This is a genomic window from Alteraurantiacibacter lauratis, assembly GCF_037154155.1.
Classification (GTDB): domain Bacteria; phylum Pseudomonadota; class Alphaproteobacteria; order Sphingomonadales; family Sphingomonadaceae; genus Alteraurantiacibacter; species Alteraurantiacibacter lauratis.
The window spans coordinates 1-114,599 of the sequence record NZ_JBANRN010000001.1 but is presented as its reverse complement, the minus strand read 5'-3'; the positions used below and the strand labels follow the sequence as shown (position 1 = coordinate 114,599).

Genomic DNA, 114,599 nt, shown 5'->3' with positions numbered 1-114,599 from the left:
GCCCAGCACCGGACCAAACGCAAAACCCAGGCTGAAGGCCGCGCCGAAATAGCCCATCGTCTTGGCACGCTTTTCGGGCGCAGAGACATCCGCGATGAACCCGGTGCACACCCCCAGCGTGCCAGAGAAAAAGCCGCTCACCACGCGGATCAGCACCGCGCTCCACAGTCCCGGCGCATGGGCAAAGGCGAAATAGGTGAGGCCCGCCGCCAGCGTCGTCACCACCAGCACCCGCCGACGGCCCCATATGTCGGACTGGCGGCCCCAGAATATCTCGCCAAACACATTGCCAAAGGAATAGGCGGCGAACAACAGCCCCACTTCGTGCGGGGCCGCGCCGAACACCTGCCCGTAAAACGGCAAGAGCGGCAGGATCAGGCTGAAACCTGCAATGTTGATGAACACCGCCACCAGCAGCGGCGGCAGCGGCGATGCCTTGTGCCTATCCACGGTAGCGCGGTTCCGGCAGGCCCTGCACGCCCAGCCCGTCAATCACATAGCACCAGCCGTCGCCCTCGGCAGGATCGCGCCCCAGGAAGGAGGGATCGATGCTGGGCACGAACAATCGGTCGAGATCGGGGCCGAAAAACATGCAGCTGGCCGGCAGGCGCGTGGGCATGTCGATCACGCGCTTCACTTCGCCTGCGGGAGACAGGCACAGCACCACCCCGCCCTCGCAAATCGCCACCCAGATGTCGCCATTCGCATCCACTGTGGCCCCATCCGGAATGGGGCCATAGGGCGTGGTGTCGAAGAAAAGGCGCCGGTTTGACGCCGCGCCGCTCGCCAGATCGTAGTCATAGGCATAGATCGCCTGCGCCATGCTGTCGGCGTGATAGAGCGTGCAATTGTCCGGCGACCAGCAAGGACCGTTGCCCAGCGTCAGCCCGCTGTCCAGCTGGCGGATGTTCCCCTGATCAAGCGCGAACAGGCCGCCCACCGGTTCTGCCGCCTTGCGGTGGCTGGTGCCGAACAGGAAGCGCCCTGCGCGGTCCACCTTGCCATCGGCCAGCTGAATCGCCGGATTGGCAGGCGCCATCAAGGCTAGCGGGGACACCTCGCCGGTATCGAAATCGAGCGTGTGGATACCGTCCACCAGCGCCACGATCGCCCCGCCGCTCTCGCGCAAGGCCATCGATCCGATCATTGCGGGCACGGCCCATTCGGCTTGCGCGCCGCTGGCCGGTTGCCAGCGCAGCACCTTCTGTTCCAAAATGTCGATGTAATAGAGCGCCTGCTCCGCCACATCCCACACCGGGCCTTCGCCCACCGAACAGCGTGGCAAATCCAGTCGGCTGATCCGCATGGCCTCTCCCCTCCCACGCGCAATCATAACGATCGTTAGGGTTGGCGCAAGATGGCGATCAATAAAGCCCGATCAGCTTTGCCCCGGCAATCAGCAGCACCAGTGCCAGCAGCTTCAGGATCAGCTTGATATTGACCTTGAGCCCTATGCTCGTGCCGATTATCCCGCCGATCAGCGCGGCCCCGGCATAAAGCGGCAATTGCGGCGGCAGCGCGTCCAGCGTGGCGATCTGCCCGCCCAGGCCGGCGAGCGAATTGGCCAGCACGAACACGGCGGCAATGCCCGATGCCTGCCGCGTGGGCGCCCAGGCCATGAACAGCAGCAGCGGGGATAAGAAGATACCTCCACCCGTACCGGTCAGCCCTGCCAGCAGGCCGATAAACGCACCCATCGGCAGCGCGAACAGCAGCGGCGGATCGCTTGCCTCCCGCTCCACCTTCAACTCGCGCGGCCACAAGAGCCGCGCGGCGGAAAGCCACAGCACGCCGCCCACCAGCGGGCGGTAAATCTCGCTCGGCAAATGGATCGTGCCGCCCAACCACGCCATGGGAATGGCGGTAACAAGGAACGGCCATAGCGCACGCCAGCGGAACAGCCCGGCTTTCAGGAAGCGGAACGAGGCGAGCGAGGCGACAATGATGTTGAGCACCAGAGCGGTGGGCCGCATCACCGCCGCCTCGATCCCGAACAGCGCCATCAACGCGATATAGGCTGACGCTCCCGCATGGCCGACCGAGGAATAGAGAACAGCCGCCAGCGCGATGCACAGCGCCAGCAGCAGATCCACGCTCTCGATCAACGCGCCTGCTCCTGCGCCGGATCAGCGCAACGCCTTCAGGCGACCGCCCCGTGGCAATGCTTGTATTTGCTGCCCGACCCGCAGGGGCACGGCGCGTTGCGGTTGACGTTCATGTGCCTGTAGGGATCGACCGTGCCCGCCATCGCGCCGGCAGGCACCTGCGCCATTACCGGCCCGCCCAACGCGCCGAACAGCGCCGGCTGTTTCTCCGAACCGTCGCCATCATTCGAATCGTCATCCCCCGTCAGCGGGTCGATATGGCCGGTCATGAATTGCGGCAGCTTGGGCAAAACCGGCATGGGCGGCGGTTCGGCGATGCGGAACTCGCTGGTCATCAGCACCTTGGTCACGCTTTCGCGGATCGAATCGAGCATCATCTCGAACAGGCCGAACGCTTCCTGCTTGTATTCGTTGAGCGGCTGTTTCTGCGCATAGGAACGCAGGAACACGACCTGCCGCAGCGCATCGAGCGTGGCCAGATGCTCTTTCCAGTGGTGGTCCAGCTGCTGCAGAAGCACGCTCTTTTCCACGCGCTTCCAGATCGCCGGGTCGATATTGGCGGTGGTCGCCTCCATCTTCTGCGCGGCCAGTTCCTGTATGCGCTCCTCGATCATATCGGGTTCGACCGCGTCTTCCTGCAACCAGTCGTCAATCGGCGGCTGCAGTCCGGTGATTTCCGCCAGCTTGGCCTTCAGCCCTTCAATATCCCATTGTTCGGGATAGGAACCGGGCGGGCAGCTGGCCGCCACGATGGCGTTGATGGCATCGGTGCGCATCGACACCACCACATCGTCCACCGTCTCGGCATCCATAATTTCGGCGCGCTGTTCGTAGATCACCTTGCGCTGGTCGTTCATCACATCGTCGAATTGGACGACCTGTTTGCGCATTTCGTAATTGCGCGCCTCGACCTTCTTCTGCGCGGTCTCGATGGCCTTCGAAAGCCATTTGGAACCGATCGCCTCGCCATCCTCCAGATTGGAATTCATCATCTTGGCGAACAGCGTGTCGGGGCCAAAGATGCGGAGCAGATCGTCTTCAAGGCACAGATAGAAGCGCGACAGGCCAGGGTCCCCCTGACGGCCGGAACGGCCACGCAACTGGTTGTCGATGCGGCGGCTTTCGTGCCGTTCGGTGCCCAGCACGAACAGCCCTCCGGCTTCGATCACGCGCGCCTTCTCCTCGGCCACTTCGGCCTTGATCCTCTCGATCGCGGCATCGCGCTCCGGCCCGTCGGGCAGGTCGCGCAATTCTTCCTCGATGCGGAATTCGACATTGCCGCCCAGCTGGATGTCGGTGCCGCGCCCGGCCATATTGGTGGCGATGGTCACCGCGCCGATGCGCCCGGCCTGCGCCACGATATAGGCTTCCTGTTCGTGCATACGCGCGTTCAGGACGGCGTGTTTGACGCCTTCCTTCTTGAGGTATTCGCTGAGCAATTCGGACTTTTCGATCGAGACGGTGCCCACCAGCACCGGCTGGCCGATCTGGTTCTTCTCCTTGATCGCCTTGGCAATCGCCTGGAACTTGTCGGTGGTGTTCTTGTAGAACTCGTCCTGCTCGTCCACGCGGGCGACGGGTTTGTTCGTGGGGATTTCCACCACGTTGAGCTTGTAGATGTCCCAGAACTCTGCCGCTTCGGTGGCGGCGGTGCCGGTCATGCCCGCAAGCTTGGGATACATGCGGAAATAGTTCTGAAAGGTGATGGATGCCAGCGTCTGGTTTTCAGGCTGGATCGGCACGCCTTCCTTGGCTTCCACCGCCTGGTGCAGGCCGTTCGACCAGCGGCGTCCGTCCATCATGCGGCCGGTAAACTCGTCGATGATGATGACCTTGTCATCCTTGACGATGTAATCGGTATCGCGCTTGAACATGATGACCGCGCGCATCGCCTGGTCGAGATGGTGCACGACCAGCGTGTTTTCCACGTCATACAGGTTGTCCGATGCCAGCAGCCCGGCGGCCAGAAGGCGGCGTTCGACTTCCTCCACGCCTTCTTCGGTCAGCTGGACATTGCGCGCCTTTTCGTCCTTTTCGTAATACTGTTCCTCCAGCCCTTTCACCACCGCGTCGATAGCCACATACAGGTCGCTTTTATCCTCGGTGGGGCCGGAAATGATCAGCGGCGTGCGCGCCTCGTCGATCAGGATCGAATCGACCTCGTCGACGATGGCAAAGTTGAAGGGGCGCTGCACCATCTGGGCGCGATCCTGCTTCATGTTGTCGCGCAGGTAATCAAATCCCAGCTCGTTATTGGTGGCATAGGTGATGTCGGCGGCATAGGCGGCGCGCCGCTCGTGTTCGGGCATATTGGGCACGATCACGCCCACGGTGAGGCCCAGCCAGCGGTGCAGCTGGCCCATCCATTCCGCGTCGCGCCGAGCAAGGTAATCATTCACCGTCACCACATGCACGCCCTTGCCCTCAATCGCGTTGAGGTAGGTCGCCAGCGTCGCCACCAGCGTCTTGCCCTCGCCGGTCTTCATTTCGGCAATTTCGCCGCGATGGAGCACGATGCCGCCCACCATCTGCGTGTCGAAATGCCGCATCCCCAGCACGCGGCGCGACGCCTCGCGCACGGTGGCAAAGGCTTCGGGCAGCAGATCGTCGAGCGTCTTGCCCTCAGACAGCTTCAGGCGGAACTTGGCGGTCTGCGCCTTCAATTCATCGTCGGAAAAATCGGCGAGCTGCGGTTCCAGCGCATTGATGCGCGCCACGATCTTGTCGAGCGACTTCACATAACGGTCATTGGCCGAGCCAAAGAAGGATTTGGCGAGTTTCTGCCACATGGGGGCGGTCCTGTTCTGTATAGGGGTTGCGGCCAGCCATGGGCGGCGGCCACGCAATTTTCAGCGAGTTGGGAAAGACTTGCGGGCGCTATTCGTGCGCGCGGTCGGCCTTCAGCACCACGGCGGGCGCGTACTGGAACGCCGGGCCTTGCGCGGCGCGTTCCGCCAGCGGAGCGGCCAAGCGCTGCCGCGCGGCCTTTTCTGCCAGGAAGGCGACTTCGGCCTGCGCCGGGGTGGCGGCGGCATCCTGCGCCACGGCCACGGCCTGCACACCCGCATTGAGCGCTTGAGCCGGCGCGACCGCAGTGGTCAGCCCGGTCAAAACGGCCAGCAGGGTGAGCAATTGGCGAAGCATCTTGACCTTCAGATAGCGATCTATTCGGCGCTGTCTACTTGGCGCGTGTTACTTTGTGCTGAATGATCGGTGCCGGATCAATGATTGTCTGGCGTGCGGCGAAGGCTTATGCGCGCGTGCTATGGACCTTGAACGCTCGCCCCTCGCTTTGCCCTTTCCCGAAATGCCCGCGATTGCCGGGGTCACGCTGCGCGTGGCGCGGGCGCGCTACAAGAACTGGGACCGGGCCGATCTCACCTATGTGGAACTGGCCCCCGGCACCGTTGCGGCGGGCGTGTTCACGAAGAATGTGTGCTGTTCGACCGAGGTGGAGCTGGGCCGGCAAAGCGCCGCGCAGGGCAGCGGCCGTGCACTGGTGGTCAATGCGGGCAATTCCAACGCCTTCACCGGCTATCGCGGGCGCGAGGCGGTGGAACAGATCATGGACCAGGTGGCCGCGCATCTGGGCTGCGCAAGGCACGAGGTGTTCGTTTCCTCCACCGGGGTCATCGGCGTTCCGCTGCCCAAGGACAAGGCGCGTGAAGGCGTGGCCGCCGCACTCACCGCCCCGCCCTGTTCGTGGGAGGACGCCGCGCTGGCCATCGCCACCACCGATACCTTTGCCAAGGGCGTGACCGTATCCGCCATGCTGGGCGATACGCGGGTCACGCTGAACGGCATCATCAAGGGCAGCGGCATGATCGCGCCCGATATGGCGACCATGCTCGGCTATATCTTCACCGATGCCGCCGTTGCGCCTGATTTCCTGCAAGCCTGCCTGTCGGGCGCGAACCAGCGCACATTCAGCTGCATCACGGTGGACAGCGACACATCCACCAGTGACACGGTGCTGGCCTTTGCCACGGGCAAGGCGGGCAATCCGGTGATTTCCAGTTTCGAGGATCCGGGCGCGGATGCCTTCATGGCGGCGATGGAGGATATGTGCCGCCAACTTGCCCATCTGGTGGTGCGTGACGGCGAAGGCGCGCAGAAGTTCATCGCAATCAATGTTACCGGCGCGGTGAGTGACGAGAGCGCGCGGATCATCGGCCTTGCCATCGCCAATTCCCCGCTCGTCAAAACCGCAATTGCGGGGGGCGATGCCAATTGGGGCCGCGTGGTGATGGCCGTGGGCAAGGCGGGGCAGCCGGCGGACCGGGATAGGCTTTCCATCGCCTTTGGCGGCGTGTGGGCCGCGCGCGACGGCCTTCCGCTGGCCGATTACGACGAAACTCCGGTGGCCGCGCATCTGGCAGGGCGCGAAATCGACATCACCGTCGATCTGGGCCTTGGCATGGGTCGCGCGACCGTGTGGACCTGTGACCTGACGCATGGCTACATCGCCATCAACGCGGATTACCGGTCTTGAGTGTGCTCGACCGCGAGATGCTGGCCCTGATGCGCGGCGTGGCGGAAAAGGCCATCCTGCCGCGCTACCGCAACCTTGCAAACGGAGAGGTGGAGGACAAGGGCGGAGATGACCCGGTTACCGTGGCCGACCGCGAATCCGAAGCCATGCTGGCGGAAGGGTTGGCGCGGCTCGATCCCTCGCTCGCTATTGTGGGTGAAGAGGCCGCCCATGCCGATGCGAGCGTGCTGGCGCGGCTGTCGGGCGATTGCTGGATTATCGATCCGCTCGACGGCACGCGCAATTTCGCCACGGGCAAGCCGCCGTTCGGCATACTGATCGCGCGTGCGGAGGGCGGTTTGGCGCAATCGGGATGGATTTACGATTGCCTGTCGCAGCGGTTCTGCGCCGCGCATCGCGGCAACGGTGCGTTTGTGGACGGGCAGCGCGTGACTGCGCGCCAGACCGGCGAAGCGCAGCCGGTTGCCGCCATATCGCTGCTGTTCATGGACATGGGCAAGCGTGAGGCCGTCATGCAGCATATCGCCCCGCATTACCGGCTGGTCGATGTGCCCTATTGCGCGGCCGAGCAATATCCGCGCCTTGCCCTGGGCGAAAACGACGTCTCGCTGTTCGAACGCACGCTGGCCTGGGATCACGCGGCCGGCGTCTTGTGGCTGAACGAGGCGGGCGGCAAGGCGGCCCGTCCCGACGGATCCCCTTACCGCGTGGATGGCGACAGCCACGGCGGCCTGATCGGCGCCGCCAGCCCTCAACTGTGGGAAGGCATGGCGGCGCGAATGGCGCAGGTTTAGAGGACGCTCTCGATCCAGCCCTTGAGCTGGCTCTTGGGAGCGGCGCCCAGCTTGTGCGCGACCGGCTGTCCGTTCTTGAACAGCACCAGCAACGGGATCGACTGCACGCCAATCTGCCCCGGAATCTCGGTGTTTTCCATGATATCCATCTTGGCGATAGTCACCTTGCCGGCCAGTTCATCGCTGATTTCCTCCAACGCAGGGGCGATCATCTTGCACGGGCCGCACCAATCCGCCCAGAAATCGACCAGCACCGGCGTGCTGGAATTGAGCACATCGGCCTGAAAACTGGCATCGGTAACGGTCTTGGTGGCCATGGGGCAAACTCCTTGAATCGGGTGTTGGCACCTATCTAGGCACAGCGCGGCCAAGGGCAATATGGCGCAGCCAAAGGTTTATTGCGGTACGCCCAAGGCGGGTTTGTGCGCGCTCAGCAGTTCTGCGGGAATTTCAATCAATTGCGGCGTCTGGGTGTAAATTACGGCCGCTTCCACCTGCCGGCCCGGAAAGATCACGTCGAGCGCGGCGGCATAGGCGGCCATTTGCTTCACCGTTGCGACTGGCACTTGATCGAGGTGGGCAGGCGGGCGACGCGCGGTCTTGAAATCGGCCACCAGCACGCGGGTTTCGGTCACCAGCAACCGGTCGGCCGTGCCCGCGATCACCTGCCCATCCACCGTGGCGGCCAGCGGCACTTCGGCCAAGGCAGATGGTCCGAACAGCTCCGCCCAATCGGGATGCGCGATCACGGCGATCGATCGGGCAAGCATATCGGCGCGCTCACTCTCGGACAGATCGCCCGCCAGCCGCTGCAACCAGGCCGCGCCCAGCCGCTCTCGATCAGCGGGAGCGATGTCGGGCAAGCGTTCGATCAGCTTGTGCATCAGCACGCCGCGCCGCGCCGCCTGCGCCGCAACATCGGGCGGCAGCGGCGGATCGGCGCCCTGTTCCTCCCCCGCGGCCGACGGTGCCAAAGGGCGTGGCGGGCGCGGTTCGGGGCCAACCGGAGTAACCGCCCAGACCGGCAGTTCCATCCGTGCTCCTTGGTCGTCCTGTGGCACTTTCAGCACCGGTTCGGGAAGCGATCCCCAATCCTGCCGCCCGCCCCAGATGGGATCGTGTTCGGGCATTTCGGGAAACAGCGGGGCAAGGCGCGCATACCAGCTATCGGGCCTCGGCTCCTTCTCCCGCTTGCCCAGCGCACCGCCGATGAACAAAGCCTCCTCTGCCCTGGTCATCGCGACGTAGAGCAGGCGCCAGTGCTCGGCCAGACTCTCGGCCTGCGCCCGTGCATCGGCCTCCACAATTGCAGGGATTTTCATGTCCTTGCTCAAGGGAGGGAGCGGCATCGCCACTTTCCCTAGGACGGCATCGCCGGGCAATTCGCTGGCGCTGACGGCAGGCTTGTGCGGATCGCCCGTGGCATCGGCCAGAATCACAATGGGCGCCTGCAGCCCCTTCGACCCGTGCACCGTCATCACCCGCACCTGCTGCGCGCTGGCCCCCTCGCCCGATTCGCGCTTGAGCTCGCCTGCGCCCGCATCGAACCAGTGGATGAAGCCTTGCAGGCTGGGCACATGCGCGGCAGCAAAGGCGTGCGCGGCATTGAGCAGTTCGTCGATCGGGTCGTTCGCATCGCGCCCCAGCCGCGCGGCCAGCTTGGCGCGCGCACGCCACGGGCCGATCAGCATCCAATGGAGCAGCGCCTGCGGGGGTTCGAAATCGGCCCGCGCCAGCAGCGCCAGCAGCATATCAACTGCTTCGCGCACACGCGGCGCGCGGTTCGCCTGCAAATGCTCCCAGAGGCTGATCTTGTCCCGATAGCCATGGGCCAGCAATTCCTCCTGGCTCCATCCGAAAATGGGGGAGACGAGCAGCGCGGCAAGGCTGAGATCATCGCCTGGCTGCGCGGCAAAGCGCAAGGCCGCCATCAGATCCTTCACCGCCAGCGGCGCGCCCAGCCGCAGCCGGTCCACCCCCGCAACCGGCACGCCGGCCGCATGCAGGCGCGCCACGATGAGGCCCGCCAGTTCGCGCCTTTTGCGCACCAGCACCATCACATCGCCCGGCCCGGCATTGCGCGCACCGCCCTTCACCAGCGGAAAGCCGTAATCCATCCATTCCCTGATCTGCGCAGCGATCTTGCCCGCCATCCGCCGTTCGGGAGCGGACAGCCAGGGATCGGCGTCGGCGCCCTCCTCGCCTTCGTCTCCTTCTTCGTCCCTGTCGGTGGCGCGCACGGGTTGCCAGAGGCGAACGAGCCCCGGACGTGCGGCATCGCCCACATGCGGTTCGTATGCGTCGGTCAGTCCCAGCGCACCCGGCCCGATCGCTTCCACCGCCCGGTCCACGAAATCGAGCACATCCTGCGCAGTGCGGTAGGATCGGCCAAGCGGCAATTCGACCAGTTCGCGCGCGGGGATATTGGCGCGCATCTGCGCCACATTCTGCGTCCGCTGCGCCAATTGCTGGCGATACCGGTCGCGCGCGGCGGCGAAGTTTTCCGGGCTGGTGCCCTGAAAGCCGAAGATCGCCTGCTTGTAATCGCCCACCACGAACAGCGTGCGCAGCTTGTCGTCGCGCTGCCCCAGGCCGGCAAAGAAGTCGCCCGTCAGCGCATCGATGATCGACCATTGCGCTTCGTTGGTGTCCTGCGCCTCGTCGATCAGGATATGATCGAAACGCCGGTCGAGCTTGTAGCGGATCCAATCGCCCACGCCGGCTTGGCCCAGCAGCGCCGCGGCGGAACGGATCAGGTCATCGAAATCGAGCAGACCTTCGCGGCGCTTTGCCTCCTCCCACGCCAGCGCATAGCGCCGCCCGATATCGAGCGCGGGCGCCAACAGATCGGCAAGGTCGAACAGGCATTTGCGCTGAAGCAACGCGTTTATTCCGGCCAGCAGGTCATCGCCCACTGCTCCAATGCCGGAATCGAATTTGGCGATATTCTTGGCGTATTTGAGCTGACCTTCGGCGTTGAACAACCTGTCGCGCAGATCGGCCAAGCAATCCAGGCGTCCCGCCTCATCAAGGCCGAACCAGCGGCTGATCGCGTCCACATATGGCTGCGCGGTGGTGGCGCCCCACGCGTGATAGGCGTCGGCTATCTGACGCAGCGCTGCGCAATCGAACTGCCCATCGCTGCACCATTGGGCCAGCATTTCGCGTGTTTCATCCTCCGCCAGCCCCAGCCGTGCATTCACCAGCGGGCGCATCGGCGGCTGGAACGCGCCGGGGCCGTGCCATGCGGCAGAGGCGGCGGCGCATTGGGTCAGCCATTTGCGCGTTTCATCCGGCCCCAACCGTTCCGACAGCATTTCCAGTGCGGCAATCGCCTCGCCCTCATGCTCATCCTGCCAATCGGCCACCAGCTGCGACAGCACCTGTTGCGCCAGCAGATCGCGGTCGCGGTCCTCCATCGGCCGCGCGCCCGGCTCAAGCCCGGCTTCGGAGGGAAATGCGGAAAGCAGCCATTGCGAAAAGGCATGGATCGTATCGATACGCAAGCCGCCGCCAGGACAATCGAGCACGCTGGCAAACAGCGTGCGCGCACGCGACAAGGTGTCCTGATCGTTATCGGCGCCGATCTTCAGCAATTCGCCCGCCAGTTCCGCGTCATTCATCCGCACCCAGCGCGCCAGCACCTCGTTCACGCGCGTCGCCATTTCGGCAGCGCCAGCCTTGGTAAAGGTCAGGCACAGGATATTTTCAGGGCGCACATCGGGCCGCAAAAGCAGTCGCAGGACGCGCGCGGACAGCACCTGCGTCTTGCCCGTTCCGGCAGAGGCGGACAGCCACACGCTGTCCTGCGGATCCACCGCGTCGCGCTGATTATCCTGCAGCGGGAACAGCCTGCCGCTCATCCCTCGTCCTCCTCGCGGCCCATCCATTCTTCCAGACGCATCAGATGGTCGTAGGAATTGTAGACCTTGGCATCGGGGTTGAGGCGCGCGGTGAAGCCCTCATCGCCCAGAATCCACCGGTCGATCGCGTCATCCAGAAAGGCGCGGGCCTTGGGAAGGAATTCTTCGGGCAGCAGTCCGGTTCTCGCAGCGCCAACCTTCAACGGCACTTCCACATAGCCAAAACCCGTCGGGCTGTTCTTGTGTTTGCCCAGCGACCAGTATTCGAATGCCGCCGGGCGCCCAGTCGCGCGGGGCCACGCGCCGCGCTCCGCCATCAGGGCCAACGTGCCCAATTGCATGGCAAAGCCTGCCGCAACCTGCGCCTTCTTGGGCGGGCCACCGGTCTTGTAATCGACAATCGCGAGCGTCCCATCGGCCAGCCGGTCGATCCGGTCGGCCTTGCCAGTAATGGTAACGCCGCGCCAGTCTATCTGGCCCTTTTTCTCCCACACGACCGGGATGCGGTCGGGATCGGACTCCACCGTCAGCTTGACCCATTCGAGCGCTTTGAGAAGGCGCGGCTTCCACAGTGCCCGCATCAGCGGGTGGGCGCGCATTTCCTCCAAATGCATTTCGGCCAATCCGGCCAGATCGGCTGTGCCCCCGCTTTCGTGCCAATCCTCCAGAATTGCGTGCGCCAGCGTGCCCTGCCAGGCGGGCGTGGGTGCGGCGTCGAGCAATTCAAGTTCGGACAGACCCAGCACCTTCTGGGCATAGAACTGATACGGATCGCTGCGCAGCCGGTCGAGCGTGGTGACGCTGAATTCACCTCTCTGCCGCTGCTGCGCCGTGGGGCGCGGTGAAGGGCGCGGATGCGGCGGCACGCGCGGGGCACTGTCCAGCGCGCGAGCCAGCCGGATCGCGGGCGCGGCCGCAATATCGGTCGGCAGATTGTCTCCCAAAAGCGCGCAAACGCGCAGCCAGAAACGCGAGGCGATCACCGGCCCACCCGCATCGCGCCGCGCCCGGCTCAGCACCACATGCGGCGCCCCCAACGCGCCCGCCAGATCATGCGCGGCCAAACCGATGCGGAAGTCTGCGCCCGGCACGCCCAGCGCACGCAGGATCGCGGGGGCAAGCAGCGGATCATTGCCCGGCGGCTGTGGCCACACCCCTTCGTTCAGCCCGGCGCAGATCACCAGGTCGGCGCGCGTCATCCGGCTTTCAAGCAGCCCGTAAATGGCCACGCGCGGATGCCCGCCATAGGGTGGGCGCACCGCTTCACGCTCCATCGCATCGCGCAGCACCTTGCCTATCTGGTCCGCCGCCACCTGCGTTCCCGCTTCGCCTGCGTGCAGGCGCAGGTTTTCGAACAGTCGCGCAAGCGCGCGGCCATCCTCGCGCGACCACAAATCCTCGCCGCACAGCGCCTCGCCCGCCTTCTGCAAAGCGGCGAGTTGGTCGGCCAGCAGCACGCTTGCCGACGGATCACACAGCGGCGCAAGGATCGCTTCCACCTCGCCCCACCACTCGTGCAGGCCAGCCTCGTCCGCGATGGCGCGCAAGGGGCCAAGGCCGGGTGACGGGCGCGGGCCGCGCAGGCGCCGTTCCATCCGGCGCACCGCCTTCAGCCATGCTTCGCGCGCATCCCCGCGCCGCACGAGCGGATGGCCGAGCAGCGCGAGCAGCGGCACGGGGGCGGCATTTTCCGCCATTACCTCGGCGAGCAGCAGGATCACGCGCCCCGCCGCGGTCTGCGGCAACGGGCGGCCCGCACTGTCATCCGCCTCGATATGCCAGCGCCGCAAATGCTGCACCACGCGCGCGGCCAGGCCGCGATCAGGAGTAACCAGCGCCACGCGTTTTTCCGGTTCCTCCAGCGCCTCGCGCACCAGCAGGGCAATGGCCTGCGCTTCCTCCTCAGGATGTGCGCTTTCCATTAACCGCACACCGGCAAGGCGACGCTTTTCGGCAGGCAGATCCGCCCAGGCGCGGCTGGCCTGCGGAGGCAGGAACAGGCTGGAAATCGCGTGGCTGCGTTCGGGCGGCCCTTTGCCCAGCCCCGCGCGGTGCCATGGCTGCACCTCGGCGCGGGCAATGCCCATACGGCCCAGCAGCAGCTTGAGGTGGTATTGTGGATGGGTGAGAGCATCACCCTTGCCAAACGGCCCCTCCTCGCCTTCCGATGCACCGGCGCTGCCCAGCTCGTCCCACGCAGAATCGGGCATCGACAAATCGAGATCGGGCAGAATCACCGCCCCGCCCGGCAGGTCTGCCACCGCGCGCAGCAGGCGGGCGAGTGCGGGCGCGGCGCTGGTTACGCCAGCTGCTACAATTGGGGTTGCGGGGGGATTGGCGCGCAGCCGTCGCGCGGTTTGCGAAAACAGCAGGTTGCGCCGTGTCGCGGCGTCCACCTGCCCGCTCGCGTCCAGATGCTCCCGCCAGCGGTGCTGCACGCGCAGGAAGATGCGCAGGCTGGCCAGCCAGTGCTGCGCCAGATCTTCCGCCAAACCCAGCGTGGCGGGGTCCAGCAGACATTCGGGCGCGACTTCCTCCACCAGCAGCCGGTCCATCGTCTGCCCCAGTTGGTAGGCAAGCCGCAGCAGTGCCGCATCTGCCGGAGCATCTGCGCCCAGTTCCTCGCGCAGGAAGCGGGCCAGCATCAGCCAGCGCGCGGTGGGATCGGCAGCGGGCGGCACATCCAGCGCGGCGCCCAGATTGTCGATCAGCGGGCCAAGGGCTTCATCCAGATCAAGATCACCCACAACCGCCATGCGCGGCATCAGCAGGCCATGCTGCCCCTGAGCGCCAAAATGGCGAATGAAGGCTTCCTCGATGGTTCGGCGGGCGCGGGTGCTGGGCAGGAGCAGCGTCAGCCGTGCAAGGCCGAAGCCCGGCTCGGAATAGCGCGGCACCAGCCCCGCCACCAGCGCATCGGCAAAGCCGCGATGTGCGGCGATCGAATAGATGCGGGGCGCCTTGCGTTCCATCAGCGCCTAGCAATTGTCCGCCAGCGCCAGTTCGGTGGGCCGGATGGCGGCAGGCGTGCCGACTTCGAACCAGCGCCCGGTAAAGGCAAGGCCATACAGCCGCCCTTCCGCCATAGCACGGTCCCACAGCACATTGGTGGAAAACGGCCCCTGCGGTGCATCGCGAAGCAAGCGTTTGGAGACGAGCTGGATGCCGGTGAAGATATAGGGCGCGATCTTGCCCGATCTGCGGCGCGTCAGCCTGCCATAGGGATCCATGTGGAAATCGCCCTTGCCCACGAAGTTGCTGGCCCGCTTGTGCGCCACCAACAGCAGCAGCGCATCCATCCTCTCCGCGTCCCACCGCTCGGACAGATCCTGAAAGGCGTTTTTCGGCCCGTCGAGCCACAGATTGTCACTGTTGAGGCAGAAGAAAGGATCGGGCAGCAGGTGTTGCGCCTTGACCATGCCGCCGCCGGTTTCGAGCAGGCGCTCCCGCTCGTCCGAAATCGCAATGGCGGGCTTCTTGCGCTCGGCCAGATGCCCTTCGAGCACATCGGCAAAGTAATGCACATTCACCACCGCGCGGGCCACTCCGGCCTCGGCCAGCTTGTCAAGCGCGTGATCGATCAGGGGCTTTCCCGCCACCCGCACCATCGGCTTGGGCTGGCTGGCGGTGAGCGGGCGCATCCGCTTGCCAAGGCCCGCCGCCATCACCATCGCGGTGTCGGATGCGAGCCGGATCATTGCGTCAGGTCGCCGCGCCGCGCGCGCCATTCGGCAGGCACATTGGCATCGAACCACCGCGCCACGGGGCCAAGTGCAGGATGTGCCAGATCGCGCTCCATCGCCTCCCACACGCGCGGGATCAGCGAAAGGTAGCGCGGCTTGCTGTCACGCCGCCACAACCGCGTGAAAATGCCCACGATCTTGGCGTTGCGCTGCGCCCCCAGCACCGCGTAATCGGCCAAGAAGTCTTCCCCCGCATCGGCATGGGCGAGGTAGTAATCCAGCATCGCCTGTTCCAGTTCGGGTGATACGTCGCGGCGCGCATCCTGCAACAGCGAGACCAGATCATAGGCGGGATGCCCCACCAGCGCGTCCTGGAAATCGATGATGCCCTGCGCGCCATCAGGCATCAACATAATGTTTTCCGCATGGTAGTCGCGCAGCACGCACACGCCCGGATATTGGCGCGACATCACCGGGCGAAGCACCTCGCTCCACGCCGCAAGGAATCCCTCTTCGTCCACGTCAAGACCTGCAGCAGGGCAGAACCACTGGAAGAACAGCGCCACCTCGCGCAGATAGGTCGGCTCGTCATAGGGCGCAAACGGGCCGGGCGGGCAGCGGCGCAGCGCCAGCAGCGCATCGATCGCGGCGCGGTATGTTGCCTCTTCCGCCTCTGGATTCAATTCCAGCCAATCGCGCATCCGGTCGTGGCCGAAATCCTCGATCAGCACGAGGCCGCGGTCCAGGTCAGTCGCCAAAATCGCGGGGGCGCGCATACCCTGCTCCAGCAGCCAGTTGCCGACATGGAGGAACGGGCCGGGATCTTCGTGCGGCGGCGGCGCGTGCATCAGCATGGCGGTGGGGCGGCCCGCGCGGCGAATACGGAAATAGCGGCGGAAACTGGCATCGCCGGGCAAAGGCTCCGCGACAGCCCCGCCCCAGCCGGCGTTTGCAAGGAAGGAATCGATGCCGTCGGGCAATTGCGCGCTCATGGCATCCGCCCTAGCCAATCCGCCCCGCCTTCGACAATCGCCCACCGCCCTTCGCCGTGGATTTCCAGTGTGATCGACAGGCAACCCGCCTCCTGCGCAAAGCCTCCGGCACGGTCGGGCCATTCAGCCAGCAGCGCGGCACCTTCGCGGTAATCGTCCAGTCCCAGTTCTGCGGCCTCTGCCGGGTCATCCAGCCGGTAGAAATCGGCATGGATCACCGGCAAGCGCATGGCGGGTGCATCATAAACCTCGATAATCGTGAAGGTAGGCGACGGCACATCACCTGCGTGCCCCAGCGCGGCGAGGATCGCGCGCGACAAAGTGGTCTTGCCCGCGCCCAGCCCGCCACTGAGCGCCACCACATCACCCGCACGCAGGCGTGCCGCAATCCTCGCGCCAAAGGCCTGCATGGCCACAAGATCGGGCAAATGTTCGATCACGGCAGGCTGATGGTCACGGTGGTGCCCGCGCCCCTCTCGCTCTGAATATCCAGCCTCCCACCATGCGCCTCGATAAGCTGGCGCGAAAGCGGCAGGCCCAGCCCGCGCTTTTCCTTCCCGCTGCCATCGCGCGCCAGCCCGTAACCTTCCAGCGCGCGCGCCAGTTCGCCGGGGCGCATGCCGGGGCCGTTATCCGAGATGACCACACGCACGCCATTCTTGCGCCGCGCCAGCATCACCAGAATGCGACCCGATTTCTCAGGCACGGCGGCAATTGCATTGTCGAGGATATTGCCGATCGCGCGCCCCAGCTGACGCCGATCCGCCTGTATCTTGCCTGCACCCTTGTCTCCGCGCAGGTCGAGCGCGATGTCGCGCGCCTCGATCGCGTCTTCGCGTTCGCGCACAATGCCGGTGACAAAGGCAAGCACGTCCACCTCCTCCATCGCCATGGGAAGGAGGCCGGCCTCGCTTTGCGTCAGGTCAAGCACGCTTTCGATCTGCGATGTAAGCCGTTCAACCGAGGCAAGAATTGCAGCGACATAATCCTGCGCCTGCGGGGTCAATTCGCCCGCCACGCCCGATTGCAGCAATTCGGCAAACCCGCCGATGGAGGTGAGAGGTGTGCGGAATTCGTAGCTCATATTTGCCAGGAATCGCGTTTTGACCGCGTCGGCTTCTTCCAGCGCGGCGTTGCGTTCACGCAGCGCCGCCTCGGCCTTGGTCGAATCGGTCACATCCAGCACGGTAAGCAGGCCGTTGCCATCGGGAAGCGGGACCCCGGCAAATTCCAGCGTGCGCCCATCCGACAGCAGCACACGCCCGCCGCGCTGCTTGCGATCGAGCGTGGCCGCGCGGACCACCTCGCCAATCGCCGCGCGCTGGCCCGGACGCGCGAGCACCTGCATGATGCGGTCGAGCAGCGTGTCGATATGCGGGTGGCTGTCCATGAATTCCGCCTCGATCCCCCATATCTCTGGGAAGCGGCGGTTCCAGAGCTGGATGCGGCCATCGGGCGCAAACACGGCCAGCGATTCGAACAGGCTGTCGAACGTCGCCGTGCGGGTGCGCAGCAACGTGTCGCGGGTGGCGGACAGCGCCAGTTGTTCCGACCTGTCCTCTGCCACCAGAACCAGCCCGCCATCGGGCATGGGCTGCGCCACGATGCGCAGATGGGTGTTGTCCGACAGCGTCCATGCCTGTTCGCTGGGCGCATCGGCGCGGAACCAGCTGGCGAGTTCGCGCCGAAAGGCCGGAAAATCGCGCATTTCGGGCAGCCGCGCCTTATCCCGCGCCATGTCCAGAAAGCGATCGAAATCGGGCGGATCGATCTGCACCGATACCGGCAAAGCGAAAATGCGCATGAAGGGCTGGTTGATGAAGGTCAGCCGCCTGTCGGCATCGAACTGCGCGACACCCACCGAAAGCTGATCGAGCATCGAGCGCTGCGCCTCGCGGAAGGCGCGGAAAGCGCGGGCCTGCTCCTCCATCTCCTCGATGTCGATGGCATAGCCGGCCACACCTTCGTCGCCCAATGGCAGGTCGGACACGCGCAATGCACGCCGCTGGTTGCCGATGGTGGCCTGCACGATCCGTTCGACGGGCAGGTTGCGGTCGCGCGACTGGCGGGCGATCTGTGCGGCGGAGAGGCCATCCAGAGGCTCGATCAGTTCGATCTGCTGCTCCACCACGCTTTGCGCGCTGTCCGCCTCCACCGCCTTGACATAGGCGCTGTTGACCAGCCGCAGCGTCATGTCGGGCCCGCGAAACCACATCGGCATGGGCGCCGCTTCGATCAGGCCCACCAGAGCGGCAAAATCGTTGCGTGCACGCGCCGCCTCGGCCCGCAACCGAGCCAGTTCGCCCTGGCTTTCGGAAAAGTCGAACCACCACAGCAGCGCGGTGCCGGGCGCGGCCACGGCAGGATCGGCCTGCTGCCCACGGATCGCCAGGCTCTTGGTCGAACCTTGCGGGGTGAGGACAAGCTGAAACGGCGTCGCGGTTTTTTGCGTGCGGCGCACCGCTTCGCGCAAATCCGCCAGATCGAGGGGGGAAAGGCCGAAATCCTCTCCGCCCAGTTCGGACAGGAAACCCGGCATTTTCGCCATGCCCAGCCATGCCGCCAGCCGGTCCGGCCCTTCCAGCCGCCCGTCGCCGCGGACGAGCAAGGGGATCGCCGGGCAATCGTCGATCATCCGCGACAGCCGCCGTGCGGTGACGCGCGCGGCGCGCGCCGCGCGCGCCCGCTTTTGCGCGGCGACCACCACCCACACCGCGCCAAAGGTCCAGCCTGCCAGAAGCAGGCCGAGCAGCGCCATTGCAGAGGGGCTCAATTCCATGCTCTCACAGCTATGAGGCCCGCGCCGGGGATGCAACAGGGGCGCGCAAAAGGAAGCGGGCGTTCCCCCGCAAATCGGGGAAACGCCCGCAATATCGCGTCAATTGCAATCAGTAACGGTAATGATCGGGCTTGAACGGGCCGGACAGCGGCACACCGATATAATCGGCCTGCTTCTTGGTCAGCTTGGTCAATTGCACACCCAGCTTTGGCAGATGCAGCGCAGCCACCTTCTCGTCGAGGTGCTTTGGCAGGATATGCACTTCCTTGGAATAATCATGCCCACGCTGCCACAGTTCAATCTGTGCCAGCACCTGGTTGGTGAAGGAACAGCTCATCACGAAGCTGGGATGGCCGGTGGCGCAGCCCAGGTTCACCAGCCGGCCCTTCGCGAGAATGATAATGCTCTTGCCATCGGGGAAGGTGACGAGGTCTGTGCCCGGCTTGATTTCCTTCCAGGTGTAGTTCGCCAGCGCCGAAATCTGGATTTCGCTGTCAAAGTGGCCGATATTGCACACGATGCTCATCGGCTTCATCGCCATCATATGCTCGGCGGTGATCACATCCTCGTTGCCGGTGGCGGTCACGAAGATGTCGCAGCGCTTCACCGCTTCTTCCATGGTGACGACTTCATAACCTTCCATCGCGGCCTGAAGAGCGCAGATCGGGTCGATTTCGGTCACCATCACACGCGCGCCGCCCTGGCGCAGCGAATCGGCGCTGCCCTTGCCGACATCGCCAAAGCCGGCCACGCAGGCGACCTTGCCCGCCAGCATCACGTCGGTCGCACGGCGGATGGCGTCCACCAGCGATTCCTTGCAGCCATAGAGGTTGTCGAATTTCGACTTGGTGACGCTGTCGTTCACATTGATCGCGGGGAAAGGCAGCTTGCCGTTCTTGGCGATCTGGTAGAGGCGATGCACGCCGGTGGTGGTTTCTTCGGACACGCCGCGAATGTTCTTCACGGTCTTGGTCAGATAGCCGGGCTTCTTCGCCAGAAATTCCTTCAGCGCACGGACGAATTCGATTTCCTCGGCATTGCTCGGCTCGAACAGGTCCTCGCCCGCTTCGACCCGCGCACCCCAAAGGGCGAACATGGTGGCATCGCCGCCGTCGTCGAGGATCATGTTGCAGGTATCCTCCTCGCCCCAGTCGAAGATGCGGCCGACATAGTCCCAGTATTCGGCAAGGCTTTCGCCCTTGACCGCGAAGACGGGAATGCCGCGCGCGGCAATGGCGGCGGCGGCGTGATCCTGGGTCGAGAAGATGTTGCAGGTGGCCCAGCGCACATCGGCGCCCAGTTCCACCAGCGTTTCGATCAGAACCGCGGTCTGGATTGTCATGTGCAGCGAGCCGGTGATGCGCGCGCCGCGCAGCGGCTTGGCCGCGCCGAATTCCTCGCGCAGGGCCATCAGGCCGGGCATTTCGGTTTCGGCGATGTTGATCTCGTCCCGGCCGAATTCGGCAAGCGAGATGTCCTTGATGATGTAATCGGGCTGAGCAGCCAGAGTTGCCACGCGCACTTCTCCTGTCATGTGGGGGTGAAGCGTCGCCGGGGCTCCATGCAACGCGCTATTGGCACATGCACATAGAGCGCGCGCGCGTCCGCGACAAGCCCGCCATCCGCCTTGCACAAAGCCGCGCAAGCCTTATCTCTGCCGTGGACAGGGCCAAGGAAGGATACCTCACATGACGATTGCAAAAGGCGACAAGCTTCCCGACGTGACACTGGTGAAAGTCACCGAAGGCGGGCCGGAAAAGGTCAGCAGCGCCGAATATTTCGCGGGCAAGAAAGTGGCGCTGTTCGCGGTGCCGGGTGCCTTCACCCCCACCTGCTCGGCCAAGCACCTGCCCGGCTATGTCGAAAAGGCGGCTGAACTGAAGGCCAAGGGCGTGGACGAGATCGCCTGCACGGCGGTGAACGATGCCTTCGTGCTGGGCGCGTGGAACAAGGCCGGCGGATCGGATGACATCACCATGCTGGCCGATGGCAATGGCGAATTCGCAGCCGCGCTGGGCCTTGATGCCGATTTTTCGGGCTTTGGCATGGGCAAGCGTTCGCAGCGCTACTCGCTGATCGTGAATGACGGCGTGGTGGAAGAAGTGAACGTCGAAGGCCCCGGCGAATTCAAGGTATCCAGCGCCGAACATATGCTGGGGCAGCTGTAAGGCAGCCACCTTACGCAAACACAAAAAGGGCGGCCCCAGTGCCGCCCTTTTTCGATGGCTCTGTGCCTATTGTGCGGCGGGCATGGTTCCGGGCCGGATGTAGGGAACCATGTGCTGCACATAATCCGCCTTGCCCAGGGGCAAGCCCGTCATGCGCAGGATGCAATAAGCGGCCATCAGATGAAAATAGAACTGCGGTAACGCCCAGTCCCGCACATATTGTTCTACCGTCAGGTCGAACACGATGCCCATGGGCAAAGCGTGCTCAAGGGGGGATTGCGGATCGGTTTCGGCCGGCAAAGTCGCCCCGGCCTGTTCAACCAGTTCGATCGTCTGGGTCAGGCGCAGCCGGGTATCGGCGAACGTGCCCGGATTCTCCCCGGCCTCGCGCCCTTCGGCCAATAATTCATCAACCAGTGGCGGAAACGGCGCACGGGCCAGCCGGTGGATACCTTCCAGTGCCTGAACGCAGGTAAACCGCACCTGCGTTGCCAGCGGGAACATATCGGGCGCCAGGCGCGCTGCCATCAGGCGATCCGCGTCTTCTGGCTTCATTCGCTGCTGCGCCTTGTCCAGCCACCCCGCCATCGCAATCAGCATGTCGCCATAGGTGGGCACCAGCGTGTTCTGCGGGGTCATGCGCCCCACTCGACATTCACGCCCAGCGAATCGATATTGGGCACGAAATTGGGATGCGCGCGGCGGATCGGGTCGGCGTCCAGAATGGTCGATTCGCCCTCGATGCTCGCGGCCACCATCAGCAGGGCAATCGCCACGCGGATGATATAGGGGCTGGTCACTGTCGCCGGCACCAGCCGGTCACCGCCAAAGGTAATCAGGCGGTGCGGATCGCATAGCAACGTGTGCGCACCGAACAGGCTGAGTTCGGTATGCCAGGTGAGGCCGCCTTCATAGACCTTGTTCCAGAACATGGTCTGCCCCTTGGCCTTCACGCCCAGCGCAATGAAGATCGGCAGAAGGTCGGCGGGGATATAGGGCCAGGGCGCGGCTTCCACCTTTGTGATCAGGTGGCTCGTGAAATTGGCTTGCACAACCAGCTGTTCGGGCGCTTGCAGGCGCGACCAACCATCCTTGTGCTCCACCTCGGCCCCGAATTTTTCAAAAGTCCGGTCGATCAGCATGAAGTTTTCCGGCTGCGAATTGCGCACCGAAATATCGCCGCCCGTTACCGCCGCCAGCGCAAGGAAAGTCGCGACCTCGTGGAAATCCTCCACGAAGGTGTAATCCGCGCCGTGCAGCTCCACCCCGCCTTCGACCGAGACCATGCTGGTCCCCTTGCCCTTGATCCGCGCGCCCATCGCTTCGAGGAAGGCGCACATTTCCTGCACATGCGGCTCGCAGGCGGCGTTGACGATCTGACTGGTGCCGTTGGCGGTCAGCGCGCTGATGATGAAGTTTTCGGTGGTGGTGACGCTGGCATATTCCAGCCACATCCGCGTCCCCTCGCCCCGATCCTTCTTGCGAAAAACGATGTTCTTGCCTTCGTTCGAAACTTCCGCGCCGAACGCCTTGAACACGGCCACATGCGGATCGATCTCGCGCGCGCCCAGCGTGCAGCCCTTCACCTCGTTTTCAAGCCGGGCTTCGCCCAGACGGGCCAGCAGGCCGGGGATCATCATTATGCTCGCGCGCATGGCCTGCGGCAGGGTCGCGCGCGCGCCGGGCGAGATCGTGCTGTGGTCGATCTCCAGCACCTTGGCCGCCTTGTCCCAATGCACCGTACTGCCCAGTTCGCGGAAGAAATCGTGGATTCGCGTGACATCGGTGATTTCGGGCACGTTGCGCAAGGTGATAGGCGCATCGGTCAAAAGCGTCGCGCACAGCACGGGCAGCACCGCATTCTTGTTGGCCGAAGGATCAATTCGCCCACGCAGAGGCCGTCCCCCGCGCACATACAAAGCCGTCATGTCGTCTCTTTCAAACCCCGATAAACCCGTCTGTGCAGGTCAGTACCCCATCAGTTTCAGCACTTCGCCCCGGCTCTTGTCGTCGCGGCGGAACAGGCCCATCACGCGGCTGGTCACCATGTTGACGCCCGGCGTGCGCACGCCGCGCGCAGTCATGCAGGCATGGCTCGCCTCGATCACCACCGCCACGCCGCGCGGTTCGAGGTGATTCCAGATACATTCCGCCACTTCCGCGGTCAGCCGTTCCTGAATCTGCAACCGGCGGGCATAGCCGTGCAGCACGCGCGCCAGCTTGGAAATGCCCACCACGCGGTTGGTGGGCAGATAGGCAATCGCCGCCTTGCCGATGATCGGGGCCATATGATGTTCGCAGTGGCTCTGAAACGGAATGTCCTTGAGCACCACGATCTCGTCATATCCGCCCACTTCCTCGAACACGCGGGAAAGGTGCACGGCCGGATCCTCGCCATAGCCCTGGCAATATTCGCGCCACGCCCGCGCAACGCGCGCCGGCGTATCCAGCAGACCTTCGCGCGTTGGGTCATCGCCCGACCAGCGGATCAACGTGCGGATCGCGTCCTGCACATCATCGGGCACGATCAGCTTGCCGCGCTCGTCAAATTCCTCGTGATCGTGATCATGCCCGCAACCCATAGTCACTTATCCCGTCGTAGTTTGGCCGCCCGCCTGCGGGCCAGCCTGTTTCTGGCTCTCGCCAATAGGCTGCCCGGACGCAAAAGGCCACGCCTGCCTGATGATAAAGCGAACATCTCCTCCGGTGTTTCGGGATCGAGTATCTGGTTTGCGGCCAGCGCCTCCTCCACCTCGTTGTTGGCGGGGGGATGAAAGGGCCGCAGCCGGCACCCCTCCTCCCCGCCCAGAAGCGCGATCATCGCCGCCATTGACCCTGCCTTCTCCTCCAGCGCGGCCACCTCGTCAGGCGACAGACCGCAATGCTCGCCCAGCAGCGACAGGCGCAGATCGCGGATGGCAGGCGCGGCATGCCCGTTGCCGGGACGGCGCGCATCGATGAACACATCGCATTCGCTGTCCAGCCCCATCGAACGGTTGTTGAAATTGGCAGATCCGACGCGCAGCACTTCGTCATCCACGATCATCACCTTGGCATGGACATAGATCGGCGTGCCATTCGAATATGGCGCGTAGATGTGGAAGCGATCATTGCCGTCCAGTTCACGGATCGCCTCGATCAGCGTGGTGCGCGCAGTGTCCATTGCCAGACATTCCAGCCAGCCATCGGCGTTTGCCGGATGAACAATGATGACTTCCGGAGGATCGGGTTCGGCCAGCCGCTTGGCCAGCGCCTCGCATATGGCGCGGCTGGCGAAATACTGGTTTTCTGCGTAGATGAAGCGGCGAGCGCCAGCGATCTGGCGACGGAATAGCTCCTCCACCTCGGTGAGGGCGGACAGCCCACCATGTTCGGCGCGGCTGCGGGCAATGCCGATTTCCACATCCTCGAAATGCGGCGTCACCCCGTCTGGCCAGCATGATTCGCCTTCCGGCGTGCAACGAGGCAGGGGTTTGCCCCCGGCGTGTTCCCAGCGCGCATGACCCAGATCGGCGAGCGCCACTGCCACATCGCCTTCCATCATCAGGGCTGCATCGTGCCATGGGCCATAGGGCTTGCCACCCGGAGCGGTGCGACGCGGATCTTCGGCGCGGTGTTCGCGCGTGTCCCAGCGACCCTGCGTCATGTCGATCCCGCCGCACACCGCCAGCGTCTCGTCCATCACCACGATCTTCTGGTGGTGGCTGCACCCCACGGGATGCGCGGTATCGAACTTGAAATCGATGCGGCGGTGCGGTGCCCAGCGCGCCAGATCGAGCAGCATCGAGCCACGCGTCAGGAATTGCAGCGCGCCGATGCTCCATTTCAGAATACGGATTTCAAGGCGCGGATTGTGCCGCGCCAGCCAGACGACGAAACTGCCGAGGCGGCGGGGATATTGCGCGCGCAGCCCCTTGTGCCACCAGCGCCGCCCCTGGGCGAGGTGGATCCTTGTATCGAAATCCCACCCTATCATCAGAATGCGCTGGCGCGCCTTCAACATCGCCTGTTGCATGGTGGCGAAATATTCCTCGCCATCGATCAGCAGGCGTGCGCGCCGCGCGCGGGCATAACGCCACACGCCCGGTTCGGCTGAGAGAGAATCGCTGTCCTGAGCCACGGCGCCCCCGCTGCGGCAGCTTACTGCTTGGCGTCTTCCTTCTTTTCCGGCGTGACGGACGCATCGGCCTTTTCCGCGCGCTTGCGACGGTCAAATACCGCGCGAATATGCTGTTCGTCCTCGGCTGTCAGGTGCTTGGCAAAGTCGGGGAAGTGCTCTTCCTCCTCTTCTTCGATATGATGCAGGTAATCGTGGCGCAGCTGGCGGAACTTGGTCAGCCACGCGCCCGTCGCCATGCTGGTCGCCGCCAGATCGTTGAGCATTTCTTCAATCTCGTGATGCTCGGCCACCGAATGGCGCGTCTCGTCCGTAGTCGCGGGCTTGCGCATCATGGTGGAATAGAGCGCCTGCTCCTCGGCCGCGGCATGCGCCTTCAGCTCGATGGTAAGCTGTTCAAAGAGATCGCGCCGCTCGTCGCTCTCGCCATGCGTATGTTCCAGCCGCTGGAACAGCGCGCGGTGTTTGTCATGATCTTCCTTGAGGCGGGCAAAAATGTCGGTCTTGCTCATTGGGGGAGGACTCCTTGGCTTTGGCCGATCAACCAACCGGGCACACAAGAGTTCCCAAGGCCTCAGGAACACAAAACCCGCCCCTTGCAGGGACGGGTGTTGTGTTGGCGCGCCCGAAAGGATTCGAACCTCTGACCCCCAGATTCGTAGTCTGGTGCTCTATCCAGCTGAGCTACGGGCGCGCATTGGAGGGCGCCACATAGGGGGGCTTTTCCAGCTTGGCAAGCCTATTGACCAGCGATGGCATCAAGAATTTTCAGCCGTGAAAGCAGATCGCGGTCCATTGGCGCCAAGGGGAGGCCTGCGGCCTCGTCCAGCGTGAACCAGCCCCACTGCTGCCCGTCCAGCCCGGTGATGTCCCCGCCCCATTCGCGGCAGGTGTAAAGAAGCAATACAACCCCCGCATACCCGCTCTCGTGGCTTGCCTCATCCGCCAGAAACAAGGGGGACAGCTTCGTGGTTTCAATCCGGATACCAAGTTCCTCCGCGATCTCCCGAACTAGCGCAAATCGCGGATTTTCCGCAGATTCCAACTTGCCGCCGGGAAACTCCCAAAGGCCTGCATGATGTTTGTGAGGAAGACGCTGCTGCAACAACACACGAGCTCTGGCATCGCGCAATGCCAGCGCAACTACCGGTATCCATGTCGGAAAATCTTCCAACCCGAAGTCTCCTGTCAACTATTCGTTAGGGATTGGATGCGAGAATCCGGCCTATCAGATCGTATCGAAAGCTCGACCCCATGTTTGGAAGTGTCAACATCATGCTGCGCGACGAACAGGGCGCCACCGCAATCGAATACGGCCTGATCGCGGGATTGATCGTGATTGCCATGGTTGGAGGCCTTCGGCTTTTTGCCGGTGAAGCCGACTCGATGTTCAACAGGATCGAGACTGCAGTCGAAAATGCAAGCTAAGGTTTAGGACTTTTTCAACTTCTTGACTTTAGACCAGAACACATCCGGACGGGGAACTGATCGGATCGGGTACCGAAGACTACGAAAACCAGGAGACTGACATGACCTTCTTCAAGAACATGCTGCGCGACGAAGCCGGCGCCACCGCCATCGAATATGGCCTGATTGCTGCCCTGATCGCCGTTGCCGCGATCGCGGCCCTGAACAGCCTGGGCGGCAACCTGAACAACACCTTCAACTCCGTTTCGGACGAACTCGAAGAAGCCAACGCGTAATCGGGTTTCGCTTCTAGAGACAAGGAAAGGGGCGGAGGGGAAACCTGCCGCCCCTTATCATTTGGCGTGCCGCCGGCCGTTTCGATCAGTTGGCGCGCACCACAATCTTGTATTGCTGGCCAGGCACCACCTGCGCATTGGCGGACAGACCATTGAGCACGCGGAAACGCGCTTCCTGCGCATCGGTATAGGCCATGCGCCGTGCCAGCGTCTGCACCGTATCGGTGCGTGATGCCGTCACCACATCGATCGCGCGCGGCACGACCTGCGCCGCCTCTGCCGCGGTAATGCGGCGCATGGAATTATACATGGCGTTAAAAACGCCCGCCTGCCCCGCCGGGGTGATTGCCGCAAAGTGAAACGCCTGCCGATTGCCGAAATCATAGGCGAAAACGGTGACATCCACCTGTTGCTGCCCGTTATTGACGCGCGCACCACCGAACATGGCGGGAATGCCGTTCACCGTGGCACGCTGGATGCTGTCGGGCGCAAGCTGCTGCTGTTCGCCGCCCAAAGCGCGGAAGGCCGCGCGGACATAGGTTTCGAGATTCCCGTCAAACGCGGCCGTTGTCAGCTGCGCACGGCCCGCATCGCCATTGATCGACACGGCGCGCGTGCCGTTGACCATATAGAAGCCCTGCGGTGCGCTAAAGCGCAAGCGCAATTCGGGATGGATGAAATCATTCCCTTCAATGACGCCCTGCGCGGGATCGTCGCCATACATCAGGCCATCGACGCGGCGCAGGAAGGTCTCGCGATTGGTCACGCCTGTGCCATTGCCCGCCTGCGCCAGCGCGTTCTGAACCCGGCTGGCGGGATCGGGGTGAGTGGAGGCCCAGGCGGGAATAGTCGCATCGCCGCGCCCCTGTAATTGCGAGTCGAGCGAATTCTGGGCCGCGAGGCTCTGCAGCAGGCTGGCCATGGCCCGTGGATCGTAACCGGCGCGGCTCAGATACTGCACGCCCAGATTGTCGGCCTCGATTTCCTGCGCGCGCGAATAGGACAGGGTCAGCAATTGCGAGCCTTGCAGCGCCGCCTGCGAAATCTGCTGGCCCAGCGGGTTGTTGCCGCCCAGCAGCACGCTGGACAGGATGGCAACGCCAAGCCCGCCCAATTGGTTGCGCTGTGCCGCAGCCTGTCGGCGGGCCGAATGCCGTGCAGCAACGTGGCCCACTTCATGTCCCAGCACGGCAGCCAGTTCGGCCTCGTTATTCATCAGGCCCACAAGCTGGCGCGTGACATAGACATAGCCGCCGGGCACCGCGAAGGCGTTGTTCACCGAGGAATTGAGCAGCGTCACCTGAAACGCGCTCGGTGTGGTGGCGAGGCCCGATTGCACCGCAATGCCCTGCCCCACACCGCGCACATAATCAGCATAGGGGCCGGTCATTTCGCCGCCGAACTCGGCCACGAATTGCGGGTGATACTGCGCCCCCAATTGCGCCTCGGACGGGGTGATGGGCGATCCGGGCGCGACATTGGCGCCGGGAACCGTGGCGCAAGCGCCAAGGGCAAGCGAGGCCGCGCCGCACAGGGCAAGGCGGGCAAAGGAGGCGGTGCGCGAAAAAGCAGTCATGGCATGTTCCCCATTCGGCCAGGAATCCGGCGACGAAATTGCCAGATCAGCCGCCTAACGCAACTGCCTGCCGGCGGATTGGTTCCTTTGCCAACAGGCCCTTAGCGCGCCAGCCCCTCGCCAATTGCCAGGAACCGTTCCTCGCGCGCACGGCGCAAGGATGCGGCATCGCGGCGCGCCAGCGCGTCAAGTTCCTCGCAAAGCGCCGCAGAAAGCGAAGCACAGGCCCCCTCCGGATCGCGGTGCGCGCCGCCCATGGGTTCGGGCACGATGCGATTGATCACGCCCAGTTCGAGCAGATCCTGCGCGGTCATTTTCATCGCTTCGGCTGCCTGCGGGGCCTTTTCGGCGGTGCGCCACAGGATCGAGGCGCAGCCTTCGGGCGAGATCACCGAATAGACCGCGTGTTCGAACATCAGCACCCGCTCGGCACTGGCCAGCGCGACCGCGCCGCCCGAACCGCCTTCACCCACGATCGCGGCCACCATCGGCACGCCCAGCGCAAGGCAGGCTTCGGTGCTGCGCGCAATGGCCTCGGCCTGTCCGCGCTCCTCTGCCTCGATACCCGGAAAGGCGCCCGATGTGTCGACCAGAGTCACCACCGGCAGGCCGAAGCGGTCGGCCATTTCCATCAGGCGGATCGCCTTGCGATAGCCTTCGGGCTTGCCCATGCCGAAATTGTGGCGGATGCGGCTTTCGGTGTCATTGCCCTTTTCGTGGCCGATCAGCATCACGCGGCGGCCATCCAGCGTGGCGAGCCCGCCCATGATCGCCTGGTCATCGCCATACAGCCTGTCCCCGCCCAGCGGCAGGAAGTCGCTGAACATATGCGCGACATAATCGCGGAAATGCGGGCGCGCGGGGTGGCGGGCCACCTGTGTCTTCTGCCACGGGGTCAGCGCGGAATAGGCCTGCGCGAGCAGTTCCGCGCTCTTCTTTTCCAGCCTCGCCAGTTCGCGCGAGATATCGACATCGCCGTCTTCCCCTGCGGCGGCGCGCAGTTCAGCGATCTTGGCGTCAACCACGGCGACGGGCTTTTCGAATTCGAGATAAGAGATCATGGCGCGATGCGCTAACCTCCCTGCGTTCGCCCTGCAAGAGGATGCCGCGCATTTACCAGCGCCACCAGCCGCGCGGCATCGACATGCGTGTAGATCTGCGTGGTGGCGATATCGGCATGGCCGAGCAGCGTTTGCAGCACGCGCAGATCTGCACCGCCTTCGAGCAGATGCGTGGCAAAAGCGTGACGCAGGACGTGCGGGCTGATCCGCGCAGGGTCGATTCCTGCCCGCGCAGCCAGTTCCTTCACCAGCTGATACAGGCGGATGCGGCTGATGTGGCGCGCACGCGAGGGGAACAGGAACGGCGAATCCGAATGGCGCAACTCCAGCCATTTCGCCAGCGCTGCCTTGGCCCGGCGCGAGATGGGCACCATGCGCTGCGCCGACCCCTTGCCCGTCACGGTCAGAAATGGCGCATCGCGCGGCACTGAGGTCAGCGGCAGCGCCACCAGTTCGGTCGCGCGCAGGCCTGAGCCGTAGAGCAGTTCAAGCAGCGCCAGATTGCGCACTGCGTCCGCCCGGCCGCTTTGCGCCTCCCCTTCGGCCTGCTGGAACAGCGCCTCGATCTCGGCATGGGAGAGGATTTTCGGCAAGGGGCGGCGCGTGGCCGGGCGCGGCAGAGCGGGCGAGGGATCGTCGCGGCGCAGCCCTTCATCGAGCAGGAAGCCATAGAACTGGCGCAGCGCCGATGCCTTGCGCGCCACACTGGACGCAGCAAGGCCCGCCCAGTGCTGGCCCAGCCGCGCCAGATCCTCGCGGCTGGCCGAGACAAGATCGCCCAGCGCTTGCTCTGCCGTCTCAAGGTCGCGGCGATAGGCTGCCAGCGTGTTGGCTGCCGCGCCGCGCTCCGCCGCCAGCATGGCGAGGAATGTCTCAACCGCGGCGCTGATCGCCCCGCTCCCTCAGCCGCGCGCCACTGCTTCAGCGGCGATCATGCGCGCTTCGGCGGAAAGGCCCACGGCGTTGAGCGACCGGACGATGTGATACAAATGCCGCGCGGTCATGCGGTTCCACCCATCGCCCTGCATCCCCACTCCGGCCAGCAACGCCACGAGCGTGGGATTGCCGACCCGTGCGGCCTGGCTGATACGCTGGCTCCACACGCTTTCGCGCGACAGGTCGATGCCCAGATCGGCCGCACGGCTTTGCACATCGGCTGCGTCCATGCGGCCCAGCCCCGCCAGCCCGGCGAGCAGGAAGGCGCTCTTGCGGCTGCCTTCGCTGTCATCGTCGCTGACAAAGCTGCCGAAGTCTCCGTCCGACACGGTGCCGCCAGCCGGATCGGCCAGCGCCAGCAGCGCCCACCCCTCGCTGCCTGTCGAAATCACACTGCGCCACCGCATGGCATTGGCATCGAGCCCCGCCGCCAGCATCGCGGCGATCAGCGGGCCGGCATCGTCGGCCAGCTCATTGCTGGCCGGAAGGCGCGCTGCGGCATAGGCGGTGAGGACAAGGCGGCCATAGGACATATCCTCGCCCCACAGCGCCCGCATCGCCGCGAGGCGATCGGCCGGTTCCGACGCGACATAGGCCTGGCGCAATTGCGCCGCCAGATTGCGGGTGGCTTCGTCCAGCCCTTCATTGGCATAGGCCAACGAATAGAGATCCACCATCGCCTGCGCCGACAGCACACCTGCACGCCCGGCCCTGTCCGCCGCGCGCAGACGCTGGGCCAGCGGCACAGCGGGGATGAGCACATCGGCATAATCGAACCGGCGCGGGGCTGCGCTGCGCAAGGCGTCCGGGATTTCCACCCCCAGCGCCCGCGCCAACGACAGGCGCCACGGAGTAAGCTCGTCAACGCCTGCCCATTCGATATTCACCGCGCGCCCCGCATCGCCTGCGGCCCCCGCAAAGCGCTGCGCCAGCCGCACGTCGATTTCCGGTGCCTCGCCCGTGCCCAGCGCGCGGGCAAGCCGCCGTTCGGCCGAGCGTGTTTCACCCAGGAAGGAATCGCAGATCGCCTGCGTCAGCACCCATTCGCCATCCTCGCGCAATTGCGGATGCAGCCGCGCCAGCGGGCACAGGCCGAGCAGGTCGCCCGTCGCCAAATAGGCATCGCTGGCTGCCGCCAGCATCGCGGCATCGTAATTGTTGCCGTCGACATCCTGCAGCAGTTCCACCGCCACGCGCGCCTCGCCCATGCGATTCAGCACAGCAGCGCGCAGCGCGGCGAATTCCACCGGGCTCATGCCTGCGGGCGCATCCAGCCGGCTGGCCAGTGCACGCCGCACGAGGATATGGCCCCAGCGCGAGACCATCGGCCCGCGCGTTCCTTCCAGCGCCGCGCGCACCAGCCCGGCCGGCTGGCGGGCGAGCGAAGGATAAGGAAAACCGCCCTCGCTGCTCGCGATCACGCCCACCCGCTCCATGGATCGGCGCGCGGCGGGCGGCACGTCGAATTTGGGGCGCAGGCCCAGCAGTTCGTTGATCTCGGCCTCCTCCATCTGTTCCAGCTCGGCCAGAGAAGGAAAGTTGGCGGGCAGGCCCGGTAGCGGGGCCGCCGATGCGCCTGCGGATGGCGCCGAAGGCAGCGGCTGCACCACGGGTGCGCTCGTGGCCGATGCAGCCGGTGGCGTCGCTCCGCGCGTGACCTGCGGCGCAGGAGCGGCGGGCGCTGCGGTTTGCTGCGGGCGCGGCGCGGGCGCTTCGGCGGGCGGATCGTTGAAAATATCGGGCAGCAGATCCTGTGGCTGCGCCAGCGCCAGCGTGGAGGTAAGGGCAAGCGCACCCGCACCCAGAAGCAGCGCCCCCCTCATGCCTGCGGCTCCCCGCTGGCAGGGGGGAGATCGACAGGCACCTCGATCAGCCGTTGTTCCTCCACGCCGCCATCCATCCAGGCCAGCGCCAGAACGACCAGCACGATCAAGCCAAGAACCACCACGATACCCTTTCGGCGTTTAGCCACCACTTCCTCTGCTCAACCGCGGCCCCCGGTGTCGGTCTGCCGATTTGCTGATTTGCGCAGGCGGGTTAGCGCAACTATAGCCCCGGCGGCAATGAACAACACGCAATCTCCTTCGGTCAATGGTCGCCGCAGGCCCGGCGGCGATCCGCAGGCACCCGCGCGAATCGCTGGCCTGAAGGCGCGGCTGGACCGGCCGATTGTGCTGGTGGGCATGATGGGCGTGGGCAAATCCACCATCGGGCGCAAGCTCGCCGCGGTGCTGAAACTGCCCTTTGCCGATGCCGACGATGCCATTGTCGAAGCGGCCAAGATGCCGATCACCGATATTTTCGACCAGTTTGGCGAAGACCATTTCCGCGATGGGGAACGCCGCGTGATCGCCCGCCTGCTGGAAAGCGGCCCCAGCGTGCTGGCAACGGGCGGCGGGGCTTTCGTCCAGCCCGAAACCGCCGCGCTGATTCGTGCCAAGGGCATCCCCATCTGGCTCGACAGCGATGCCGAAACGCTGATCGAACGCGTCAGCCGCAATACCAAGCGCCCCCTGCTGCGCGGCGGCAATGTGCGCGAAATCGTGACGCGCATGAAAGCCGAGCGCGAGCCCTTCTATGCCAAGGCGCCCATCAAGGTGATGAGCGATGCCGGCCCGCACAATGCCACCGTCAACCGCATTCTGGAGGCTCTCGACCAATGTCTGTAACCCGCGTGGAACTGGCCGGCCGTTCGTATGAAGTGCGCGTGGGCTCTGGCCTGCTGGAGGATGTGGCCGTGCAGTGCGGCCCGCTGCTGCGCAAACAGGCGGTGCCCATCATCACCGATGCCAATGTCGCCGCCTATTGGCAGGAGGCGGTAACGGGTTCGCTGACAGCGGCAGGTTTCGAACCGCACTTTCTGGTGCTCGATCCGGGCGAGGCGACCAAAAGCTGGCAGGTGCTGGAACAGGTGGTCGACTGGCTGCTCGATCAGGAGGTGGAGCGCGGCGATCACATCCTGGCGCTGGGCGGCGGAGTGATCGGCGATCTCACCGGCTTTGCCGCCGCCATCCTGAAGCGCGGCTGCGGGTTCATTCAATTGCCGACAACCTTGCTGGCGCAGGTCGATTCCAGCGTGGGCGGCAAGACCGCGATAAACACGCGCGCCGGGAAAAATCTGGTGGGCGCATTTCACCAGCCGTCGCTGGTGCTAGCCGATCTCGATGCGCTGGCAACCTTGCCCTCGCGCGAAATGGGTGCCGGATATGCGGAAGTCATCAAATACGGCATTCTGGGTGATCACGCCTTTTTCGCCTGGTGCGAAGAGAACGGCGCCAAGGTTGTGGCGGGCGATGCGGCGGCGCAGGAATATGCCGTGGACCAATCGGTGGCGGCCAAGGCACGCATCGTGGCGCAGGATGAACGCGAGACGACCGGCACGCGCGCATTGCTCAATCTGGGGCACACCTTCGGCCACGCGCTGGAAGCCGAAACGGGATTTTCCGACCGTTTGCTGCACGGGGAAGCCGTGGCTCTCGGCATGGTGCTGGCCGCGCGGTTTTCCGCCCGGAAAGGTTATATATCTCAGGATGATGCCGCACGCATTTGCGCAGCAATCGGAAACGCGCTGCTGACGACGGAAATCGCGTCTCTCGATCTGTCATGCCGGGGGGCGGATCTCGTCGCGCACATGCTGCACGACAAGAAGATGGACGCAGGCACCCTGCCCTTCATCCTGCTGCGCGGCATAGGCGAGGCGTTTGTCGACAAGCATGTCGACCTTGCCGAAGTGGGCGCGTTTCTGGACGAAGAGCTGGCCCGTTAAGCGGCGCTATTTCAGCAGTACCAGTTCCTCGGCCATGCTGGGATGAAGGGCCACGGTATCGTCAAACGCCTGCTTGGTTAGTCCCGCCGTCAGCGCGATGGCCGCCATTTGCAGGATTTCAGGCGCTTCCGGCCCGATCATGTGAATGCCGAGGATCTTCTCGGAGGTCTCGTCAACGATCAATTTATAAAGACCCCGCTCGGCATGGGGCGAGAAGATGTTTTTCATCGGCCGGAAGTCGGAGGAATAGACCTTCACGCTGCCATAGGTTTGCCGCGCCTGTTCCTCGGTCAGCCCCACGCCAGCCAGCGGCGGTTGGGTGAAAACGGCACTGGGGATATTGGCATAGTCGACGGTGCGCGGCTTGCCGCCGAACACGCTGTCGGCAAAGGCATGACCTTCGCGGATCGCCACCGGGGTCAGCTGCACGCGGTCGGTCACATCGCCCACGGCATAGATGCTGGGGCAGGTGGTGCGGCTTTGCTCGTCCACCTTGATCGCGCCGCGCTCGGTCAGTTCCACGCCCGCATTTTCCAGTCCCAGCCCGGATGTGTTCGGAACGCGTCCGGCGGCGATCAGCACCTGGTCGGCATGGATCGGATCGGCATCGCCCAGATCGACGAGCAGGCAGCCCGCCTCCTCATCCCGCGTCACCGACTGCACCAGCCGGTTCATATGGAAAGTAATGCCGCGCCCCATCATGATATGCAGCGCCCGTTCCACCACCTGTGCATCATAGGAACGCAGCAGACGGTCGCTGCGGTTGACCACGGTCACCTCACTGCCGAGCGCGTTGAAGATACCGGCAAATTCGAGGGCAATATAGCCGCCGCCCACCACCATCAGGCGTTTTGGCTGCTCTTCCAGATGGAACATCTCGTTGGAACTGATGCAATGTTCCACGCCCGGAAAATCGGGCATCATTGGCCAGGCACCCACCGCGATCAGGATATGCGCGGCGGTAATCTCGCGCCCGCTGGCAAGGCGCACGGTGTTCGGCCCGGCGATGGTTGCCCGCTCGGCAAATACCTCGACCCCGTGGCTTTCCAGCGTCTTGCCATAAAGCCCTTCCAGCCGATCGACATCGCGGTTCACGAAATCGCGCAAGGTGGGCCAGTCGAACCGCGCGCCTTCGATGGTCCAGCCGTAATTGCCGGCATGGCCCAGCTCCTCGGCAAACATTGAGCCATAGACGAGCATCTTCTTGGGCACGCAGCCGCGGATCACGCAGGTGCCGCCCACGCGGTGCTCCTCGGCCACGGCCACGCGCGCGCCGTGACTGGCCGATATGCGCGCGGCGCGCACCCCGCCCGAACCTGCGCCGATCACGAACAGGTCATAATCAAAATCAGGCATTGGCACGCTGTCTCCCGCTGGCTGCTCACGCATATGGCGGCTTGGCCCGCGCTTGCCAACCATAGGGGCACCTCGTCGGGGCTAGGTCGCTCTAGGTTCCTTTAGGTCGCTTTCAGTCCAAACCGGCTGCGGCAAGCAGAGCGGCGGTGCTGGGATCGAAATCAGCGCCGCCCTTTTCGATCTGGCGGGCAATATCCTTGCCCAGTTCCACGCCGAACTGGTCGAACGGATTGATCCCCATCAGCACCGCATTGGCAAAGGTGCGGTGTTCGTGAAACGCGATCAGCGCGCCCAGGGTTGCCGGATCCAGATCATCGCACAGAATTGTCGCGGAAGGCCGGTCACCCGGATAATTGCGCGCGCCATCCGCACTGGCCCGCCCCGCCATCAACGCCGCGCCTTGGGCAAAGCAGTTCATCAGCAGGATGCGGTGATGCGCCGGGTCGAGATCGTCGCCGGGGGCTATGCTGGCGATGAAATCCACCGGCACGAGGTTGGTGCCCTGATGCAGAAGCTGGAACACCGCGTGCTGCGCATCGGTGCCCACCCCGCCCCAGGTGATGGGCGCAGTGGGGAAATCGACCGGATCGCCGGCCGCCGTCACACTCTTGCCGTTCGATTCCATTTCCAGTTGCTGCAGGTAATCGGGCAGCAGGCGCAGGCGCTCGTCATAACAGAACACCGCCCGCGTCTGGCAGCCGCGCAGCCGGGTGTAATACTGGTCGGCAAAGGCGGCGAGCAGCGGCAGATTGGCACGCCCTTGCGCATCGCGGAAATGCTCGTCCATCGCCGCCGCGCCATCGAGCATGGCGGCAAAATCTTCGAAACCAATCGCCAGCGCCACCGGAAAACCGATGCTCGACCACAGCGAATAGCGTCCGCCCACCGACTCGGCAAAAGGCAGGATGCGCGTTTCATCCACGCCCCATTCGACCGCCTTTTCCGGGTAGGCGGTGAGCGCAATCACCCGGCCAAGCGGATCAGCCACGCCGTTATCGGCCAGCCATTTCAGCGCGCTGGCGGCGTTGGTCATCGTCTCTATCGTGGTGAAAGTCTTGCTGGCCACCGCGATGAGAGTGGTGGCGGGATCGCAGGCCGAGAACGCCGCTTCCAGCGCCACCCCGTCAATGTTGGAAACGACATGCACATCCGCCAGCGCCAGATCGCGTGCCAGCGCATCCACCGCCAGCGCCGGGCCCAGCGCGCTGCCGCCAATGCCGATATGAATGAGGTGCCGCACCTCGCCCAGCGCGCCTTCGTGGATCGCATCAACCAGCAACCGCATCCGGGCAAGCAGCGCGCCCGCCTCCTCCACGCTCGTCTCCTTGCCCACGCCGCGAAGCGCCGTGTGTTCGGCAGCGCGGTTCTCGGTGGGGTTGACCACTTCGCCGGCAAACAGGCGGCGGCGCATTTCGGCAAAATCGCTTGCCTCGGCCAGTTCCTCGAACGCCGCGATCAGTTCGTCGGACAGATGCGTTTTCGACCAGTCGAACAGCACCCCGCCCTCGCCCACTTGCAATCGGGCAGAGAGTTTCTCCACCCGCGCCGGATCGGCGGCGAACAATTCCGCCAAAGTGGGGCGCGGCAATCCCGCCAGCTTTTCCCAGGCGCCGTTGCGCGAAGTTGCCATGTTCCCGATTCCCCGTTGGTTGCAGTGCAACAGGGCTAGACCGCTGGTCGATCAAAGCAAGGCCTCCGTCGCCATTTTTCTTGACCTTGCCGCCGCCTGCCAACAAGACCCTTGGCCCATGAGCGACCATATCCGTGAAATCGAAGAGCCTGCCGCAAACCCTGCGCCCGCTGCCTCCGCAGGCGCGCCGGAGAAGCGCGTGAAAGAGGAAGGCAGCTTCCTGTGGTTCTGTGTGAAGCTGATCCTCATCGTGCTGATTTTCCGCAGTTTCGTGTTCACCAGCTTCAACATTCCCAGCGAAAGCATGATGCCGCGCCTGTTGGTGGGCGATTACCTGTTCGCTGCCAAATGGCCCTATGGCTATTCCAGCCGCTCGCTGCCCTTCAACGCGCCGCTCATTCCCGGCCGCATCTTCGCCAGCACGCCCGAACGCGGGGATGTGGTGATCTTTGAACATCCCATCGACGGCACCGATTACATCAAGCGCGTCATCGGCCTGCCGGGGGAAACGGTGCAGATGGTCAACGGCGTGGTGCATATCAACGGCCAGCCGGTGGGCTTTGAACAGGTGGAGGATTTCGTGCTGCCCATCCGCCCCGATGGCCGCTGCGCCCGCGTGCGCTTTACCGAGCAACTGCCCGATGGCACCTATGCCTGCCGCTATCCGCAATTCCGCGAAACGCTGCCGAACGGCGTGAGCTACAACGTCCTCGATTTCGGGCTGGAGCCGCAGGATGTGACCCCGCCCATCACCATTCCCGAAGGCCATCTGTTCATGATGGGCGACAACCGCGACAATTCGCTCGACAGCCGTTTCCCGGCAGAGGCGCAGCGCGGTATCGGCCTGGTGCCCGAAGAGAATGTGGTCGCCCGCGCCAGCTTCATGTATTGGTCCACCGATGGCAATGCCGATTGGGTAAAGCCGTGGACATGGTTTACCGCCGCGCGCTGGAACCGCCTGTTTCAGGGCATATGAGCAAGCTCGACCCCGCCACGCGCGATTGGCTGGAAGGGTTGGGCTTTGCGGTTCGCAGCGAGGCCATCTGGTTCGAAGCGCTAACCCACGGCAGCACCGGGGACGCGCGCAATTACGAACGGCTGGAATTCCTGGGCGACCGGGTGCTTGGCCTTGCTATTGCGGATTGGCTCTATCACCACTCTGCCGGGCAGGAAGGATCGCTGGCGCAGCGGCTCAACGCGCTGGTAAGCCGGCAATCCTGCGCCGACATCGCCCGCGACATCGGCGTGCGCGAACATGTGCGGCTGGGCAAGCAGGCGCGTGACGACGGCGCAGCGGACAGCGACAATGTGCTGGGCGATATCATGGAAGCGCTATTGGGGGCCAGTTTTCTGGAAAACGGGTTTGATGCCACCCGCGAACGGGTGCGGCAGTTCTGGGCCGATGCGGTGGAAGGCCATGCGGGCCGTTCCAAACATCCCAAAAGCGCGTTGCAGGAATGGGCCGCGGGCAACCAGCGCCGCCCGCCACACTACGAGGTTATCGGCCGATCCGGCCCCGATCACGCCGCGCGCTTTACCGTGCGGGTAACCGTTCACAATGTCGGCGCGGTGGAAGCCGTGGCCAGCAGCAAGCGCGAGGCCGAGGCCGAAGCCGCGCGGCTATTCATGGAGAAATTCGGATGACCACGCCTGAAGGCCAGAATGGCGATACGAAATGCGGCCTTGTCGCCGTGATCGGCGCGCCCAATGCGGGCAAATCCACGTTGGTGAACCAGCTGGTGGGGCAGAAGGTGGCGATCACCTCCGCCAAGGCGCAGACCACACGCGCACGGCTGATGGGGATTGCGCTGGAAGGCGCGGCGCAGATCATTCTGGTCGACACCCCCGGCATTTTCGAACCCAAACGGCGGCTCGACCGCGCCATGGTCAATGCCGCCTGGGAAGGGACGCAAGCGGCCGACGCGGTGCTGCTGCTGGTCGATCCGATCAAGCAACGCCGGCACGAGCTGATGCCGCTCCTCGACGCGCTGAAAGATCGGCCCGAACGCAAGATACTGGTGCTCAACAAAGTGGATATTGCGCCCAAGGAAAAGCTGCTGCAACTGGCACAGGAATTTTCCGCCTTGGTGGATTTCTCGGATGTGTTTTTCGTCTCCGCGCTGACGGGGGACGGCGTTCCCGAACTGAAGGCGCATCTGGCAATGCTGATGCCCGATGGCCCGTGGCATTACCCCGAAGATCAGGTGTCCGACGCGTCCGAGCGCCTGCTCGCCGCCGAAGTGACGCGCGAACAGCTCTACAAGCAGCTGCATGACGAACTGCCCTATGACAGCGCGGTGCGGCACGAGAAATACGAACAGCGCAAGGATGGAAGCGTCGCAATCCACCAGCAGATTGTGATCGCGCGCGACAGTCAGAAGGGCATCGTGCTGGGCAAGGGCGGCAGCCGACTGAAGGCCATCGGCGAGGCCGCACGTAAGGAGCTGGCGGACATACTCGGCGTGAAAGTCCACCTCTATCTTCATGTAAAGGTGGACGAAAACTGGGCCGACAAGCGGGAGATCTACGAGGAGATGGGGCTGGACTGGGTGCGCTGAAACTCAACCTGCATCGCGCAACCGATACCGCGTCACGCTGCACAGCGCCGCCACCACGGCCAGCGCACAGGCAAGCAGCATCGGCACAGGCCCCATCCCCAGATCGCTGGCCAGCAAAATGCCCACCACCACCGCTGCCAGCGTCTGCCCCAGCAGGCGCGCGGTCGATTGCACACCGCCTGCGGCCGCAGCCCTTTCGCGCGGCGAGCGCCCGATCAGCAACCGGGTATTGGGGGCGAAGAACAGACCAAAACCCACGGCGGTGAAGGCAAGGCGCGCGGCGATCCCGGCATGGCTCGCCTCTTGGGGCATGGTCGCAATCAGCAGCAGGCCTGCAATCGCAATCCCCATGCCGGTCACCCCCAACTTTGTCGCGGCAATCCGGTCACTCAGCCAGCCTGACAGCGGCGACACGACGAGCATGGTGAGCGGGAAAGGCAACAGCAGCATCCCCACCGTTTCCGGTTCCAGCCCCATCCCCACTTGCAGGCGGAATGGCAGGCTGAGCATCAGCGTGCCTGCGGCAATGAAGCTGGCCATGCCCGCCAGCGCGGAAAGGCCAATCGCGGGCTTTGCCAGCAGGTCCACCGGCAGAACCGGCGCAGGCCGACCTCGCTCGCGCCGCACCAGCGACAGCAGCGAGGCGACACCTGCCAGCCCCAGCGCAATGCCCAGCATGGGATTGCCATGCGTGCCCACCTGCAACCCACCGATGATCAGCAGCATGGTCACCGCGCTCCAGACCGAGCTTGTCCAGTCGGTCTTGCGATCCTGCCGCACCGGATCGGGAAGCGCCTGCCCCAGCATCAGCGATACCACCGCCAGCGGCGCGGCGGCGACAAAGACCCAGTGCCAATCCACATGGCCCACGATCCACCCGCCCAGCGTGGGCGCCAGTGCGCTGGAGGAGGCGACAATCACGCTGTTCACGCCCAGCCCCGTGCCCAGCCGGGCCGAAGGGTAAATCTGCCGCATTATGCCCGCAGAAACACTCAGTGCCATAGCTGCGCCAATTGCCTGCAACGCACGCAGAACCAGCAGCAGCGGCAGGTTAGAGGCAAAGAAGCACGCCGCCGATGCCAGCATGAAAAGCACCTGCCCGGCCTGATACAGCCGCCGGTGCCCCACGCGGTCGCCCAGACTGGAAAACGGCAAAAGCAGCATCACCAGCACCAGCTGATACACCGTCACCACATTGGTCACCGCCGCGTTCGATACGCACAGATTCGCCGCAATGGTGGGCAACGCCACATTGGCAATCGTCCCGTCCAGAACCAGCAGCGCGGTGCCGAAACTGATCGCCACAATGGCAAAGGCCCGGCGCGGCATGGGCAGGCCCGGATGGTCGTCTTGCAATGTCCGGGAAGTCTTGGGCGGCACGCTCATGCCCCGGCCATGCGCGCCTTTGCCCGCCGGTTCAACCCTCCGGCGGCGGCGGCTGGCTTATTGCCCCGACAAGTTCCGCCACCTGCCTCTCCATCGCCTGTTTAGGCACAAGGATGGTGCCGCTGCGGGGGCGGTCCAAGTCGAGCACGGTGATGAAGGCAACCGCAAGCAGCATCAGGAACAGCAGCGCCGCCGGGCGATGGGCACGGGTGCTGCCTGCACGGTTATAGCCCAGCAGAGCTGCGCCGCAGATGGCGAATAGGCACAGCAGCGCCAGCACGGCTTCGGGCAGGCGCGCCTCGCGTGCGGCAAGGCGCTCTGCGGCAATGTCGCCAGCCTCGTTGTAAGGCTGGACAAGCAGCGGCGCGCGCGGATCAGGCGGAGTGCGCGCCAGCGACGCATAGACTAGATCGCCGATCCGGCCGTGGAGCGCCGCCGCCCTGATTTAGGCTTCGCCCGCCGCCGCCTCGTTAGTCGCCCGGCCAAAATCGAGGCGAGCCGCCCCATATTCGGCCAGCAGGACGCGCACGGCCCGCTGGTCCTCGGCTGCCAGCAATTCCACCCGGCTGGCAAAAGTGGACAGGGCATTGGCCTCCGCCACCACCAGTTCGCGCCGTTCCTCGTAGCGATTGAGCGCCATGCCGAAGGAGAAGGCCAGCAACAGCGCCAGCAGGCCGAACACGCCAGACAGGGCGTGGCTGTCTGCACCGTCCTCGTCATTCGTGCCGCCGCCGCTTGCCCGCAGCAGGCGAACGCCGATCAACCGCCCGGCTTCAAACGCCGCGACAGCAATGGCGAGCAGGACAAGGAAGTCGAGCCACAATGGCGAACCGGTAAAAATCATCCCCGCTCTCCCTCCTGCCCGTTACGCCTTCGCGGCTGGCTTCTTCTTCGCCACCGGTTTTTTCGTCGCCGGTTTCTTGGCCGCCGGTTTCGTCGCCGCCGGCTTCTTGGCGGTTGCCTTGCGCTTGCCCTTCTTGGCAGGCGCTGCCTCAGTCCGCGCGGTGATGAGGGCCACGGCCTGCTCCTCGGTCAGGTCCTCGGGCTTCACGTCCTTGGGGATGGTCGCATTGGTCGTGCCATCGGTGACATAGGGGCCATAGCGGCCCGGCATCACTTTCATCTCCCCGCCAGACACCGGATGCGCGCCCAGCACCTTGATCGGCTGCGCCTTGGTGCCGCCGCGCGCGCCGGGGCCGCGATTGGCGGCTTCAGCCAAAAGGGTGACCGCCGCGTTCATGCCTGTTTCGAACACGTCGCGCGTTCCGGCCAGCTTGGCGTATTTGCCAGCATGTTTCAAATATGGCCCGTAACGCCCTATATTCGCTTCGATTGGCTCACCTGTTTCAGGGTGATTGCCAATGATGCGCGGCAGGCTGAGCAGTTTCAGCGCCCATTCCAGATCGAAATCGGGAATATCCTTGGGGATCGAGGCGCGCTTGGCGTCCTTGCCCTCGCCCAGCTGGACATAGGGGCCGAAACGCCCGGTCTTGCGTTCGACCGGCAGGCCCGTTTCGGGATCGGTGCCCATGCTTTCATCATCCGCCCCATCGCCATCGCCCGGCTGGCCGAATTTGCGGCGGAACGCGCATTCGGGATAGTTCGAACAGGCGATAAAGGCACCGAAACGCCCGCCACGAAGGCTGAGGCGACCGCCAGCGCGCCCTTCGGCCAAGCATTTGGGGCAGGCGCGCGGATCGCCGCCATCAGCCTGCGGCGGGAACAGATAATCGGACAGGAACTCGTCCAGCGCCTCGGTCACTTCCGAAGGCTTGCGCTCCATCACCTCGTCGCTGCTCGGCTTGAAATCGCGCCAGAATGCTTCGAGCACCTTCTTCCATTCGGCCCGCCCGCCGGATACCTCGTCCAGCTCGTCTTCCAGGCCGGCGGTAAAATCATAGGCGACATAGCGCGGGAAAAAGCGTTCGAGAAATGCTGTAAGAAGACGCCCCGAATCCTCTGCAAAGAAACGGTTTTTCTCCATCCGGACATAGGCGCGGTCGCGCAGCGTCTGGATGGTCGAAGCATAGGTGGAGGGGCGACCAATCCCTAATTCTTCCAGCCGCTTCACCAGGCTGGCTTCGGAAAAGCGCGGCGGAGGCTGGGTGAAATGCTGCTCGGCATTGACCGCCTTTTTCGCAGGGCAATCGCCCTGCCGCATCACCGGCAGCAGCGATCCGTCCTCGTCATCCTCGCCCTTCTGGTCGAAACTTTCCTGATACACCGCCATGAAGCCGGGAAACTTCACCACTTGCCCCGTCGCGCGCAATTCGTGCCGCCCGGTGGGATCGCGCATGACAACAGTGGTGCGTTCCAGCAATGCGCCCGCCATCTGGCTTGCCATGGCACGCTTGAAAATGAGGTCGTACAGCTTTGCCTCGTCACCCGATCCGGCGCGCTCGCGGGCAAAATCGGTGGGGCGGATCGCCTCGTGCGCTTCCTGCGCGTTCTTGGCCTTGCTGGCGTAGAAGCGGGGCTTGTCAGGCAGGAAATGCGCGTCGAACCGGTCGGCAATCGCCTTGCGGCAGGCGCTGATGGCACCTGCATCCATCTGCACGCCATCGGTACGCATATAAGTAATCGCGCCCGCCTCATACAGCGATTGCGCCAACTGCATGGTGTGGCTGGCCGAATAGCCGAGCTTGCGCGCGGCCTCCTGTTGCAGCGTTGATGTCGTGAAAGGCGGCGCGGGATTGCGCTTCAGCGGCTTGGTATCGACCTCCTCCACGGTAAAGCGCCCGGCCTCCACTGCCGCCTTGGCGCGCAGGGCAGTGCCTTCCTCGGCAATTGTCAGCCGCTCGATCTTTTCGCCGTCAAACTTCACCAGCCGCGCGGTGAAAGCGGTTCCGTCATGCTCCATCAGCGCGCTGACAGACCAGTATTCCTGCGGACGGAAGGCCTCGATCTCGCGCTCCCGATCCACGATCAGGCGCAGCGCCACGCTCTGCACGCGGCCTGCGCTTTTCGCGCCGGGCAGCTTGCGCCACAGCACCGGCGACAGGGTGAAGCCGAAAAGGTAATCCAGCGCGCGGCGGGCGAGATAGGCGTCGATCAGGTCGGTATCGAGGTCGCGTGGGGCCTTCATCGCCTCGGTCACCGCCTGCTTGGTGATGGCATTGAAGGTGACGCGATCCACCGTCTTGGGCAGTGCTTTTTTCTGGGCCAGCAACTCGCGCAGGTGCCACGAAATCGCCTCTCCCTCGCGGTCAGGGTCGGTCGCCAGAATCAGGCGGTCGGCCTTTTTCGCCGCGTCGGCAATCGCCTTCACCTGGTCGCGGTTGCGCTTTTCCGTATAGACTTCCCAGTCCATGGCAAAGCCTTCATCCGGCCGCACGCTGCCATCCTTGGCCGGCAGGTCGCGGATATGGCCGTAAGAGGCGAGCACCTTGTAGTCCCCGCCCAGATACTTTTCGATGGTTTTGGCCTTGGCCGGCGATTCGACGATGACAAGCTGCATGGCGAAAGAAGGTGATCCCTATACGTGTACGTATGCGTATGTGCGCGATGGTGGTGTGCGGCTTGTGGGTGCGTCAATGGGTCTGTAAGTCGTGCGTATGAAAAAGCTGCCTTTTCTTGCCGTCCTGCTGGCCCTGATCGCCCTCCCCGCCAGTGCGGCGGCGCAGGAAAGGCTGGTTTCACCCGCCATTGCCGGGTTCGAACTGGGGCACGAAGCGGCAAATGCGACGCAATCCATTCGCGAGGAAGTGCCCGCAGGCGAAAGCGTGCAGAACTGGAGCGCGATCATCACCACGCAGCGTTTCGTGATTGCCAACCCGCCGGTCGAACGCTTTCTGGAGGGGTTTCGCCAATCGCTGCGGCAGGCCTGCCCTGCTGCCCGCATGACGCCGGTGGAAAGCGCCAGCGGACACGGCGGCCCCGCGAGCATTTTCAGCGCGGATTGCCCCCAAAGCCCGGTAACCGGCGGGCGCGAGACGATGACGGTTCTGGCGATTGCGGGGCGCGACGCGCTGCATGTGAAGCAGGTCGCCTTTCGCGACAGCTATCGCGGCGATCGCGGCTGGGCTGACGGCTTCCTGCGCGCCACGCGGCTGTGTGCCGGGGATTGCTGACGCGTCAGTCGAACACGCTTGCCAATTTCTCGCTTTGGCCGCTGAGCAGGCCGTAGGTGGCGACCGAAAGCGCAAGCAGGATCACGGCGAACACTTCGCTCACCACGGCCTCCACCAGAAAGGCGACCGGCCCGTTCTCTGTGGCAAAGAAAAACATTCCGCCGAGAGCCGCAGATGCCAGCACGATCACCACCAGCACCAGGATCAAGGCCAGCATGATCTGGCCGGTATTGCCGAGCGTGCGGTGCCAGCTCTCGCGCATCGCTTCGAACACACCGCGCCCTTGATCGACATAGATCGACGGTGCCATCAGCCACCGCGCCCCAATAATCAGACCGGGGATGACAAGCATGACGAAGCCAATCGCCACACCCAGAAATGTGAGCACGGCCAGCCCCAGAAAACCCAGATAACGGCCTGCCACGTCGCGCTTGCCCAGCATCTGCCCAAACAGCCAGCATTGCCCTGCCACGCTGGCGACCAGAACGAGAAGGCCAAACAAGCCGTTGTTCCGACCAAAAGCCGCATTCTCCAGCGCCGGTTCGTCGCTCAGTCCAAGGCTGATGTCGAGCCAGCTGGCGATTGCCGTGGCGGGAATGAAGATGGCCAGATAGGTCAAAACCGCGCGCTGGTTGGTGGAAAGCCTTTCGCTCACTCCACCGAAAAGATCGCCTACCCGAATGCGTATCTGCTGCTCCGCCATATTGCCCCCTTCTTTTCCCTGCCGTCACGCGCTCAGCGACACCCGCCCGCCTGCATGGCGCACCAGCCGGCCCGCCAGTTCCAGTTCCAGAAGTGCCAGCTGCACCGCGCCAGAGCTTGACCCGCTTTGCCGCACCAGTTCGTCCACCGGCACTGGCGCAGTGGTGAGCAGGGCAGCAATGTCCGCCGGCTCATCGGCCAGCTCATCATCTATTGCCTGCCATCCCGGCGCAGCTTCGCAGAAAGTGGACCGCGGCGTCCCATCAAATCCGCTGAGCAACTCCACCACATCGGCCGGGGAATGGACCAGCACCGCGCCTTCGCGGATCAGGCGGTTGCAGCCTTCGCTGCGCGGTTCGAGCGGGCTGCCGGGGATCGCCATCACCTCACGCCCCATTTCGCCCGCCAGCCGCGCGGTGATGAGGCTGCCCGATTGCGGCGCGGCCTCGACCACCAGCGTGCCGAGCGAGAGGCCCGCGATGATGCGGTTGCGTTTGGGAAACAGGTTTCCACGCGGTTCGGTGCCCGGCACTTCCTCGGCCAGCAGCAGGCCACGCGTTGCCACCTCCTCCTGCAATTGGCGGTGCTGCGGGGGATAGGTGATGTCGATGCCGCTGGCGATGACGCCCACCGTGCCGCCGCCACTTGCCGCCAGCGCGCCCTGATGCGCGCCGCCGTCAATTCCGCGGGCAAGGCCCGACACCACGGTAAAGCCCGCCTCCGCCAGTTCGCCGCCGAAATCACGCGCCAGTTTCACCCCCGCCGCGCTGGCATTGCGCGCGCCCACCAGCGCCACGCAGGGCCCAGCGGCAAGGGCGATGTTGCCGCGCATCGTCAGGATAGGCGGCGCGTTTTCCATCTGCGCCAGCATCGGCGGATAATCGGCCATATCATGAAACAGATAGCGCGCACCGGCCCGGCGAACGCCCTCCACCTCCCGCTCGATCGCATCGACAGGTGCGGCGCGATAGGAGCGGGTGCCGCGCCCGGCCAGATCGGGCAAAGCTTCCAGCGCGGCAACGGCATTGCCAAATCGGCGCAGAAGCTGGCGGTAACTGACCGGGCCGATATGCGGGCTGCGCAGCAGACGGATGCGGGCAAATGCTTCCTCTTGCGTCAGGGCCGGCCTCTGCGCCGCCGCGACATTCATTTTGCCCCGCCTATGCGCGGTTCCGTGCCCGCGCGAAGGCGTGCAAGGTTGGCGCGGTGCAGCCAGATCACCAGCACCGCCAATCCGGCGAGTACGGGCACCAGCTCCATCCGCCCCAGCAACGCGGCGGCAACGGGGGCAGCCAAGGCCGCGCTCATCCCGCCCGCCGAGGAAATGCGCGTTACCGCCAGCACCCCAATCCACACCAGCGCATAGGCAAGACCCACCTGCCAGGCGAGGCCGAAGCACACCCCCGCCAGCGTTGCCACGCCCTTGCCGCCCTTGAAGCGCAGCCAGACAGGAAAGCAATGGCCCAGCACAGCGCCCAAGGCGGCGAAACCGGCGGCATCGGGCAGGAAGCGCCACGCCAGCAGCACAGCCGCCAGCCCCTTGCCCAGATCAAGCAGCAGGGTAGCTGCGGCCAGCCCCTTCTTGCCCGTGCGCAGCACATTGGTCGCGCCGATATTGCCGCTGCCGATCTTGCGAATATCACCCTGCCCCATCGCCAGTGCCAGCAAAAGGCCAAAGGGAACTGCGCCAAGGGCATAACCCAGCAAAGCTGCGAGAATCCAGTCCATCACCAATGTTTAGAGCCCCGCTTCCCTTTTGCCCAACCCTAAGTAAAAGGCAGGCAAGCTTCAATATCGTGCCCCAAGGAGCGCATCCATTCCCGATCCTTCTGCCCCTATCCTGATCTTCGATTCGGGCGTTGGCGGGCTGACCGTGCTGGCCGAAGTGCGCAAGATGCTGCCGCGAGCGCGGGTAATCTATGTCGCGGATCGGGCGGCGCTCCCTTATGGCGACAAGAGCGAGGCGGAAATTGCCGCCCGCGTGTGCGGCTTGCTGGGTCGCCTGGCCGAACGGTATCACCCGCGCCTCATCTGCATTGCCTGCAATACCGCCAGCACGATTGCGCTGGGCATGGTGCGCGATGTTTTGGAAGTGCCGGTGGTGGGCACCGTGCCCGCCATCAAGCCCGCTGCCGAAATGACGCAGAGCGGCGTGATCGGCCTGCTGGGCACCGCCGCCACGATCCGGCAGGCCTATGTCGATCGGCTGGAAGCCGAGTTTGCAGCCGGCAAGCTTCTGCTGCGCCACGCCGCGCCCGAACTGGTGGGCGCAGCCGAGATGAAACTGCGCGGCGGCTCTCCCGATCCGGCCATTTTCGCGCGGGCCGCGCAGGGCTTGCGCAGCCAGCCGCGCGGGGATGAGATCGACACCGTCGTGCTCGCCTGCACGCATTTTCCGCTGCTTTTGCCTGAACTGTCAGCGGCATTCGGTCCAAAAGTGCGCTTTATTGACGGAGCGCAAGGAATCGCCCGGCGCGTGGCCTATCTGACACAGGGCCAGCCGTGGAATGGTCCTGCGGCTGGGCAGGATCAGGATTTTGCCATTGTCACAGGCGACGCGACCGATAATCCGGCTCTTCTCCGGGCCTTCCAGCCCTTCGGAATCGGCCGAATCCTGCCGCTTTGATGCGAGCCATTCGCAAACACAGCGCTTTAATTCGGGCGCGGATTTGACTAAGTCCGCCGGCATCACCAGCTGCGAGTCTGACAGCAGCGCAATGCGGATGAAGACGCTGAACTACGACCACATCTTCGACCAGGCGATCGACCGGCTGCACGCCGAAGGCCGCTATCGCGTGTTCATCGACATTTTGCGCAACAAGGGTGCCTATCCCAATGCGCGCTGCTTTGCCGGACATAACGGGCCGAAACCCATCACCGTGTGGTGCAGCAACGATTACCTCGCCATGGGCCAGCACCCCAAGGTGATCGCCGCGATGGAAGAGGCGCTGCACGATGTCGGCGCAGGCAGTGGCGGCACGCGCAATATCGGTGGCAACACGCATTACCATATCGAGCTGGAGGCAGAGCTGGCCGATCTCCATGGCAAGGAAGCCGCACTGCTTTTCACCAGCGGCTATGTCTCGAACGACGCCACGCTTTCGACAATTGCCAAATTGCTGCCCGGCTGCGTGATCTTTTCCGACGAATTGAACCATGCCAGCATGATTGCCGGCATCCGCAATTCGGGCTGCGAAAAGCGCATCTGGCGACATAACGATGTGGCGCATCTGGAAGAACTGCTCGCCGCCGAAGACCGCGATTGCCCCAAGCTGATCGCCTTTGAAAGCGTCTATTCGATGGATGGCGATGTCGCTCCGATCCATGCGATCTGCGATCTTGCCGAAAAATACAACGCGCTCACCTATATCGACGAAGTGCACGCCGTGGGCATGTATGGCGCACGCGGCGGCGGCATTTCCGAACGGGACGAGGCGGCGCACCGGATCGACCTGATCGAAGGCACGCTGGGCAAGGCATTTGGCGTGATGGGCGGCTATGTTGCGGCCAGCCGCAAGATCATCGACTGCATCCGCTCCTACGCCCCCGGCTTCATCTTCACCACCTCGCTCAGCCCTGTTCTGGTGGCAGGCGTGCTGGCATCGGTGCGCCACCTCAAGGCGTCGAGCGTGGAGCGGGACGGCCAGCAGGCCGCCGCAGCCTATCTGAAAAAGGCCTTTGCCGATGCAGGCCTGCCAGTGATGCAGAGCACCACGCATATCGTGCCGCTGATGGTGGGCGATCCGGTGCGCGCCAAAAAGATCAGCGATATCCTGCTGGCCGAATACGGCGTCTATGTGCAGCCGATCAATTTCCCCACCGTGCCGCGCGGCACGGAAAGGCTGCGCTTCACGCCCGGCCCCTCGCACACGGTGGAAATGATGGACGAGTTGACCGCTGCGCTGGTGGAAATCTGGGAACGGATGGAACTGGAACTGCGGCGCGCCGCCTGATCTCTTCCTGATCGGCCAGGCTCTGCCAATCTGACCTGCGTCAATTCAGAACGGCCATAAAGCCGTTATGCTCCCTATTGCTGCACAGGGTTGGCCGCGATGCAGCGGGGGAGAAATCATATGTCCATTTCCGTTCCACGGCTTGCCGTCTTGCCTTTTGCCCTTGCCATGCTGGCGGGGTGCCAGCAGGCCACCGAAGCGCCAGCGGCTGATACGGCGCAGGCCGGCCTCACCAGCCTGCCGGTCAGCATCAACGCCGCCATGGTCGGCATGATCGACCAGTCTGCAGATTATATCTGGGCCGTCGGCAACGGCGATCTGCCCAAGGACGATCACGATTGGGATCAGGTGCGCGGCGCGGTGTATGACATGATCATTGGCGGGCAGGTGTCCAAAGTGCCGGGAAATGGCGAGTTCGATGCCCAGTGGACGGCTGAGCCGGACTGGATCCGCCATTCGGACGAACTCACCAAGATCGGTCAGGACGCGCTGCCTCTGGTGGAGGCGCGCTCCACCGATCAGGAAGCCTGGCGGGCGATCGGGGACCGGCTTGTCCAGAATTGCCTTGCCTGCCACGAATTATTCAAGCCCGAAGTGCCGAGCCAGGGCATATTGCACGAATCCACCGTGCGGGAATCGCTGGGGCAAAGCATTTTCGACTGACGCCGCCCACACAATCAAGCGGGGCCGGATGCGTCATGCGACCCCGCTGTGTGATGCGGCGCGCTACTTTTGCGCCGGCTTGATGACCATGGTGTCGATCGCAGAGGTGCGCAGCAGCTCGATAGCCTGACTGCCCAACGTGGCATGACGGAACCCGCTTTCGCCGTGGGAACCGAGCACGAGCAGGTCAATACCCTTCTCCGCAATCACCTGGCCGATCGCCTTGGGCAAGGCGCCATAGGCCATATGCGTGGTGAGGCGCGCGGCAACAGACGCGGGCACCTTTTCCAGAAATGCATCGAGAACCTTGACCTCGGCCTCGTAAACCTGATCCTTCACCTGCTCGGCCTTCTGCCATCCGGCAAAGGGCACGCGGTAGGCGTGGATCAGGTGCAACTCGGCATCCGGAAAAAGCGCGGCGGCGCGCAGGAGTGCATCGTGCGAGATGTCGGAAAAATCGCTGGCCACCCCAATCTTGCGATACGGGGAATGCGGCCGCTGCTTCACCACCAGCACCGGCGCATCGCCGTGGCGCAGCACATGATCCACCGCCGTGCCCAGCACATAATCGCCGATCGAATGGAAGCGCGCCACGCCCATGACGATCACCGCCGCGCGCCTTTCTTGCGCCAATCTTGCCAGCGCTTCACCGACCTTACCGTAGGAACAGGCGAAATCGACCGGGGCATCGGGATCGGGCAGGCAGCCGCGCATCATGGCGTGGAGCGCGTGCCCCTCGACCTCCTTGGCTGCACCGGCGATCACATGACCAAGCACCACCGGGCGGCCCAACTGACGGCCAAGGTGCAGTGCGCGGTCCACCGCGCGGTCGTTGCGCGCACCAAAATCGGTTGCCACCAGGATCGGTTCATTCATCGAAAGACTCCTGCCTTCACCCCCGGCAAGAACCTATGGGGCACGCAGGCCGGCACGCAAAGGCTTTCCGTCCCCCCTCAAAGAGACCGAAAAGCCTTTAGGCCAGCCTATCGCAGGCTCACCACATTGTCGCTGGCCGGACGCACCCGGTCCCCGCGGTAAAGGCTCGCCATCGGCTCGTCCTCCACCACGAAAGCGCGCGTTGCGCCAAAGCCGTTGAAGCGCGTCTGCATCGCCGCGCCATAGGCGCCCAGCATGCCGATTTCGATGTAATCGCCAGCCTGGATATCGGCCGGCAACACGAAGGGGCCCTTCATGTAATCGGCATCGTCGCAAGTGGGGCCATAGAAGGCAAAATCGGCATCGGGCTGCGACAGGTCATCCTCCAGCGCACGCACCGGAAAGCGCCAGTCGACATGCGCGGCATCGAACAATGCGCCATAGGCACCGTCATTGATATACAGCTCGTCCCCGCGGCGCTTTTCCACTTTCACCACAATGCTGGAATATTCGGCGCACAGCGCGCGGCCCGGTTCCGCCCAAAGCTCGGCCGAATAGGAAATCGGCAGCATTTCGAAATGGCGGTGGATCTGCGCGAAGTAATCTTCCAGCGGGGGCGGCTCCATGCCCGGATAGGACGAGGGAAACCCGCCGCCCACATCCACGATGTCCACCGTTACCGCCGCCTCGGCAATCGCCGCGCGCACGCGTTCCAGCGCCTGGACATAGGCAAAGGGGGTCATCGCCTGACTGCCCACATGGAAGCAGATGCCCAGCGCGTCGCAATGCTGGCGCGTGGCTTGCAGCAGCGGTGCGGCATCAGCCAGATCGACGCCAAACTTGGCGGCAAGGCTCAGTTCCGAATGTTCGGACGACACGCGCAGGCGCACCAGCAACTGCAGGTCGGTCGCGGCCTCGCCCGCTTCATTGGTGGTGGCTTCCACGATCTTCGCCAGCTCTTCCGGCGTATCGAGGCTGAAAGTCTTCACGCCGTGCTGGAAATAGGCCTCGCGAATGGCGCCCGCGGTCTTGACCGGGTGCATGAAGCACAGCTTCGCCTGCGGCAAAGTCTCGCGCACCATCCGCACTTCGCCGATCGAGGCGACATCGTAATGCGTGATGCCGTTGTCCCACAGGATACGGATGAGGTCAGGCGAAGGGTTGGCCTTCACCGCATACATTGCCGTTCCGGGAAACTTCTGGGCGAAGAACTTCGCCGCCCGCGCCGCAGCATGCGGACGGTTCAGGATAACGGCGTCGTCCGGCGAGAGGGTGCGCGCTAACGCCCGTGCGTCTGGGAAATTGTGCAACTCAAGGGACCCCCAATTGGCCATACGGCCGGTTAGACAACAAAGCTGCCTTGCGGTTTGGAAGTCCCCATGGGGCAGCAGGAGCGCGGCATATAAGGGGATAGATTAACGATGCAAGAACGAAACGTGTCACATCTGCAATTCGTTTTGCATCACATTGTTAATGCGTCAAAACTTTACCGAAGGCACGGCATCCACCACGCCTTGTTCGCTGTCGTCCAGACGGTGGAAATCGGCCTTGGCAAAGCCCAGCATCCCCGCAAACAACACCGCCGGAAACGACTCGATGCCGGTGTTGTAACGCGAGACAGCCGCGTTGAGCGCACGGCGCGCGGCGGCCAGCTTGTCCTCCACATCGGCCAGTTCCAGCTGCAATTGCTGGAAATTGGCACTGGCCTTGAGATCGGGATAGGCCTCCGCCAGCGCCAGCAGCTTGTCGAGCGCCACGCGCAACTGCGCCTCGTTGGCGGAATTGGGTGCGCCTGATGCGGCGGCGTTGCGGGCCTGAATTACCGATTCCAATGTGCCCGCCTCGTGCGCGGCATAGCCTTTCACCGTGTTGACCAGATTGGGCACCAGATCATGCCGCTGGCGCAGCTGCGCGTCGATATCGGCCACGCCCTGGTTCACATTCTGTCGAAGCGCCACGAGCCGGTTGTAAATGCCAATCACGATCCCGGCCAGAACGACCAGTGCGCCAATGCCGATAATCAGTTCCATGTGATCCCCCGCTCATTCCCCGCGCGCTTACACTGTGCCATCAATGGCGGCAGCGCGCAAAGGGGCAATGGGGGCCAAGGGGCGACAAGGGCATGATCGAGAAGCCGGACATTGACGCGTTGATGGCGGGCGAACTGGGCGAATGGCTTGCGGCACAGGCACAGGTGCGCGAGGCCGCGCGGGAGCAGAGCAACAGACGGTTAGTGACCGCAGCCTTCGTGGTGCTGCCGCTGGCAGCGTTCCTGCTGTTCGGGCCGGATTGGAGCATCGAGCTGAAGATGTGGCTTATCGCCGCTTCGGCCATTCTTGCAGGCGTGTGGATCTATGCACCGAAAGCAAAGGCGATTCGGCAGACCAAGGAGGGGATCAACTCTGCGCTCGCCGCCGCGTTGGGCCTAACCTATTCCCACGATTGCGAAGCCGGCGTCGGGTTCGAGAGGGCGCGGCTGTTCCGGATGCTCCCCGGCTACACCCGCGCCAAGTTCGAGGATCTGTGGGCCGGGCAGATCGGCAACCGCGCCTTCACCCTGCACGAAGCACATCTGGAACAGCGGCGGCAAAGCGGGAAGAACACCCATTACGTGACCGTGTTTCGAGGCCCGGTCATGACCATATCGGCCGGTCGCCGCTTTCACGGCGTTACGCTGGTGGAACGATCGGGCAAGCACAGGAAATTCGGCTTCTTTGGCGAGAAGGAGCGGCTGGAAGTCTCCGGCCTCATCCTCGACAAGGCGGACATGGTGCATCCCGCTTTCGAGGACCAGTTCACCGTCTATTCCACCGATCAGGTGGAGGCGCGCTATCTCGTCCATCCCGGCTATGTCGAAAGGATGATCGCGCTGGAGGCGGCGTTTTCCGGCAGCAAGATCCGCACGCTGTTCCACGAAGGCGAAGTGACCGTGGTGCTGGAGGCGAAGAATATGTTCGAAAGCGGCCAGTTGGATGCAGGCCGCGACCGGGAAATGGTCGCAGCCTGCGTGGCGCAATTCATGGCAATGGCCGATCTGGCAGCCGCGGTGAGCGAGGCTGACCGGCGCTAGACCTCCTCAATCCGCGAAGAGCTTGGCCCAGCGGCGCGGGGTGCGGCTCTTCCAATGTTCGCGGTGGTAGGCGTCCGATGCCAGCAGCGGCATGACCGAGCCGGCCTCGGCAAACACCATCTGCTCGGTCGCGGTCGAAACCTTGCCCCAGCTCGCGGCTTCCTGCAGCGTGGAGGACGAACAGGCCCCGTCACGCACATCGGCCACGGTGATCTGCACGGCATATTTGTGCACCGCCACATCGTGATGTCCGAGGATTTCGGCGCAGACCACCGTGTCCTGAATGAAGTTCTTCGGCACGCCGCCGCCCACCATCAGCAGGCCCGATTCGCCGGCCTTGATCTTGATGTCGGTCAACTCGCGGAAATCCGCCACCGCATCGATCATGAGGTAAGGCTTACCTTCCTTCATCCGGTCGACCTGGTGCTTTACCAGCCCGAAGCCGGCGCTGCTGTCCACAAAGGCCGGGCAGAAGATCGGCACGTCATGTTCGTAAGCCAGTTTGACGAGGCTGTTTTCCTTCTTGCCGTGCTGGGCCAGATACTTGCCCATCTCGCGGATGAAGGCCCGGCTGGAATAGGCCTTGGGCTCCAGCTCGTTCGCGATCCTGTTGATCGTGAAATCGCAGTCCTGCAGCTGTTCTTCGTCGATATAGGTGTCGTAAATGCGGTCGATATAGAGCGAACGCAGCGTGTCATCGTCGGGGATTTCCAGCGCCTGATAATGCTTGTGGCCCAGGCCTTCGAAGAAATCCATGTCCACAATTGTGGCACCGGTGGCAACCACGCAATCGACCATGTTGGAACGGATCAATTCGGCATACAGGTCCATGCAGCCCCCTGCGCTGGTCGAACCGGCGATGACGAGGAAGATGGTGCAGTCCTTGTCTTCCAGCATCTGGTTGTAGATGCGCGTGGCGCGCGCCAGATCGCGGCTGGTGAAGCTCATCTTGCCCATCGCGTCGATGATCGGGCGGGCATCGAAGCTGGTGATGTCGATATGTTCGACCGTGGTGGACAGAAGTTCTGCCTTGCGGTTGCTGTTGCCAGAGACGCTTTTTGGCGTGTCACTCATCGTCATTCTCCAGTGCTTCGGTTCCGGGCCGTCGCCCCCGCCACGCGAGGGTTCCCGATAGAAGGGCGCGCCCGATAGGGGATGGCGCACCTCGCGTAAACAGGTAATTCATGCAGGTTTATGACGGCACTAACTCCCATGCGAAACCCCGATGCGGCAGGCGTTGCCCGCGCTGCGGCGAAAATGGCGCAAATCCTGCCCCCCACCCCGCTTTTGCCGGTCGAGCATGAGGGGCGCAGCTTCTGGCTGAAGGCGGAATGCCTGCAACCCGTGGGCGCGTTCAAGATCAGGGGTGCCTGGCACCGCCTGACCGACCTTTCGGACGAGGAGCGCGCCCGCGGGGTGGTGGCGGTTTCCAGTGGCAATCACGCGCAAGGCGTGGCCTGGGCCGCGCGGCGTTTGGGCATAAAGGCCGCCATCGTCATGCCCGCCGATGCGCCGCGCCTGAAGCTGGAACGAACGCGCGAACAGGGCGCTGAAGTCATCCCTTACGACCGGATGCGCGAAAACCGCGAGGAAATTGCGCAGCGTTTGGCGGCGGAACGGGGCGCAGCCTATGTCCACGCCTTTGCCGATCCATGGGTGATTGAGGGACAAGGGAGCGCGGGCATCGAAATCGCCGCGCAATTGGGACGCCAGCCTTCGCGCCTTGTGGTGTGTTGCGGAGGCGGTGGATTGACCGCTGGATTGGCGCTGGCCTGCCCCACGGCCGAGGTTATCCCGGTGGAGCCTGAGGGTTGGGACGATGTCGCGCGCTCACTGGCAAGCGGCACGATTCAGTCGGTGGGCCCCAACCCGCCCCCGACTTCCTGCGATGCCTTGCAGACCTTTGCCACAGCGCCGATCAACTTCGCCGTCCTGAAGCAACGCTGCGCCTTTGGTCTGAGCGTGACCGAAGCCGAAACCCGCGTGGCGCAGCGTTTTGCCTTCTCGCGCCTCAGGCTGGTGCTGGAACCTGGCGGCGCGGTGGCGCTGGGCGCCGTGCTGGCCGGAAAGGCGGCGGTGGACGACGATACAGTGGTGATCGCCAGCGGGGGCAACACCGATCCGGCCGACTTTGCGGCCGTGCTGCGTCCAGATTAAGTTTCAATTGACAATCTAATTCCGCTGGCGCAGCCTCCCCCGACTGGTTGCGGGGGAATAGACTCATGGGACATCAATTGCTTGCACCGGCAGCCGTGCTGGTCGTCTGGTCGCTGATCATGCTGCTGTGGATGGCGGGGACGCGCCTGCCCGCGCTTGCAAAGCTCAAACTGCCGCCCGAACGCCAGCGCGGCGGACGCGGCAGCGATCTGGATGGGGTGCTTCCGCCCGAAATCCAATGGAAGGCGCACAATTACAACCATCTGATGGAACAGCCGACCATCTTTTATGCCACGGTGCTGATCCTTGCGCTGACAGGTTTCACGCAAACTGATGTCTGGTTGGCCTGGGCCTATGTCGCGGTGCGCGTGGTGCATTCGTTGTGGCAGGCTCTGGTCAACACCATTCCGGTGCGCATTACCTTGTTCACCATCAGCAGTCTCGCATTGCTTGCGCTGGCGATCCGTGCGCTTCTGGGGACGCTTGGCTAGGCAGAAATCCCGATGGCGCGGTTCAGACCGCCGTTCCTGCAACGCTGTTACATCGCAGCCCCTGCAACGGAGCTGCACAATGGCCCACATCCTTGTGGTTGATGACGACGATCTGGTGGCCGAACTGGCGAGCGAGATATTGATATCCGCCGGCCATGCCTGCGGCTTTGTCTCCACGGCAGAAGACGCGCGCAAGCTGCTCGCCTGGCGGCGGCCCGACCTGCTTCTGCTCGACGAGAACCTGCCGGGCGAACGCGGTTCGGGTTTCCTGCGCGCGCTGCGCCATTCGCCCGATTTCTACGACCTGCCGGTGATCATGTTCACCAGCGTGGACGGCGAGGCGGACGAGCGGCGATCCTACCATGCGGGGGCACAGGATTATATCCGCAAGCCCGTTCATCCCAAGGTGCTGGTCTGGCGGGTGAACCATATCCTGCGTTCGCGCAGCGAGCGGCCACGGCACCGCAAGCTGGAGGAATGGGCAGAGTTCCAGTTGCACCACCACCGCGAAGGTCAGGTGCGCAAGGTCTATCTCTGACCCGCCACGCGGCGTGGCGCTGGCTTTGATCCAGCGCAACGACTCCTTGCAAGGCTTGCGGCAATTCCACCCCATCGCAAGCTGGATGGAGCAGGATGATGCCGCCCTTTTCCCGACTGGCCGCCGAAGGCAAGCGCGCCATTCCCGGCACGATGGTGTTCGATGGGGACGCCGCGCAGGATGGCTATGCTCTCAATGCCATGTGCTATTCCTTCAACAGCGCGCAGAACCGTCAGGCCTTCGCCGCAAATGAAGAAGCCTATATGGAGCATTTCCATCTGACGCCGCAGCAGCGTGAGGCCGTGCGCAGCCGCGATGTGCTGGCCATGCTGAATGCGGGCGGGAATGTTTACTATCTCGCCAAGCTGGCAGGAATCCTTGGCCTTAATGTGCAGGACCTCGGCGCGCTGCAAACGGGGATGTCGCTGGATGAATTCAAGGCCGCGCTGCTTTCCCACGCGGTAACCGAAACGCGCGTATCCCCGGCGCTTGCCAAGGGGAGGGTGGTGGCATGAGCCAGATTTGCGGCGGCATTTTCACCAGCCATGTCCCCGGAATTGGCAAGGCGATCGCGCAAAACCTGCAGGACGATCCTTATTGGAAGCCGTTTTTCGACGGCTTCAAGCCGGTGCATCAATGGCTGGAAGCCGAAAGGCCCGATGTGGCTGTGGTGTTCTACAACGACCACGGCCTCAACTTCTTCCTCGACAAGATGCCCACCTTCGCCATTGGCGCCGCGCCGCAATACCGGCACGAGGATGAAGGCTGGGGCATTGCCTTTGCCCGGCCCTATGAAGGTGCGCCCGATCTGTCGTGGCACATCATCGAGCAGGTGGTGGCAGCCGAATTCGATCCCGTGACCTGCCAGTCGATGGCAGTGGATCACGCGGTCGCGGTGCCGTTTGAGCTGTGCTGGCCCGGCGATGCGCCCTTTCCGGTCAAGCTGGTGCCGATTGCGATCAACACGGTGCAGCATCCCCTGCCCAGCCCCAAGCGCTGTTACGAACTGGGCAAGGCCGTGGGTCGCGCGATCGAAAGCTGGGGCGGCAACGAGAAGGTGGTGATCTTCGGGACCGGCGGCCTCTCGCACCAGTTGGAAGGCGAGCGGGCGGGCCACATCAATGTGGATTACGACAAGTTCTGCCTGCGCAATCTTGCCCCTGATCCCGAAGCCCTGTTGCAGCACGACACACTGGACATTGTGGAACTGGCCGGCAGCCAGGGCGTGGAAATCCTCAACTGGATTGCTGCACGCGGGGCGCTCCGCGGTTCGGTGCGCGAACTCGCCAGCAATTACCACGTGCCCATTTCCAACACGGCGGCAGCCACCGTGCTGCTGGAAAACCGCGACAAGGTTCTCGCCTGAACCCCGCATCGTGATGGCGAGCGAGCCGGGCAGGTTTCCCAACCTGTCCGGCTTTTCCGAGCGCCCTACGGAAGGGAAACTGGCACGGTAATGGGCAACGGGCGGCTGCCTTCTCGACCAGCGCAGGGCTACTCAGATCGCCGAGCTGAACCGGCGAGGGCTGTGCTGGCGATAGGGATCGAACGCCGCCGCAATGCTGCGCGCATAGGGCAAGGCATGATGCGCGATCACCAGCATATTGCCACTTTCCAGCCGCGCCAGTTGCGGCTCCAGAAAGGGGCGCAGACGGTCGAGTGCGCTTTCCAGAATGTCGGCGGCGACCCGCGCGCGGCCCCGGCACAGCAATTCCTCGATGATCGCGCCGCGGCGGCGGTCGTCCACGCTGCGCTCCTTGCCGGGACCAGTGGGGATCACGCTCTGGCTGAGCATCATCCGGTAACGGCCCGCATTCTTCTCGTTCTGCACAAGGAGGCTGGGGAAGGACGAGATGGCAGAGGCGCCCAACCCGATCAGCACCGGCGCCTGGTCATCAGTAAAGCCCTGGAAGTTGCGCCGCAGCGTGCCCGCCTCCATCGCCTGCGCCAGCGGATCGCCAGGCAAAGCGAAATGGTCGAAGCCTACCGGCGTATAGCCGGCATCGACCAATTGCGTGTGCCCGTCGCGCGCCATGGCAAAACGCAATTCCGGGCCCGGCAGCGCGCTGGCATCGATCCGGCGCTGACGCGGCAGCAGATGCGGCACATGGGCATAGCCGAACAGCGCAATGCGGTTCGCGCCAAAGCCCGCCGCCTCGTCCAGCGATTCGGCCAGATCGGCCAGGCTTTGGCCTGGAAGGCCATACATCAGATCAAAATTGAGCGAGGTGATGCCGCACTCGCGCAGCAATTCCACCGCATCGGCAATCATCTGGCGCGGCTGCACCCGGCCAATCGCTTCTTGCAGATGCGAGGCAAAGGTCTGCACGCCCAGACTGGCGTGGCTGGCACCGATGCCGCCAAACACGCTCGCCCATTCGCGGCCCAGCGTGCGCGGATCGAGCTCGACCGAGATCAGCGGATCGTGCAGCGGGAAATTGAGCATCAGCTCGTCAAACAGGCGCACGAAATCGATGGGGGAAATGGCATTGGGGCTGCCCCCGCCAAAGGCGACACGCCGCACCCGCGTTCCGGCTGGCAGCAGCTTTGCCACCAGTTGAATCTCGCGGTGCAGCGCCTCCAGATAGCTGGCGAGACGCCCCGCGCGGTTGGCGGCAGCGGTGTTGCAGCCGCAATACCAGCAGATTTTCTCGCAAAAGGGGATGTGGACATACAGCGATATGTCGCCGGTTGCCGTGCTGATCGCATCGGCATGCCGCGCAGACGGGATGTCGGGCGCGAACTCAGCCGCCGTGGGGAAGCTGGTATATCGCGGAACCGGCGTTGCGAGCAGATCGGGATGATAAGGCCACATACAGGTCTTTTGCGCAAGTGAAGCCGGCACGTCCTTGCCTTGGATCAATTGTCGCCATCTGTCGCACGCTTGCCGCGTTTTTCCGAATTGCGGCATCCCTTGGCGCAGCACGGCGTCATAGCCGGGCCGGGAAGGCGCCCCTCCTCCCCGTCAATCTGGAGCGCAATGCTTCCCCCGCCGCACAGCGCCAGCATGACCCGCCCCGCCCCTTCTTCAAGCGGAAGCGGGCCGACCATCGCAGGCAGCAGCGCGATCAGTGCGGGGAATGTGCCCATGCTCATGCAGAAGGCCTATCGTCGTCTTCCATCAGGATGCGGCTGGCCGCACCATCGGGATCTTCGAACTGTCCGCTGCGCACAGCCCAGAAGAACGCCGCCAGCCCCAGCAAGCCCAGCCCCAGCGCGATGGGGATCAGGATCAGCACCCCCGTCATCGTGCCGCCCGAATCAGCCGCAGCGAATTGGCCACCACGATCAGCGAGGACAGCGACATGGCAAGCGCCGCGATCAGCGGGGTGACATAGCCGGCAATCGCCAGCGGCACCGCCAGCACATTGTAGCCGATGGCGAGCGCAAAGTTCTGCCGCACCACCGCCATCGTGCGCCGCGCGGCGCGGATTGCGCGCGGCAGGCTGGCAAGCGAGGGCTGCACGAACACCATGTCGGCCGCCTGCATCCCCACATCGCTGGCGCTGCCGGGTGCCATACTGGCATCGGCGGCAGCCAGAGCGGGGCCATCGTTCAGCCCATCCCCCACCATCAGGACATTGTGCCCGGCGCGTTGCAGGCGGGCAATCGCGGCCTGCTTGTCCGCCGGGGAAGCCCCTGCCTGCCCGGTCAGGCCCGTCTCGCGCGCCACCTGCGCCACGGCATCGGCATTGTCGCCCGACAGGATCGAAGCAAGTATGCCCATCCGCTTGAGATCGGCCAAGGCAGCCTGCGCATCATCGCGCAGCCGGTCGGCAAAGGGGATGAGGCGCGTGGGATTTCCGGCAATCACCAGCGCCACGCCCATGCTGGTGGTGCTTTCCGGGCGGCGCAAGGCCACCACCTTGCCATCCAGCACGCCGTGAAGCCCCACGCCCGCTTCCTCGCGCACCGCCGCCACGGCAGCAGGCCTGACCCCGCGCTGCATCAGCGCATCAGCCAGCGCACGGCTGAGCGGATGACGGCTGTGCGAGGCGAGCGCCAAGGCGGCAGCGGCTTCCTCGGCGTTCATCGCATCAAGTGCTGCGGCATCGGGAACCGGTCGCCCCAGCGTGAGCGTCCCGGTCTTGTCAAGCAGCGCGCGATCCACGCTCGCCAGCCGTTCGATTGCCGAGCCGTCCTTGACCATGATCCCGGCCTTCAGCAGCGATCCGCTGGCGACCACCTGCGCCACAGGAACCGCCAGCCCCAGCGCACAGGGACAGGTGATGATCAGCACCGCCACGCCAATCACCAGAGACTGATACAGCGATGCGCCCGCGATCAGCCAGCCGACCACCGAGAGCGCGGCCAGCGTATGGACAGCAGGCGCGTAAAGGCGGCTGGCGCGATCGGCAATGCGCACATAGCGGCTGCGGTTCTGGCTGCTCGCCTCCATCAGCCGGGCGATTTCGGCTAGTGTGGTATTTTGCCCGGTATGGCTGACTTCGACATCCACCGGCGCGTCGAGATTGAGCGTGCCTGCCAGCACCTTGTCCCCCTGCACGCAGGCAATCGGGCGTGTTTCCCCGGTCAACAAGGCCTGGTCGAACCGGCTCGCCCCGCTGACGATATGCCCGTCCGCCGCCAATCTTTCCCCGGTGGCAACACGCATCACCATGCCCGGCTGCAACGCTTCGGCGGCAACCCATTCCAGCGCCCCGCCCGCCCGGACTACAAGTGCACCCTGTGCCGCCTGGCTGAGCAGCGCATCGACACCGGCACGCGCGCGGTCGCGCATCATCGCGTCGAGCACCCGGCCCGCCAGCAAGATCGCCAGCAGCATCAGCGCCCCGTCAAACCAGGCGTGGCGCCCGCCGGTCATCGTCTCGTACACGCTGAGGCCGCAGGCTATGATGACGCCGATGGAAATCGGCACATCCATATTGGTGCGCCCGTTCCTCAGCGCGCCCCATGCCGAATGGAAAAACGGCTGCCCGGCATAGGCGACAGCCGGCAGGGCAATGGCAGCCGAAATCCAGTGGAACAGCTCGCGCGTCGAGCCGTCCGCGCCCGACCAGATGCTGACCGAGAGCAGCATCACATTCATCATCGCGAAGCCCGCCACGGCCAACGGGCCGAGCAGCGGCTTCACCGCCGAAAATGGCTTGGCCACCTCGCGCGGGCGGCGCTGCGCTTCAAAGCCGATGCGCGCGAGTTCCGCCACGATCCGTCCTTCGTCCAGCGCAGGATCGTGCATCACGGTGACCAAGCGCGATGTCAGGTTCACCCGCGCAGTTACAACCTGGGGCAAAGCGGCAAGGCCGCGCTCGATCTTGCTCATGCACCCCGCGCAATGCGCGCCGGGCACGGCAAGCACACTGGTTTCCAGCTCCTTGGCGGGGGCAGGCAGGCTGCTCACCGCACTTCTTCCTCGCTGCGCCAGACATGCCCGTCGCCCATGATCTGCAGACGCACCACCCAGCGGCCATTCTCCAGCGCACGGGTGGAGACATATTCGCCCGGTGCGGTGCGGATGAAGGTCAATTGCTCACCCTGATGCCCGCCCAGCGGTGGACGCGCGCTGCCGGTGATCGAGAGCGTTTCCGGCGCCCCGGCAATGCGCAGCACCACGCGCCGGTCGGCGGAAAGCGTGTTATCCACCTGCCAGCCCAGTTCCTCCTGCGCACGCGCCTGTTCGAGCCACCCGTTGAAATCCTGGCTGGCGACATAGGAGTTTTCGACCACCACGCCGCCAAAGCTGCCGATGGCGATACGCGCCATGGTAAAATTGACCGCAATGATGACGCCGAAAAAGGCGACCATCACCGCCAGCATGTGCCAGCCGGTAAAGCGGCGGTCGGGCGAGATTGGTGCGCGCATATCTGTCATCGTCATTCTCCTGCTGATCCGACAGGCGATTCAAAGCGTGTCTCGGCGGTGTCCGTCTCGCCCTGTTCGTCCAGCGCTACGAGGCGGAAAGCAAAATCCTGCGACGCGGTGCCTTGCGGAGAGACGACATAGAAGCGGACGCTCTCGGTCGCGTCAGCAGGCACGGTGAAGCGCAGGGTGCGCGCGGCGCGTTCGGCGGGCATGGTGTCGGTCCACATCCGGCCGCCTTCCAGCCCCTGCAAAGAGACTTCCATTGCGCGCGGGCGGTTTTCCATATTGCGCAGCTTTACAGTGAAATTGTTGCGCACGCTGCCATCGCGCATCACGGTGAAGGCCGGGTTCCGATCAGGTGCGGCGGAGATATCGGTATGGCTGCGCGTGCCGAGCAGGAACAACAGCCCGGCCCCGATACTGCCCCAAATGAGGAAATAGGCGATCGTGCGCGGACGCGCCAGATTGCGCCAGGGTGACCGCACCGGTGCGCCGGCGGCTTCGGCCTTGGCATCCTCCAGCGTGATGTAATCGATCAGCCCGCGCGGACGGCCCACATCCCTCATCACCCGGTCGCAGGCATCGATGCACAATCCGCAGGTGATGCAGGAAATATCCGGCCCCTTGCGGATGTCCCAGCCGGTTGGGCACACCGCATGGCACATGTTGCAATCGACGCAGTCGCCAAAGGCGCCGGGGTTCTTTTCTGCCTTCTTCACGCTGCCGCGCGGTTCGCCGCGCCAGTCCTTGTAGGTGACCATCAGCGAATGTTCGTCCATCAGCGCGCTCTGGATGCGCGGCCAGGGGCACATGTAGATGCACACCTGTTCGCGCATGAAGCCGCCCAAGATGAAGGTCGTCAGGGTCAGCACGGCGACGGTGATATAGGCGACAGGCGCGGCCTCACCCGCCCAGAAATCGCGCACCAGCGTGGGCGCGTCGGCAAAATACATGATCCACGCGCCGCCGGTCCAGAAGGCGATGGCGAGGTAGATCGTCCATTTCGACAGGCGCCGCACAACCTTGCCCCAGGTCCACGGCGCGGCGTCGAGCCGCATCCGGGCGTTGCGATCCCCGTCGAAGAAGCGGTCAACATGCTGGAACAGGTCGGTCCACACCGTTTGCGGGCAGGCATAGCCGCACCACGCCCGGCCCACCGCGCTGGTCACCAGGAACAGGCCAATGCCCGCCATGATGAGGAGCCCTGCCACGAAATAGAATTCGTGCGGCCAGATCTCGATGTCGAACATGTAGAAGCGGCGGTTGGCGACATCGATCAGCACCGCCTGATCGGGTGCATAAGGCCCCCGGTCCCAGCGCAGCCACGGCGTGCCGTAATAGATCGCCAGCGTCACCGCCATGATCAGCCATTTGAAGCGGCGGAAAGGGCCGTCGATCCGCTTGGGATGAACGGCCCGCCGCGCTTCGTAATCGCCGAGCGGGCTGTGGTGGATGAGGGGGTTATTCTGCGCCATCGCCTGCGGCCAAGGGTGTTGCGCCGGCATCGGCAACAACAGGCTCCACAAAATCCTCGCCCCCGCCCAGCGAATGGACATAGGCGGCGAGCATCCGGATGGTTGCCGGGTCAAGCCGGTCGCCCCAGCTTGGCATCACGCCGTGGCGCGGGGCAAAGATCTGCTGGCGGATCGCCTCACGGCTGCTGCCATAGAGCCAAACGGCATCGTTCAGGCTGGGCGTGCCAAATTGCCGCAGGCCGCCGCCATCCGCGCCATGACACACCGCGCAATTGTTGGCGTAAATCTCCGCCCCTGCGGCATTGGTTTTGGCCCGGCCTGTCAGCGACAGGACATGATCGGTGACCTGCGAAATCTGCGCGCTGTCCAGAATCCCCGTCTGCCCGAAAGCGGGCATCAGGCTGGTGCGCGTGGCCGGGTCGCCCGGATGGCGGATGCCGTGCAGCAGCGTGGTTTCGATCGCGGGCATGTCGCCGCCCCACAGCCATTCGTCATCAGTCAGGTTGGGGAAGCCTTCAAATCCCGCTGCATTCGCGCCGTGGCACTGCACACAGTGCACCCGAAACGCCGCCGCGCCGCCCGCCACCGCCTGCATCATCAGCTCGCTGTTCTGCGGCAATTGTTCGATCGGCGTTGCCGCTATTGCTTCCATCAGCGGGGCGCGCCGCGCCTCCTCTGCTGCCAGTTCGTCAGCCAGCTGACCTCGGCTGCTCCATCCAAGCACGCCTTCGGTGCCTTTCTCGATCAGCGGCCAAGCCGGATAGGCGATGACATAGGCCAGCGACCAGAAGATGGTGAGGTAGAAAGTCCACAGCCACCAGCGCGGCAGCGGATTGTTCAGCTCCTCGATCCCGTCCCATTCATGGCCGACGGTTTCCACGCCGGTCGGCTCGTCGATGCGGCGGCCCGGATGAGGGGCGGCAGGTGCCTCGTGCTCATTTGCCATCGTTCTGGTCCTCGAAAATCATGTTGGCCGCGCGGTCATTGTGGTGCTTTGCGCCGGGCCGGAAAGGCCACAGGGCAAAGGCGATCCACATCAGCATCATCGCCAGCAGGCCCCAGCTGTCCGCCATGTGGCGCAGGAAGTCGTAGGTAGAATGCCAACTCATCGTCCGCGCTCCCCGGCCAGCACTTCCTGCGCCGCGGCCGCGTTCACATCGACCATCGTGCCCAGCACCTGAAGATAGGCGACCAGCGCATCCATCTCGGTCACTTCGTCGGGATTGCCGTCAAAATCGCGCGCCTGCGCGCCGGGATAGCGCTCTGCCAGATCGCCCGGCGCAACGTCCGGATCGGCCTGGCCCAGAATGTCCTGCCGCGCCTGTTCGATATCGGCATCGGTATAGGGCACACCCACCCGGCGCAGCGCCGCAAGGTGATCGCTGATATGCGCAAAGTCGAGCGGCTGGCTGGCGAGGAACCCGTATTGCGGCATAACGCTTTCGGGCACCACGCTTTGCGGATTGGTCAGGTGCTGGACATGCCAGGCATCCGAATATCGCCCACCGACGCGCGCCAAGTCGGGCCCGGTGCGCTTCGAGCCCCATTGGAACGGGTGGTCGTACATGCTTTCCGCCGCGAGGCTGTAATGGCCATAGCGTTCCACCTCGTCGCGGAAGGGGCGGATCATCTGGCTGTGGCAGGTATAGCACCCCTCGCGCACATAGATGTCGCGCCCGGCCTGCTCCAGCGGGGTGTAGGGGCGCATCCCTTCCACCGGCTCGATCGTGTTGTCGATCCAGAACAGCGGAGCAATTTCCACGATCCCGCCGATCGCCACCGTTACCAGCGCCACCGCGCCCAGCAGGGTGACATTGCGTTCCAGCTTCTTGTGGCCGGAAAGCGCCTCTTTGTGTGTTACGTCAGTCATTGATCGTCCCCCTTACTCGGCCGGTTGCGCAATGGGCGCACGCGGCAGCGGGCGGTCGGTTTCGGGATTGTAGCGGGCGGTTTCCAGCGGCGCTTCGTCGCGCTGCTTGCCGGCGATGGTCATCCAGATATTGTAGACCATGATGACCGCGCCCGCGATGTAGAGCAGGCCGCCAAAGGCACGCGCCACATACATCGGCCACATGGCGCTGACCGTTTCGGCAAAGCTGTTTACCAGGTAGCCATCGGCACCGTATTCGCGCCACATATAGCCCTGCATCATGCCGGCCACCCACATGCTGGCGGCGTAGAAAACGATGCCCAGCGTCGCGAGCCAGAAGTGCCAGTTGACCATGCGCAGCGAATAGAGCCGCTGACGGCCCCACAGGCGCGGCGCGAGGAAATACATGGCGGCAAAGGTGATCATGCCGTTCCAGCCCAGCGCACCCGAATGCACGTGGCCAATCGTCCAGTCGGTGTAATGCGACATCGAATTGACTGCCTTGATGGATAGCAGCGGGCCTTCGAACGTGCTCATGCCGTAGAAGGCCAGCGCCCACACCATCATCCGGATGATCGGATCGGTGCGGATCTTGTCCCACGCGCCGTTCAGCGTCAGCAGGCCGTTGATCATGCCGCCCCAGCTTGGCATCCACAGCATGATCGAGAACACCATGCCCAGCGTCTGCGCCCAGTCGGGCAGCGCCGTGTAATGCAGATGGTGCGGGCCCGCCCAGATATAGAGGAAGATCAGCGACCAGAAGTGGATGATCGACAGGCGATAGCTGAAGATCGGCCGTTCCGCCTGCTTGGGAACGAAGTAATACATCATCGCCAGGAAGCCAGCAGTCAGGAAGAAACCCACCGCGTTGTGGCCATACCACCACTGCACCAGCGCGCCCTGCACCCCGGCGAACAGCGGATAGGAACGGCTGCCCAGCAGATGCACCGGCATATCCAGATTGTTGACGATGTGCAGCATCGCCACCGTCAGGATGAAAGCGAGGTAGAACCAGTTCGCCACATAGATATGCGGCTCGCGGCGCTTGATGATCGTGCCGACGAACACGATCAGATAGGCAACCCACACGGCGGTCAGCCACCAGTCGACATACCATTCCGGCTCGGCATATTCCTTCGACTGGGTAACGCCCAGCAGATAGCCGGTGGCCGCCAGCACGATGAACAGCTGGTATCCCCAGAACACGAACCGGGCGAGACCGGGAAAGGCGAGCCGCGCGCGGCAGGTGCGCTGCACCACATAGAAGCTCGTGCAGATCAGCGCATTGCCGCCAAAGGCAAAGATCACTGCGCTGGTGTGCAGCGGGCGCACCCGGCCAAAGTTCAGGTACGGCTCCAGATTGAGCGCGGGGAATGCCAGTTGCAGCGCGATGAACAGCCCGGCGGCAAAGCCCGCAATGCCCCAGAACAGCGTGGCGATGACACCCCAGCGGATGGGACCATCGTCATACGCTCCCTCGTCATACGGGGCACGCAGCCAGGTGCCGGCGGCGTCCACCTTCGTTTTTGCCAGCGTCCACCACAGCGCGATACCCACTGCGATTGCGACGATGGACATATGAATACCAAAGGCCGCATCGCGCGAAAGCGCGGCCGCCATGATCGCCAGAACCAGCAGCGCAAACCACATGCCGGCGCGAGTCGTCAGAGTTTCCATTGACCATTTCCCCTTCGAATGGTCGGCCAATGGACGTTTGCGTCTGGGCGGACATTGACTGGCATCAAATCGCTGATTTCACGGATGTGATGCGTTCATGGCCGGATTTGCGTTCAATCAATGTTCGGTGGCGCAGGCGGGTTCATGGGGCGCCATGCCGCGCAGAAGTCTGGCTGCAAGGGGCAGCCGCCGCCGGCATGACGGAGAAGAACAATGCGCCATATCTCGCGCACTATCATCGCACCCGCACTGGCCCTGGCGTGCGGCCTTGGCACCTCCCCCGCCATGGCTCAGGATGCGGGCGACATTCAGGTCAAGGTGCTGGCCACCGCCGTGCTGCCCGATGGCAAGATCACCGATGCGCCGCTGCTGGGGCCGCTTCCTGCCACCACGCAAACTGCTGCCAACGACAATGTCGTGCCGACGGTGGCGATCGAATATTTCTTCTCGCCCAATATCTCGCTGGAAACGATCTGCTGCGTGACTCAGCACGATGTGGACGTGGTGGCAGGCCCACTGACGGGCGCCGAAGCTGTGTCGAACGCGCGGGTCATCCCCGCTACCTTCACGCTGAAATACCACCTCAATCCCGGCGGCGTCTCGCCCTATGTCGGCGCAGGCCCGACCTATTTCATCTGGATCAAGGACGAACCGGGCGCGCAGACTATTCCGCTGGGTGTGACGCGCCAGTCGCTCAGCAACGAACTGGGACTCGCGTTGCAGGCCGGTCTGGACGTGCCGGTGGGTGAGAACCTGCTCGTCAGCCTCGATGCCAAGCGTTACTTTGTGGACACCACAGCACGCTGGTTTGCAGGCAATACCAAGGTGATCGAGACCGAACACAAGCTCGATCCGTGGGTGCTGAGCGCAGGCGTCGGCTTCCGCTTCTGATCGGCTGATCCCGGCAATTACAGGGGCGGGTCGGCCTGGGCTGGCCCGCCCTTTTTGCGGCAATCAGCCCGCCATTGCCTCCAACGCGCCGCGATCGAGAATGCGAACCGAGCGGCGCGTGGGCAGGTCGAGCACGCCGTCACGCTTCAACCGTGTCATCTGGCGGCTGACCGTCTCGATGGTGACGCCCAGGATATCGCCAATCTGCTGGCGCGAAAACGGCAATTCGAACTCATCCAGCGGACCGTGATGCGGCGTGGTGCAGGTGCTATCGACAAGGCGCGCCGACATATCGAGGAGGAAGGTGGCGACCTTCTCCTCCGCACTCTTGCGCGCCAGCAGCAGCATCCAGCTGCGCGTGCGATCGAGTTCGGTCAGCGTGCGCTCCAGCAATTTGTGCTCCAGCGCGGGATGCTCCGCGGCAAAGCGGTCAAAATCGCTGCGTGCGAAAATGCACACGCGCGCATCGGTCAGCGCGGTAACCGAATGGTTCGCCCTTGCGCCAAAGGGGCGGCCGATGAAATCGGACGGATAGACCACGCCCACGATCTGTTCGCGCCCGTCCTCGGTCGAGTTGGTGAGCTTGAGCATCCCATCGATCACGTTTGCGACCAGAAGAGAATCATCCCCCTCCCAGATCAGCGGATCGCCTGCGGCCAGAACTTTACGGCGGCCAATGGTGTTAAGCAGTTGGACTTCTTCGTCATCAAGAGCCGAACAAATGGCACGATTGCGCACAAGGCAGGTGTCACAGGATCCCATGCTGTATTGCTTACCATGCGCGCCGAATTGCCGCAATCCGCGCAATTCTGCGGTTTTGGGGCGATGCACCTGCCGCAGGCACGGCCTCCGGGGGATATCTCCGGAAGGATCACGATTTGACATTGCGGATATAATGATATCCTTATATGTGCTCAAGTCATGGAAACCGAAACACTTTTCCGCGCACTTGCCGACCCGACCCGCCTTCGCATCATGCGGCTTCTCGCCCATCTCGATCTGGCGGTGGGCGAACTGGCCCAGGTGCTTGGGCAAAGCCAGCCGCGCGTTTCGCGCCATATCGCCATTCTGTGCGCCAGCGGCCTTGCGGAAAGGCGGCGCGAAGGAAGCTGGATCTTCCTGCGCCATGCCGTTTCATCCAATTCTCCGCTCGGCACCCACGCCGCGGTTGCGCGTTTGCTGGACGCGTGTGAGGCGCAGGATGCCGAATTTGCCGCCCGCTGCGCCGAAGACCGCCGCCACCTCGCCGCAATTCGCGCCGCGCGCGAGGAGCGCGCCGCGCAATATTTTGCGCGCCATGCCGGGGAATGGGATGCGATGCGCGCCATGCTGTGTCCGCCGGGCAAGGTGGAAAACGCCCTGAAGGCCGCGCTAGGAGCAGGAAGCCTTGGACACCTGCTCGATATCGGGACCGGCACGGGCCGCATTGCCGATCTGCTGGCGGATCAGGCCGACCATGTGGTGGGCTTTGACCGCAGCCCGGAAATGCTCGGCCTTGCCCGCGCGCGCCTGCAGGATCAGCCGGTCGAGCGATGGGAGCTGGTGCAGGGGGATTTCTCCTCGCTGCCCTTCCCTGCCGCCAGTTTCGACACCATCACGCTGCACCAGGTGCTGCATTACGCCGCCAATCCTGCGCTGCCGCTGGCAGAGGCGGGCCGCGTCTGCCGCCCCGGCGGGCGCATCGCCATAGTCGATCTTGCCGCGCACGAACGCGAGGAACTGCGCGAACGCCATGCGCATACGCGGCTGGGCTTTTCCGACGAACAGATGCTCGGCTGGCTCAGTGCCAGCGGCTTTGCCGCGCAGGCACCGCTTGTGCTCCCCGGCCGAGGGCTGACGACCAAAATCTGGATCGCCACCCGCCAGCCTGCCGCGACCGGCGCACAATCTGCCGAGGGTGCATCTGCCGGCGAGGAAGCTGCCCGTGATTAGTTTCGACCTCAACCGTTGCAGCGCGGGCCCTTCGTCGATCTATGCGCGCCCGTTGAGCGATATTGCGGTGTCGTTCGAATTCTTTCCGGCGCGCAACCCCAAGGCTGCAGCGGATCTGCAGACAACCGTTGCCCGCCTCGTGCCTGCCGGCCCGTCCTTCATGTCGGTGACTTATGGAGCGGGCGGCACCACGCGCGACTGTTCTCTCGCCACGGTGGAAGCGCTGCTGCGCGGTTTCTCCGTGCCGGTGGCGGCGCATCTGACCTGCGCGGGCGCCAGCCGTGCAGAGGTAGATGCGCAGGCGCGCCGGTTTTACGAAAGCGGTGTCCGGCACATCGTGGCGCTGCGCGGCGATGGTGCGGAACCCGGTGCGCCCTTCACGCCGCATCCCGACGGGTATCGCAACGCGGCGGAACTGGTGGCGGGGCTAACCCGCCTTGCTCCGTTTGAAATCTCGGTCGCCGCCTACCCCGAAGTGCATCCCGACGCGCTGAGCGCCGAGGCCGATCTCGACAATCTGAAGCGGAAACTGGATGCCGGGGCCACCCGCGCGCTGACGCAATTCTTCTTTACCGCCGATGCCTTTCTGCGGTTCCGCGACCGGGCGGCAGCGGCGGGCATCACCGCGCCGATCGTGCCGGGAATCTTGCCGGTCACCAACTTTGCGCAGACCTGCAAGTTCGCGCAGGCCTGCGGTGCCGAGGTGCCGGGCTGGATGGCAGAGCTGTTTGCCGGGCTCGACCAGATGCCCGAAACACGCCAGCTCGTCGCTGCTACGCTGGCGGCCGAGCTGTGCAGCCAGCTTTACGCCGGCGGCGTGCGCGAGTTTCATTTCTACACGCTCAACCGCGCGGACATGACCGCGGCGCTGTGCCATCTTCTGGGACGTCGGGCCGGACCCGTGCTGGAGCAGGCGTCGTGACCGCGCGCGAGGCTCTGCTGGCCGAAGCCGCGCGCCGCGTGCTGATCTTCGACGGCGCGTTCGGGACCGAAATTCAGGCGCAGCGTTTGCAGGCGGACGATTTTGCTGGCGATCTGGCGCTGGCGCAGGACCAGACGGGCAATAACGATATTCTCGCCCTTACCCGGCCCGATGTGATCGATGCCATTACCAGCGCCTATTTGGCCGCCGGATCGGATATCGTGTCCACCAACACCTTCTCCGCCAACCGCATCAGCCAGGCCGATTACGGAGCCGAAGGGCTGGTGCCGGATATCAACCTCGCCTCCGCGAAAATCGCGCGGGCCGCAGCAGACAGGTTCGCCGCCGCCGATGGCAGGCGCCGCTATGTCGCAGGCGCCATGGGGCCGACCAACAAGACGCTGTCGCTTTCCCCCCGCGTGGAAGACCCCGGCTACCGTGAGATAAGTTTCGACTATCTGGCAGAGGTTTACCGCGAACAAGCCGCAGCATTGGCGGAAGGCGGGGTGGATTTCATCCTCGTGGAAACCGTGTTCGACACGCTAAATGCCAAGGCGGCGATCTATGCCGTGCGGCAACTGGGACGCGAACTGGGCCGTGACATTCCGCTGATGCTCTCCATGACGCTGACCGATCTGTCGGGCCGCAATTTGTCAGGCCATACGGTAGAGGCGTTCTGGCACAGCGTGCGCCATGCACAGCCCCTAACCGTGGGCCTCAACTGCTCGTTTGGCGCGGAACAATTGCGCCCCCATGTGCAGCAATTGGCGCAGATTGCCGATTGCCTGCTGCTGGCTTACCCCAATGCGGGCCTGCCCAACGAACTGGGCCAATATGACGAAGCGCCCCATACGACCGCCGCGCATCTGCAAGGCTGGGCCAGCGCGGGAACGGTCAACATCGTGGGCGGATGCTGCGGATCGACCCCGGCTCACATTGCCGCAATGGCAAAGGCGGTAAGCGGCCTGCCTCCCCGCGCCCTGCCTGCGCCGGAACTCCTTACCGGCCTTGCGGGGCTGGAACCCTTGGTGCTGGCGGCCTGACCATGGCGAGCACTCCAGCTCTCGAACGGGAAGCGGCCTCTCCCGCCGCCAGCGCGCGCTTCATCAATGTGGGCGAACGCACCAATGTGACCGGCTCCGCCGCCTTCAAGAAGCTGATCCTAGCAGGCGATTACGCTGCCGCAATCGAAGTGGCACGCCAGCAGGTCGAAAACGGCGCGCAGATCATCGATGTGAACATGGATGAAGGCCTGCTCGACGCGGTGGAGGCGATGACGACCTTCCTGCGACTGATCGCGACCGAACCCGATATTGCGCGCGTGCCGGTGATGGTCGATTCCTCGCGCTGGGATGTGATCGAGGCAGGGTTGAAATGGGTATCGGGCAAGCCGGTGGCCAATTCGATCAGCCTGAAGGAGGGCGAAGCGCCCTTTCTGACGCAGGCGCGCACCTGCATGGATCTGGGTGCGGCGGTTGTCGTCATGGCGTTTGACGAGGCGGGACAGGCCGATACCCGCGCGCGCAAGGTGGAAATCTGCCAGCGGGCCTATGCCCTGCTCACCGGGATCGGCTTTCCGCCGCAGGACATCATCTTCGATCCCAATATCTTCGCCGTGGCGACGGGGATGGAGGAGCATGACCGCTATGCCCTCGATTTCATCGAGGCGGTGCGCGAAATCCGCGCGACCTGCCCGCATGTGCATTGTTCGGGCGGCCTGTCGAACCTGTCGTTCAGCTTTCGCGGCAACGAGACGGTGCGCCGCGCCATGCATTCGGTGTTCCTGTATCACGCGATCCCCGCCGGGCTCGACATGGCGATCGTGAATGCGGGGCAACTCGACATTTACGACCAGATCGACCCCGTGCTGCGCGATGCATGCGAGGATGTGATCCTGATGCGCCCGCCGCCTGCGGAAAGCGGTTTTGCCAGCGCGACCGAGCGGCTGATCCATCTGGCCGAAAGCTATCGCGGCAAGGATGCGGCAAAGGAAGCCGAGGCTGCCGAATGGCGCGGCTGGGATGTCCGGCGCCGCCTCGAATATGCGCTGGTGCGCGGGATCGACGCGCATGTGGTGGAGGATACCGAGGAGGCCCGAAAGGTAGCCGACCGTCCGATCGAAGTGATCGAAGGCCCGTTGATGGATGGGATGAACGTGGTTGGCGATCTGTTCGGATCGGGCCAGATGTTCCTGCCCCAAGTCGTTAAATCGGCGCGCGTCATGAAAAAGGCGGTCGCCCACCTGATCCCCTATATCGAGGCAGAAAAAGAAGCTGGCGCGAACGCCAAGGGTCGCATCGTCTTGGCCACGGTGAAGGGCGATGTGCACGACATCGGCAAGAACATCGTGGGCGTGGTCTTGCAGTGCAATGGCTACGAGGTGATCGATCTTGGCGTGATGGTGCCGTGGGCCACAATCCTCGACACCGCGCGAGCCGAAAATGCCGACATGATCGGCCTGTCAGGCCTTATCACCCCCTCGCTCGACGAAATGGTGACGGTGGCCGAGGAGATGCAGCGCGCCGGTTTCACCATTCCGCTGCTGATCGGCGGGGCGACCACCAGCAAGGTGCATACTGCGCTGCGCATTGATCCGGCCTATTCCGGGCCGGTGCTGCATGTGCTGGATGCCAGCCGCGCCGTGGGCGTTGCCTCGCGCCTGCTGTCGGATACGCAGCGTGACGCCATCGTGGCCGATACCAAGGGCGAGTATCAGGCGCTGCGCACTGCACGCGAAGGCAAGGGCAAGTCCGATCTGCTGCCGCTGGCCGATGCGCGCGCCAACGCGTTTGCCGCCGATCCTGCCTTGAAAGCGCCGCCACCTCGCCAGCCCGGCCGCCATGTGTTCCCGGCATGGGATCTGGCTGATCTGCGCGAATGTATCGACTGGACGCCGTTTTTCCGCGCGTGGGAACTCGCGGGCGTCTTCCCCGCTATACTTGATGACCCCGTGGTGGGGGAAAGCGCCCGCGCGCTGTTTGCCGATGCGCAGGCCATGCTGGAGCGGATCGTGGAGGAAAACTGGCTCGTGCCTCGCGGTGTGTGCGAGTTCTGGGCCTGCAGGCGCGAGGGCGATGACGTGCTGCTGGATAGTGGCAGGCGCCTGCCTTTCCTGCGCCAGCAGGTGGGCAAAAGCCGGGATCGCGCCAATTTCTGCCTTGCCGACTTCATCGCGCCCAATGACGACTGGATCGGCGGCTTTGCCGTGGGCATTCACGGGATCGAACCGCATCTGGAACGGTTCCGCGCCGCGCATGACGACTACAACGACATCCTGCTCAAAGCGCTCGCCGACCGCTTTGCCGAAGCCTTTGCCGAACGGCTGCACCAGCATGTGCGCACAACCCTGTGGGGCTATGCCCCCGATGAGGCGCTGACCAATGCCGAGCTGATTGCCGAAACCTATCAAGGCATCCGCCCGGCGCCCGGCTATCCCGCCTGCCCCGATCATACGCTGAAATCCACGCTGTTTTCGCTTCTCGATGCGCCCGCTACCGCCGGGATCACCTTGACCGAAAGCCTGGCCATGCTGCCCACATCGGCGGTGTCGGGGTTCTACTTCGCGCATCCCGACAGCCAGTATTTCGGCGTGGCGCGCATCGGGGAAGACCAGCTGGCCGATTACGCGCAACGCGCCGGAATGCCGCTGGACGAAGCGCGCCGCTGGCTGCGGCCCAATCTGGATTGAGAGGCGCGCATACCATGACCGATAACGAACTGCTCGCCCTCCCCCTCGATGCCTGGCACCGCGAAAAAGGCGCACGCATGGTGCCGTTTGCAGGCTTTGCCATGCCGCTGCAATTCGCCGGCATCCTGGCCGAACACGAATGGACGCGAACCAGCGCCAGCCTGTTCGATGTCAGCCATATGGGCCAGATCAGCGTATCGGGCGCTGGCGCGGATGCCCTGCTGGAAGCGCTGCTGCCTACCGCGATCAGTGCGCTGGCGCCGGGGCGTATCCGCTATTCGCTGCTGCTCAATGATGCGGGCGGGATCATCGACGACCTTATGCTTACCCGGCGGGATGAGGACTTCCTGCTGGTCGTGAACGGAGCCACCCGGCATTCCGATCTCGCCTATATTCAAGGCTTTGCCGCACCCGACACGGCAGTGAAGCTTGCAGAGGATCAGGCGCTGCTTGCCCTGCAGGGGCCGCTGGCGGCCGAAGTGCTGGATGTGCTGGTGCCGGGTGTTGGCGCACTTTCCTTCATGACCGCCGCCGCTTTTGCATGGGAAGGCGCGCGCCTGTGGATAAGCCGGTCAGGCTATTGCGGGGAGGACGGCTTTGAAATCAGCCTGCCGGCCGCCATGGCTCCTTCCTTTGCCGGTGCGCTGCTGGCGGATGAACGCTGCCGCCCCGCCGGGCTTGGCGCGCGCGATTCGCTGCGTCTGGAAGCGGGCCTGCCGCTGTATGGCCACGATCTGGACGAGAGCATTGATCCGATCAGCGCAGGGCTAGCCTTTGCCCTGTCGCCAAAACGCATGGCGGCGGGCGGTTTCCAAGGCCACGCGGCGTTGGCAAGTATTGGGGCAAACGAGCCGGCCAGCCTGCGCGTGGGCCTTGCCATCGAAGGCCGCCAGCCTGCGCGCGAAGGCGCCCCGGTGCTTCACAACGGCGCGCCGGTGGGCCGCGTAACCTCCGGCGGGTTTTCGCCCACGCTGGGCTACCCAATCGCACTCGCCTTCGTCCCGCCCGCACTGGCACAGGAGGGGACCTCGCTCGCCGTGCAGGTGCGCGGCAGGGATCTGCCTGCGCGCGTTACGCCCCTGCCGTTTGTCCCCCATCGCTATGTCCGCAAAGGAACCGCCTGACATGTCGCTGCTGTATACCAAGGATCACGAATGGATCGCCGTGAATGGCGAGGAAGCCACTGTGGGGATCACCCACTACGCCCAGTCGCAATTGGGCGATATCGTGTTCGTGGAACTGCCCGCGCCGGGCACTGTGCTTGCGAAAGGCGGCGATGCGGCGGTGGTGGAATCGGTCAAGGCCGCCTCCGATGTCTACACCCCCGTGAGCGGCACGGTGCTGGCGGGCAATGCCGCGCTGGAGGACGACCCCTCGCTTGCCAACACATCGCCCGAAGAGGATGGCTGGTTCTTCCGTATCACCCTGTCCGACCCGGCGGAATTGGAGGGCCTGATGGACGAGGACGCCTACCGCGCCTTTCTGGCGGAAAGGGGCTGATCCGATGCGCTACCTGCCGCTGACCGATGCAGACCGCAGCACAATGCTCGATGCGGTGGGCGCGCCGTCCATCGCCGCGCTGTTTGCCGATGTGCATCCCGATCACCTCCAATCCGGCCCCATTGCGGGCCTGCCGATGCACCAGGGCGAAATGCAGGTGGAACGCCACATGACGCGGCTGGCAGGGAAGAACCGTCCGGCTGGTGCGGGGCCGTTCTTTCTGGGTGCAGGCGCATACCGGCATCATATCCCGGCCAGTGTCGATCACCTGATCCAGCGCGGCGAATTCCTCACCTCCTACACGCCCTACCAGCCCGAAATCGCGCAGGGCACGCTGCAAATGCTGTTCGAGTTTCAGACGCAAGTGGCGCGTCTGTTCGGATGTGCGGTGGCGAATGCCTCGCTTTACGATGGCTCCACCGCGTGCTGGGAAGCGATCCAAATGGCGGGGCGGATTACGCGGCGAAAAAGCGCGATCCTGTCTTCGGGCCTGCACCCGCATTATGCGGCCCTCGTGCAGTCCATGGCGCGCTTTAGCGGCGATGCCATTACCTATCAGGCGCCGGTTCTGATGGCCGAAACCGATTACGCGGCGCTGGCGGCGCAGATGACGCCCGAAACATCCTGCGTGGTGGTGCAATATCCCGATATTCTGGGCCGCGTGGGCGACATGGCTGCGCTGGCTGATGCGGTGCATGCCGCAGGCGCGCTGCTGATCGCGGTGGTGACGGAGCCAGTGGCGCTGGGCGCGTTGACCAGCCCCGGCGAGATGGGCGCGGATATCGTGGTGGGCGAAGGGCAGGCGCTGGGCGTTGGCCTGCAATTTGGCGGGCCATATCTCGGCCTGTTCGCCGTGCGCGATGCGCGCCATGTGCGCCAGATGCCCGGCCGCCTGTGCGGCGAGACGGTGGATACCAAGGGCCGCCGGAGCTTCGTCCTGACGCTTTCGGCACGCGAACAGCATATCCGGCGCGAAAAGGCCACCAGCAATATCTGCACCAATTCGGGCCTGTGTGCGCTGGCCTTTTCCATCCACCTGACCTTGCTGGGCGAGAAAGGCCTGCGCGCGCTGGCGGCGGAGAACCACCGGCTGGCCTGCCTTGCCGCGGACAAGCTGGCGGCAATTTCCGGCGTGGAAGTGCTGAACACCGGCTTCTTCAACGAGTTCACCGTGCTTCTGCCCGGCGATGCGCGCGTGGCGGTGCGCACATTGGCGGATCGCGGCGTGCTGGCGGGCGTATCGCTGGGGCGGCTGTATCCCGATCAGCCGCAACTGGCCCACGCCCTGCTGGTGACAGTGACCGAAACCGCCAGCGAAGACGATATCGATGCTCTTGTCGCAGGCCTGAAGGAGCTTTGGCCATGAACCTCAATCCCGCCGGCTGGCGCCCCCGGTTTCCCGATGCCGATGCGGGGGATGAACCCGCCACCAGCACGGGCAATCGCGGGCTTCACCTGGAAGAAGCGCTGATTTTCGACATTGGCAGCGCCGAAACCTGCGGCGTCGATCTGCCCGAACCTGCCGCCGATGCGGTGCACCGGCTTGGCGGACTGGCCCGCGCCGCAGCAATCGGCCTGCCCGGCCTGTCCGAACCCGAAACGGTGCGCCATTACACCCGGCTCAGCCGCCAGAATTACGGCATTGACCTTGGCCTGTTTCCGTTGGGTTCGTGCACCATGAAGCACAATCCGCGCCTGAACGAGAAAATCGCCCGCCTGCCCGGCTTTGCCGATATTCACCCTCTGCAACCTGAAGGCACAGTGCAGGGCGCGCTGGCGGTGATGGAGGAGCTGGGCGACTGGCTGATTAAGCTGACCGGCATGCACGGCGTCGCGCTGTCCCCCAAGGCGGGCGCGCATGGTGAATTGTGCGGCGTGCTGTGCATCCGTGCCGCGCTGGAGGCGCGCGGCGATCCGCGCGAGGTGATGCTGGTGCCCGAAAGCGCGCATGGCACCAATCCCGCCACCGCTGCCTTTGCCGGATACCGCGTGGAATCGATCCCCGCCACGGCCGATGGCCGGATCGACATGGCAGCGCTGACCGCACGGCTTGGCCCCGATGTCGCCGGCGTGATGATTACCAATCCCAACACCTGCGGCCTGTATGAACGCGATCTGCGCGCCATTGCCGATGCGGTGCACGCGGCGGGCGGCTTCGTTTACTGCGACGGGGCCAATTTCAACGCCATCGTGGGCCGGGTGCGGCCCGGTGATCTGGGCATGGATGCCATGCACATCAATCTGCACAAGACCTTCTCCACCCCGCATGGCGGCGGCGGTCCGGGGTCGGGCCCGGTCGTGCTGTCCGAAGCGCTCGCCCCCTTTGCCCCGCTGCCCTGCGTCACCCGCCGTGCCGACGGTTCGCTGATGCTGGTGGAGGAAGAAAACGCCGCCGATCATCTGCCCGAAACGCTGGGCCGGATGAGCGCTTTTCACGGGCAGATGGGTATGTTCACCCGCGCGCTAACCTATATTCTCAGCCACGGGGCCGACGGGCTGTTTGCGGCATCGGGCGATGCCGTTCTCAATGCCAATTATGTCCTGCGAAGTCTGGAGGACGTGCTCGATGCGCCCTTTGCCGCCAGCGGCCCCTGCATGCACGAGGCGCTGTTCAGCGATGCGGGTCTGGCGCCGGGGGTCTCGACGCTCGACATTGCCAAGGCGCTGATCGACGAAGGCTTCCACCCGATGACGGTCTATTTCCCGCTGGTGGTGCACGGCGCGATGCTGGTGGAGCCGACCGAGACCGAAAGCAAGGCCGCCCTAGACCAATTCATCGCCGCGCTGCGATCGGTCGCCTTGCGCGCCAAGGCAGGCGACCCGTCACTTTCCAGCGCCCCGCATTTTGCGCCGCGCACCCGGCTCGACGAAACGCAGGCCGCACGAAAGCCGGTGCTGGTGCATCGGGTCGCCGAGGCCTCCTGACCGGCACTGCTGGCGATCAGACGAGTCCCACCCAGTCGAACCATTCGCCATAAGGGTGGCACCGTGCGACAACCCGGTCTTCGGGATCGCCCCCGCTCCACTGCGTCACATGGAGTTCGACTTGCGAACGATCTGCCGTCCATTCGAGGCCGACCCGCACCAGCGGCTGATCGGGCGTGGCGCGCTGGCCCGCATCGCACAGCGCCGCATCGACCTTCTGCCGCTCCTGCGCGGACATGTACTGTACGACCATCGAATGGAACACGACGCGGCGTGTCTGCGGTGGCTGCACACGCGCAAGCTGCCGAGGCAGCCATTCGCTTGCCGTTCCCCGATCGACGCGCGGCGGCAGGCGGCGCGCCAGTTCCAGCGCTGCCGCCAGCCGTGCGCTGCGTTCCCGCTCTCCCGGCCAGATATAGGCGTGCAGCCGCTCGCAATCCTGCGCATTGCCGATGTCGAGGGGATTGGGATCGACCCCGATTGACCGCGCGATGGCGAAAGGCACTTGTGGAACCGCACGCCCAATCCAGCGCGGGGCAATCTGAACAGGGCTGCCATCCGGACCGCACCGCGCTGCGCCGATATGGCAGCGATAATGGGGAAGGTTCAGGTTGAGCCCGGCGCTCGCTCCCAGTTCCAGCAGTTCCACCGGCAAGGCCAAGCGGGCATTGAGTTCCATCAGGACGCCCGCAAGGCCTGCCACGCGGGCGACCTCGTTGGTCTGTGTCGGCCGGGCCATCCATTCCAGCAGATCCTGCGCCCGGTGGTTCAACGCATCGCGCAGCGCCAGGTCAATCACATGGGGTGCTGGCATATCGCCCTTTGCCGCCGCGCCGTAAATCCGCTGCAAGGCGGGATCGCGGCCAGATCGGGCCAGAGCATGCAGCCCTGCATTGAGCCGGAAGATGACCCCGGCACCCGCCATGTCGTCCGGCCATTGATCCATCTGGTCACGCATGACCGGCGTATCGGGCAGAACGCGGGCAACGCTTTCGAACACGGATGCCACCATGAGCTTGCCGAAGGAACGCGCCTTTTCCGCCTCGACCAGCAATTGCTGCTCGGCCCGTCCCGGCTTGGCGACGTGGTCCGCGAAGGGCGCGGCAAGCGAGGACATGAACATGGGCGCGGGCGCTTCTTCTGCCAGATGATCGATAGGTCACAGCCCGTATTGGGCCGCCATTCACCCAGCGTTAGCCGCGCAAGGTCAACGCAACGCTGCCTCGGCCTAGGGGTAATCCCGGAAGGGTTGGTTAATGGAAACACCTTGGTTTCTGTGTCTCCGCATTTCTACGGAAGACGACCAAAGGGGCTGATTCAAGGCCCACGATTTAGAGCGCCCTCAAACTCACGCCCAATCACGGGAAATAATGAGGGTCCACCATGCGTAAATTGTCGTTCCTTGTCGCTACCCTGCTTGCCACCACCACCCACCAGGTCGCCTATGCCGCAGATACGGCCACTGATGCCGCATCCACCGATCAACAGGCCGACGCCGCACCTGCCGCATCGGAAGCGCCTGCCGCGAAGGCGTTCAACACCGGTGTGGCCCGCGGCCGCGATTTGCTCGACACTGCCATTTCCGCCAGTGTTATCGACGAAGCCGATCTGCCCAAGCTCTCGGTGAGCTCGATCGCAGGCATCATGCAGAACATTCCCGGCATCCGTGCCGAGACGTCCGATGTGGACGGCTTTTCCGCCATCACCGTGCGCGGTCTGCCGCTGTCGGCGGACGGGTCGAAGTTCCTGCAATTGCAGGAGGACGGCCTGCCGGTGCTGGAATTCGGCGATCTGCATTTTGCCTCGGTCGACCAGTTTCTGCGCGCCGATCTTACCTTGTCGCAGGTGCAGGCGATCCGTGGCGGCTCCGCCTCCACCTTCGCTTCCAATTCGCCGGGCGGCGTGGTCAATTTCATCTCGCGCACGGGTGAGGTGGAAGGCGGCCTGTTGCAGGTGTCGAGCGGGCTTGGCTTTGACATGAAGCGCGTGGACTTTGCCTATGGCAGCCCGCTGGGCGATGGCTGGCGCTTCCATGTCGGCGGCTTCTATCGCCAGGGCGAGGGCCCGCGCAACATCGGCTACAACGCATTCCACGGCGGCCAGTTCAAGGCCAATGTGACGCGCGAATTCGATGGCGGCTATCTGCGCCTCTACGCCAAATACATGGACGACCGGCAGCCCAATTATTCGCTGTTCCCGATCACCATTTCGGGCACCAACGATGCCCCTGTAATCGGCGACCTGCCGGGCAATTCGCTGCAGAACGATGCCTATGAATCCGCGCTGACGGTGCGGTATCTTGGCGTTGACCAAACCAACAACCCGACCACCTTCGATGCGCGCAACGGCCTTCGCGGCATTACCCGTTCGGTCGGGTTGGAAGCGCAGTTCGATGTCGCGGGATTTACCGTCACCAACCGTTTCCGGTTTGCCGATATCAGCGGCGAGTATAACGAAAGCATCCCGATGGTCACCGCGCCCGCGCCCGCGATTGCCGGGCTGTTTGGCGGCCCCGGCGCGACGCTGCAATATGCCGGTGGCCCCAATGCCGGACAGGCGATCAACGATGCCCGCCTGCTTGCCTATTCGATCCGCATCAACGCCACGCTCAATTCGCTTGACAACGTCACCAACGACTTGCGCGCCAGCCGTGTATGGGATGTGGGCGAAGGCCGCCTGACGACGACGGTCGGCGTATACAACGCCGCGCAGTCGGTCGATATGTATTGGAACTTTGCCAATTCGATCAATGATCTGGCTGGTGGCGGGCGAAACGCGCCGGTCAACCTATTCGATGCCGAAGGCACGCCGCTGACAGATGCGGGGATGCATGCCTATGGCTTCGGCTTTGCCGTTGCGCTGCCCACCTATCACGACCGCTACGACCTGCAATATGACATTGTCGCGCCCTATGGCTCGGTCAATTACCAGATCGGGCGTCTGGCAGTTGGCGCCAGCATCCGCTGGGATCGCGGCAATGTGACGGGCAATGTTCTGGCGGCCAGCTATGGCGGCGGGCGCGTGGGTCAAACCGCGTTCGACCTGAACCGCGATGGCACCGTGTCGGTGGCGGAGACAAAGATCGCGATCCTGCCGCTGGGCCAGCCTGCCCTCGTTGACTATAATTACGACTATGTCTCCTATTCGGGCGGCATCAATTACCGCTTTGCCGAACCGTTTTCCGCCTTTGTCCGCTACAGCCGTGGTGGCCGCGCCAATGCCGAGCGTATTCTGGGTGCAGGCTCGCTCAACCCTGCAACCGGCGCGCTGGCCGATCCATCAACGGCCTTCAGCACGGTCAAGCAAGCCGAAGGCGGCGTGAAGTTCCGCCGGAACGGCCTCACCGCCTATGTCACCGCTTTCTGGGCCTCCTCTGGCGAGCGCAACTTCCAGATCGGCGCGGATGCCAACGGCCAGGTGATCGTGATCCCGGTGGATCGCACATACAACGCCAAGGGCATCGAGTTCGAAGGCGAAGTGCGGCGCGGCCCCTTCGCGCTAACGCTGGGTGCAACCTGGACCGATGCGACCATCAGCAATGACGTCGCGGATCCGACGCTTAACGGCAACCGGCCGCGCCATATCCCCACGCTGTCCTTCCAGGCACGCCCGGAAGTCAATCTGGGCAGCTTCACGCTGGGCACCGTGATCAACGGCACCACCAGCAGCTTTGCGCAGGACAGCAACGTGCTGAAGCAGCCCGGATATGTTCTGGTTAGCCCGTTTGTTCACTTCCGGCCTGCCGAACGTCTGACGCTGGGACTGAACGCCTTCAACGTGTTCGACAAGCTCGCGATCGTGCAGTTGGCGTCTGCTTCCATCCCGCCCTCTGGCGTAATCAACGCGCAGGCGATGAACGGACGCACCGTAACCGCTTCGCTCCGGTACGACTTCTGATGCCCCGCTACTGACACCCTGCCGGCCTGCCGCCTCCCCTCGGCGGGCCGGCCCTTTCCCACGATTGATCAAGGAAACCTGCTGCCGTGTTCGACCGCCTGAACATTCCGCGCCGCCTCGGCCTCTCCTTCGTTGCCCTCAATGTCACGGCAGCGCTGATGATGGTCGTGTTCGGCATCAGCCTTGCCATGATTTCCAGCGTGACGGCGCGCAATTCCGAAAGCCAGGCGATCCTTGCCGATGTCCTGACGCTGGAAACCGCGCTGCTGCGCCAGAACAGCCAGATGCGCGGCTATCTGGTGACGGGCGACGACAGCTACCTCAAGTCCTATTACGAAGGGCGTGACGATTACGACCAGACATCGGCGGCGCTGGAAGAACGCCTGACCGATCCGGCACTGCAGGAACTGGTGCGCATATCGCGGGCCGAGACGCTCAAATGGCGCGAGAACTGGGGCGATCGCTACATCGCCGTCGTGCGCGCCGGCCAGCGCGATGCCGCGCAGGAAGCCATTCGCCGCGCCGGCACAGCCGTGCTGGTCAGCGATGCAGTCCTGCCCTTGCGCGAAGTGCGCGATGCCCAGACCGCCGCGATCGAGGCAGAAACGGCGAAGCAGGCCAATGCCAAGCTGTTCGCCTGGATTGCACTGGCCGTGGGCGGCGCGATGCTGATCGGTTTGGCGCTGTTCCTCGCGCGCAAGCTGTCGCGGTCGATCGCCACCCCGATCACCGACCTGACCCGCACCATGTCGGAACTGGCCGCCGGACGGCATGACATCGCAGTTCCCGGCACCGATCGCCATGACGAGCTGGGCGCAATGGCGCAGGCCGTGCTGGTGTTTCGCGATGCCGCACAGCAACGCGAACGCGAAGTGGCCGAGCGCGAGCAGGCGATGGCCCGCATCGGCGCCAATCTCCATGCGGTCGCCCAGTCCGACCTGACCGTCCGCCTCCATGACCTGCCGCCTGCCTTCAAGGGCCTGGCCGACGATTTCAACGAAGCGCTGGAGCGCCTGTGCGAGGCGATGGGCCTTGTCCAGAACAGCATCCAGACGATCAACCTCACTTCCAGCGAGATCCAGCAGGCCACCACCGACCTGTCGGTCCGCAGCGAGCAGCAGGCCGCCAGCCTGCAGGCCTCATCCACCACGATGGGCGAACTCACCACCCAGATCGAGGAATATGCCAAGATAGCCTCCGATGTCAGCGCCTCGATGGTCGAGGCGCGCGGCGAGGCCGAGAATGGCGGCGCGATCGTGGGCAAGGCGATCGAGGCGATGGACAATGTCGCCCGTGCAAGCGCCGAGATTTCGGACATCACCTCGCTGATCGACGGGATCGCCTTCCAGACCAACCTGCTGGCGCTCAACGCCGGGGTCGAGGCGGCCCGCGCGGGCGAGGCGGGCAAGGGCTTTGCCGTGGTCGCCTCCGAAGTGCGCGCGCTGGCGCTGCGTGCAACCGAAGCTGCCAACGCCATCAAGCAGCGTGTCGAGGCGGTGACCAGCCATGTCCAGGCGGGCGTGGCACTGGTGCACGACACCGGCGCAGCGCTGGAAACGATCATTTCCCGCGTGGGCACGGTGACCACCTCGATCTCCTCGATTGCGGAGACAGCCAGCGAGCAGAGCGTGGCGCTGCGCCAGATCAACCAGGCGATCGGCGGGGTTGACCAGATGACGCAGCAGAACGCCGCGATGGTGGAACAGACGCACGCCGCCACGCGCAACCTGTCGCAGGAAGCAGGGCAGCTCGCATCCGCCTTCTCCAGCTTCAAGATCAGCCAGGCAAGCACGCCGCAGAGCTTCCCGGCCCCCTTGCGCGTTGCTGCGATCAGCCCCGCGCCGCAATGCCCCCCGCCGCCCCGCAAGGCGGCCAAGCCCGCGCCGGTGCCCAAGGTTGTTGGCAATCTGGCGGTGGAGGATGACTGGTCCGAGTTCTGATGCAGGGTGGCAGGGCGCGCAGATCGCTGCCGCCGTCCTGCCTGCTATCCCGCCGCATCGGGTGCGCGAGGTTGACACGCTGGACTCTGCGTCCATTTCGCAACAGGGTATAAGTATCTCGCTTTATGAGGATTTTTAACCGAATTGCGGTTTGCGTGTGCGGAGAAAAAGAAGAATCTTCTTATCCCGCCGCGCAAGAAAATTTCCAACAGCCGCGGGTTGCGGCAGCGGGATAGCGATCGCAAAGCGGACGGAAAGAAAGAGCCGCAACGCCGATGCCGCCAGGCTGGGCGTGTAGGAAAGAGAGGCGGCGCAGCGCGACGTCAGAACTGCGCGATGATCTCGACACGTCTTTGCGACTGGCCCGGAATGCCGTCCGCATCGGGATGCCCGGTCACGTCTGCCGGTGCCACCGCGTGGGCTTCAATCGGCATGCCGGGGAACAGGCGGCTGAGCGACAGGGCGACCTTGTCGGCCCGCATCTGCGCAAGGTCAGGGCGTTCGGCAATGACCATGCCCGAAACGTCCTCCGGAGCGGTTGCCGCAAAGCCTGTGACCACCAGCCGCCGCGGTCCGGCCGCGCGGATCCAGTGCGCGGCCTGATCGAGCAGATAATCGCTGTACTGGTACACCACAAAGTCCTGATCGAAGGCGAAGAACAGCGCGAAGGTGCGGTCCCGCCGCTCTGCCTCGCTCACCACCGGGGCTACTGCACGCGGGTTTATGTTGCGCGGGGGCAATTCGAAACGGCGACCCGGATAGCCTTCGGCGGGCAGCATATGGCGCACGCAAGGCATATCTAGCACCGAAGTGCGCACCGGATCGAGCGAGGGCGCGCCGCACAGCGTGCCGTCGTCGCCCGCCACCGTGCCTTCGACCAACACCGCGTGGTTCCAGTCGGGCTTGTGCGGCGACATGGTCACATCCCAGCGCACCCCCGTGGCCGGATCAGTGGCGAGCCAGCAGCCCGATTTCAGCCCCGCATCGGTGTCGCGGTAGACCGGGCAGGCGATGAAGCGAACCGCATCGCCCGGCTCGCTTGCCTGCGCCGCTGCCATCGGCAGCCCTGCCAGCACAAGCGCGAGTGCAGGATCGCGCAGCGCCTTCACAAGGCACCCATCAGGTTGATGAGGTCCTGCCTTTCCTGCTCGGTATAGCCGATATTGTAGCGGCGGTCGTAATAATCGATCACCTCGCGCAGCGTGCGCGCCGATCCGTTGGCGAAATAGGGCGCGCGGGCGGAAAGACCGCGCAGCGATTGCAAGGTGATTTTGCCGACATCGGCGCATCGCCCCGTGGTCAACGCAAAGCCGGGATCGTGCGTCAGGATTACCCGGCCGTAATGCGGATGCGGGGCGCCCTTGCAGGTGATGCGGAACAGCGGGAAATCAGGCATCGGATCGGCAAAGGGCAAAGTGGTGGTACCCAGATCCACCTGCCCCGGCGCGACATCGTTCCCCATGCGCGTCATATTGTGGCAGAATACGCAGGTGTTGCGCACGGGGTTGCCAAAACCGATGGGCGAATTGATCCCCGCGCTGTCGCTGATGAGGAAAGTGCGTTCGCGAAACAGCCGCGCCCCGCGCGCGACCGATCGGCGCCATTCCAGCTCTGCCGGGGAAAGCCGGGCAGCCTCCGCAGGCGGGATCGACTCCCATGAGGTGAATTCGCTGAACACCGGCACGCCGATCGAACCCAACGCGCCCGGCTGGCTGTCGCGCAGAGTGGCCGGGCCGCCCATCGCGGCAAGGCTGTCCAGCGGCACTCCGCCCGGCCCCGCCTGCTGCGCGGTAAAGATCCGCAGCTCGAAATCGCGGATGCGGGCAATCTGCTCCGGCGTCAGCTCGCCCATCAGCTGCATATGGCTGCGCGCGGCATCCTGCATCTGCAAGCGCAGATTGACCGTGCGGTTGTCCGACATGAGATTCCCCGCCAGATAGCTGCCATCGTCGGGATCGCGCGGCAAGGTCAGGCCTTGTTTCGGATCATAGGCGAAGCCGGCCGCGATTAGGTATTTCATGTTCGCCACCGGGCGCGGCCGGCGATAGACCGAGATGCGGCCATTTTCCGGGCCGTATTCCGCCCCGCTGTTGCAGCCATGCGGATCGCGCACCACTTCGATCTCGAAATCAGGGGTCACGGGCTGGCCGTTGAATTGGGTCACAGGCCAGGGGCGTTCAATGCGGAACACGCCGTGGTTCAGCAGCATGGAATGCGATGCGGCCTCGCCCTGCAGCAGATTTGGGCAATTCGACCCGTCAATGGCGGCAAAGATCGGATCGCGCCCGCCTGTCACCCGCCAGCGTTCCTGCACGGTTTCCACCGACAGGCTCATCGCGTCGGCAGGCTGGTGGCAGGAAATGCAGGCCCGGCCATTGGTGCCCAGCGGCACGAAGAAGGGATGCCCGGCCGTGTCGAGCGGGCCATCAACGAGCAGCGTGCGCAGCACGCCGCCCGCATTGGGGTATTCGAGCACTTCGGGCCAGACGCGCTGTTCGCCCGGCGCCCACCACCGCTCGTCCGCAACCTCTGCCCCGGCAGAGGCCGAAGCAGCCAGTGCCCCGCACAATGCCCCCGCCGCCAGCAGCAGCGGCGCCAGACCGGATCGAAGCGCTCTGCCTTGGCGTCGCGTCAACTCAGCCCCCGATATCGACCTTCAGACGCAGGCCGAAGGTGCGCGGCGCGCCATATATGATGCCGCCATCGGCGCTGGAACTGTTCTGGATCTGCGAGGCAATATAGGTTTTGTCGAACAGATTGTTGGCGAAGGCTTCCAGCTTGTAGCGATCCCCCAGATCAAAGGTGACGCGCGCATCGAACAGGTCGCGGCCCGGCACGATGGTATTGACCGAGGGGAAAGGCGTGGCGAGCTGGCTTGACAGATGCGACCACTGAACGCGCGGCGTGATGTCCACATCCCCCACCGCGAAGGTGTATTGCATCCCGGCATTGATCGTCCAACGGGGCGAAAACGGCAGGGTGGCACCTTCGGCAACGAAGCGCAGATTGGTGGGGCAACCCACATCGGTGCCGGGGGCATTGGTGTCCGAGATACAGGCCGAGTTCGAGAATTCGGCATCGAGATAGCCCACGCCCAGATTGGCCTGGAAACCGCCGAACTGGGCGAGCGCCTCAAGCTCGCCACCGATCGCTTCACCGGCAAGCGCGTTCTGCGTCACTGGCAATCCATTCACCAGGCTGGAAAGCTGGATGTCCTGATAATCGGACAAAAACACCGCGCCGTTCAGGCGCAGGTGGCGGTCGAGCAACTCGGTCTTGAAGCCAGCCTCGTAAACGGTGTTCTGTTCGGGCAGGAAATCGGGCGTGTTGGGCGTCAGGTTGACGCCGCCGGCCTTGTAGCCGCGCGAGACCGAGGCGTAGAGCATCCCGTTAGTGTCGAGATGGTAATTGAGACCGATTTTGCCGGTCAATTGTTCGGATGTCACCGCGCTGGTGAAAGGCAGCGGGATCGGCGGGCCGGGAACCGCAAAGCGCGTGTAGACCTGCTTGTCCCAGCTGTAACGCCCACCAACCAGCACTTCGACCTGTTCGTTCAGGAAGTAATTGACCTGCCCGAACAGCGAATAGGACGTGTTGGTCGCTTCGGTGATGATATCGCTGCTGGAGGATACAAAATCGCGCGTATTGCGGTTGTCGCGCAGCAGCGTGACCGGAACATCCTCGTCCAGCATGAAAGCGCCCACAACCCATTGCAGCGGGCTTTCACCGGTGGACAGCAGGTTGAATTCGGCAATAAAGGTCTCGAAAACCGTGTCACCCAGACTGACGCGGCCCGGATACAGGCGGGTGTTGGCGCTGTTGGTGGGCAGATTGGCCGGAACGCCGATGGCCGTCGCGGTGCGGTCGCCGTCGGTCTGATCCCTGGTGTAGCCATCCTGGAAGGATACCAGCGCACGCGCGGCAACGCTGCTCGACACTTCGAAATTGACCTCGGCTGACAGGCGATAACCCGCCTGATTGAGAAACGAGACCGCATCTTCCTGAATTTCGAACGGATCGGTGCTGACCGTATCGCCGCGCCGCTTCACCGCGTTGTTGTCGCTGCGCATGTCGAAATATTCGCCGCGCAGGTTGATCGTCGCGGTGTCATCGGCAGTGCGCAGGAGCAGGTTTCCGCGCACCGCGTCCAGCGTCATATTGCCCGGCTGGCTTTGCGCGTTTGAGGCGATGTTCTTGGTGAAGCTGTCGCGCTCGTCATGCACATAGGCTGCGCGGAAGGCGATGTTCTCACCCCCCAGATTGGCGGTCAGCACCGCGCGGTAGCGGTCGTAATTGCCAATGGTGAAATCGCCGCTCGCCGCCATCGTGTTGAATTCGGGCGACGGTGTGCGGACATAGATCGCGCCGCCGGTGGAGTTCTGCCCGGTCAGCGTGCCCTGCGGCCCGCGCAGCACCTCGATCGTGCCGATGTCATAGAAGCTGTGACCGATGAACTGTTCGTGCGGGATCAGCTGCCCGTCGATGTAATAGGCGACGCCTGGGTTCGAGGTAGGAGCCGACTGCGCAATCCCAACGCCGCGGATATTGATGAAGGTCGAGCGGTTGAATGTGTTGATCGCAATCGACGGGGCGACCTGCTGCACATCGTTCAGATTGACCACGCCGCGCTGCGCCAGCTGTTCACCGCTGAGGACAGTGGCCGAAATCGGCACGTCCTGCAGGTTCTGTTCGCGCCGTTCGGCGGTAACAATGATCGCGTCGAGCCCGGTATCGGTCGACGCAGTGGCAACCGCCTGCGCCATCGCCGGAACGGATGCACCGCACAGCAGCGCCGCCAGCGCACAGGAACCAAACGTCCGATAAATCATGCCATCCCCCGGATATTGATCTTGTCTGCCGATCAACCAGCCTGCGATCTTAACGGCGAAAGGTCATCGTGCAAGGGCTTTCACGCTAGTCCAAGCCATAATCTAGCCAGAAATACACCTTTCCTTCTGAATTATCGAAATATTATAGTTATGCAAGGCCTTGCATAAGCCAGGTGAAGAACCCGTGCACGCGATCGTTTGACGGCCCGATTTGGGATGGTTTGCGCCTTGCCAATCTGGGGTAGGCGGTGGCCGGATGAAGACGAAACCCAGACACATTCTCATCGGGTTACTTGCCCTGGCAGTCCTCGCGCTGGCCGCCTACGGGTTTCTGGCGCCGCGGGACAAGGAAGTCGCCATATTCGTCACCCAAGCCGCGCCCGCCCAGCGCCTGCTGGCGGTCAACGGGCACATCCGCCCGCGCTTGCAAGTGGATATCCGCCCCGTGTTGGGCGGCGAATTGGTTGCCCTCCCCTTCGATGTGGGAAACCGCGTTGCCGCCGGATAGATGTTGGCGCGGATCGACGATGCTCCCGAAACCGCTGCGATTGCCGAGGCCGAGGCATCGTTGCAGACACAGGAGGCAACGCTTGCCCAGGCCCGGCGCGATCTGGCGCGTTACGAGACGCTGGGCGAATTCGTGGCCCGGCGCGAAGTGGAGAAGAAGCGGCTGGCCGTGGTCGAGGGTGAGCGCGAACTGAGTCGCCGCCGCGCGGGCGTGGTGCGCGCGCGAACAGCGCGACCCTCGCGCACCGTTTGCCGGCGTCATCCTCGAACGGCTGGTGGACCCCGGACAGACCGTGGGGCTGGAAAGCATCATCTACCGGCTGGCGGATCTTTCCAGCCCGGAAGTCACGGCCGAGGCGGACGAGATTTATGCCGCCGAAGTCCGCCCCGGCATGGAGGCCCATGTCAGCCTGCCAGGGCAGCAGAGCCCGATCCGGAGTTCGGTCGTGCATATCGAGCCGCGCGCCGATCCCGCCCACAGGCTCGTCACCAGGGTTTGCCTTCATCCGCGCGACGGCGCGCTCGAACAGCACGCGCCCATCGACATCATCAGGCAGGAACAAGGGTTCCTCGGTCGTCACCCAAAGCGCGCGCGCGAGCGGGGCTACCTCCGCCATGATCTGCGCGCCGCTGTTGCCGCCGCCAACCACCAGCACGGTCTGCCCGGCATAGTCATCGGGCCGGACATAGTGTGCCGAGTGGACTTGCGTGCCAATGAACTTATCGCGCCCCGGTATGGCAGGGATGAATGGATGCGACCATGTGCCGGTTGCGCTGGCCACGAACTTCGCCGCGATCCTGCCGTTATTGGTCACAAGCTCCAGACGGTTCTTGCCCCGTTCAACTGTCTGGACTGCAACCGGCCGCCGGATGGGGAGAGCATACCTTTCCTCATAACGCGTCAGATAATCCAGCACTTCGTCGCGGGTCGGATAGCCTTCGTGCGTGGCAGCCGGCATCAACCAGCCCGGCAGTGAGCTGTAGCCAGCGGGCGAAAACAGCCGCAGCATTTCCCAGCCATGCCGCCAGGCGCCGCCGGGACCGTCCTCGGCATCAAGGATCGGAAGTCGGCACCGGCCCGACGCAGGTAATGACCCAGCGACAGGCCCATCTGGCCGCCGCCGATGATGATGATGTCGTGGGTCTCCACATCTTCAGGCCCGAAGCCAGCGCTTGAGGTCATCGTCCTTGGGCAGGCCGCCCGCATGGACAACCTTGCCGTCAATGACGATGCCAGGCGTCGAGGCGATGCCGTATTTCGCCATCTCGGCATAGTCGGTGATCTTTTCGACGGTCGCTTCAATGCCAAGCTCGCTGGCAGCCGCCTTGACCATCTCTTCCGTGGTCTGACACCGCTTGCAACCGGGTCCGAGCACCTTGATGTCTTTCATGGGAAATCCCTTTATGAAAAGAGGGTATTGAACAGGAAGCCGACGCCAAGGATGCCGATGCCGACGACCGCCACGAACACCGCGATCAGCTTCAGGCTTAGCACCTTGCGCAGGATAATCATCTCAGGCAGCGACAGCGCGATCACCGACATCATGAAGGCGAGCACGGTGCCCAGCGCCGCACCCTTGCCCAACAGCGCCTCGATCACCGGGATGATCCCGGCAGCGTTCGAATACATCGGGATGCCCAGCACCACGGCGGCTGGCACCGACCACCACGCGTCACCCCCCATGATGCCTGAGAGCAGTTCGGCGGGGACATAACCGTGGATGAAGGCACCGGCCGCGATCCCGGCAATGATCCAATACCAGACTTTGCCAACGATCTCCTTGACCGCATCCCAGCCCGCCTCAAACCGATCAACCCACGTCAGGTGCTGGTCGTCTAGCTCGACTTCGCCTGCACGCACTTCGCGCACCCACGGTTCCAGCCAGCCTTCAAGGTGCAGGCGGCCGATGACCCAGCCTGAGACGATGGCGATGGCAAGGCCGAAGGCGAGATAAGTGAGCGCCACTTTCCAGCCTAGCAGAGCAAACAACAGGCCCAGCGCGATCTCGTTAACCATGGGCGCGGCAATCAGGAATGAGAAAGTGACACCAAGCGGCACGCCGGCCGAGACGAAGCCAACAAACAGCGGCACCGCCGAGCAGGAGCAGAACGGCGTGACGATGCCGAGGTGAGCGGCGGCGATATTACCCAGCCCTTCCCGTTTGCCCGCCAGAAGCGCGCGTGTGCGTTCGGGCGAAAAGAAGGTGCGCACCACGCCCATGGCAAATACCACAAGAGTCAGCAGCATCAGCACCTTCGGCGTGTCGTAGAAGAAGAACTCGACCGAGGAAGCCAAGTGGCTACCCGGCTCGATGGGTAGCTGCGTCACCAACCACTGCGCGAACGGCAGGAGCTGGTTGTAGATGGCAAACCAGGCTGCGACGAACACGGCGATGCCGGTAAACCAGATGCCTTGCGACTTGCGGGCCTGGCCCAAGGTTGCGGCAAGCGTGTTCATGTCAGGCAGCGTTCTTCTGACACTGCGCAGGCGGCAGCGGTGGGAGGGTGGCGAGAACGGCATCGACGATGGCCTGCCATTCTGCCGAGAGATCAGGGTTACGGCGATAGCGCACCCATTGCGCATCGCGCCGGTCGGTCAGCAGGCCCGCCGCCTTCAGACGCGCCATGTGCCGCGACATCCGCGACTGCGTCGCACCCAGGCGGTCCATCAGTTCGCAGACGCAATGTTCATCCCCATCCCAGATGGCCTGCAAAGCGCGCAGGCGAGTGGGCTCGGACAGGGCGGCGAGAAGTTCGTCAATCGGCATTATGCTTCATGAATATGCCCACAGGCGCATATGCGCTTTGACGCAGACCAAAACAAGCAGTGATCCGACATTTTTCGTTTTGTCGAAATATCGCTTGACCGCCAAGCCCCAGTCCGTATTTCGACACTGTTCGAAAGGTATGGGCATGAATGATCTCAACACGCAGGTCTGGGCGGTCGATGCTCTTGGCGCCCTAGCGCATGAAACGCGGCTGGCGGTCTTCAGAATGCTGGTGGCCGCGGGGCCGGACGGCCTGATTGCGGGGGTTATCGCCGAGCGGGCGAAGGTCCCTCCGTCCACGATGTCGCATCACCTTGCCACGCTGGAACGCGCCGGGCTGGTGCAATCGGAGCGCGAAAGCCGCCTGATCCATTACCGGGCCGACTACGCCGCCATGCGCCGCCTGCTGACATTCCTGATGCAGGATTGCTGCCAAGGTGCGCCGCAAATGTGCGCCGACCTGCTCGGCGAAATCACCTGCAACGGATGAGGTCACCATGTCCGACAAGATATGCAACGTGCTGTTCCTGTGCACCGGCAACTCTGCCCGATCGGTGCTGGGCGAAGCGCTGATGAACAAGTTGGGCGCCGGGCGCTTCCGTGCGTTCAGCGCCGGTAGCCAGCCCAAGGGTGAGGTTCACCCCATGTCGCTGGAGGTGCTGACCAGCTTTGGCTTTCCGACCGAGGGGCTGCGGTCCAAGAACTGGAACGAGTTCACCAAGCCGGGGGCGCCAGAATTCGATTTCATCTTCACGGTGTGTGACAATGCGGCTGGCGAGACCTGCCCCGTCTGGCCCGGCAAGCCACTGACGGCCCACTGGGGATTGGAGGATCCCGCTGCGGTCGAGGGAGAGGGCCAGCGACAGGCTTTCGTTGATGCCTTGCGCTACCTGCGCAAGCGGATCGAATTGTTTCTGATGCTGCCCCACGCCAGCATCGACGAGATGGCCATGCGCCAGAAGCTGAGGGAGATCGGTCGTTCCGAAGGGGCCAGCAGCGGAGCAAGCGCATGACCGCCGACATCATCATCTATCACAACCCCGCCTGCGGCACGTCGCGCAATGCGCTGGCGATGATCCGCAATGCGGGGATCGAACCGCACGTGGTGGAATACCTCAAGACTCCGCCCTCGCGCGCGCTGCTGGAAAGCCTGATCGCCCGCGCCGGGATGACACCGCGCGCGCTGCTGCGCGAGAAGGGCACCCCGTTCGCCGAACTGGGACTGGGCGATCCGGCGCTGACCGATGCCCAGCTGCTGGACGCGATGATGGCGCATCCGATCCTGATCAACCGCCCGCTGGTGGTCTCACCGCTGGGCGTCAAGCTGTGTCGGCCGTCGGAGGAAGTGCTGGACCTGATCCCCGCCGAGCAGCGAGGAGCCTTCGCTAAGGAGGATGGCGAGCAGGTCATCGACGCATCCGGAAACCGTGTCACCAGTTGAGGTGAAAAACCAAGCATGACTGCACAGCCGAAACGCGAACGCCTGTCGTTTCTCGACCGCTACCTCACGCTGTGGATATTCCTCGCGATGGCACTGGGGGTTGGGCTTGGCTCGACCTTCGAAGGTCAGCCCCTGGCGATCGACAGCCTTTCCTGGGGCACGACCAACATTCCCATCGCCATCGGCCTCATCCTGATGATGTACCCGCCGCTTGCCCGCGTCCGATATGAGGAACTGCCGCGCGTGTTCGAGGACAAGCGTGTGCTGGTGATCTCGCTGATCCAGAACTGGATTATCGGCCCGGTGCTGATGTTTGCGCTCGCGGTGATCTTCCTGTCGGACAAGCCGGAATACATGACCGGCCTCATCCTGATCGGCCTTGCCCGCTGCATCGCGATGGTCATCGTCTGGAACCAGCTCGCCAAGGGCGACAACCAGTATGTCGCGGCGCTGGTCGCGTTCAATTCGGTCTTTCAGATCCTGTTCTTCAGTATTTATGCTTGGTTCTTCCTCGCCGTCCTCCCGCCGCTGTTCGGGCTGCAGGGGAGCGTCATCGATGTCAGCTTCTGGACGATCGCCGAGGCGGTGCTGATCTATCTTGGCATCCCGTTCCTTGCCGGGTTCCTGACCCGCAAATGGCTGACGAAGGCCAAGGGCAATGACTGGTATGAGAAGACGTTCCTTCCCAGGATCGGCCCGGTAACGCTGGTCGCGCTGCTGTTCACCATTGTCGCCATGTTCAGCCTCAAGGGCAACGAGATCGTCACACTTCCGGGCGACGCGATCCGCATTGCCATCCCGCTGACCATCTATTTCGTGGTCCAGTTCACGATCAGCTTCGTCATGGGCAAGCTGATTGCCAGCGATTATCCGCGCACCACGGCTGTGGCCTTCACGGCGGCCGGCAACAATTTCGAACTGGCGATTGCGGTGGCGATTGCCGCGTTTGGCCTCGCCTCGCCCGTCGCCTTTGCCGCCGTGATCGGCCCGCTGGTCGAAGTGCCGGTGCTGATTCTGCTGGTAAATGTCGCGTTCTGGTTCGGCCGCCGCTGGTTTCCAGACAGTGTTCCGGCGGAAGGACGAGCATGACCGAGTTGACCTTTCAGCGTTTGCGCAGCCTTGCCGATCCCGACCAACTGCCTGCGCTCAAGCCGCAATATGCCCACCGCCAGCCGGCGCGGGGCCTCGGCAAACTCGATCCGCCGCCGCGCATTCTATTGCTCTATGGGTCACTGCGTGACCGGTCCTATTCGCGCCTTGTGGTGGAGGAATCGGCGCGCCTGTTGCAATTCTTCGGCTGCGAGACGCGCATCTTCGATCCGTCGGACCTGCCGCTGCCCGACCAGGTGAAGGACGACGACCACCCGGCGGTCCACGAACTGCGCGAACACGCGCTGTGGTCAGAGGGGCAGGTGTGGTGCAGCCCGGAACGGCACGGCCAGATAACGGGCATCATGAAGACCCAGATCGATCACCTGCCGCTGGCTTACAAGGGCTTGCGCCCCACGCAGGGCCGCACTCTGGCCGTGATGCAGGTCAGCGCAGGATCGCAGAGCTTCAACAGCGTCAACACCTTGCGCATCCTCGGCCGCTGGATGCGCATGTTCACGATTCCCAACCAGTCATCGGTCGCCAAGGCATATGAGGAGTTCGACGAGGCGGGCAGGATGAAGCCGTCGAGCTACTATGACCGGATCGTGGATGTGATGGAGGAACTGGTAAGATTTACCGTGCTGCTGCGTCCACATGCCGAACAACTCGTTGATCGCTACTCCGAACGCAAGGACCGAGAGCATCCGGTTGAAACACCTGTTGAGGCGGCTGGTCTGGCACCCCTCGCTCCGACCGCTGCTATATAGCGACCTGCACGAGCCGTTATTCTCCTCAGCGGCGTGTCACTGGAAAGTGTCACAGTGCGTTTTCAGAGAACGAGAGAATTCTGCAGATTTAGGCCAGTGGTGGGCGAGACAGGATTTGAACCTGCGACCCTCTGCTCCCAAGGCAGATGCGCTACTGCCCCCCAGGCCCAACATTTATCTCAACAGCAGCATGCCCTGCCAGGTTTGACCTGGCAATCAGGGAGGGTGGGAGCCGCGATCACATTCCGAGTAAACAACGAGATATCAGGAAAATAGTCACAGACCGTGATCCCTCGCCTGACGCCACTCGACTCAAGACAGTCATAAAGCTTTGCGCCTGAGCTGCGATTATCCCCGAAGAAAGCGCACGCCCGAAAACCGAAGCTGGGGAAAGATGTGAATGGTAGCGGAGGAGGGATCCACACGCTGGCCCTGGCAGATTGATTTACCGCGGGTTTTTTCGCGTCGATACCCCCAAGGCCGAAAAAATACCCCCAACGGTACCCCCAATTCGAGTCCTTGCGCCGGACCGTTATGGGACCGCGACGACCTGATTTCGTGCTGTTTCCTGTGAAGATTCTCCGGCTCGCACGCGCCTCTCTGGTGGTCACGCGACTGTCGTCCGGCAAATGCTCAGACAGCATTTGGTGCACATGTGCGCCCGCATATCGCGAGCTAGTCGACCTTCGGTCCGGGCGGAGGTGGCGGCGGATCAGGCGGCCCAATGTGGCTGACAAAGGCAGGCCTGGCGCCGCACCCAACCGCGACCGGATCGTCCCGAAGCGCTTCGACTGCGGGGCTCGAAGCGTCGAGCCCGAAAGCGCCCCATTCGTGCGCGAACAGCACGCGTTCCGGTTCAACCGATATCCTCTGCCCCTTGGGCATCAGCAATAGAAGCCGTTGTCCCGCGCGTGATCGAAAGATGGTACATCCGTTCTCGCGAACGAAGCGGCCGCGTGTCATCCCCCTGCCGCTGCTCACGCTAGGGGCGCGCTCGTAGCTGATCCAGCCGTCATCGTGCTTTCTTAGCCCGGGATCCGAACAACCGCCGAGCACGGCGACCGCCGCTGCACAGAAGCTGACCGGGATCGTGCGCATGGGGATCAAATCGGCGGACGGAGCAAAGGTGCCCAGGGAGCGCTCTTACGACGCGTCGATCGTTCCATTTGCGGTCTGACCGGTGTCTGTCTCGCTGGTCGCGCCGAAAGAGGTCAAGGAACGTCGGATGAGAAGATCTACTCTGGTGGCGATCGCCGGACTGCTGATGGCGGTTTTAATCTCCATCTATCTCGTCCGTCCTCCTGGCCCCGGTCAAGTCTACCGATTTCGGTCCGACCAGTACGGACTGTCCGAAAGCACAGCACTGTTGTTGCGCAACGGCGATTGCTTGGTTCTGTCCCGATCCGAGGAGGACATCGGGAAAACCCAAGCCGATCCCGGTAGCGAGCACCGCCTCTTCATTATCGCCGGATCGCAGCGCGTAAGGTCGGTGCGCGGGGAGAATGGTCCATATCTTCGGGATATGCGGAACGGCCTCATCGCTCGTCCGGGTGACGCGATTGACGCCGAGATTGTCTTCCCCCGCGACGCCGGTGGGCTTGCCGACACGCTGGCGGTAGGCTGGCCGCTTGACTTTGGATGCGGCCAGGACCTTGCGAAGCTGTTCTCGATCTCCCGCGTTCACCGTTGATGTGACGTCAGCGCGGAGTCCCAGTCCGTGGATTTGGGGCGGAACGTCTGGTGTCAGAAGTCCGCTATATCGGCGATTTCAGTGATGAAAGCGGTCTTCGCTGCGCAGTTGTCGCGCCGAGGCATATCAAACGAGCGAACGATCAATCCAGGAAAGTAGTACGGTTGTCCGTATTCTGCGGTGAAGCGGCCGATGGTGATGGAATTGGCCGACACGGTTACGTTGTCCCGATCATAAACAAACACCGGCGTGTACTGCGATCCGTCGTAGTCGAGCAGTAGGCAGCGACCTTGCAGCCGAACTTGACCTACGTGGAGCCCTAGGAGTGCAGTACCGTCCTCGTTTCTGTCGACCCGATAGAGGTTCTCCGCCAGCGGATTGGCGATCTGCCTCAATCGAGGGGCGGCGCCGTCGGGCGGCTTGCAGGCGGCAAGGGGCAGGATGACGGCGGCAAGAAGAGCTTTGGCGGAGCGCATCGGGAGTTCAGATCGGTACGCCGTAGCGCTACATCAACGATTCGCTGCTTTTGCCGGCGTGGGCGGCTGCGGGCTTGCAGGCGCACAGGCCTGCCGCGACCAAGCATGCCCCGTCATCGCAGCATCGCCCGCATGGTCACCTCGCCATCGCGCAGCGGCACGGTGTAGTTCGGATCGGCCGGGCACGTGCTGACACAGATGATATCAGGGAAGCCGTTGTCGTCGATCCACTTTGCGACACGCTCCACTACGGGTTCGGCAAGGTCCCTGCCGACGGAATCGGTGCAGCCGGCGTCATTGGTGACCCAGTATTCGCCGCTGCGCTGGGTAAGATTGCAGCCGTCGAAGAATGCCGTGACGCCGCCGTAGCCACGGGGATTGCCAAAGTTCGTGCTCCCGTCATGCTCGAGCCACAGCCGGGTCGGGTCCGGCAATGCCCGGCCGCCGACCCGGGTGATGAAAAAGCGCCGAACCGTTGGGTTGCCGAATCTGTCGGCCGGTCGTGGGGGTGCGAAGGCTGTCATTCGCTCATCCACCGAACGTGCCAGCTCGCGCGCTTCGTCCACGCTCGTTCCGGCGAAACCTGCCGCCCCCAGCACGTTCGCGCCATCGACCAGTTCGGCCAGCTTGCCATTGACGACCCGCATCAACGGCAGTGTCATCTGCACCACCCGCGTATCCGCCGAAGGCGGAATGCCTTCGATCAGACGACCCGCAATGTAACCGGTCCTGCTCGCCAGCAGCAGCACCTCGTCCCCAGCCGCTGGCGTGATCGCGCGTGAGCGGCTCCTGACCTCCAGCGACGGCATGCGCACGATCAGCAGGTCTCCGGTCCGCTGCCCGCCGCGCCAGCCCTCGCGCACGCGGTAGAGGTAATCGAGCGACAAGCCATCGCCGCGATCGACCGGACGGATCCCTTCGAGTGTCGCAACCGTGACGATCGGTGCGGCGGCCAGATGCTCGCTCAAGCTGTCCGGCGGCCCGAGCGCCGGCGGCAACAGCCCCGCTTCGACCGCCCGCTCATGCTGCCGCGCAGTCAGCCCCGCGAAAGCCAGGCGGCGCGGATCGACGCGTGCGCCGACACCCGGAAAAGCTTCGCCGCCCAACGCGACGGCGCGCAGGGCCAACCCCTCCCGGGCTTCTCCTTCGAGTTTCGCGGCGGCGTCGGCAAGTTCCTGAGCCCACCCATGGGGTGGAATGGCGTCGGCATTTCGTGCCAGATCGGGATACCGGGCGGCGGGCACCAATGTGGCGCGCTGGCCAGAGATCCGCACTGTCATGCGCGTCTCGGCCGGCTCGGCGGTATAGACGGCCGCGGTGCCGAGTTTAGCCAGGCGATCGCCCAGAGTGCGAGGGCGGCATGGCTCGTTCATGCGGACGTATGACCCACCGATCCGAACCTGCCAGTCACGGTCCCCGAACCAGGCGTTTGTCGCGAGCGAACAATTGGCCGCGTCGACACGATACTCAGGCCCGAACGTCACCCGCGTCAGCTCGTCGTTCCGAAACGGGCGTCCCCGTGAATCCGCCAGCAACCATTCGCCGCGAATGAGGTTGTCGCCGGGATACGTGCCGACAACATCGACCTTTGCGAACAGCCATGCCTCCCCCCCGCGTTCGATGCGCAATGTTGCGCTATCCGGCATCGTGATCGACACCTCGCCGCGATCGAACGGCGCCAGCCGCCGTTGCGGCTCGCAGCGGGGCGAAAGCCGGGTGAAATTGTCCAGCCCGAACCGCCCTCCGCCCATATCCCGGAGCTGGCCTTGAGTGAGCTCGCAGCCGGAGCCCCACGAGAACATCGGGCTCCAGATCGTCAGCCGGTCCTGCCGAGATACGCCCGGGCCGGACAGCGGCCGCCATTCGCCGTAAAGCTCCTTCACCGCATCGGTCAGCGGGGCGAGGTAGCCGGCCGGCGCCGGCGGAAGTGCCGATGCCGGTCCGCCGATGGGCGCTTCGCTGGTGTTGCAACCGGACATCGCAACGGCCAGCAGCAAGGGAAAAGCAACCTGGCTAGCCTTGATCGGTGACGAGATATCGCGCGCGGCCGTCTTGCAGTTGCTTGCGGAACGCAGGCCTTCTTCTGACCGTGCTCGGCTCGCCCCAGTCATCGGACCGGATATCGGCTTCGCGGGCGCTGCGTGCGCGCAGCCACCCAGAAAAAGCTCACAGCAGCGGCTGAAAATCCGTTTCATTGGCTGTGGAGTATCGCCCAGCTGGTTGCCTCGGTCTGAACGCCGGCTCATCGCGGTGTTCCATCTCCATTCATCCAAGATGTTGAATAACTGAACGAAACCAGTTCACTTGGGGGTCAACCATGAACCGATCTGCCGGCCTCGGTGCCGCGCTCGCCTGCGTGCTGGCGGCCTGCAGCGCGTCCGCCGAAACCGTGCCCCTTCGCGGCGCCACCATCGGCGCGGACGGCTACGCCACCATTATCGACGCGCCGCCGGCGCCGTTCGCGCCGGTGCTTCCGGGTGAACCAGAGCCCCCCACCCCGGACCAGGTCGCGGCGCAGGAGCAATTCCGGCGGGTCGCCGACTTCCAGAACGCGGTTCGGGAGGACGTCGACGCGCTGACCGAGCGCTTGAGGCGCGACGAGGCGGGCAACTTCGTGTCCGTGTACTACGACAACGAGGGGGACCCTTCGGTGGTCTTCCAGTTCCTGCGCGAGGGGCCGGGAACGCTGCGGCGGTACAGCGACAATCCCCGCTTCTTCGGCAAGACGGTGCGCTTCTCGCAGGAAGAGCTGATGGCGGCCGCCGATTTCATGTGGGCAACCTTCCGCGACGACAGGGTGCTCCAGTCTACCGGCATCGGGCGCAACGAGGTCGAGGCGCGCGTCGCCGTCAGCCGCGAAGACTTCCTTGCGCTGGTGAAGCGCAAGGGCGTCGAAATCCCACCTTCGGTCAACCTGGTCTTCGGCGCCGCGCCGGTTGTCCCGCTGGTCGCTCCGCCGCGCGCTGCCGCCTCGGACCCTGCGCTTCCGCGCGAGATCGCGCGCTTGCTGCGCATTTTCCCGCGCGATGATCGTGTGCCCGGTCCCGTGCACGACATCGAGTCACAGGTGAAGGTCGTTCTCAGGGATGGCTGCTTCCGCGCTCCCGAGCACCGCGACGCGCTCGTGCTGTTTCCCTATGGCGCAAGCCTGTTTGTCGATAGCGAGGGCTATCTCGCCTATGGCCAGACCGAGGCGCCTGGTTATGCGCGCGTCGGCGAAACGGTCTCGTTCCACGGCTCGCCCCGCGAGGTGACGACCGCCACACTCGTCGATCCGATTCACGCCGCCTGCGGCCCCGGCAAGGTCATCAAGATCGAAGGGCTGGAAAGCGCCGCCGCCAGCAACGCGCAGCACGCTTCGGATGACCGCATGAACGCCCTGCGCCATCTGATCGAAGGCTACGGCTTAAGCCGCCGCCAGGCCGAGGCCGCGATGGCGTTCCTCGAGCGGCGCCAGGCCGCGCAGCCGCCGCAGGTCGGCCCCGATGGCACCCGCTTTCCGCCGGTGCCTGCCAGTCTCATGGCCAACGCCCCGCCCCCGCCCGTCATGGATGCGAGTCAATGCCCGCGCGGCACGAAGCTCAGCTTTGGCCTGTGCCGCACGCCCGAAGGTTACATCCGTCCGCTGCCCAAATGGCTGGCTGAATTCCTCGAGCAGGAGGGTGGACAGTGAGCTTGGCGGTCTTTCGCGCTGCGATCTTCGTATCGGCGATGCTCGCCGCCGCTGTCCCGGCTTTCGCGCAGGAGGACAAGCCCTCCGTGACCGAAACCTGCCCGAATCTCACCGCCGAGCAGGTCCATGCGATCGAGAACTACAAGGGCCAGTTCTCCGAGAACGCGTGGTACGCGCGCACCTACTGCGTCAGCGTCGAGGAAGCCGAGCGGCGCATGGCCATCCAGCAACGCGACGCGATCGGCCCCAAGACGGAACCCGGCCCCCGGCCGGCGCCCGACCCCAACGCCATCGGCACGGTGGCCGCGCGCCTGCGCGAGGAGGAAGCGGCGACCTTTGCCGGCCTGTGGATCGAGCACAGCCCCGAGTATCGCGTCGTTGTTGCGTTCACCCGCGACGGCGCGAAGACGCTCGCGAAGTACACAAGGGACCCTCTGTTCGTGCCGCTCGACCGGCCCGGACCCGCCCACGCCGAGCTCAGGGCGACGCAGGAGCGCTTGATCGAGGCGCTGCAGCGGGTCGGCGTGCGCTGGGCCAGTATGGGCACCGACGAGAAGCAGGGCGTCGTCGAGGTTCAGCTCGGCCAGGACGCCGCATCGATTCGCGCCGCCGCGGCGCGCGGAGACATCGAGTTGCCGGACCATGTTCGCCTGGTCGAGCCGCGGCCGTTCCCTATCGCCGCGCCCCCGCAACCGAAGCCGGGCGACAAGCGGGTAAGGAGCTTTCCACAATTCGCCTTCCGCACCGACATGTATCCGCGAACGCTGGTCGGCGTGCAGGACGTGCCGGTGCGGCTGGTCCTCGACGGTGGGTGTCTCAAGCTCGAGTTCGCACAGGGCAAACGGATCACCGCGTTGTGGCAGGCGCACGACGCGCTCGATCTTTCCGACCCCACAAAAGTGTCCGTGCTCGACAGGTTCCCCGGCACCCGCATCGCGGCGGGCGAGGACATCGTTCTCATGGGCCTGCAGCCGGGCGAGGACCGGGTGCCGGACGATCTCGTCGGCACCGAGGGCTGCCCCGGTCCCTACCACGTCGTGCGGGGTTACACGGCGCGCGCGGCATGGCAGGCGGAAGAGGGCGAACGGGCGATCCAGGAACGCCAGCGCGAACTCGGCAGCCGTGCCGCGGCCGAACGCGACTTCGCTGCCGACCTGGCGCGTGTTCCTGCTTTGCAGGCGTGGCGCGAGGAGCTCCTCGCGACGCGCGGCGACGTAGTCGCGGGCGCTTACGTCGATGTCGAACGCGGCACCGCCCACCTGTTCCACACCGCCGCTGTCGAGCCGGCTGCGCTCATTCCAGCGGCGCTTCGGGCGCACATTACCGCGCAAGTCGCGCCGGTGGGGCAATACGCGCTCGAAAGCGCACGCGCCTCGCTCGAGCGCCAGCTCGCCGCAGCAGGCGTGGAGGCGCAGCTTTCGGCCGACTCGCTGCAGGGGGTCGTGCACCTGCGCCCTGCCGATCCTCGTGCGCTTTCGGCGGCCGGGGCAGCCGGGTCTATCCGGTTTCCCGCCATCACCCATATCGAGTTCGATCCCGCGCAGCCGCTCGTCGAGCACGACCGGATGCGCGGTCGCGATCCCGATGACATATGGCTGCCGCTCGAGGCCGCGCCGGATTTTGCAGAGATCCGCAAGCTGGTGGAAACGACCGAGCTGCCGGTCCACGAACCGCCGATGGGACCTCCCGGCGCACCCGAGGTCGAAAGGCCGGTTCGCTATGCCCGGCCAAGCCGGGCCGGCTCGCTGCAGATGGCGCAGTTCCTGGTCGGCTACGGGCAGACCGCGCGTGAAATCGCCGCGCTGAAGCAACGCGGGTTCGACCCGGTCGACGCTCTCGATGCGATCAACGGACGAGCGACCTGGCTGACGAAGGCGCTGCTCGCGCGCCAGGTTGTCGTCGCCGAGCTCGTGTCTCTCGACCCGCGCGATCCAGGTCGCGACGGGTTCCGCTCTTCGGCTACATGGCGCGTGGTCGAGACTTTCAAGGGGGACGCCAAGCCGGGCCAGGAGCTCAGAACCCGCCTGGTGTCGGGCGAAGAAGCGGACGGGGCGGTAGCGCAAAGCAACGAGGAGCCGCTGGTCCTGCCCGGCCTGCCCGGCTCGCTCGAGGCCGGCGGGCAGTGGCTGCTGTTCCTCAACGACGCCCAGTACGAACGCATGGCGTTCATCTACGGCGGCGAAGGCGCAGCGCGCCGGGATCACCGCTGGTACACACCGATGACCATCGCCAGGCCGCAGCCGGTTCGGGGCGGCGAAGCGCAGGCGCCGTTTCTAGACCAGAAGCCGATCGCGCTCGCCGAGCTGCGCGCGCAGCTTGCGCCGCTGCAGGCGGCGCTGATCGATGCGGGGCTGGTCGACCGATGATCCGGACGTGGTTCCCTGTTCTCGCCGCGGCCGTGGCCGTCTCGCTTCCAGCCTCTGCGCTGGCTTGCCAGTATGAGCCGCCTGAACAGGTCGGCCACACCACGGCTGAGTTCTTCGCCCGGCGCATGGTCGAACAGGCCGCTTACGTCGATCTGGTCCTAGTCGAGGACGACGGAACCCGCCCGATGGGTGAGCCGCCGACCGGGATACTAACGCTCAGAAGCATCGCGCGGCTCAAGGGCAACGGGGCGGACCGCTTCAGCCTGTTCGGAACGGGCATCACGCTGAGCGCCGACGCCGAGCGCGTCTTCAACGCGCCGCTGGAGCATTTCACGCGCGACGACGGGCGCGTGACCGCATTCCCCTATAACGAAGAACGCCCCGGCCGGCTGTTCCCGCAGGATGGCCCAGCGCCGCCGATGGCGATGAACAGTTGCAGCCCGCCTGAGATCGCGGCGGCGAGCGGGCGCTTCTATGTGGTGATGCGCGGCGCCGACGGGCGCCTGCTCCGGCAAGTCGAGCTCTACGAAGGAGTGACCAGCCCGGCCTTCGCGTTCGTGCCGGTGACGCTTCGCGATCGCGACGTCTGGCTTCGTGCGGTGCACGGCGCCAGCGCGGGAACCGGGCGCGCGATGTCCGCACCTACGCGCGTGCTTCACCTGCGCCCCGGCACGGCGGCCACCGCCAGCGAAACGGCCAACAGCAGCACGGCTGCGACGTCGCCAATGTCGCCGATCTCGGACAAGGCCAGAATCGTCGCTACGACAATGAGCGCGATAACGACCACGGCAACGCCAAGCATGCGGCCGATCCGCGCTACCTCGGTTTGCAGCGGCGTCGGTTCCTCGCGCGTCGAGTCAATCAGCTTGGCGATCGCGCCCATCTCGCTCGCCATCCCGGTGGCGGTGACAATCGCGCGTCCGCTCCCCTGCACCACCGCCGTGCCCTTGAAGACCATCGATGTCTGGTCTGCGACCGGTGCCGGTGCGCCCAGGGGGGCCGGATCCTTCAACACGGGCTCGCTCTCGCCCGTCAGCGACGCTTCCTGAACGCGCAGCGCGGCTGCCGCCAGCAGCCTGGCATCCGCACCCACGGCGTCGCCTTCGTCGAGCAGAAGCAGGTCGCCGGGGACAAGCTCTGCGCTGGGTATGCGCTGGCGTCGACCATCGCGCAGCACGGACGACATCACCGCTGTCATCCGCCCCAGCGCGGCGACGGCATTGGCCGCCTTGCTCTCCTGGACGAAACCAAGAGTCGCGTTGAGCAGCAGCACTGCCGCAATGACCAGCGCATCGACCGGCCATCCCCCGCTTCCCTCGATCCACCACGCCGCGAGGGCAACGATCACCGCACCGACCAGCAGGTAAATCAGGGAGCTTTGGAATTGACCGAGGAATCGGCGCCACCACGGTCGGGTTTCGACTGAGCGCAGCTCATTTGGCCCATACTCAGCTCGCCGCCGGACGGCCACCATCGGGGAGAGGCCCACGAGAGGGTCCACGGCGAGCGCGCCGGCGACGGCCACCGCCTCGTGCAGCGACCAATCCTGGCCGACAGGAGATGGGTCACCTTCCATGACGCCCACACCGTCGTCGGGTTCTCAGGCGTGGCACCATCGGCGCCTCCGTCGCGGCTTCAGCGAGCGGCAGCGGTCGAACGGCTTGCACCGCCGCAGTGCAGGTCAGCGAGCGTTGCCGACGAGTCAGCACGAGACATGCGCCTGAGCGAGGCCCGCTTGCATTCGGGCGAGGAGATCATCGATATGCACAGGCACGCGGGCTCTGTCGCCCTACGACGCCGGGGCCGCGACAGGCGTCGCGTGAGTGGCCAGTTGGCGCCGACGCCAGATCGAGTATGCAGCCGGCAGCACGAGCAGCGTCAGAACCATGCATGACCAAAGGCCGCCCACGACGGGCGCTGCCGTGCGGGCGGAGACGTCCGCGCCGACGCCCGCCTCCCACAGGAGCGGCATCAGCCCGAGCACGGTGGTCGCCACGGTCATGACAAGCGGCCGTACCCGCATGGCAGCCCCTTCGATGATGGCAGCGTCGACGTCCTCCGGTGCCTGGATTCGACCCTCCCGCAGATGGCGCTCGAAGGCCTCGTCGAGGTAGACGATCATGACGATTCCAGTCTGAGCGGCAACGCCGGCAACGGCTATGATCCCGACCCATACTGCAGCAGACATATTGTAAGACATGGCGGCCAGGAGCCAGACGCTGCCGGCGATGGCGAAGGGCAGGCTGGCGAGAACGAGAAAGGTCTGCATCCAGCCACGCGTCGCGAGAAACAGAAGCCCGACGATCAGCAGCAAGGTGAGCGGAAGCACGTAGCGGAGCCTCGCTTCCATTTCGGCCAGGAACTCATACTGGCCGGTCCACTCAAGCCTGTAGCCAGCCGGCAAGACCAGGCGCGATTCAACCAGCGTTTTGGCCTCGTCGACCCAGCCGCCGAGATCGCGCGCGGTGGGATCGATGTCGGCATAGACATAGCCGACCAGCACTCCGTTCTCGTCCTTGATCATCGGCGGACCGGTGACCACGCTCACGTCGGCGATCTGCCCCAGCGGTACTGCTGCTCCGGGAGGGCGCCAGCGCTCGATGAAATCGGGCGACGCCGCCAGGGCTCCGGCGCTGGATGGCGCTGGCGCCATGGCGGCGCCCGCACCTTGCGTTCCCATGCCGCCTCCACCGCCGCCGCTGCCTCCACTCATGCCGCCGCCCATGCCATCGCCGCTTGCAGATGGGGCGCTGACCATCGGCCCGGCAGAAGGGCTGGAACCGGCGCCGCTATTGGTGCCGCCGTAGGTCACCGCGGGTCCCGTCGACTGGACCGGAATCAGGATGTTGCGTATCGCTTCGGGATCGCCGCGGAAGTCGGCGGCATAGCGCAGATTGATGGTGAAGCGTGCGCGGCCGGCGATGGCGGTCGAGATGTTGGCGCCGCCAATCGCCGCTTCGATGGTATCCTGCACGTCGCGCACGGTAAGGCCATAGCGGGCGATCTTGTCGCGATCGGGCACAATGTCGACGTATTCGCGTCCGGTCTGGCGCTCGGCGAAGGTACTGCGTGTGCCGGGAACATCGCGCAACATGCCTTCAAGCGCGACGCTGATCCGCTCGATCTCCTCCAGGTTCTCGCCGAACACCTTGACGCCGACCGGCGTCCGCACGCCTGTAGTGAGCATGTCGATGCGGGTGCGGATCGGCGGCGCGATGGCGATCTGATACCCGGGCATGCGCAGCGCTGCGTCCATGGCTTGCGAAAGCTCCGCCAAGGTCCAGCGGCCTCGCTCCGGCCAGACCATTCGCAGCGCCGGCTTGAGGAAGTCGGGCGCCCACGAGCTGTGCCAGCGAGAAATCGGGCGCAGGGGCCAATCGTCTCGCGGCCGCAGCGTGACGACGGACTCGTTCATATCGAGCTGGGCCGGGTCTGTGGCAGTCTCCGCGCGGCCAGCTTTGCCGTGCACGGAGATCACCTCCGGGAAACTCATGATGACCTTGTGCTGCGCTTCGAGCGCGCGGCGTGCATCCTCGATGGCGATGCCGGGGAAAGTCGTCGGCATGACCAGCAGCGAGCCTTCGTCGAGCGGCGGCATGAATTCCGAGCCGAGCCGCTGGAAGACAGGTACGGTCGCGATCATCAGCAAGGCGGCCGCCAGCACAACCGCAACTCGCTGGCGCACGACGAAGCGGACAACCGGTAGATAGACGCGGGTCAGCGCTCGGCTGACCGGATTCTCGGACTCTCCCCGAAAACGGCCGCGCAGCAACAGCACCATCAGGGGCGGAGCGAGCGTGATCGACAGGAGCGCCGCGGCAAACATGGCGAAGGTCTTGGTGTAGGCGAGCGGAGCAAAAAGATCGCCGGCCTGGCCGGCCAAGGTGAAGATCGGCAGGAAGCTGATCGTGATCAGCAGCAACGAAAAGAAAATCGGACGGCCAACCTCCTTGCAGGCGTCGATGATGATACGACGGCGGTCGGCCTCCGGGGGTGCGCCGGCGAGCCGCGTGTTCGCATTCTCGATGAGAACAATCGTGGCATCCGCAAGCTCGCCGATGGCGATCGCGATACCTCCCAGCGACATGATGTTGGTGGTGAGGCCAAGGTAGCGGATGCCGATGAACGACAGCAGCACCGAGATGGGCAGGACGATCATCACGACAAGCGCCGACCGCGCGTGGAACAAGAACACCAGGCAGATAATGGTGACGATTATGGCTTGGCCGATGAGCGTGTTCCGCAGGGTCTCGACCGAGCTGAGGATCAGCTCTGACCGGTCATAAGTCGGCACCAACCGCACGCCCGGCGGCAGCGTAAGCTCGGCCGCAGCCTCCTTCACGCCGTCGATGACTTCGAGCGCGTTGGAGCCGATGCGCATCACCACTATGCCGCCCACCGCCTCGCCCCGGGCGTTCCAGTCCGCGGCACCGCGCCGTATCTCCGGGCCGAAGCGCACCGTGGCGACATCACCAAGTCGGATCGGCACTCCGCCGGGTCCGACCGTGACCACGCTTTTCTCGAGGTCGGCAAGGTCACGAACATAGCCGCGCCCGCGCAGCACGTATTCACGCCCGGCGAGCTCGAGCACCCGCGCGCCGACCTCGGCGTTAGCGTCGCGCACCGCGCGGGAGAGATCCGCCATGGTGAGGCCGAACGCCACCAGCCGCTGCGGATCGGCGAGGATCTGATACTGGCGCTCGAAACCCCCGATCGAGGCGACTTCGGCGACACCGGGCGCCGCCTGGAGAGCGGGTCGAACCACGAAGTCCTGCAGCGCCCGAAGTTCGGCGAGCTCGAGGCGGCCAGTGGTATCCTGCAGCACATATTGATAGACCCAGCCGACCCCGCTGGCGTCAGGGCCCAGGGTCGGGGAAACTCCCGCAGGCAATAGCTGCTGCGCCCGCCCCAGCTGTTCGAGCACGCGAGTGCGCGCCCAATAAATGTCGGTGCCATCCTCGAAGATCGCATAAGTGAAGCTCATTCCGAACATCGAGTAGCCGCGCACCGTGCGCACGCCTGGCGTGCTCTGGAGCGCTCTGACGAGAGGATATGTGATCTGGTCCTCCACCAGATCGGGACTACGGCCCATCCACTCCGTATAGACGATGACCTGCGGGTCAGAGAGGTCGGGCAGAGCGTCGAGCGGAGTCTTGCGAGCCGAGTCCAACGCCCAGATGACGAGCGCCAGCACGACCCCGAACACCACCCATCGGTACCGGGCAGACGCCTCGATGATGCGTTCAACCACAGCCGTGCGGCCTAATGCCCGGCATGGTCGGCCTGCGCCGGGCTGGCCGGCTCGGTTGGCCCGGCCGTTTCCTCGGGCATTGGCATCGATCCGTGGCGATGAGCGCCGCCACCGCCGGTTGCGCGCAGCCTGCTTTCGGAGTCGAGCAGGAAGGTCCCCGAGGTAACGACCAGCTCGCCTTCGGCAAGGCCCTCGCGAATGACGACCCGGTCGCCGAGGCTCAGCCCAACCACGACCGGCCGCGGCTCGAACATATTCTCCTTGGCGACGAACACGTGTTGCTGCCGGCCAGTGTCGATCACCGCATCGCGCGGCACGACAATGCCGCGGCCGCCCGGGACTTCGAAGGCCGCGGTGCCATAAAGGCCGGGAACGAGCAGCCCGCCTCGATTGGGAACGGAGAGCCGTACGCGCAAAGTGCGCGTGCGCTCAGATAACGTGGGATAGACGAACTCCACCCGACCGCGAATTGAGGCAATTCCCACGGTGGGAAAATCGAGCCGTACCGGCGTGCCGGGGCGGATGGCTCTGATCCCGGTTTCCGGGACTTCTGCGTAGACCCAGACGTTGCCCATGTTGGCGAGCGTCAATAGCTCGGTCGATGGGTCGACCGCGGTGCCAACGCTCACGCCGCGATTGACGACTACCCCGCTGCTTGGTGCGGTGACGGTGACCAGGCGGATCGGATTGCCCGATCGTTCGATGGCGCCGATCTCGCGGTCCGTCATGCCGAGCACGCGCAGACGCATCCGGCCGCTCGCCACGACCGACGTGGCGTAGCCGGACGCCGCAAAACGGCGCGCTGCGAGGTACTCGGCCTGCGACGATAGCAGCTCTTGCGAGAAGATTCGCGCCACCGGCTGTCCGGCGCGGACGTACTCGCCGGTCGTGTTGACGTAGAGCTGTTCGACCCAGCCCGCGACGCGGGTGTGCACGTGCGACAGCCGCGATTCGTCGAGAGCAACGGTAGCGACCGCATTGATCGTGGAGACGGTATCCTCGCTCGTCGCCGCGACGAGTCGGATGCCGAGCCGAGTCATGTCCGTAGAACTCACCTCGATTGGCACCCGATCCGGCCGCGCCGTCGCTCGTGCGTTTGCAGTCACGGCGTCCGCGTTCGGTTCGCCGCGATCGAACGGCCATCCTCCGCGCGCATTCTGAATCGCGCCTCCAACGATGAATAGCGCCGCCGTTACCCCTGCGGCGAGCGCAGGCGCTCGCCAGTGATCGGGGGCCTTCAACCAGCGACCCCGCATCTTCGACCACTGATCCTGGATCGTCATAGGGTGATCATCTCGAACGAGCCGATCGCCCGGCCGAGCCGCGCCCACGCGAGGCCGACCTGCATGTCCGCCTCGATCAGCTCCATCTCGACCGACCACAACGTCTGCAGCGCTTCTACCACCGAGACGAGCGGCAATCGACCGGCGGCGTAGCCGGCCAAGGCAGGTTCGATGGCAAAACGTGCCCGCGGGATGATCTCGTCGCGGAGAGAGCGCTGCAGCGCGCTCACCGCTTCCAGCTCGTTCAGCGCCTGCGCGGCCTCACCTTCGGCCATACGCGTCATCGCCTGCAGATCGGCCTCGGCCATGCGGCGCATTTCTTCCGCTTCCCGAACCCCCGCGCGCAGCCGCGATCCCCAGATCGGTACGCTGACGCCGACCATCGCCATGGCGCCATAACCTTCGGACATTGTGTACGCCGGGCCCGTTCGTACGGTCAGCATCGGAGTGGACATATTGCGCATTACGCGCACATCTGCCTCTGCTCGGGCGATCTCGGCACGTCCGGCGGCAAGGCGGGGCAGCGACGGCAGGCGCGCCTGGATGGCTGCCAAGGTTGGCACTGGGCGATCGAGGACTGGCGGCCGCAGCGCCGGCACGGCGCTGTCGACTTGCCGCCCGAGGCTGGCGTTCAGCATGGCCTCCGCAGCGCGTACCTGGCCACTGGACGCCTGCAGCTGAGCCTCCAGCCGGCTGACCTCGACTTCAGCGCGCAGCACGTCGGCTTGTTCGCCGGTTCCGCCGGAATAACGGGCATTGGCCGCCGCGACGATGGCGCGGGCAAGCTCCAGCCGCTCGCGCAGAACATCGGCGGAGCGCCTACGCTGCTGGAGCATCACAAATGCAGAGATGGTTTCCAGCGCGACGGCAAGTTCGCGGTCGTCGGCCTCGGCGCGAAAGCGCTCGATCTCGGCAAGGGCGGACTGCCGTCGATTGCGGCGGAGCGAGCCCAGCGGAAAACGCTGCTCGACCGTAACGCTCCAGTCCATGCCGCTCATACCGAACGGCTTGTGATCTATCGACGCTGAGACCATCGGATCGTCCAACGCGCCGACGATCGCCGGGCGCTGTGCGCTCGCACGGATTTGCGCCTCCGCCGCGACCAGCTCCGGACGCTCACTGGCAGCGATGCGGAGCGCCTCGCTCAATCCGAGGGGATGCTCGGCAATCGTCTGCGCCACGGCAGGGCGGGCAATAATCAGCGCGCCAGCCACGAGAACCGCGGTCCTGGCCAAGTGCATGACCTCAACGCCGAGGCGAGTCACGCCAGCATCTCCCGTTCCCGCTTCTCGGGACCGCCCGGCGTTGTCGACCGCGAGCATTGCGCGTTTCGCAAGTGATCATCCCCCTCGCCGCTTGTCACATCGTCATACGCCAATTTCTGTTCTTTTAGGAATGCAGTCCCGTCGCACTCGTCCGAATTTGCTCTTCAGTGGGCACCGGAGGCGCTTGTCTGCCCCCAAGTCACCGCGCGGCAGAGACCGAGAAGAGCCATCATCAAGTCCCGCCGGCAGGACAACGCACAGAAAACGTCTGGACATAGCACGCCCGCGCGTCATGTTGAGCCTGCGGGAAGCCAAAAGGCCTCGCAGGCAATACAATACCAACAGAAGAGGGAGAGACGAACATGAAGTCATTGGCAGTATGGCTGGCCGTGCCGGCCCTGTCTCTTGGCGCCTGTGCCACCGTCCCGCCCACCCCTGAGCAGGTTGCGGCCTGTCAGGAGATGGAGCGCGATATGGGCGTGGGCGTCAGGCACGACCATGCCGAGATGAAGCAGCAGGGCCGCAACCCGATGAACTTGTCCCACGATCAGTGTCGTCGCATTCTTGCCGACCAGGGCAGCTGAGCACCCACATCTGACCTACTCTCGCAGGAGGAACAGCCTCTCCGAAAACTACAAGTTAGGAGATAGCTGGGGTTCGCATGGACGTCGCGCAGCGCCTTGCTCGCGCATTTACAGATTAATAAGAACTGCCCGTCTGGCTTAGCGCGACGTGGCCGGCAGACGGGTCGTCTCAGGCGATCGCGGCTCAAGGAAGTGGAGCAACACGATCCAGCTGATCGCCGCTGCGAAGAAGCACCAGATCGAAATAAACCAGGTCTGGTAAAGCGCACCGGCCGCAACCAAGGACACAAACGTCGCGATACCAAACCAACGAACTCGGCGATAGCTGGACGCTAGCGAACTCCCACAGGTCGCCAAAACATACAGAGTGAGCACCGTCGCGGCGTAAAAGTGTGGAGAAACATAGTCGATGTGATTGCCCACTACCTTTGCCACGGTCGGTTCAGTCAGCAAGAAATAGAGCAGATAGAGACCCGTGGTGCCGCCGCCGAGGGCAAACGCCGCTAGGGTCGAGACTCAATCAGAGCCAGAAAGCCACGGCGGCGGCAAGGCATACGGCGGATAGGAAGTTTCTGGCGAGCT

At 64.4% G+C, this 114,599-nt stretch carries 105 protein-coding genes, 2 tRNA genes and 4 pseudogenes (1 of these 111 running past the window's edge); 42 read left to right on the top strand and 69 right to left on the bottom strand.

From position 1 onward, the window contains the following. From WFP39_RS00550 to WFP39_RS00530, 5 genes are all read right to left on the bottom strand, one after another. On the bottom strand, positions 1-450 hold the beginning of the coding sequence (locus tag WFP39_RS00550) for an MFS transporter (protein WP_336917150.1). 762 nt of this gene lie to the left of the window's left edge; only the first 450 of its 1,212 coding nucleotides appear in the window; the start codon lies at positions 448-450; its stop codon lies off the left edge, out of view. Then, positions 443-1,306, bottom strand: a complete 864-nt coding sequence (locus WFP39_RS00545; protein ID WP_336917149.1) for an SMP-30/gluconolactonase/LRE family protein — start codon at positions 1,304-1,306, stop codon at positions 443-445. Before WFP39_RS00545 ends, WFP39_RS00550 begins: the two co-directional genes overlap by 8 nt. A gap of 58 nt (positions 1,307-1,364) precedes the next feature. Next, a complete protein-coding gene (locus WFP39_RS00540) occupies positions 1,365-2,105 on the bottom strand; it encodes a sulfite exporter TauE/SafE family protein (RefSeq protein ID WP_336917147.1) in 741 nt (246 codons plus the stop codon). Between the two features lie 35 nt (positions 2,106-2,140). Then, entirely contained in the window at positions 2,141-4,894 is a 2,754-nt protein-coding gene (gene secA, locus WFP39_RS00535; protein ID WP_336917146.1) for a preprotein translocase subunit SecA, read from the bottom strand. A gap of 88 nt (positions 4,895-4,982) precedes the next feature. Further along, entirely contained in the window at positions 4,983-5,249 is a 267-nt protein-coding gene (locus WFP39_RS00530; protein WP_336917145.1) for a hypothetical protein, read from the bottom strand. Between the two features lie 121 nt (positions 5,250-5,370). Between WFP39_RS00530 and argJ the strand changes: the two genes are divergently transcribed. After that, complete coding sequence (gene argJ / locus WFP39_RS00525) at positions 5,371-6,597, top strand: bifunctional glutamate N-acetyltransferase/amino-acid acetyltransferase ArgJ (protein WP_336917144.1); 1,227 nt, start codon at positions 5,371-5,373, stop codon at positions 6,595-6,597. A 17-nt stretch (positions 6,598-6,614) separates the two neighbouring features. Then, positions 6,615-7,391 carry an inositol monophosphatase family protein gene (locus tag WFP39_RS00520; RefSeq protein WP_336917519.1) on the top strand — a complete coding sequence of 259 codons (777 nt, stop codon included), beginning with the start codon at positions 6,615-6,617 and terminating at the stop codon, positions 7,389-7,391. On the opposite strand, the gene trxA is transcribed toward WFP39_RS00520, so the two are convergent. The 8 genes from trxA to ahcY form a co-directional block, all read right to left on the bottom strand. Then, complete coding sequence (trxA, locus tag WFP39_RS00515) at positions 7,388-7,708, bottom strand: thioredoxin (protein ID WP_336917143.1); 321 nt, start codon at positions 7,706-7,708, stop codon at positions 7,388-7,390. The two genes, WFP39_RS00520 and trxA, sit on opposite strands and share 4 nt — an antisense overlap. A 78-nt stretch (positions 7,709-7,786) precedes the next feature. Continuing rightward, the gene (gene addA / locus WFP39_RS00510; protein WP_336917142.1) at positions 7,787-11,254 is read right to left on the bottom strand and encodes a double-strand break repair helicase AddA; all 3,468 of its coding nucleotides are present in this window, start codon (positions 11,252-11,254) and stop codon (positions 7,787-7,789) included. Further along, positions 11,251-14,226 carry a double-strand break repair protein AddB gene (addB, locus tag WFP39_RS00505; protein ID WP_336917141.1) on the bottom strand — a complete coding sequence of 992 codons (2,976 nt, stop codon included), beginning with the start codon at positions 14,224-14,226 and terminating at the stop codon, positions 11,251-11,253. The genes addA and addB overlap by 4 nt, the downstream gene beginning before the upstream one ends. A gap of 6 nt (positions 14,227-14,232) precedes the next feature. Continuing rightward, a complete protein-coding gene (locus WFP39_RS00500) occupies positions 14,233-14,952 on the bottom strand; it encodes a nucleotidyltransferase family protein (RefSeq protein WP_336917140.1) in 720 nt (239 codons plus the stop codon). Next, complete coding sequence (locus WFP39_RS00495; RefSeq protein WP_336917138.1) at positions 14,949-15,929, bottom strand: aminoglycoside phosphotransferase family protein; 981 nt, start codon at positions 15,927-15,929, stop codon at positions 14,949-14,951. Before WFP39_RS00495 ends, WFP39_RS00500 begins: the two co-directional genes overlap by 4 nt. After that, positions 15,926-16,369 (bottom strand): tRNA (adenosine(37)-N6)-threonylcarbamoyltransferase complex ATPase subunit type 1 TsaE, encoded by a 444-nt coding sequence (tsaE, locus tag WFP39_RS00490; RefSeq protein ID WP_336917137.1) that lies wholly within the window; start codon positions 16,367-16,369, stop codon positions 15,926-15,928. Before tsaE ends, WFP39_RS00495 begins: the two co-directional genes overlap by 4 nt. Beyond that, complete coding sequence (locus WFP39_RS00485; protein ID WP_336917136.1) at positions 16,366-18,708, bottom strand: PAS domain-containing sensor histidine kinase; 2,343 nt, start codon at positions 18,706-18,708, stop codon at positions 16,366-16,368. Before WFP39_RS00485 ends, tsaE begins: the two co-directional genes overlap by 4 nt. Before the next feature lie 109 nt (positions 18,709-18,817). Continuing rightward, positions 18,818-20,242, bottom strand: a complete 1,425-nt coding sequence (gene ahcY / locus WFP39_RS00480; protein WP_336917135.1) for an adenosylhomocysteinase — start codon at positions 20,240-20,242, stop codon at positions 18,818-18,820. Between the two features lie 154 nt (positions 20,243-20,396). On the opposite strand from ahcY, the gene WFP39_RS00475 reads away from it, so the two are divergent. Next, the gene (locus tag WFP39_RS00475) at positions 20,397-20,876 is read left to right on the top strand and encodes a peroxiredoxin (protein WP_336917134.1); all 480 of its coding nucleotides are present in this window, start codon (positions 20,397-20,399) and stop codon (positions 20,874-20,876) included. 66 nt (positions 20,877-20,942) lie between these two features. Here WFP39_RS00475 and WFP39_RS00470 read toward each other — a convergent pair whose 3' ends face one another. The 7 genes from WFP39_RS00470 to WFP39_RS00440 form a co-directional block, all read right to left on the bottom strand. Further along, complete coding sequence (locus WFP39_RS00470) at positions 20,943-21,515, bottom strand: DUF1993 domain-containing protein (RefSeq protein WP_336917133.1); 573 nt, start codon at positions 21,513-21,515, stop codon at positions 20,943-20,945. Beyond that, positions 21,512-22,804 (bottom strand): UDP-N-acetylglucosamine 1-carboxyvinyltransferase, encoded by a 1,293-nt coding sequence (locus WFP39_RS00465; protein ID WP_336917132.1) that lies wholly within the window; start codon positions 22,802-22,804, stop codon positions 21,512-21,514. The genes WFP39_RS00470 and WFP39_RS00465 overlap by 4 nt, the downstream gene beginning before the upstream one ends. Positions 22,805-22,843: 39 nt before the next feature. Continuing rightward, the gene (gene folE, locus WFP39_RS00460; protein WP_336917518.1) at positions 22,844-23,458 is read right to left on the bottom strand and encodes a GTP cyclohydrolase I FolE; all 615 of its coding nucleotides are present in this window, start codon (positions 23,456-23,458) and stop codon (positions 22,844-22,846) included. Positions 23,459-23,460: 2 nt separating this feature from the next. Then, positions 23,461-24,996, bottom strand: a complete 1,536-nt coding sequence (locus tag WFP39_RS00455; RefSeq protein WP_336917131.1) for a phospholipase D-like domain-containing protein — start codon at positions 24,994-24,996, stop codon at positions 23,461-23,463. A gap of 20 nt (positions 24,997-25,016) precedes the next feature. Beyond that, positions 25,017-25,505 carry a hemerythrin domain-containing protein gene (locus WFP39_RS00450; RefSeq protein ID WP_336917130.1) on the bottom strand — a complete coding sequence of 163 codons (489 nt, stop codon included), beginning with the start codon at positions 25,503-25,505 and terminating at the stop codon, positions 25,017-25,019. A 105-nt stretch (positions 25,506-25,610) separates the two neighbouring features. Beyond that, positions 25,611-25,687: transfer RNA gene (locus tag WFP39_RS00445), tRNA-Arg, on the bottom strand. Positions 25,688-25,732: 45 nt separating this feature from the next. Next, positions 25,733-26,167: a (deoxy)nucleoside triphosphate pyrophosphohydrolase gene (locus tag WFP39_RS00440; RefSeq protein ID WP_336917129.1), complete on the bottom strand. Its 435-nt coding sequence runs from the start codon at positions 26,165-26,167 to the stop codon at positions 25,733-25,735. A gap of 101 nt (positions 26,168-26,268) precedes the next feature. Here WFP39_RS00440 and WFP39_RS00435 point away from each other — a divergent pair, with 101 nt between their 5' ends. Together WFP39_RS00435 and WFP39_RS00430 are read left to right on the top strand one after the other, a co-directional pair. Further along, the gene (locus tag WFP39_RS00435; RefSeq protein ID WP_336917128.1) at positions 26,269-26,421 is read left to right on the top strand and encodes a Flp family type IVb pilin; all 153 of its coding nucleotides are present in this window, start codon (positions 26,269-26,271) and stop codon (positions 26,419-26,421) included. A gap of 101 nt (positions 26,422-26,522) precedes the next feature. Continuing rightward, positions 26,523-26,696: a Flp family type IVb pilin gene (locus tag WFP39_RS00430; RefSeq protein ID WP_336917127.1), complete on the top strand. Its 174-nt coding sequence runs from the start codon at positions 26,523-26,525 to the stop codon at positions 26,694-26,696. A gap of 85 nt (positions 26,697-26,781) precedes the next feature. Here the strand turns inward: WFP39_RS00430 and WFP39_RS00425 are convergent, their stop codons facing one another. The 3 genes from WFP39_RS00425 to WFP39_RS00415 all read right to left on the bottom strand — a co-directional run bounded on the left by WFP39_RS00425 (position 26,782) and on the right by WFP39_RS00415 (position 29,473). Then, on the bottom strand, positions 26,782-28,272 hold the full coding sequence (locus WFP39_RS00425) for a M48 family metalloprotease (protein WP_336917126.1): 1,491 nt from the start codon (positions 28,270-28,272) through the stop codon (positions 26,782-26,784). A gap of 101 nt (positions 28,273-28,373) precedes the next feature. Beyond that, positions 28,374-29,333 (bottom strand): acetyl-CoA carboxylase carboxyltransferase subunit alpha, encoded by a 960-nt coding sequence (locus WFP39_RS00420; protein WP_336917125.1) that lies wholly within the window; start codon positions 29,331-29,333, stop codon positions 28,374-28,376. An 11-nt stretch (positions 29,334-29,344) separates the two neighbouring features. Then, complete coding sequence (locus WFP39_RS00415) at positions 29,345-29,473, bottom strand: hypothetical protein (protein WP_336917124.1); 129 nt, start codon at positions 29,471-29,473, stop codon at positions 29,345-29,347. On the opposite strand from WFP39_RS00415, the gene WFP39_RS00410 reads away from it, so the two are divergent. Both WFP39_RS00410 and WFP39_RS00405 read left to right on the top strand, forming a co-directional pair. After that, positions 29,430-29,571, top strand: a tRNA-OTHER gene (locus WFP39_RS00410). The two genes, WFP39_RS00415 and WFP39_RS00410, sit on opposite strands and share 44 nt — an antisense overlap. A gap of 35 nt (positions 29,572-29,606) precedes the next feature. After that, a complete protein-coding gene (locus WFP39_RS00405) occupies positions 29,607-29,813 on the top strand; it encodes a hypothetical protein (RefSeq protein WP_336917123.1) in 207 nt (68 codons plus the stop codon). Positions 29,814-29,992: 179 nt separating this feature from the next. Here WFP39_RS00405 and WFP39_RS15215 read toward each other — a convergent pair. From WFP39_RS15215 to WFP39_RS00395, 3 genes and pseudogenes are all read right to left on the bottom strand, one after another. Beyond that, a pseudogene (locus WFP39_RS15215) lies at positions 29,993-30,223 on the bottom strand (site-specific integrase); the annotation flags it as partial. A 12-nt stretch (positions 30,224-30,235) separates the two neighbouring features. Then, positions 30,236-32,092, bottom strand: a complete 1,857-nt coding sequence (locus tag WFP39_RS00400; protein ID WP_336917122.1) for a hypothetical protein — start codon at positions 32,090-32,092, stop codon at positions 30,236-30,238. Further along, positions 32,089-32,241, bottom strand: coding sequence for a hypothetical protein (locus WFP39_RS00395; RefSeq protein WP_336917121.1), 153 nt, complete (start codon positions 32,239-32,241; stop codon positions 32,089-32,091). Before WFP39_RS00395 ends, WFP39_RS00400 begins: the two co-directional genes overlap by 4 nt. A gap of 91 nt (positions 32,242-32,332) precedes the next feature. On the opposite strand from WFP39_RS00395, the gene WFP39_RS00390 reads away from it, so the two are divergent. After that, entirely contained in the window at positions 32,333-32,938 is a 606-nt protein-coding gene (locus WFP39_RS00390) for a shikimate kinase (RefSeq protein ID WP_336917120.1), read from the top strand. Continuing rightward, positions 32,929-34,035, top strand: coding sequence for a 3-dehydroquinate synthase (aroB, locus tag WFP39_RS00385; RefSeq protein ID WP_336917118.1), 1,107 nt, complete (start codon positions 32,929-32,931; stop codon positions 34,033-34,035). The genes WFP39_RS00390 and aroB overlap by 10 nt, the downstream gene beginning before the upstream one ends. A gap of 6 nt (positions 34,036-34,041) precedes the next feature. Here aroB and gorA read toward each other — a convergent pair whose 3' ends face one another. Continuing rightward, a complete protein-coding gene (gene gorA / locus WFP39_RS00380; RefSeq protein ID WP_336917117.1) occupies positions 34,042-35,391 on the bottom strand; it encodes a glutathione-disulfide reductase in 1,350 nt (449 codons plus the stop codon). Positions 35,392-35,503: 112 nt separating this feature from the next. After that, positions 35,504-37,021, bottom strand: coding sequence for a glucose-6-phosphate isomerase (gene pgi / locus WFP39_RS00375; RefSeq protein ID WP_336917115.1), 1,518 nt, complete (start codon positions 37,019-37,021; stop codon positions 35,504-35,506). Between the two features lie 118 nt (positions 37,022-37,139). Between pgi and lepB the strand changes: the two genes are divergently transcribed. Genes lepB through era form a run of 3 tightly spaced genes read left to right on the top strand, consistent with a single transcriptional unit; the run spans position 37,140 to position 39,579 of the window. Next, on the top strand, positions 37,140-37,997 hold the full coding sequence (gene lepB, locus WFP39_RS00370; RefSeq protein ID WP_336917114.1) for a signal peptidase I: 858 nt from the start codon (positions 37,140-37,142) through the stop codon (positions 37,995-37,997). Beyond that, the gene (rnc, locus tag WFP39_RS00365; RefSeq protein ID WP_336917113.1) at positions 37,994-38,665 is read left to right on the top strand and encodes a ribonuclease III; all 672 of its coding nucleotides are present in this window, start codon (positions 37,994-37,996) and stop codon (positions 38,663-38,665) included. The genes lepB and rnc overlap by 4 nt, the downstream gene beginning before the upstream one ends. Further along, entirely contained in the window at positions 38,662-39,579 is a 918-nt protein-coding gene (era, locus tag WFP39_RS00360; protein ID WP_336917111.1) for a GTPase Era, read from the top strand. The genes rnc and era overlap by 4 nt, the downstream gene beginning before the upstream one ends. A gap of 3 nt (positions 39,580-39,582) precedes the next feature. Here the strand turns inward: era and WFP39_RS00355 are convergent, their stop codons facing one another. The 4 genes from WFP39_RS00355 to topA all read right to left on the bottom strand — a co-directional run bounded on the left by WFP39_RS00355 (position 39,583) and on the right by topA (position 44,422). Continuing rightward, the gene (locus WFP39_RS00355; RefSeq protein WP_336917110.1) at positions 39,583-40,965 is read right to left on the bottom strand and encodes an MFS transporter; all 1,383 of its coding nucleotides are present in this window, start codon (positions 40,963-40,965) and stop codon (positions 39,583-39,585) included. Positions 40,966-40,996: 31 nt separating this feature from the next. After that, positions 40,997-41,326: a bestrophin-like domain gene (locus tag WFP39_RS00350; protein ID WP_473829096.1), complete on the bottom strand. Its 330-nt coding sequence runs from the start codon at positions 41,324-41,326 to the stop codon at positions 40,997-40,999. Between the two features lie 84 nt (positions 41,327-41,410). Further along, the gene (locus tag WFP39_RS00345; RefSeq protein WP_336917108.1) at positions 41,411-41,809 is read right to left on the bottom strand and encodes a hypothetical protein; all 399 of its coding nucleotides are present in this window, start codon (positions 41,807-41,809) and stop codon (positions 41,411-41,413) included. Between the two features lie 21 nt (positions 41,810-41,830). Beyond that, entirely contained in the window at positions 41,831-44,422 is a 2,592-nt protein-coding gene (gene topA, locus WFP39_RS00340) for a type I DNA topoisomerase (protein WP_336917107.1), read from the bottom strand. Between the two features lie 97 nt (positions 44,423-44,519). Here topA and WFP39_RS00335 point away from each other — a divergent pair, with 97 nt between their 5' ends. Continuing rightward, a complete protein-coding gene (locus WFP39_RS00335) occupies positions 44,520-45,035 on the top strand; it encodes a hypothetical protein (RefSeq protein ID WP_336917106.1) in 516 nt (171 codons plus the stop codon). 4 nt (positions 45,036-45,039) lie between these two features. Here WFP39_RS00335 and WFP39_RS00330 read toward each other — a convergent pair whose 3' ends face one another. From WFP39_RS00330 to plsY, 3 genes are all read right to left on the bottom strand, one after another. Further along, entirely contained in the window at positions 45,040-45,690 is a 651-nt protein-coding gene (locus WFP39_RS00330; RefSeq protein WP_336917105.1) for a hypothetical protein, read from the bottom strand. Positions 45,691-45,762: 72 nt separating this feature from the next. Beyond that, the gene (dprA, locus tag WFP39_RS00325) at positions 45,763-46,887 is read right to left on the bottom strand and encodes a DNA-processing protein DprA (protein ID WP_336917103.1); all 1,125 of its coding nucleotides are present in this window, start codon (positions 46,885-46,887) and stop codon (positions 45,763-45,765) included. Then, entirely contained in the window at positions 46,884-47,465 is a 582-nt protein-coding gene (gene plsY, locus WFP39_RS00320) for a glycerol-3-phosphate 1-O-acyltransferase PlsY (RefSeq protein ID WP_336917102.1), read from the bottom strand. The genes dprA and plsY overlap by 4 nt, the downstream gene beginning before the upstream one ends. Before the next feature lie 88 nt (positions 47,466-47,553). On the opposite strand from plsY, the gene murI reads away from it, so the two are divergent. From murI to WFP39_RS00305, 3 genes are all read left to right on the top strand, one after another. Then, entirely contained in the window at positions 47,554-48,363 is an 810-nt protein-coding gene (gene murI / locus WFP39_RS00315; protein WP_336917517.1) for a glutamate racemase, read from the top strand. Positions 48,364-48,469: 106 nt separating this feature from the next. Then, positions 48,470-49,690, top strand: coding sequence for a 5-aminolevulinate synthase (gene hemA / locus WFP39_RS00310; protein ID WP_336917516.1), 1,221 nt, complete (start codon positions 48,470-48,472; stop codon positions 49,688-49,690). A 120-nt stretch (positions 49,691-49,810) separates the two neighbouring features. Then, the gene (locus WFP39_RS00305; protein WP_336917101.1) at positions 49,811-50,353 is read left to right on the top strand and encodes a hypothetical protein; all 543 of its coding nucleotides are present in this window, start codon (positions 49,811-49,813) and stop codon (positions 50,351-50,353) included. Between the two features lie 63 nt (positions 50,354-50,416). On the opposite strand, the gene WFP39_RS00300 is transcribed toward WFP39_RS00305, so the two are convergent. From WFP39_RS00300 to WFP39_RS00290, 3 genes are all read right to left on the bottom strand, one after another. Next, positions 50,417-51,229 (bottom strand): universal stress protein, encoded by an 813-nt coding sequence (locus tag WFP39_RS00300; RefSeq protein ID WP_336917100.1) that lies wholly within the window; start codon positions 51,227-51,229, stop codon positions 50,417-50,419. Positions 51,230-51,336: 107 nt separating this feature from the next. Next, positions 51,337-52,539, bottom strand: coding sequence for a type III PLP-dependent enzyme (locus WFP39_RS00295; protein ID WP_336917099.1), 1,203 nt, complete (start codon positions 52,537-52,539; stop codon positions 51,337-51,339). 168 nt (positions 52,540-52,707) lie between these two features. Then, on the bottom strand, positions 52,708-53,259 hold the full coding sequence (locus WFP39_RS00290) for a LemA family protein (RefSeq protein ID WP_336917098.1): 552 nt from the start codon (positions 53,257-53,259) through the stop codon (positions 52,708-52,710). 92 nt (positions 53,260-53,351) lie between these two features. Between WFP39_RS00290 and WFP39_RS00285 the strand changes: the two genes are divergently transcribed. Then, on the top strand, positions 53,352-54,299 hold the full coding sequence (locus WFP39_RS00285; RefSeq protein WP_336917097.1) for a DUF3137 domain-containing protein: 948 nt from the start codon (positions 53,352-53,354) through the stop codon (positions 54,297-54,299). 6 nt (positions 54,300-54,305) lie between these two features. On the opposite strand, the gene WFP39_RS00280 is transcribed toward WFP39_RS00285, so the two are convergent. Next, complete coding sequence (locus WFP39_RS00280) at positions 54,306-55,373, bottom strand: 1,9-bis(guanidino)-5-aza-nonane synthase (RefSeq protein ID WP_336917096.1); 1,068 nt, start codon at positions 55,371-55,373, stop codon at positions 54,306-54,308. 120 nt (positions 55,374-55,493) lie between these two features. On the opposite strand from WFP39_RS00280, the gene WFP39_RS00275 reads away from it, so the two are divergent. The 5 genes from WFP39_RS00275 to WFP39_RS00255 all read left to right on the top strand — a co-directional run bounded on the left by WFP39_RS00275 (position 55,494) and on the right by WFP39_RS00255 (position 58,851). Beyond that, the gene (locus WFP39_RS00275; protein WP_336917095.1) at positions 55,494-56,456 is read left to right on the top strand and encodes a threonine ammonia-lyase; all 963 of its coding nucleotides are present in this window, start codon (positions 55,494-55,496) and stop codon (positions 56,454-56,456) included. A 65-nt stretch (positions 56,457-56,521) separates the two neighbouring features. Then, on the top strand, positions 56,522-56,947 hold the full coding sequence (locus tag WFP39_RS00270; protein WP_336917094.1) for an MAPEG family protein: 426 nt from the start codon (positions 56,522-56,524) through the stop codon (positions 56,945-56,947). Positions 56,948-57,026: 79 nt separating this feature from the next. Beyond that, positions 57,027-57,485: a response regulator gene (locus WFP39_RS00265; RefSeq protein ID WP_336917092.1), complete on the top strand. Its 459-nt coding sequence runs from the start codon at positions 57,027-57,029 to the stop codon at positions 57,483-57,485. A gap of 95 nt (positions 57,486-57,580) precedes the next feature. Continuing rightward, entirely contained in the window at positions 57,581-58,000 is a 420-nt protein-coding gene (locus WFP39_RS00260; protein ID WP_336917090.1) for a protocatechuate 4,5-dioxygenase subunit alpha, read from the top strand. After that, entirely contained in the window at positions 57,997-58,851 is an 855-nt protein-coding gene (locus WFP39_RS00255; protein ID WP_336917088.1) for a class III extradiol dioxygenase family protein, read from the top strand. Before WFP39_RS00260 ends, WFP39_RS00255 begins: the two co-directional genes overlap by 4 nt. A 132-nt stretch (positions 58,852-58,983) precedes the next feature. Here the strand turns inward: WFP39_RS00255 and WFP39_RS00250 are convergent, their stop codons facing one another. The 10 genes from WFP39_RS00250 to ccoN are packed head-to-tail and all read right to left on the bottom strand — an operon-like array spanning position 58,984 to position 68,330. Beyond that, positions 58,984-60,300: a radical SAM protein gene (locus WFP39_RS00250; protein WP_336917086.1), complete on the bottom strand. Its 1,317-nt coding sequence runs from the start codon at positions 60,298-60,300 to the stop codon at positions 58,984-58,986. 44 nt (positions 60,301-60,344) lie between these two features. Beyond that, a complete protein-coding gene (locus tag WFP39_RS00245; protein ID WP_336917084.1) occupies positions 60,345-60,581 on the bottom strand; it encodes a hypothetical protein in 237 nt (78 codons plus the stop codon). Next, positions 60,578-60,733: a cbb3-type cytochrome oxidase assembly protein CcoS gene (ccoS, locus tag WFP39_RS00240; RefSeq protein WP_336917082.1), complete on the bottom strand. Its 156-nt coding sequence runs from the start codon at positions 60,731-60,733 to the stop codon at positions 60,578-60,580. Before ccoS ends, WFP39_RS00245 begins: the two co-directional genes overlap by 4 nt. After that, complete coding sequence (locus WFP39_RS00235; RefSeq protein ID WP_336917081.1) at positions 60,730-62,847, bottom strand: heavy metal translocating P-type ATPase; 2,118 nt, start codon at positions 62,845-62,847, stop codon at positions 60,730-60,732. Before WFP39_RS00235 ends, ccoS begins: the two co-directional genes overlap by 4 nt. Next, complete coding sequence (locus WFP39_RS00230; protein ID WP_336917079.1) at positions 62,844-63,317, bottom strand: FixH family protein; 474 nt, start codon at positions 63,315-63,317, stop codon at positions 62,844-62,846. The genes WFP39_RS00235 and WFP39_RS00230 overlap by 4 nt, the downstream gene beginning before the upstream one ends. A 2-nt stretch (positions 63,318-63,319) precedes the next feature. Next, positions 63,320-64,783: a cytochrome c oxidase accessory protein CcoG gene (ccoG, locus tag WFP39_RS00225; protein WP_336917077.1), complete on the bottom strand. Its 1,464-nt coding sequence runs from the start codon at positions 64,781-64,783 to the stop codon at positions 63,320-63,322. Further along, positions 64,770-65,729: a cytochrome-c oxidase, cbb3-type subunit III gene (ccoP, locus tag WFP39_RS00220; RefSeq protein WP_336917075.1), complete on the bottom strand. Its 960-nt coding sequence runs from the start codon at positions 65,727-65,729 to the stop codon at positions 64,770-64,772. The genes ccoG and ccoP overlap by 14 nt, the downstream gene beginning before the upstream one ends. After that, a complete protein-coding gene (locus WFP39_RS00215) occupies positions 65,719-65,892 on the bottom strand; it encodes a cbb3-type cytochrome c oxidase subunit 3 (protein WP_336917073.1) in 174 nt (57 codons plus the stop codon). The genes ccoP and WFP39_RS00215 overlap by 11 nt, the downstream gene beginning before the upstream one ends. Continuing rightward, entirely contained in the window at positions 65,889-66,653 is a 765-nt protein-coding gene (gene ccoO, locus WFP39_RS00210) for a cytochrome-c oxidase, cbb3-type subunit II (RefSeq protein ID WP_336917071.1), read from the bottom strand. The genes WFP39_RS00215 and ccoO overlap by 4 nt, the downstream gene beginning before the upstream one ends. Positions 66,654-66,665: 12 nt before the next feature. Further along, positions 66,666-68,330 (bottom strand): cytochrome-c oxidase, cbb3-type subunit I, encoded by a 1,665-nt coding sequence (gene ccoN, locus WFP39_RS00205; protein WP_336917069.1) that lies wholly within the window; start codon positions 68,328-68,330, stop codon positions 66,666-66,668. A 213-nt stretch (positions 68,331-68,543) separates the two neighbouring features. Between ccoN and WFP39_RS00200 the strand changes: the two genes are divergently transcribed. Beyond that, positions 68,544-69,221, top strand: coding sequence for an OmpW/AlkL family protein (locus WFP39_RS00200; protein ID WP_336917067.1), 678 nt, complete (start codon positions 68,544-68,546; stop codon positions 69,219-69,221). A gap of 63 nt (positions 69,222-69,284) precedes the next feature. Here the strand turns inward: WFP39_RS00200 and WFP39_RS00195 are convergent, their stop codons facing one another. After that, positions 69,285-69,983 (bottom strand): Crp/Fnr family transcriptional regulator, encoded by a 699-nt coding sequence (locus WFP39_RS00195; protein ID WP_336917065.1) that lies wholly within the window; start codon positions 69,981-69,983, stop codon positions 69,285-69,287. 159 nt (positions 69,984-70,142) lie between these two features. Between WFP39_RS00195 and WFP39_RS00190 the strand changes: the two genes are divergently transcribed. The 8 genes from WFP39_RS00190 to gcvPB are packed head-to-tail and all read left to right on the top strand — an operon-like array spanning position 70,143 to position 80,188. Then, positions 70,143-71,153 carry an ArsR/SmtB family transcription factor gene (locus tag WFP39_RS00190; protein ID WP_336917063.1) on the top strand — a complete coding sequence of 337 codons (1,011 nt, stop codon included), beginning with the start codon at positions 70,143-70,145 and terminating at the stop codon, positions 71,151-71,153. After that, the gene (metF, locus tag WFP39_RS00185) at positions 71,146-72,075 is read left to right on the top strand and encodes a methylenetetrahydrofolate reductase [NAD(P)H] (protein ID WP_377923202.1); all 930 of its coding nucleotides are present in this window, start codon (positions 71,146-71,148) and stop codon (positions 72,073-72,075) included. The genes WFP39_RS00190 and metF overlap by 8 nt, the downstream gene beginning before the upstream one ends. Next, the gene (locus WFP39_RS00180) at positions 72,072-73,118 is read left to right on the top strand and encodes a homocysteine S-methyltransferase family protein (RefSeq protein ID WP_336917061.1); all 1,047 of its coding nucleotides are present in this window, start codon (positions 72,072-72,074) and stop codon (positions 73,116-73,118) included. The genes metF and WFP39_RS00180 overlap by 4 nt, the downstream gene beginning before the upstream one ends. A gap of 2 nt (positions 73,119-73,120) precedes the next feature. Next, on the top strand, positions 73,121-75,763 hold the full coding sequence (gene metH / locus WFP39_RS00175) for a methionine synthase (protein ID WP_336917060.1): 2,643 nt from the start codon (positions 73,121-73,123) through the stop codon (positions 75,761-75,763). Positions 75,764-75,777: 14 nt separating this feature from the next. Then, positions 75,778-76,887 carry a glycine cleavage system aminomethyltransferase GcvT gene (gcvT, locus tag WFP39_RS00170; RefSeq protein WP_336917059.1) on the top strand — a complete coding sequence of 370 codons (1,110 nt, stop codon included), beginning with the start codon at positions 75,778-75,780 and terminating at the stop codon, positions 76,885-76,887. A gap of 1 nt (position 76,888) precedes the next feature. After that, a complete protein-coding gene (gene gcvH / locus WFP39_RS00165) occupies positions 76,889-77,263 on the top strand; it encodes a glycine cleavage system protein GcvH (protein ID WP_336917058.1) in 375 nt (124 codons plus the stop codon). A 4-nt stretch (positions 77,264-77,267) separates the two neighbouring features. Further along, on the top strand, positions 77,268-78,629 hold the full coding sequence (gene gcvPA / locus WFP39_RS00160) for an aminomethyl-transferring glycine dehydrogenase subunit GcvPA (protein WP_336917057.1): 1,362 nt from the start codon (positions 77,268-77,270) through the stop codon (positions 78,627-78,629). Continuing rightward, positions 78,626-80,188, top strand: a complete 1,563-nt coding sequence (gene gcvPB, locus WFP39_RS00155) for an aminomethyl-transferring glycine dehydrogenase subunit GcvPB (protein ID WP_336917056.1) — start codon at positions 78,626-78,628, stop codon at positions 80,186-80,188. Before gcvPA ends, gcvPB begins: the two co-directional genes overlap by 4 nt. 16 nt (positions 80,189-80,204) lie before the next feature. On the opposite strand, the gene WFP39_RS00150 is transcribed toward gcvPB, so the two are convergent. Then, complete coding sequence (locus WFP39_RS00150; RefSeq protein ID WP_336917055.1) at positions 80,205-81,305, bottom strand: DUF2332 domain-containing protein; 1,101 nt, start codon at positions 81,303-81,305, stop codon at positions 80,205-80,207. A 266-nt stretch (positions 81,306-81,571) separates the two neighbouring features. Here WFP39_RS00150 and WFP39_RS00145 point away from each other — a divergent pair, with 266 nt between their 5' ends. Together WFP39_RS00145 and WFP39_RS00140 are read left to right on the top strand one after the other, a co-directional pair. Continuing rightward, positions 81,572-84,085: a TonB-dependent receptor domain-containing protein gene (locus tag WFP39_RS00145; RefSeq protein WP_336917054.1), complete on the top strand. Its 2,514-nt coding sequence runs from the start codon at positions 81,572-81,574 to the stop codon at positions 84,083-84,085. Positions 84,086-84,171: 86 nt separating this feature from the next. Further along, complete coding sequence (locus WFP39_RS00140; protein ID WP_336917053.1) at positions 84,172-86,025, top strand: methyl-accepting chemotaxis protein; 1,854 nt, start codon at positions 84,172-84,174, stop codon at positions 86,023-86,025. A gap of 323 nt (positions 86,026-86,348) precedes the next feature. Here the strand turns inward: WFP39_RS00140 and WFP39_RS00135 are convergent, their stop codons facing one another. From WFP39_RS00135 to WFP39_RS00095, 8 genes and pseudogenes are all read right to left on the bottom strand, one after another. Continuing rightward, positions 86,349-87,134 carry a hypothetical protein gene (locus tag WFP39_RS00135; RefSeq protein WP_336917052.1) on the bottom strand — a complete coding sequence of 262 codons (786 nt, stop codon included), beginning with the start codon at positions 87,132-87,134 and terminating at the stop codon, positions 86,349-86,351. Next, positions 87,131-88,660, bottom strand: a complete 1,530-nt coding sequence (locus WFP39_RS00130; RefSeq protein ID WP_336917051.1) for a hypothetical protein — start codon at positions 88,658-88,660, stop codon at positions 87,131-87,133. The genes WFP39_RS00135 and WFP39_RS00130 overlap by 4 nt, the downstream gene beginning before the upstream one ends. A 1-nt stretch (position 88,661) precedes the next feature. After that, positions 88,662-90,854: a TonB-dependent receptor gene (locus tag WFP39_RS00125; RefSeq protein ID WP_336917050.1), complete on the bottom strand. Its 2,193-nt coding sequence runs from the start codon at positions 90,852-90,854 to the stop codon at positions 88,662-88,664. A gap of 289 nt (positions 90,855-91,143) precedes the next feature. Beyond that, positions 91,144-91,623 (bottom strand): hypothetical protein, encoded by a 480-nt coding sequence (locus WFP39_RS00120; RefSeq protein WP_336917049.1) that lies wholly within the window; start codon positions 91,621-91,623, stop codon positions 91,144-91,146. Between the two features lie 367 nt (positions 91,624-91,990). Then, positions 91,991-92,320: pseudogene (locus WFP39_RS00110) on the bottom strand (NAD(P)-binding domain-containing protein); the annotation flags it as partial. A 195-nt stretch (positions 92,321-92,515) separates the two neighbouring features. Next, a complete protein-coding gene (locus tag WFP39_RS00105; RefSeq protein WP_336917048.1) occupies positions 92,516-92,752 on the bottom strand; it encodes a thioredoxin family protein in 237 nt (78 codons plus the stop codon). An 11-nt stretch (positions 92,753-92,763) separates the two neighbouring features. Continuing rightward, a complete protein-coding gene (locus WFP39_RS00100) occupies positions 92,764-93,819 on the bottom strand; it encodes a permease (protein WP_336917047.1) in 1,056 nt (351 codons plus the stop codon). 1 nt (position 93,820) lies between these two features. After that, positions 93,821-94,129, bottom strand: a complete 309-nt coding sequence (locus WFP39_RS00095) for an ArsR/SmtB family transcription factor (RefSeq protein WP_336917046.1) — start codon at positions 94,127-94,129, stop codon at positions 93,821-93,823. 37 nt (positions 94,130-94,166) lie between these two features. Here WFP39_RS00095 and WFP39_RS00090 point away from each other — a divergent pair, with 37 nt between their 5' ends. Genes WFP39_RS00090 through arsH form a run of 5 tightly spaced genes read left to right on the top strand, consistent with a single transcriptional unit; the run spans position 94,167 to position 97,429 of the window. Next, positions 94,167-94,619 carry an ArsR/SmtB family transcription factor gene (locus WFP39_RS00090; protein WP_377923203.1) on the top strand — a complete coding sequence of 151 codons (453 nt, stop codon included), beginning with the start codon at positions 94,167-94,169 and terminating at the stop codon, positions 94,617-94,619. Positions 94,620-94,626: 7 nt separating this feature from the next. Further along, positions 94,627-95,142, top strand: coding sequence for an arsenate reductase ArsC (locus tag WFP39_RS00085; RefSeq protein ID WP_336917045.1), 516 nt, complete (start codon positions 94,627-94,629; stop codon positions 95,140-95,142). Then, entirely contained in the window at positions 95,139-95,570 is a 432-nt protein-coding gene (gene arsC, locus WFP39_RS00080) for an arsenate reductase (glutaredoxin) (RefSeq protein ID WP_336917044.1), read from the top strand. Before WFP39_RS00085 ends, arsC begins: the two co-directional genes overlap by 4 nt. A gap of 15 nt (positions 95,571-95,585) precedes the next feature. Further along, complete coding sequence (gene arsB / locus WFP39_RS00075; protein WP_336917043.1) at positions 95,586-96,659, top strand: ACR3 family arsenite efflux transporter; 1,074 nt, start codon at positions 95,586-95,588, stop codon at positions 96,657-96,659. Further along, on the top strand, positions 96,656-97,429 hold the full coding sequence (gene arsH, locus WFP39_RS00070) for an arsenical resistance protein ArsH (protein ID WP_336917042.1): 774 nt from the start codon (positions 96,656-96,658) through the stop codon (positions 97,427-97,429). Before arsB ends, arsH begins: the two co-directional genes overlap by 4 nt. Before the next feature lie 675 nt (positions 97,430-98,104). On the opposite strand, the gene WFP39_RS00065 is transcribed toward arsH, so the two are convergent. Further along, entirely contained in the window at positions 98,105-98,314 is a 210-nt protein-coding gene (locus tag WFP39_RS00065) for a hypothetical protein (protein ID WP_336917041.1), read from the bottom strand. Between the two features lie 295 nt (positions 98,315-98,609). Between WFP39_RS00065 and WFP39_RS00060 the strand changes: the two genes are divergently transcribed. Next, positions 98,610-99,119, top strand: coding sequence for a hypothetical protein (locus WFP39_RS00060; protein WP_336917040.1), 510 nt, complete (start codon positions 98,610-98,612; stop codon positions 99,117-99,119). A gap of 53 nt (positions 99,120-99,172) precedes the next feature. Here the strand turns inward: WFP39_RS00060 and WFP39_RS00055 are convergent, their stop codons facing one another. Together WFP39_RS00055 and WFP39_RS00050 are read right to left on the bottom strand one after the other, a co-directional pair. Beyond that, complete coding sequence (locus WFP39_RS00055) at positions 99,173-99,595, bottom strand: hypothetical protein (protein ID WP_336917039.1); 423 nt, start codon at positions 99,593-99,595, stop codon at positions 99,173-99,175. Between the two features lie 113 nt (positions 99,596-99,708). Next, positions 99,709-101,790 (bottom strand): hypothetical protein, encoded by a 2,082-nt coding sequence (locus WFP39_RS00050; protein WP_336917038.1) that lies wholly within the window; start codon positions 101,788-101,790, stop codon positions 99,709-99,711. 122 nt (positions 101,791-101,912) lie between these two features. On the opposite strand from WFP39_RS00050, the gene WFP39_RS00045 reads away from it, so the two are divergent. Both WFP39_RS00045 and WFP39_RS00040 read left to right on the top strand, forming a co-directional pair. Next, on the top strand, positions 101,913-103,268 hold the full coding sequence (locus WFP39_RS00045; RefSeq protein ID WP_336917037.1) for a hypothetical protein: 1,356 nt from the start codon (positions 101,913-101,915) through the stop codon (positions 103,266-103,268). Next, on the top strand, positions 103,265-105,634 hold the full coding sequence (locus tag WFP39_RS00040; protein ID WP_336917035.1) for a hypothetical protein: 2,370 nt from the start codon (positions 103,265-103,267) through the stop codon (positions 105,632-105,634). Before WFP39_RS00045 ends, WFP39_RS00040 begins: the two co-directional genes overlap by 4 nt. A 209-nt stretch (positions 105,635-105,843) precedes the next feature. On the opposite strand, the gene WFP39_RS00035 is transcribed toward WFP39_RS00040, so the two are convergent. The 6 genes and pseudogenes from WFP39_RS00035 to WFP39_RS00015 form a co-directional block, all read right to left on the bottom strand. After that, positions 105,844-106,239 carry a hypothetical protein gene (locus WFP39_RS00035; protein ID WP_336917033.1) on the bottom strand — a complete coding sequence of 132 codons (396 nt, stop codon included), beginning with the start codon at positions 106,237-106,239 and terminating at the stop codon, positions 105,844-105,846. A 50-nt stretch (positions 106,240-106,289) separates the two neighbouring features. After that, positions 106,290-106,982: an HAD-IC family P-type ATPase gene (locus WFP39_RS00030; RefSeq protein WP_336917031.1), complete on the bottom strand. Its 693-nt coding sequence runs from the start codon at positions 106,980-106,982 to the stop codon at positions 106,290-106,292. A gap of 3 nt (positions 106,983-106,985) precedes the next feature. Continuing rightward, positions 106,986-107,210: pseudogene (locus tag WFP39_RS15210) on the bottom strand (cation-transporting P-type ATPase); the annotation flags it as partial. Between the two features lie 213 nt (positions 107,211-107,423). Next, a complete protein-coding gene (locus tag WFP39_RS00025) occupies positions 107,424-110,885 on the bottom strand; it encodes an efflux RND transporter permease subunit (protein WP_336917030.1) in 3,462 nt (1,153 codons plus the stop codon). 11 nt (positions 110,886-110,896) lie between these two features. After that, a complete protein-coding gene (locus WFP39_RS00020) occupies positions 110,897-112,168 on the bottom strand; it encodes an efflux RND transporter periplasmic adaptor subunit (protein WP_336917029.1) in 1,272 nt (423 codons plus the stop codon). After that, a complete protein-coding gene (locus tag WFP39_RS00015; RefSeq protein ID WP_336917028.1) occupies positions 112,165-113,490 on the bottom strand; it encodes a TolC family protein in 1,326 nt (441 codons plus the stop codon). Before WFP39_RS00015 ends, WFP39_RS00020 begins: the two co-directional genes overlap by 4 nt. Before the next feature lie 305 nt (positions 113,491-113,795). On the opposite strand from WFP39_RS00015, the gene WFP39_RS00010 reads away from it, so the two are divergent. Then, positions 113,796-114,017, top strand: coding sequence for a hypothetical protein (locus tag WFP39_RS00010; protein ID WP_336917027.1), 222 nt, complete (start codon positions 113,796-113,798; stop codon positions 114,015-114,017). A gap of 138 nt (positions 114,018-114,155) precedes the next feature. Here WFP39_RS00010 and WFP39_RS00005 read toward each other — a convergent pair. Beyond that, positions 114,156-114,491 (bottom strand): annotated as a pseudogene (locus WFP39_RS00005) (DUF6629 family protein); the annotation flags it as partial. Positions 114,492-114,599: the final 108 nt, after the last annotated feature.

Bases quoted from the DNA above. Each gene is read 5' to 3' on its own strand.
- WFP39_RS00545 (WP_336917149.1), bottom strand. From the start codon at position 1,306: ATGCGGATCAGCCGACTGGATTTGCCACGCTGTTCGGTGGGCGAAGGC.
- secA (WP_336917146.1), bottom strand. From the start codon at position 4,894: ATGTGGCAGAAACTCGCCAAATCCTTCTTTGGCTCGGCCAATGACCGT.
- WFP39_RS00530 (WP_336917145.1), bottom strand. From the start codon at position 5,249: ATGCTTCGCCAATTGCTCACCCTGCTGGCCGTTTTGACCGGGCTGACC.
- argJ (WP_336917144.1), top strand. From the start codon at position 5,371: ATGGACCTTGAACGCTCGCCCCTCGCTTTGCCCTTTCCCGAAATGCCC.
- WFP39_RS00520 (WP_336917519.1), top strand. From the start codon at position 6,615: ATGCTGGCCCTGATGCGCGGCGTGGCGGAAAAGGCCATCCTGCCGCGC.
- trxA (WP_336917143.1), bottom strand. From the start codon at position 7,708: ATGGCCACCAAGACCGTTACCGATGCCAGTTTTCAGGCCGATGTGCTC.
- addA (WP_336917142.1), bottom strand. From the start codon at position 11,254: ATGAGCGGCAGGCTGTTCCCGCTGCAGGATAATCAGCGCGACGCGGTG.
- addB (WP_336917141.1), bottom strand. From the start codon at position 14,226: ATGGAACGCAAGGCGCCCCGCATCTATTCGATCGCCGCACATCGCGGC.
- WFP39_RS00500 (WP_336917140.1), bottom strand. From the start codon at position 14,952: ATGATCCGGCTCGCATCCGACACCGCGATGGTGATGGCGGCGGGCCTT.
- WFP39_RS00495 (WP_336917138.1), bottom strand. From the start codon at position 15,929: ATGAGCGCGCAATTGCCCGACGGCATCGATTCCTTCCTTGCAAACGCC.
- WFP39_RS00485 (WP_336917136.1), bottom strand. From the start codon at position 18,708: ATGGAATTGAGCCCCTCTGCAATGGCGCTGCTCGGCCTGCTTCTGGCA.
- ahcY (WP_336917135.1), bottom strand. From the start codon at position 20,242: ATGACAGGAGAAGTGCGCGTGGCAACTCTGGCTGCTCAGCCCGATTAC.
- WFP39_RS00475 (WP_336917134.1), top strand. From the start codon at position 20,397: ATGACGATTGCAAAAGGCGACAAGCTTCCCGACGTGACACTGGTGAAA.
- WFP39_RS00470 (WP_336917133.1), bottom strand. From the start codon at position 21,515: ATGACCCCGCAGAACACGCTGGTGCCCACCTATGGCGACATGCTGATT.
- WFP39_RS00465 (WP_336917132.1), bottom strand. From the start codon at position 22,804: ATGACGGCTTTGTATGTGCGCGGGGGACGGCCTCTGCGTGGGCGAATT.
- folE (WP_336917518.1), bottom strand. From the start codon at position 23,458: ATGGGTTGCGGGCATGATCACGATCACGAGGAATTTGACGAGCGCGGC.
- WFP39_RS00450 (WP_336917130.1), bottom strand. From the start codon at position 25,505: ATGAGCAAGACCGACATTTTTGCCCGCCTCAAGGAAGATCATGACAAA.
- WFP39_RS00435 (WP_336917128.1), top strand. From the start codon at position 26,269: ATGCTGCGCGACGAACAGGGCGCCACCGCAATCGAATACGGCCTGATC.
- WFP39_RS00430 (WP_336917127.1), top strand. From the start codon at position 26,523: ATGACCTTCTTCAAGAACATGCTGCGCGACGAAGCCGGCGCCACCGCC.
- WFP39_RS00425 (WP_336917126.1), bottom strand. From the start codon at position 28,272: ATGACTGCTTTTTCGCGCACCGCCTCCTTTGCCCGCCTTGCCCTGTGC.
- WFP39_RS00420 (WP_336917125.1), bottom strand. From the start codon at position 29,333: ATGATCTCTTATCTCGAATTCGAAAAGCCCGTCGCCGTGGTTGACGCC.
- WFP39_RS00405 (WP_336917123.1), top strand. From the start codon at position 29,607: ATGTGGCGCGCACGCGAGGGGAACAGGAACGGCGAATCCGAATGGCGC.
- WFP39_RS00400 (WP_336917122.1), bottom strand. From the start codon at position 32,092: ATGAGGGGGGCGCTGCTTCTGGGTGCGGGTGCGCTTGCCCTTACCTCC.
- WFP39_RS00390 (WP_336917120.1), top strand. From the start codon at position 32,333: ATGAACAACACGCAATCTCCTTCGGTCAATGGTCGCCGCAGGCCCGGC.
- aroB (WP_336917118.1), top strand. From the start codon at position 32,929: ATGTCTGTAACCCGCGTGGAACTGGCCGGCCGTTCGTATGAAGTGCGC.
- gorA (WP_336917117.1), bottom strand. From the start codon at position 35,391: ATGCCTGATTTTGATTATGACCTGTTCGTGATCGGCGCAGGTTCGGGC.
- pgi (WP_336917115.1), bottom strand. From the start codon at position 37,021: ATGGCAACTTCGCGCAACGGCGCCTGGGAAAAGCTGGCGGGATTGCCG.
- lepB (WP_336917114.1), top strand. From the start codon at position 37,140: ATGAGCGACCATATCCGTGAAATCGAAGAGCCTGCCGCAAACCCTGCG.
- rnc (WP_336917113.1), top strand. From the start codon at position 37,994: ATGAGCAAGCTCGACCCCGCCACGCGCGATTGGCTGGAAGGGTTGGGC.
- era (WP_336917111.1), top strand. From the start codon at position 38,662: ATGACCACGCCTGAAGGCCAGAATGGCGATACGAAATGCGGCCTTGTC.
- WFP39_RS00355 (WP_336917110.1), bottom strand. From the start codon at position 40,965: ATGAGCGTGCCGCCCAAGACTTCCCGGACATTGCAAGACGACCATCCG.
- WFP39_RS00345 (WP_336917108.1), bottom strand. From the start codon at position 41,809: ATGATTTTTACCGGTTCGCCATTGTGGCTCGACTTCCTTGTCCTGCTC.
- topA (WP_336917107.1), bottom strand. From the start codon at position 44,422: ATGCAGCTTGTCATCGTCGAATCGCCGGCCAAGGCCAAAACCATCGAA.
- WFP39_RS00335 (WP_336917106.1), top strand. From the start codon at position 44,520: ATGAAAAAGCTGCCTTTTCTTGCCGTCCTGCTGGCCCTGATCGCCCTC.
- dprA (WP_336917103.1), bottom strand. From the start codon at position 46,887: ATGAATGTCGCGGCGGCGCAGAGGCCGGCCCTGACGCAAGAGGAAGCA.
- plsY (WP_336917102.1), bottom strand. From the start codon at position 47,465: ATGGACTGGATTCTCGCAGCTTTGCTGGGTTATGCCCTTGGCGCAGTT.
- WFP39_RS00305 (WP_336917101.1), top strand. From the start codon at position 49,811: ATGTCCATTTCCGTTCCACGGCTTGCCGTCTTGCCTTTTGCCCTTGCC.
- WFP39_RS00300 (WP_336917100.1), bottom strand. From the start codon at position 51,229: ATGAATGAACCGATCCTGGTGGCAACCGATTTTGGTGCGCGCAACGAC.
- WFP39_RS00290 (WP_336917098.1), bottom strand. From the start codon at position 53,259: ATGGAACTGATTATCGGCATTGGCGCACTGGTCGTTCTGGCCGGGATC.
- WFP39_RS00285 (WP_336917097.1), top strand. From the start codon at position 53,352: ATGATCGAGAAGCCGGACATTGACGCGTTGATGGCGGGCGAACTGGGC.
- WFP39_RS00280 (WP_336917096.1), bottom strand. From the start codon at position 55,373: ATGAGTGACACGCCAAAAAGCGTCTCTGGCAACAGCAACCGCAAGGCA.
- WFP39_RS00275 (WP_336917095.1), top strand. From the start codon at position 55,494: ATGACGGCACTAACTCCCATGCGAAACCCCGATGCGGCAGGCGTTGCC.
- WFP39_RS00270 (WP_336917094.1), top strand. From the start codon at position 56,522: ATGGGACATCAATTGCTTGCACCGGCAGCCGTGCTGGTCGTCTGGTCG.
- WFP39_RS00265 (WP_336917092.1), top strand. From the start codon at position 57,027: ATGGCCCACATCCTTGTGGTTGATGACGACGATCTGGTGGCCGAACTG.
- WFP39_RS00260 (WP_336917090.1), top strand. From the start codon at position 57,581: ATGATGCCGCCCTTTTCCCGACTGGCCGCCGAAGGCAAGCGCGCCATT.
- WFP39_RS00255 (WP_336917088.1), top strand. From the start codon at position 57,997: ATGAGCCAGATTTGCGGCGGCATTTTCACCAGCCATGTCCCCGGAATT.
- WFP39_RS00250 (WP_336917086.1), bottom strand. From the start codon at position 60,300: ATGTGGCCTTATCATCCCGATCTGCTCGCAACGCCGGTTCCGCGATAT.
- WFP39_RS00245 (WP_336917084.1), bottom strand. From the start codon at position 60,581: ATGAGCATGGGCACATTCCCCGCACTGATCGCGCTGCTGCCTGCGATG.
- ccoS (WP_336917082.1), bottom strand. From the start codon at position 60,733: ATGACGGGGGTGCTGATCCTGATCCCCATCGCGCTGGGGCTGGGCTTG.
- WFP39_RS00230 (WP_336917079.1), bottom strand. From the start codon at position 63,317: ATGACAGATATGCGCGCACCAATCTCGCCCGACCGCCGCTTTACCGGC.
- ccoG (WP_336917077.1), bottom strand. From the start codon at position 64,783: ATGGCGCAGAATAACCCCCTCATCCACCACAGCCCGCTCGGCGATTAC.
- ccoP (WP_336917075.1), bottom strand. From the start codon at position 65,729: ATGGCAAATGAGCACGAGGCACCTGCCGCCCCTCATCCGGGCCGCCGC.
- WFP39_RS00215 (WP_336917073.1), bottom strand. From the start codon at position 65,892: ATGAGTTGGCATTCTACCTACGACTTCCTGCGCCACATGGCGGACAGC.
- ccoO (WP_336917071.1), bottom strand. From the start codon at position 66,653: ATGACTGACGTAACACACAAAGAGGCGCTTTCCGGCCACAAGAAGCTG.
- ccoN (WP_336917069.1), bottom strand. From the start codon at position 68,330: ATGGAAACTCTGACGACTCGCGCCGGCATGTGGTTTGCGCTGCTGGTT.
- WFP39_RS00200 (WP_336917067.1), top strand. From the start codon at position 68,544: ATGCGCCATATCTCGCGCACTATCATCGCACCCGCACTGGCCCTGGCG.
- WFP39_RS00195 (WP_336917065.1), bottom strand. From the start codon at position 69,983: ATGGGATCCTGTGACACCTGCCTTGTGCGCAATCGTGCCATTTGTTCG.
- WFP39_RS00190 (WP_336917063.1), top strand. From the start codon at position 70,143: ATGGAAACCGAAACACTTTTCCGCGCACTTGCCGACCCGACCCGCCTT.
- metH (WP_336917060.1), top strand. From the start codon at position 73,121: ATGGCGAGCACTCCAGCTCTCGAACGGGAAGCGGCCTCTCCCGCCGCC.
- gcvT (WP_336917059.1), top strand. From the start codon at position 75,778: ATGACCGATAACGAACTGCTCGCCCTCCCCCTCGATGCCTGGCACCGC.
- gcvH (WP_336917058.1), top strand. From the start codon at position 76,889: ATGTCGCTGCTGTATACCAAGGATCACGAATGGATCGCCGTGAATGGC.
- gcvPA (WP_336917057.1), top strand. From the start codon at position 77,268: ATGCGCTACCTGCCGCTGACCGATGCAGACCGCAGCACAATGCTCGAT.
- gcvPB (WP_336917056.1), top strand. From the start codon at position 78,626: ATGAACCTCAATCCCGCCGGCTGGCGCCCCCGGTTTCCCGATGCCGAT.
- WFP39_RS00150 (WP_336917055.1), bottom strand. From the start codon at position 81,305: ATGTCCTCGCTTGCCGCGCCCTTCGCGGACCACGTCGCCAAGCCGGGA.
- WFP39_RS00145 (WP_336917054.1), top strand. From the start codon at position 81,572: ATGCGTAAATTGTCGTTCCTTGTCGCTACCCTGCTTGCCACCACCACC.
- WFP39_RS00125 (WP_336917050.1), bottom strand. From the start codon at position 90,854: ATGATTTATCGGACGTTTGGTTCCTGTGCGCTGGCGGCGCTGCTGTGC.
- WFP39_RS00120 (WP_336917049.1), bottom strand. From the start codon at position 91,623: ATGACGCCGGCAAACGGTGCGCGAGGGTCGCGCTGTTCGCGCGCGCAC.
- WFP39_RS00105 (WP_336917048.1), bottom strand. From the start codon at position 92,752: ATGAAAGACATCAAGGTGCTCGGACCCGGTTGCAAGCGGTGTCAGACC.
- WFP39_RS00100 (WP_336917047.1), bottom strand. From the start codon at position 93,819: ATGAACACGCTTGCCGCAACCTTGGGCCAGGCCCGCAAGTCGCAAGGC.
- WFP39_RS00095 (WP_336917046.1), bottom strand. From the start codon at position 94,129: ATGCCGATTGACGAACTTCTCGCCGCCCTGTCCGAGCCCACTCGCCTG.
- WFP39_RS00085 (WP_336917045.1), top strand. From the start codon at position 94,627: ATGTCCGACAAGATATGCAACGTGCTGTTCCTGTGCACCGGCAACTCT.
- arsC (WP_336917044.1), top strand. From the start codon at position 95,139: ATGACCGCCGACATCATCATCTATCACAACCCCGCCTGCGGCACGTCG.
- arsB (WP_336917043.1), top strand. From the start codon at position 95,586: ATGACTGCACAGCCGAAACGCGAACGCCTGTCGTTTCTCGACCGCTAC.
- arsH (WP_336917042.1), top strand. From the start codon at position 96,656: ATGACCGAGTTGACCTTTCAGCGTTTGCGCAGCCTTGCCGATCCCGAC.
- WFP39_RS00065 (WP_336917041.1), bottom strand. From the start codon at position 98,314: ATGCCCAAGGGGCAGAGGATATCGGTTGAACCGGAACGCGTGCTGTTC.
- WFP39_RS00055 (WP_336917039.1), bottom strand. From the start codon at position 99,595: ATGCGCTCCGCCAAAGCTCTTCTTGCCGCCGTCATCCTGCCCCTTGCC.
- WFP39_RS00050 (WP_336917038.1), bottom strand. From the start codon at position 101,790: ATGAAACGGATTTTCAGCCGCTGCTGTGAGCTTTTTCTGGGTGGCTGC.
- WFP39_RS00045 (WP_336917037.1), top strand. From the start codon at position 101,913: ATGAACCGATCTGCCGGCCTCGGTGCCGCGCTCGCCTGCGTGCTGGCG.
- WFP39_RS00020 (WP_336917029.1), bottom strand. From the start codon at position 112,168: ATGACGATCCAGGATCAGTGGTCGAAGATGCGGGGTCGCTGGTTGAAG.
- WFP39_RS00015 (WP_336917028.1), bottom strand. From the start codon at position 113,490: ATGCTCGCGGTCGACAACGCCGGGCGGTCCCGAGAAGCGGGAACGGGA.
- WFP39_RS00010 (WP_336917027.1), top strand. From the start codon at position 113,796: ATGAAGTCATTGGCAGTATGGCTGGCCGTGCCGGCCCTGTCTCTTGGC.